The sequence below is a fragment of the Klebsiella sp. HMSC25G12 genome (assembly GCF_001807705.1).
Lineage (GTDB): Bacteria > Pseudomonadota > Gammaproteobacteria > Enterobacterales > Enterobacteriaceae > Klebsiella > Klebsiella variicola.
On record NZ_KV789926.1, the window covers coordinates 21,063 to 132,377 of the forward strand.

Annotated in this window: 111 protein-coding genes, 1 other RNA gene and 2 pseudogenes (1 of these 114 cut by a window edge); 50 read left to right on the top strand and 64 right to left on the bottom strand. The window is 58.4% G+C overall.

The window, feature by feature from the left end; all coding sequences use genetic code 11:
* Positions 1–305 precede the first annotated feature (305 nt).
* From HMPREF3096_RS25675 to HMPREF3096_RS25700, 6 genes are all read left to right on the top strand, one after another.
* On the top strand, positions 306–620 hold the full coding sequence (locus tag HMPREF3096_RS25675; protein WP_008806150.1) for a BON domain-containing protein: 315 nt from the start codon (positions 306–308) through the stop codon (positions 618–620).
* A gap of 124 nt (positions 621–744) precedes the next feature.
* Positions 745–1,311 carry a fructose-1-phosphate/6-phosphogluconate phosphatase gene (gene yqaB / locus HMPREF3096_RS25680; RefSeq protein ID WP_004174701.1) on the top strand — a complete coding sequence of 189 codons (567 nt, stop codon included), beginning with the start codon at positions 745–747 and terminating at the stop codon, positions 1,309–1,311.
* Positions 1,308–1,736, top strand: coding sequence for a YqaA family protein (locus tag HMPREF3096_RS25685; RefSeq protein WP_008806149.1), 429 nt, complete (start codon positions 1,308–1,310; stop codon positions 1,734–1,736). Before yqaB ends, HMPREF3096_RS25685 begins: the two co-directional genes overlap by 4 nt.
* A 66-nt stretch (positions 1,737–1,802) precedes the next feature.
* A complete protein-coding gene (gene gshA / locus HMPREF3096_RS25690; protein WP_008806148.1) occupies positions 1,803–3,359 on the top strand; it encodes a glutamate--cysteine ligase in 1,557 nt (518 codons plus the stop codon).
* Between the two features lie 163 nt (positions 3,360–3,522).
* Complete coding sequence (gene luxS / locus HMPREF3096_RS25695) at positions 3,523–4,038, top strand: S-ribosylhomocysteine lyase (protein WP_002914351.1); 516 nt, start codon at positions 3,523–3,525, stop codon at positions 4,036–4,038.
* 52 nt (positions 4,039–4,090) lie between these two features.
* Positions 4,091–4,858 (top strand): AraC family transcriptional regulator, encoded by a 768-nt coding sequence (locus HMPREF3096_RS25700; protein ID WP_016161680.1) that lies wholly within the window; start codon positions 4,091–4,093, stop codon positions 4,856–4,858.
* Here HMPREF3096_RS25700 and leuA read toward each other — a convergent pair.
* The 14 genes from leuA to HMPREF3096_RS25770 form a co-directional block, all read right to left on the bottom strand.
* Complete coding sequence (gene leuA / locus HMPREF3096_RS25705) at positions 4,837–6,513, bottom strand: 2-isopropylmalate synthase (protein WP_016161679.1); 1,677 nt, start codon at positions 6,511–6,513, stop codon at positions 4,837–4,839. The two genes, HMPREF3096_RS25700 and leuA, sit on opposite strands and share 22 nt — an antisense overlap.
* A gap of 136 nt (positions 6,514–6,649) precedes the next feature.
* Positions 6,650–8,188 carry a multidrug efflux MFS transporter permease subunit EmrB gene (emrB, locus tag HMPREF3096_RS25710; RefSeq protein WP_008806145.1) on the bottom strand — a complete coding sequence of 513 codons (1,539 nt, stop codon included), beginning with the start codon at positions 8,186–8,188 and terminating at the stop codon, positions 6,650–6,652.
* Between the two features lie 15 nt (positions 8,189–8,203).
* The gene (emrA, locus tag HMPREF3096_RS25715) at positions 8,204–9,376 is read right to left on the bottom strand and encodes a multidrug efflux MFS transporter periplasmic adaptor subunit EmrA (RefSeq protein WP_008806144.1); all 1,173 of its coding nucleotides are present in this window, start codon (positions 9,374–9,376) and stop codon (positions 8,204–8,206) included.
* A 125-nt stretch (positions 9,377–9,501) separates the two neighbouring features.
* Positions 9,502–10,032 (bottom strand): transcriptional repressor MprA, encoded by a 531-nt coding sequence (gene mprA, locus HMPREF3096_RS25720; protein ID WP_002914337.1) that lies wholly within the window; start codon positions 10,030–10,032, stop codon positions 9,502–9,504.
* Between the two features lie 90 nt (positions 10,033–10,122).
* Positions 10,123–10,458, bottom strand: a complete 336-nt coding sequence (gene ygaH / locus HMPREF3096_RS25725; protein WP_008806143.1) for an L-valine transporter subunit YgaH — start codon at positions 10,456–10,458, stop codon at positions 10,123–10,125.
* Complete coding sequence (locus tag HMPREF3096_RS25730) at positions 10,448–11,194, bottom strand: AzlC family ABC transporter permease (RefSeq protein ID WP_022065776.1); 747 nt, start codon at positions 11,192–11,194, stop codon at positions 10,448–10,450. The genes ygaH and HMPREF3096_RS25730 overlap by 11 nt, the downstream gene beginning before the upstream one ends.
* 183 nt (positions 11,195–11,377) lie before the next feature.
* Positions 11,378–12,376, bottom strand: coding sequence for a glycine betaine/L-proline ABC transporter substrate-binding protein ProX (gene proX / locus HMPREF3096_RS25735; protein WP_008806141.1), 999 nt, complete (start codon positions 12,374–12,376; stop codon positions 11,378–11,380).
* 78 nt (positions 12,377–12,454) lie between these two features.
* Entirely contained in the window at positions 12,455–13,522 is a 1,068-nt protein-coding gene (gene proW / locus HMPREF3096_RS25740) for a glycine betaine/L-proline ABC transporter permease ProW (protein WP_008806140.1), read from the bottom strand.
* Complete coding sequence (gene proV / locus HMPREF3096_RS25745) at positions 13,515–14,717, bottom strand: glycine betaine/L-proline ABC transporter ATP-binding protein ProV (RefSeq protein ID WP_008806139.1); 1,203 nt, start codon at positions 14,715–14,717, stop codon at positions 13,515–13,517. The genes proW and proV overlap by 8 nt, the downstream gene beginning before the upstream one ends.
* A 357-nt stretch (positions 14,718–15,074) precedes the next feature.
* Positions 15,075–16,037, bottom strand: coding sequence for a class 1b ribonucleoside-diphosphate reductase subunit beta (nrdF, locus tag HMPREF3096_RS25750; RefSeq protein WP_008806138.1), 963 nt, complete (start codon positions 16,035–16,037; stop codon positions 15,075–15,077).
* A gap of 10 nt (positions 16,038–16,047) precedes the next feature.
* On the bottom strand, positions 16,048–18,189 hold the full coding sequence (gene nrdE, locus HMPREF3096_RS25755) for a class 1b ribonucleoside-diphosphate reductase subunit alpha (RefSeq protein WP_008806137.1): 2,142 nt from the start codon (positions 18,187–18,189) through the stop codon (positions 16,048–16,050).
* Positions 18,162–18,572: a class Ib ribonucleoside-diphosphate reductase assembly flavoprotein NrdI gene (gene nrdI, locus HMPREF3096_RS25760; protein ID WP_008806136.1), complete on the bottom strand. Its 411-nt coding sequence runs from the start codon at positions 18,570–18,572 to the stop codon at positions 18,162–18,164. Before nrdI ends, nrdE begins: the two co-directional genes overlap by 28 nt.
* Positions 18,569–18,814, bottom strand: coding sequence for a glutaredoxin-like protein NrdH (gene nrdH, locus HMPREF3096_RS25765; RefSeq protein WP_012540796.1), 246 nt, complete (start codon positions 18,812–18,814; stop codon positions 18,569–18,571). Before nrdH ends, nrdI begins: the two co-directional genes overlap by 4 nt.
* Before the next feature lie 183 nt (positions 18,815–18,997).
* On the bottom strand, positions 18,998–19,429 hold the full coding sequence (locus tag HMPREF3096_RS25770; RefSeq protein WP_012540797.1) for a carboxymuconolactone decarboxylase family protein: 432 nt from the start codon (positions 19,427–19,429) through the stop codon (positions 18,998–19,000).
* 88 nt (positions 19,430–19,517) lie between these two features.
* Here HMPREF3096_RS25770 and HMPREF3096_RS25775 point away from each other — a divergent pair, with 88 nt between their 5' ends.
* Positions 19,518–20,879, top strand: a complete 1,362-nt coding sequence (locus HMPREF3096_RS25775; RefSeq protein ID WP_032731129.1) for a MocR-like pyridoxine biosynthesis transcription factor PdxR — start codon at positions 19,518–19,520, stop codon at positions 20,877–20,879.
* Positions 20,880–20,997: 118 nt separating this feature from the next.
* Here the strand turns inward: HMPREF3096_RS25775 and HMPREF3096_RS25780 are convergent, their stop codons facing one another.
* The gene (locus HMPREF3096_RS25780; protein ID WP_002914293.1) at positions 20,998–21,345 is read right to left on the bottom strand and encodes an ElaB/YgaM/YqjD family protein; all 348 of its coding nucleotides are present in this window, start codon (positions 21,343–21,345) and stop codon (positions 20,998–21,000) included.
* Positions 21,346–21,494: 149 nt separating this feature from the next.
* Here HMPREF3096_RS25780 and HMPREF3096_RS25785 point away from each other — a divergent pair, with 149 nt between their 5' ends.
* A complete protein-coding gene (locus HMPREF3096_RS25785; protein ID WP_008806132.1) occupies positions 21,495–21,857 on the top strand; it encodes a DUF2002 family protein in 363 nt (120 codons plus the stop codon).
* A gap of 75 nt (positions 21,858–21,932) precedes the next feature.
* On the opposite strand, the gene alaE is transcribed toward HMPREF3096_RS25785, so the two are convergent.
* A complete protein-coding gene (alaE, locus tag HMPREF3096_RS25790) occupies positions 21,933–22,382 on the bottom strand; it encodes an L-alanine exporter AlaE (protein ID WP_008806131.1) in 450 nt (149 codons plus the stop codon).
* A gap of 728 nt (positions 22,383–23,110) precedes the next feature.
* On the opposite strand from alaE, the gene stpA reads away from it, so the two are divergent.
* On the top strand, positions 23,111–23,512 hold the full coding sequence (stpA, locus tag HMPREF3096_RS25795) for a DNA-binding protein StpA (protein WP_008806130.1): 402 nt from the start codon (positions 23,111–23,113) through the stop codon (positions 23,510–23,512).
* A gap of 78 nt (positions 23,513–23,590) precedes the next feature.
* Here the strand turns inward: stpA and HMPREF3096_RS25800 are convergent, their stop codons facing one another.
* Positions 23,591–23,770 (bottom strand): YodC family protein, encoded by a 180-nt coding sequence (locus HMPREF3096_RS25800; RefSeq protein WP_012540801.1) that lies wholly within the window; start codon positions 23,768–23,770, stop codon positions 23,591–23,593.
* 205 nt (positions 23,771–23,975) lie between these two features.
* Here HMPREF3096_RS25800 and lpxO point away from each other — a divergent pair, with 205 nt between their 5' ends.
* Entirely contained in the window at positions 23,976–24,878 is a 903-nt protein-coding gene (gene lpxO / locus HMPREF3096_RS25805) for a lipid A hydroxylase LpxO (protein ID WP_012540802.1), read from the top strand.
* Here the strand turns inward: lpxO and HMPREF3096_RS25810 are convergent.
* The 3 genes and pseudogenes from HMPREF3096_RS25810 to HMPREF3096_RS25820 form a co-directional block, all read right to left on the bottom strand.
* Positions 24,859–25,405: pseudogene (locus tag HMPREF3096_RS25810) on the bottom strand (rhodanese family protein). The gene lpxO and the pseudogene HMPREF3096_RS25810 sit on opposite strands and share 20 nt — an antisense overlap.
* A gap of 7 nt (positions 25,406–25,412) precedes the next feature.
* Positions 25,413–25,712 carry an ArsR/SmtB family transcription factor gene (locus tag HMPREF3096_RS25815; protein ID WP_012540804.1) on the bottom strand — a complete coding sequence of 100 codons (300 nt, stop codon included), beginning with the start codon at positions 25,710–25,712 and terminating at the stop codon, positions 25,413–25,415.
* A 76-nt stretch (positions 25,713–25,788) separates the two neighbouring features.
* On the bottom strand, positions 25,789–26,394 hold the full coding sequence (locus HMPREF3096_RS25820) for an FMN-dependent NADH-azoreductase (protein ID WP_008806127.1): 606 nt from the start codon (positions 26,392–26,394) through the stop codon (positions 25,789–25,791).
* 103 nt (positions 26,395–26,497) lie between these two features.
* On the opposite strand from HMPREF3096_RS25820, the gene HMPREF3096_RS25825 reads away from it, so the two are divergent.
* Positions 26,498–27,394, top strand: a complete 897-nt coding sequence (locus HMPREF3096_RS25825) for a LysR family transcriptional regulator (protein ID WP_032731128.1) — start codon at positions 26,498–26,500, stop codon at positions 27,392–27,394.
* 32 nt (positions 27,395–27,426) lie between these two features.
* Here HMPREF3096_RS25825 and HMPREF3096_RS25830 read toward each other — a convergent pair whose 3' ends face one another.
* Positions 27,427–29,214 carry a sigma-54-dependent Fis family transcriptional regulator gene (locus HMPREF3096_RS25830; protein ID WP_032731127.1) on the bottom strand — a complete coding sequence of 596 codons (1,788 nt, stop codon included), beginning with the start codon at positions 29,212–29,214 and terminating at the stop codon, positions 27,427–27,429.
* A 263-nt stretch (positions 29,215–29,477) separates the two neighbouring features.
* Between HMPREF3096_RS25830 and HMPREF3096_RS25835 the strand changes: the two genes are divergently transcribed.
* The 5 genes from HMPREF3096_RS25835 to HMPREF3096_RS25855 all read left to right on the top strand — a co-directional run bounded on the left by HMPREF3096_RS25835 (position 29,478) and on the right by HMPREF3096_RS25855 (position 36,843).
* Complete coding sequence (locus HMPREF3096_RS25835) at positions 29,478–30,998, top strand: acetaldehyde dehydrogenase ExaC (RefSeq protein WP_008806123.1); 1,521 nt, start codon at positions 29,478–29,480, stop codon at positions 30,996–30,998.
* 700 nt (positions 30,999–31,698) lie between these two features.
* On the top strand, positions 31,699–32,292 hold the full coding sequence (locus HMPREF3096_RS25840) for a fimbrial protein (RefSeq protein ID WP_008806122.1): 594 nt from the start codon (positions 31,699–31,701) through the stop codon (positions 32,290–32,292).
* A 194-nt stretch (positions 32,293–32,486) separates the two neighbouring features.
* Positions 32,487–33,149, top strand: a complete 663-nt coding sequence (locus tag HMPREF3096_RS25845) for a fimbrial biogenesis chaperone (RefSeq protein ID WP_008806121.1) — start codon at positions 32,487–32,489, stop codon at positions 33,147–33,149.
* 78 nt (positions 33,150–33,227) lie between these two features.
* A complete protein-coding gene (locus HMPREF3096_RS25850; RefSeq protein WP_032731125.1) occupies positions 33,228–35,741 on the top strand; it encodes a fimbria/pilus outer membrane usher protein in 2,514 nt (837 codons plus the stop codon).
* A gap of 7 nt (positions 35,742–35,748) precedes the next feature.
* Positions 35,749–36,843 carry a fimbrial protein gene (locus tag HMPREF3096_RS25855; protein ID WP_008806119.1) on the top strand — a complete coding sequence of 365 codons (1,095 nt, stop codon included), beginning with the start codon at positions 35,749–35,751 and terminating at the stop codon, positions 36,841–36,843.
* Here the strand turns inward: HMPREF3096_RS25855 and HMPREF3096_RS25860 are convergent.
* Positions 36,840–37,529, bottom strand: a complete 690-nt coding sequence (locus tag HMPREF3096_RS25860; protein ID WP_016161666.1) for a fimbrial biogenesis chaperone — start codon at positions 37,527–37,529, stop codon at positions 36,840–36,842. The genes HMPREF3096_RS25855 and HMPREF3096_RS25860 overlap by 4 nt on opposite strands.
* A gap of 36 nt (positions 37,530–37,565) precedes the next feature.
* Complete coding sequence (locus tag HMPREF3096_RS25865) at positions 37,566–38,117, bottom strand: fimbrial protein (protein WP_012540815.1); 552 nt, start codon at positions 38,115–38,117, stop codon at positions 37,566–37,568.
* Positions 38,118–38,582: 465 nt separating this feature from the next.
* Between HMPREF3096_RS25865 and HMPREF3096_RS25870 the strand changes: the two genes are divergently transcribed.
* Positions 38,583–39,419 carry a transporter substrate-binding domain-containing protein gene (locus tag HMPREF3096_RS25870; protein ID WP_050597284.1) on the top strand — a complete coding sequence of 279 codons (837 nt, stop codon included), beginning with the start codon at positions 38,583–38,585 and terminating at the stop codon, positions 39,417–39,419.
* 54 nt (positions 39,420–39,473) lie between these two features.
* Here HMPREF3096_RS25870 and HMPREF3096_RS25875 read toward each other — a convergent pair whose 3' ends face one another.
* From HMPREF3096_RS25875 to speB, 9 genes are all read right to left on the bottom strand, one after another.
* Complete coding sequence (locus tag HMPREF3096_RS25875) at positions 39,474–40,094, bottom strand: hypothetical protein (RefSeq protein WP_012540816.1); 621 nt, start codon at positions 40,092–40,094, stop codon at positions 39,474–39,476.
* Positions 40,095–40,251: 157 nt separating this feature from the next.
* The gene (locus tag HMPREF3096_RS25880) at positions 40,252–41,046 is read right to left on the bottom strand and encodes an SDR family NAD(P)-dependent oxidoreductase (RefSeq protein WP_032731122.1); all 795 of its coding nucleotides are present in this window, start codon (positions 41,044–41,046) and stop codon (positions 40,252–40,254) included.
* A gap of 60 nt (positions 41,047–41,106) precedes the next feature.
* Entirely contained in the window at positions 41,107–42,039 is a 933-nt protein-coding gene (locus HMPREF3096_RS25885) for a 2-hydroxyacid dehydrogenase (protein WP_008806113.1), read from the bottom strand.
* A gap of 5 nt (positions 42,040–42,044) precedes the next feature.
* Positions 42,045–42,773, bottom strand: a complete 729-nt coding sequence (locus HMPREF3096_RS25890) for a class II aldolase/adducin family protein (protein WP_004899997.1) — start codon at positions 42,771–42,773, stop codon at positions 42,045–42,047.
* The gene (locus HMPREF3096_RS25895; RefSeq protein ID WP_008806112.1) at positions 42,774–44,294 is read right to left on the bottom strand and encodes an amino acid ABC transporter permease/ATP-binding protein; all 1,521 of its coding nucleotides are present in this window, start codon (positions 44,292–44,294) and stop codon (positions 42,774–42,776) included.
* A 30-nt stretch (positions 44,295–44,324) separates the two neighbouring features.
* Positions 44,325–45,128 (bottom strand): ABC transporter substrate-binding protein, encoded by an 804-nt coding sequence (locus HMPREF3096_RS25900; protein ID WP_032731121.1) that lies wholly within the window; start codon positions 45,126–45,128, stop codon positions 44,325–44,327.
* A gap of 9 nt (positions 45,129–45,137) precedes the next feature.
* Positions 45,138–46,214 (bottom strand): isopenicillin N synthase family dioxygenase, encoded by a 1,077-nt coding sequence (locus tag HMPREF3096_RS25905; RefSeq protein WP_032731120.1) that lies wholly within the window; start codon positions 46,212–46,214, stop codon positions 45,138–45,140.
* Entirely contained in the window at positions 46,211–47,074 is an 864-nt protein-coding gene (locus tag HMPREF3096_RS25910) for a sugar phosphate isomerase/epimerase family protein (RefSeq protein ID WP_032731119.1), read from the bottom strand. The genes HMPREF3096_RS25905 and HMPREF3096_RS25910 overlap by 4 nt, the downstream gene beginning before the upstream one ends.
* A gap of 10 nt (positions 47,075–47,084) precedes the next feature.
* Positions 47,085–48,035, bottom strand: a complete 951-nt coding sequence (gene speB / locus HMPREF3096_RS25915) for an agmatinase (protein ID WP_004145693.1) — start codon at positions 48,033–48,035, stop codon at positions 47,085–47,087.
* A gap of 115 nt (positions 48,036–48,150) precedes the next feature.
* Here speB and HMPREF3096_RS25920 point away from each other — a divergent pair, with 115 nt between their 5' ends.
* On the top strand, positions 48,151–49,062 hold the full coding sequence (locus HMPREF3096_RS25920) for a LysR family transcriptional regulator (RefSeq protein ID WP_002914199.1): 912 nt from the start codon (positions 48,151–48,153) through the stop codon (positions 49,060–49,062).
* Positions 49,063–49,257: 195 nt separating this feature from the next.
* Here the strand turns inward: HMPREF3096_RS25920 and HMPREF3096_RS25925 are convergent, their stop codons facing one another.
* On the bottom strand, positions 49,258–49,881 hold the full coding sequence (locus HMPREF3096_RS25925) for a hypothetical protein (RefSeq protein ID WP_012967392.1): 624 nt from the start codon (positions 49,879–49,881) through the stop codon (positions 49,258–49,260).
* Between the two features lie 177 nt (positions 49,882–50,058).
* Positions 50,059–51,180, bottom strand: a complete 1,122-nt coding sequence (locus HMPREF3096_RS25930) for an FAD-dependent oxidoreductase (protein ID WP_070544665.1) — start codon at positions 51,178–51,180, stop codon at positions 50,059–50,061.
* Positions 51,181–51,365: 185 nt separating this feature from the next.
* Here HMPREF3096_RS25930 and HMPREF3096_RS25935 point away from each other — a divergent pair, with 185 nt between their 5' ends.
* The 8 genes from HMPREF3096_RS25935 to HMPREF3096_RS25970 all read left to right on the top strand — a co-directional run bounded on the left by HMPREF3096_RS25935 (position 51,366) and on the right by HMPREF3096_RS25970 (position 59,539).
* Complete coding sequence (locus HMPREF3096_RS25935) at positions 51,366–52,265, top strand: LysR family transcriptional regulator (protein WP_032731117.1); 900 nt, start codon at positions 51,366–51,368, stop codon at positions 52,263–52,265.
* A gap of 120 nt (positions 52,266–52,385) precedes the next feature.
* Positions 52,386–53,543: an alpha/beta hydrolase family protein gene (locus tag HMPREF3096_RS25940; RefSeq protein ID WP_012967395.1), complete on the top strand. Its 1,158-nt coding sequence runs from the start codon at positions 52,386–52,388 to the stop codon at positions 53,541–53,543.
* Positions 53,544–53,565: 22 nt separating this feature from the next.
* Positions 53,566–54,486 (top strand): VOC family protein, encoded by a 921-nt coding sequence (locus HMPREF3096_RS25945; protein ID WP_012967396.1) that lies wholly within the window; start codon positions 53,566–53,568, stop codon positions 54,484–54,486.
* The gene (locus tag HMPREF3096_RS25950) at positions 54,486–54,845 is read left to right on the top strand and encodes a Rieske (2Fe-2S) protein (RefSeq protein WP_012967397.1); all 360 of its coding nucleotides are present in this window, start codon (positions 54,486–54,488) and stop codon (positions 54,843–54,845) included. Before HMPREF3096_RS25945 ends, HMPREF3096_RS25950 begins: the two co-directional genes overlap by 1 nt.
* Positions 54,823–55,806, top strand: coding sequence for a fumarylacetoacetate hydrolase family protein (locus HMPREF3096_RS25955; RefSeq protein ID WP_032731116.1), 984 nt, complete (start codon positions 54,823–54,825; stop codon positions 55,804–55,806). Before HMPREF3096_RS25950 ends, HMPREF3096_RS25955 begins: the two co-directional genes overlap by 23 nt.
* A 3-nt stretch (positions 55,807–55,809) precedes the next feature.
* Positions 55,810–56,601 (top strand): cyclase family protein, encoded by a 792-nt coding sequence (locus HMPREF3096_RS25960; RefSeq protein WP_012967399.1) that lies wholly within the window; start codon positions 55,810–55,812, stop codon positions 56,599–56,601.
* A 228-nt stretch (positions 56,602–56,829) separates the two neighbouring features.
* A complete protein-coding gene (locus HMPREF3096_RS25965; RefSeq protein ID WP_227515283.1) occupies positions 56,830–58,032 on the top strand; it encodes an MFS transporter in 1,203 nt (400 codons plus the stop codon).
* Between the two features lie 196 nt (positions 58,033–58,228).
* Complete coding sequence (locus tag HMPREF3096_RS25970; RefSeq protein WP_023323147.1) at positions 58,229–59,539, top strand: carbohydrate porin; 1,311 nt, start codon at positions 58,229–58,231, stop codon at positions 59,537–59,539.
* Positions 59,540–59,674: 135 nt separating this feature from the next.
* Here HMPREF3096_RS25970 and HMPREF3096_RS25975 read toward each other — a convergent pair whose 3' ends face one another.
* Genes HMPREF3096_RS25975 through HMPREF3096_RS25985 form a run of 3 tightly spaced genes read right to left on the bottom strand, consistent with a single transcriptional unit; the run spans position 59,675 to position 63,832 of the window.
* A complete protein-coding gene (locus HMPREF3096_RS25975) occupies positions 59,675–62,119 on the bottom strand; it encodes a glycoside hydrolase family 3 protein (protein ID WP_023323146.1) in 2,445 nt (814 codons plus the stop codon).
* Positions 62,094–62,717 carry an NADPH-dependent FMN reductase gene (locus HMPREF3096_RS25980; RefSeq protein ID WP_012967403.1) on the bottom strand — a complete coding sequence of 208 codons (624 nt, stop codon included), beginning with the start codon at positions 62,715–62,717 and terminating at the stop codon, positions 62,094–62,096. Before HMPREF3096_RS25980 ends, HMPREF3096_RS25975 begins: the two co-directional genes overlap by 26 nt.
* A 20-nt stretch (positions 62,718–62,737) precedes the next feature.
* Positions 62,738–63,832: an LLM class flavin-dependent oxidoreductase gene (locus HMPREF3096_RS25985; protein ID WP_014907086.1), complete on the bottom strand. Its 1,095-nt coding sequence runs from the start codon at positions 63,830–63,832 to the stop codon at positions 62,738–62,740.
* 202 nt (positions 63,833–64,034) lie between these two features.
* Between HMPREF3096_RS25985 and HMPREF3096_RS25990 the strand changes: the two genes are divergently transcribed.
* Entirely contained in the window at positions 64,035–64,679 is a 645-nt protein-coding gene (locus HMPREF3096_RS25990; RefSeq protein ID WP_012967405.1) for a TetR/AcrR family transcriptional regulator, read from the top strand.
* 11 nt (positions 64,680–64,690) lie between these two features.
* On the opposite strand, the gene HMPREF3096_RS25995 is transcribed toward HMPREF3096_RS25990, so the two are convergent.
* The 3 genes from HMPREF3096_RS25995 to HMPREF3096_RS26005 form a co-directional block, all read right to left on the bottom strand.
* Entirely contained in the window at positions 64,691–65,938 is a 1,248-nt protein-coding gene (locus HMPREF3096_RS25995; RefSeq protein ID WP_012967406.1) for an MFS transporter, read from the bottom strand.
* Positions 65,939–66,194: 256 nt separating this feature from the next.
* Positions 66,195–67,694 carry a GMC oxidoreductase gene (locus HMPREF3096_RS26000; RefSeq protein ID WP_023323144.1) on the bottom strand — a complete coding sequence of 500 codons (1,500 nt, stop codon included), beginning with the start codon at positions 67,692–67,694 and terminating at the stop codon, positions 66,195–66,197.
* A 128-nt stretch (positions 67,695–67,822) separates the two neighbouring features.
* Complete coding sequence (locus HMPREF3096_RS26005; RefSeq protein WP_023298093.1) at positions 67,823–69,280, bottom strand: MFS transporter; 1,458 nt, start codon at positions 69,278–69,280, stop codon at positions 67,823–67,825.
* Between the two features lie 220 nt (positions 69,281–69,500).
* On the opposite strand from HMPREF3096_RS26005, the gene HMPREF3096_RS26010 reads away from it, so the two are divergent.
* From HMPREF3096_RS26010 to HMPREF3096_RS26025, 4 genes are all read left to right on the top strand, one after another.
* A complete protein-coding gene (locus HMPREF3096_RS26010; protein ID WP_012967409.1) occupies positions 69,501–70,274 on the top strand; it encodes a TIM barrel protein in 774 nt (257 codons plus the stop codon).
* A 20-nt stretch (positions 70,275–70,294) separates the two neighbouring features.
* On the top strand, positions 70,295–71,308 hold the full coding sequence (locus HMPREF3096_RS26015) for a sugar phosphate isomerase/epimerase family protein (RefSeq protein ID WP_032731114.1): 1,014 nt from the start codon (positions 70,295–70,297) through the stop codon (positions 71,306–71,308).
* A gap of 11 nt (positions 71,309–71,319) precedes the next feature.
* Positions 71,320–71,712, top strand: coding sequence for a C-glycoside deglycosidase beta subunit domain-containing protein (locus HMPREF3096_RS26020; RefSeq protein ID WP_012967411.1), 393 nt, complete (start codon positions 71,320–71,322; stop codon positions 71,710–71,712).
* Between the two features lie 272 nt (positions 71,713–71,984).
* Positions 71,985–72,464, top strand: coding sequence for an RrF2 family transcriptional regulator (locus tag HMPREF3096_RS26025; RefSeq protein WP_008806108.1), 480 nt, complete (start codon positions 71,985–71,987; stop codon positions 72,462–72,464).
* 67 nt (positions 72,465–72,531) lie between these two features.
* On the opposite strand, the gene HMPREF3096_RS26030 is transcribed toward HMPREF3096_RS26025, so the two are convergent.
* Complete coding sequence (locus HMPREF3096_RS26030; protein ID WP_012967412.1) at positions 72,532–75,684, bottom strand: multidrug efflux RND transporter permease subunit OqxB9; 3,153 nt, start codon at positions 75,682–75,684, stop codon at positions 72,532–72,534.
* Between the two features lie 23 nt (positions 75,685–75,707).
* Positions 75,708–76,883 carry a multidrug efflux RND transporter periplasmic adaptor subunit OqxA gene (gene oqxA, locus HMPREF3096_RS26035; protein WP_032731113.1) on the bottom strand — a complete coding sequence of 392 codons (1,176 nt, stop codon included), beginning with the start codon at positions 76,881–76,883 and terminating at the stop codon, positions 75,708–75,710.
* A gap of 333 nt (positions 76,884–77,216) precedes the next feature.
* On the opposite strand from oqxA, the gene HMPREF3096_RS26040 reads away from it, so the two are divergent.
* Positions 77,217–77,570 (top strand): helix-turn-helix domain-containing protein, encoded by a 354-nt coding sequence (locus HMPREF3096_RS26040; protein ID WP_048268071.1) that lies wholly within the window; start codon positions 77,217–77,219, stop codon positions 77,568–77,570.
* 19 nt (positions 77,571–77,589) lie between these two features.
* Here the strand turns inward: HMPREF3096_RS26040 and HMPREF3096_RS26045 are convergent, their stop codons facing one another.
* On the bottom strand, positions 77,590–78,162 hold the full coding sequence (locus HMPREF3096_RS26045) for a flavin reductase family protein (RefSeq protein WP_008806104.1): 573 nt from the start codon (positions 78,160–78,162) through the stop codon (positions 77,590–77,592).
* 211 nt (positions 78,163–78,373) lie between these two features.
* Between HMPREF3096_RS26045 and HMPREF3096_RS26050 the strand changes: the two genes are divergently transcribed.
* Together HMPREF3096_RS26050 and HMPREF3096_RS26055 are read left to right on the top strand one after the other, a co-directional pair.
* On the top strand, positions 78,374–79,258 hold the full coding sequence (locus HMPREF3096_RS26050) for a LysR family transcriptional regulator (RefSeq protein WP_032731110.1): 885 nt from the start codon (positions 78,374–78,376) through the stop codon (positions 79,256–79,258).
* A 134-nt stretch (positions 79,259–79,392) separates the two neighbouring features.
* Positions 79,393–80,193 carry a hypothetical protein gene (locus HMPREF3096_RS26055; RefSeq protein WP_032731108.1) on the top strand — a complete coding sequence of 267 codons (801 nt, stop codon included), beginning with the start codon at positions 79,393–79,395 and terminating at the stop codon, positions 80,191–80,193.
* A gap of 960 nt (positions 80,194–81,153) precedes the next feature.
* Here HMPREF3096_RS26055 and HMPREF3096_RS31640 read toward each other — a convergent pair.
* From HMPREF3096_RS31640 to HMPREF3096_RS26085, 7 genes and pseudogenes are all read right to left on the bottom strand, one after another.
* Complete coding sequence (locus tag HMPREF3096_RS31640; protein ID WP_225520107.1) at positions 81,154–81,741, bottom strand: hypothetical protein; 588 nt, start codon at positions 81,739–81,741, stop codon at positions 81,154–81,156.
* A 397-nt stretch (positions 81,742–82,138) separates the two neighbouring features.
* On the bottom strand, positions 82,139–84,472 hold the full coding sequence (locus HMPREF3096_RS26065) for a primase-helicase zinc-binding domain-containing protein (RefSeq protein ID WP_032417515.1): 2,334 nt from the start codon (positions 84,470–84,472) through the stop codon (positions 82,139–82,141).
* An 11-nt stretch (positions 84,473–84,483) separates the two neighbouring features.
* The gene (locus tag HMPREF3096_RS26070; RefSeq protein ID WP_004185276.1) at positions 84,484–84,804 is read right to left on the bottom strand and encodes a DUF5375 domain-containing protein; all 321 of its coding nucleotides are present in this window, start codon (positions 84,802–84,804) and stop codon (positions 84,484–84,486) included.
* Positions 84,801–85,028 carry a hypothetical protein gene (locus HMPREF3096_RS26075; protein WP_032417514.1) on the bottom strand — a complete coding sequence of 76 codons (228 nt, stop codon included), beginning with the start codon at positions 85,026–85,028 and terminating at the stop codon, positions 84,801–84,803. Before HMPREF3096_RS26075 ends, HMPREF3096_RS26070 begins: the two co-directional genes overlap by 4 nt.
* Positions 85,025–85,219, bottom strand: a complete 195-nt coding sequence (locus HMPREF3096_RS31730; RefSeq protein WP_032417704.1) for a host cell division inhibitor Icd-like protein — start codon at positions 85,217–85,219, stop codon at positions 85,025–85,027. The genes HMPREF3096_RS26075 and HMPREF3096_RS31730 overlap by 4 nt, the downstream gene beginning before the upstream one ends.
* A gap of 24 nt (positions 85,220–85,243) precedes the next feature.
* Positions 85,244–85,582 (bottom strand): annotated as a pseudogene (locus HMPREF3096_RS31735) (ash family protein); the annotation flags it as partial.
* Positions 85,579–85,845, bottom strand: coding sequence for a helix-turn-helix transcriptional regulator (locus HMPREF3096_RS26085; protein WP_004132554.1), 267 nt, complete (start codon positions 85,843–85,845; stop codon positions 85,579–85,581). The gene HMPREF3096_RS26085 and the pseudogene HMPREF3096_RS31735, both read right to left, overlap by 4 nt.
* Before the next feature lie 541 nt (positions 85,846–86,386).
* On the opposite strand from HMPREF3096_RS26085, the gene HMPREF3096_RS26090 reads away from it, so the two are divergent.
* The 3 genes from HMPREF3096_RS26090 to HMPREF3096_RS26100 are packed head-to-tail and all read left to right on the top strand — an operon-like array spanning position 86,387 to position 87,950.
* Positions 86,387–87,124, top strand: a complete 738-nt coding sequence (locus tag HMPREF3096_RS26090) for a glycoprotein 3 (protein ID WP_065242373.1) — start codon at positions 86,387–86,389, stop codon at positions 87,122–87,124.
* Positions 87,121–87,366, top strand: coding sequence for an ogr/Delta-like zinc finger family protein (locus HMPREF3096_RS26095; protein WP_004136116.1), 246 nt, complete (start codon positions 87,121–87,123; stop codon positions 87,364–87,366). Before HMPREF3096_RS26090 ends, HMPREF3096_RS26095 begins: the two co-directional genes overlap by 4 nt.
* A gap of 17 nt (positions 87,367–87,383) precedes the next feature.
* The gene (locus HMPREF3096_RS26100) at positions 87,384–87,950 is read left to right on the top strand and encodes a phage polarity suppression protein (RefSeq protein WP_032417510.1); all 567 of its coding nucleotides are present in this window, start codon (positions 87,384–87,386) and stop codon (positions 87,948–87,950) included.
* A 633-nt stretch (positions 87,951–88,583) separates the two neighbouring features.
* Here HMPREF3096_RS26100 and HMPREF3096_RS30010 read toward each other — a convergent pair.
* The 5 genes from HMPREF3096_RS30010 to smpB form a co-directional block, all read right to left on the bottom strand.
* Complete coding sequence (locus tag HMPREF3096_RS30010; RefSeq protein WP_072032620.1) at positions 88,584–89,156, bottom strand: hypothetical protein; 573 nt, start codon at positions 89,154–89,156, stop codon at positions 88,584–88,586.
* 7 nt (positions 89,157–89,163) lie between these two features.
* Complete coding sequence (locus HMPREF3096_RS26105) at positions 89,164–90,186, bottom strand: hypothetical protein (RefSeq protein WP_032417508.1); 1,023 nt, start codon at positions 90,184–90,186, stop codon at positions 89,164–89,166.
* Positions 90,173–91,405: an integrase domain-containing protein gene (locus tag HMPREF3096_RS26110; protein WP_032417507.1), complete on the bottom strand. Its 1,233-nt coding sequence runs from the start codon at positions 91,403–91,405 to the stop codon at positions 90,173–90,175. Before HMPREF3096_RS26110 ends, HMPREF3096_RS26105 begins: the two co-directional genes overlap by 14 nt.
* 184 nt (positions 91,406–91,589) lie before the next feature.
* Positions 91,590–91,952: a transfer-messenger RNA gene (gene ssrA, locus HMPREF3096_RS26115) on the bottom strand.
* Between the two features lie 143 nt (positions 91,953–92,095).
* Positions 92,096–92,578 (bottom strand): SsrA-binding protein SmpB, encoded by a 483-nt coding sequence (gene smpB / locus HMPREF3096_RS26120; protein WP_002914164.1) that lies wholly within the window; start codon positions 92,576–92,578, stop codon positions 92,096–92,098.
* A 149-nt stretch (positions 92,579–92,727) separates the two neighbouring features.
* On the opposite strand from smpB, the gene HMPREF3096_RS26125 reads away from it, so the two are divergent.
* Positions 92,728–93,165: a type II toxin-antitoxin system RatA family toxin gene (locus tag HMPREF3096_RS26125; protein WP_008806099.1), complete on the top strand. Its 438-nt coding sequence runs from the start codon at positions 92,728–92,730 to the stop codon at positions 93,163–93,165.
* A complete protein-coding gene (locus HMPREF3096_RS26130; protein ID WP_004145682.1) occupies positions 93,155–93,445 on the top strand; it encodes an RnfH family protein in 291 nt (96 codons plus the stop codon). Before HMPREF3096_RS26125 ends, HMPREF3096_RS26130 begins: the two co-directional genes overlap by 11 nt.
* A gap of 69 nt (positions 93,446–93,514) precedes the next feature.
* Here the strand turns inward: HMPREF3096_RS26130 and bamE are convergent, their stop codons facing one another.
* From bamE to nadK, 3 genes are all read right to left on the bottom strand, one after another.
* On the bottom strand, positions 93,515–93,856 hold the full coding sequence (gene bamE / locus HMPREF3096_RS26135; protein WP_008806098.1) for an outer membrane protein assembly factor BamE: 342 nt from the start codon (positions 93,854–93,856) through the stop codon (positions 93,515–93,517).
* Between the two features lie 147 nt (positions 93,857–94,003).
* Positions 94,004–95,665, bottom strand: a complete 1,662-nt coding sequence (gene recN / locus HMPREF3096_RS26140) for a DNA repair protein RecN (RefSeq protein WP_032731107.1) — start codon at positions 95,663–95,665, stop codon at positions 94,004–94,006.
* Between the two features lie 86 nt (positions 95,666–95,751).
* On the bottom strand, positions 95,752–96,630 hold the full coding sequence (gene nadK, locus HMPREF3096_RS26145) for an NAD(+) kinase (protein WP_002914158.1): 879 nt from the start codon (positions 96,628–96,630) through the stop codon (positions 95,752–95,754).
* A 124-nt stretch (positions 96,631–96,754) separates the two neighbouring features.
* On the opposite strand from nadK, the gene grpE reads away from it, so the two are divergent.
* Complete coding sequence (gene grpE / locus HMPREF3096_RS26150) at positions 96,755–97,345, top strand: nucleotide exchange factor GrpE (RefSeq protein ID WP_008806096.1); 591 nt, start codon at positions 96,755–96,757, stop codon at positions 97,343–97,345.
* A gap of 120 nt (positions 97,346–97,465) precedes the next feature.
* Here grpE and HMPREF3096_RS26155 read toward each other — a convergent pair whose 3' ends face one another.
* Together HMPREF3096_RS26155 and HMPREF3096_RS26160 are read right to left on the bottom strand one after the other, a co-directional pair.
* Positions 97,466–98,752, bottom strand: a complete 1,287-nt coding sequence (locus HMPREF3096_RS26155) for an HlyC/CorC family transporter (protein WP_012540838.1) — start codon at positions 98,750–98,752, stop codon at positions 97,466–97,468.
* A gap of 19 nt (positions 98,753–98,771) precedes the next feature.
* Complete coding sequence (locus HMPREF3096_RS26160) at positions 98,772–99,563, bottom strand: cytochrome C assembly family protein (protein ID WP_002914153.1); 792 nt, start codon at positions 99,561–99,563, stop codon at positions 98,772–98,774.
* A 163-nt stretch (positions 99,564–99,726) separates the two neighbouring features.
* Between HMPREF3096_RS26160 and ffh the strand changes: the two genes are divergently transcribed.
* The 7 genes from ffh (at position 99,727) to HMPREF3096_RS26195 (ending at position 105,332) form a co-directional block, all read left to right on the top strand.
* Positions 99,727–101,091: a signal recognition particle protein gene (gene ffh, locus HMPREF3096_RS26165; protein ID WP_002914152.1), complete on the top strand. Its 1,365-nt coding sequence runs from the start codon at positions 99,727–99,729 to the stop codon at positions 101,089–101,091.
* A 238-nt stretch (positions 101,092–101,329) separates the two neighbouring features.
* Positions 101,330–101,578, top strand: a complete 249-nt coding sequence (gene rpsP / locus HMPREF3096_RS26170) for a 30S ribosomal protein S16 (protein ID WP_012540839.1) — start codon at positions 101,330–101,332, stop codon at positions 101,576–101,578.
* Positions 101,579–101,596: 18 nt separating this feature from the next.
* Positions 101,597–102,145 carry a ribosome maturation factor RimM gene (gene rimM, locus HMPREF3096_RS26175; protein ID WP_008806093.1) on the top strand — a complete coding sequence of 183 codons (549 nt, stop codon included), beginning with the start codon at positions 101,597–101,599 and terminating at the stop codon, positions 102,143–102,145.
* 31 nt (positions 102,146–102,176) lie between these two features.
* Positions 102,177–102,944 (top strand): tRNA (guanosine(37)-N1)-methyltransferase TrmD, encoded by a 768-nt coding sequence (gene trmD, locus HMPREF3096_RS26180; protein WP_008806092.1) that lies wholly within the window; start codon positions 102,177–102,179, stop codon positions 102,942–102,944.
* A 39-nt stretch (positions 102,945–102,983) separates the two neighbouring features.
* Positions 102,984–103,331 carry a 50S ribosomal protein L19 gene (rplS, locus tag HMPREF3096_RS26185; RefSeq protein WP_002914145.1) on the top strand — a complete coding sequence of 116 codons (348 nt, stop codon included), beginning with the start codon at positions 102,984–102,986 and terminating at the stop codon, positions 103,329–103,331.
* Between the two features lie 118 nt (positions 103,332–103,449).
* The gene (locus tag HMPREF3096_RS26190) at positions 103,450–103,908 is read left to right on the top strand and encodes a DUF2946 domain-containing protein (protein WP_032731105.1); all 459 of its coding nucleotides are present in this window, start codon (positions 103,450–103,452) and stop codon (positions 103,906–103,908) included.
* A 56-nt stretch (positions 103,909–103,964) separates the two neighbouring features.
* The gene (locus HMPREF3096_RS26195; RefSeq protein WP_070544666.1) at positions 103,965–105,332 is read left to right on the top strand and encodes a PepSY-associated TM helix domain-containing protein; all 1,368 of its coding nucleotides are present in this window, start codon (positions 103,965–103,967) and stop codon (positions 105,330–105,332) included.
* Between the two features lie 8 nt (positions 105,333–105,340).
* Here HMPREF3096_RS26195 and HMPREF3096_RS26200 read toward each other — a convergent pair whose 3' ends face one another.
* The 3 genes from HMPREF3096_RS26200 to HMPREF3096_RS26210 are packed head-to-tail and all read right to left on the bottom strand — an operon-like array spanning position 105,341 to position 107,562.
* Entirely contained in the window at positions 105,341–105,823 is a 483-nt protein-coding gene (locus HMPREF3096_RS26200; RefSeq protein WP_032731103.1) for an OmpA family protein, read from the bottom strand.
* Between the two features lie 13 nt (positions 105,824–105,836).
* On the bottom strand, positions 105,837–107,060 hold the full coding sequence (gene dgcN, locus HMPREF3096_RS26205; protein ID WP_008806088.1) for a diguanylate cyclase DgcN/YfiN: 1,224 nt from the start codon (positions 107,058–107,060) through the stop codon (positions 105,837–105,839).
* Positions 107,053–107,562 (bottom strand): regulatory sequestration protein YfiR, encoded by a 510-nt coding sequence (locus tag HMPREF3096_RS26210; RefSeq protein ID WP_012540842.1) that lies wholly within the window; start codon positions 107,560–107,562, stop codon positions 107,053–107,055. The genes dgcN and HMPREF3096_RS26210 overlap by 8 nt, the downstream gene beginning before the upstream one ends.
* A 342-nt stretch (positions 107,563–107,904) precedes the next feature.
* Here HMPREF3096_RS26210 and aroF point away from each other — a divergent pair, with 342 nt between their 5' ends.
* The 3 genes from aroF to HMPREF3096_RS26225 all read left to right on the top strand — a co-directional run bounded on the left by aroF (position 107,905) and on the right by HMPREF3096_RS26225 (position 111,041).
* Positions 107,905–108,975, top strand: coding sequence for a 3-deoxy-7-phosphoheptulonate synthase AroF (gene aroF, locus HMPREF3096_RS26215; RefSeq protein WP_022064802.1), 1,071 nt, complete (start codon positions 107,905–107,907; stop codon positions 108,973–108,975).
* A gap of 9 nt (positions 108,976–108,984) precedes the next feature.
* Positions 108,985–110,106 carry a bifunctional chorismate mutase/prephenate dehydrogenase gene (gene tyrA, locus HMPREF3096_RS26220; protein ID WP_008806085.1) on the top strand — a complete coding sequence of 374 codons (1,122 nt, stop codon included), beginning with the start codon at positions 108,985–108,987 and terminating at the stop codon, positions 110,104–110,106.
* A 62-nt stretch (positions 110,107–110,168) separates the two neighbouring features.
* Complete coding sequence (locus tag HMPREF3096_RS26225) at positions 110,169–111,041, top strand: SMP-30/gluconolactonase/LRE family protein (RefSeq protein ID WP_012540844.1); 873 nt, start codon at positions 110,169–110,171, stop codon at positions 111,039–111,041.
* Here HMPREF3096_RS26225 and pheA read toward each other — a convergent pair.
* Positions 111,038–111,315 carry the final stretch of a bifunctional chorismate mutase/prephenate dehydratase gene (pheA, locus tag HMPREF3096_RS26230; protein ID WP_012540845.1) on the bottom strand. 883 nt of this gene lie beyond the right edge of the window, so only the last 278 of its 1,161 coding nucleotides appear in the window; the start codon falls outside the window, past its right edge — the gene reads right to left on this strand; its stop codon occupies positions 111,038–111,040. The genes HMPREF3096_RS26225 and pheA overlap by 4 nt on opposite strands.

A 111,315-nucleotide genomic window follows, 5' to 3' on the forward strand; every position in this document is an offset into this window, starting at 1 on the left:
ATCCTCCCGGATGCACCATATTCTCCTTAGTAGCAGCGACGATGTTGTTGCATGGTCTGCGAAATTATCGTCAGCACCAGGAAGGATAACGTTGCGTAAGCAACGGCCCGAAGGGCGAGGCTTAGCCGAGTCATCCTCCCGGATGCACCATCTTCACTCTTTACTCTCTCCTCACCATCCCTATAACCTCGTTTTCCATCACCGGTTTCATACTGACTTTTTTATTGGCAAGCCGCGCTTTCCACTATAATTTATCCTTGTATATCAGCGTTATCAGGCTGAGTTAAATGCAAGGAGAGAAATCCATGAAATGGTTCAAAGCAATACCTGCTTTTTGCGCGACGCTGCTGGTGGCGACGGCCCTTACTGGCTGTGCCGGTTCGTCCACCAAAGAAAGCACCGGCGGTTACATTGACGATACCGTGGTGACCACTAAGGTGAAAACGGCGCTCTTTAACGATAAAGATATCAAGTCCTCAGAAATCAGCGTCCAGACCTTTAAAGGCCGCGTGCAGTTGAGCGGGTTTGTCTCCTCTGCGGAAAGCGCTAAACGTGCGGTGGAAGTCACCCGTCGGGTGCAGGGCGTGCGTATGGTCGAGAACGATCTGCGTATTAAATAAGACCCACTACCCGGTTTATGCCTGAAGGCGCCTGAGGGCGCCTTTGTCGTTTGAGCCGCTGGCCGCGACAACGACGGGCTTTTGCGATAGAGTAACTATTCATTAACCGGTTGGTGAGAAGACAATGTACGAAGGTTACGCAGGACTGATCTTTGATATGGATGGCACCATTCTCGATACCGAGCCGACCCATCGGCAGGCATGGAACGAGGTGTTGGGCCGCTACGGTATGCGTTTCGACGAACAGGCGATGGTCGCGCTCAATGGCTCACCAACCTGGCGGATTGCCCAGGCGATTATTGAACTCAACCAGGCGGATCTCGATCCACATCGCCTGGCGCAGGAAAAAACCCAGGCGGTTAAGGCGATGCTGCTGGACAGCGTACGCCCGTTGCCGCTAATTGAGGTGGTCAAGGCGTGGCATGGTCGTCGCCCGATGTCGGTGGGTACCGGCAGCGAAAGCGCCGTCGCCGAGGCGCTGCTGGCGCACCTGGGCCTGCGTCATTACTTCTCTGCGGTGGTGGCGGCCGATCATGTGGTCAACCATAAACCCGCGCCCGATACCTTCCTGCTGTGCGCCGAGCGCATGGGCGTCGCGCCGGAAAAATGCGTGGTCTTCGAAGATGCCGACTTTGGTCTGCAGGCGGCGAAGCGTGCAGGCATGGACGCTGTTGACGTGCGTTTGCTGTGAGTGACGCGCTGTCACTCACCTCGCTGTTTGCCAGTAGCTTTTTAAGCGCCACGCTGCTTCCCGGTAATTCGGAGGTTGTGCTGGTGGCTATGCTACTTGCAGGGGTCAGTCATCCATGGTGGTTAGTATTAATAGCAACAATCGGCAATAGCCTTGGAGGGGTAACTAACGTTATTCTGGGGCGCTTGTTTCCGCTGCGCAAAACCTCGCGCTGGCAGGAGCGGGCGGCTGGCTGGCTTAAGCGCTACGGCGCGGTCACGCTCTTACTGAGCTGGGCGCCGGTTGTCGGCGATTTACTGTGTTTGCTGGCGGGATGGATGCGCATTTCCTGGGGACCGGTACTCTTTTTCTTATGCCTTGGTAAGGCGCTGCGCTATATCGTTATTGCAGCAGCGACGCTTCAAGGTATGACGTGGTGGCACTAATTGGACTGATAGTTCATCCATTACAATTATGCTTATTCAAACGATTTCGACAGGCGGGAGGTCAAATTGATCCCGGACGTATCACAGGCGCTGGCCTGGCTGGAAAAACATCCGCAGGCTCTGCAGGGTATTCAACGTGGTCTGGAGCGGGAAACGCTGCGCGTGAACGCAGACGGCACCCTTGCAACGACCGGTCACCCTCTGGCGTTAGGCTCAGCGCTGACGCATAAATGGATTACCACCGATTTTGCCGAAGCTTTACTCGAGTTCATTACGCCGGTGGATGGCGATATTGAGCATATGCTGACCTTTATGCGCGATGTCCATCGCTATACCGCGCGTCAGCTGGGCGACGAGCGAATGTGGCCGCTGAGTATGCCATGCTATATCGCTCCCGGTCAGGATATTGAGCTGGCGCAGTACGGCACCTCAAACGTGGGGCGTCTGAAAACGCTGTATCGCGAGGGGCTGAAGAACCGCTATGGCGCGCTGATGCAGACTATCTCCGGCGTGCACTATAATTTCTCGCTGCCGATGGCGTTCTGGCAGGCGAAGTGTGGCGTGGAAGACGTCGAAAGCGGTAAAGAAGCTATCTCGGCGGGCTATTTCCGCTCGATTCGTAACTACTATCGTTTTGGCTGGGTGATCCCTTATCTGTTCGGCGCTTCGCCGGCGATTTGCTCCTCGTTCCTGCAAGGGAAACCGACGACGCTGCCTTTTGAGGAAGCGGGTAACGGTATGTACTACCTGCCGTACGCCACCTCGCTGCGCCTCAGCGACCTCGGTTATACCAATAAGTCGCAAAGCAATCTCGGAATTACGTTTAACGATCTGCATGAGTATGTGGCAGGATTGAAGCGGGCGATTAAAACGCCGTCGGAAGAGTACGCTAAAATCGGGCTGCAGAAAGACGGCAAGTATCTGCAGATCAACAGCAATATCCTGCAGATTGAAAACGAACTCTATGCGCCGATCCGTCCGAAACGCGTGACCCGTCGGGGCGAAACCCCGTCCGATGCGCTGCTCCGCGGTGGCATTGAGTACATTGAAGTGCGTTCGCTGGATATCAACCCGTTCTCGCCGATCGGCGTTGACGCCCAGCAGGTGCGTTTCCTCGATCTGTTTATGGTCTGGTGCGCGCTGGCCGACGCGCCGGAGATGAGCAGCGATGAGCTGCTGTGCACTCGCACCAACTGGAATCGGGTGATTCTGGAAGGGCGTAAGCCGGGCTTAACGCTGGGGATTGGCTGCGAAAGCGCGCAGTTCCCGCTGGCTCAGGTGGGCAAAGATCTGTTCCGCGATTTACGCCGCGTGGCGCAGACCCTTGACAGTATCCACGGTGGCCAGGCATATCAGCAGGTCTGCGACGAGCTGCTGGCCTGCTTTGACGATCCGGAATTAACCTTCTCAGCCCGCATTCTGCGTTCTATGATTGAAGAAGGGATTGGCGGCACTGGCCGTGCATTGGCGGATCGCTATCGGACGCAGCTGCGGGAAGAGCCGCTGGAGATCCTGAGCGAAGCCGATTTCATCGCCGAGCGCGAGGCATCGGTGGCGCGGCAGAAGAAAGTGGAAGCGGAAGACAGTGAGCCGTTCGAAGCGCTGCTGGCACGACACGCGTAGCCGCTGACGATACAAAAGAAAAAGGCCACATCAATGTGGCCAAACTTTCATCTCTGATTCAGGGATGATGATGATAATAAATGCGCGTCTTTCATATACTGAGACTCGCGGCTGAACAAAGAGTTCATTTTATTTTAAAAAAAATCACTCCCGGAGGTGACGAATGCCGTTGTTAGATAGTTTCACAGTCGACCATACCCGAATGGAAGCCCCAGCGGTGCGTGTCGCGAAGAAAATGAACACGCCGCATGGCGATGAAATCACCGTTTTCGATCTGCGCTTCTGCGTGCCGAACCAGGAAGTGATGCCGGAACGCGGTATCCACACCCTGGAGCACCTGTTCGCGGGCTTTATGCGCGATCACCTGAACGGGAATGGCGTGGAAATTATCGACATTTCGCCAATGGGCTGCCGCACCGGGTTCTACATGAGCCTGATTGGTACGCCGGACGAGCAGCGCGTCGCTGACGCCTGGAAAGCGGCGATGGCCGATGTGCTGAAGGTGAAAGACCAGAACCAAATCCCGGAGCTCAACGTCTACCAGTGCGGAACCTATACCATGCACTCGCTGGAAGAGGCCCAGGACATCGCTCGTCATATCATTGAGCGCGATGTACGCATCAACAGCAACGACGAACTGGCACTGCCGAAAGAAAAACTGCAGGAACTGCACATCTAGTGCTTCCGCCACGGCCCGACGCCTGTCGCCGGGCCGCTCTCCTGACGCCGCCATGACGACCACCACGACTTTCTCCTTTCAGCACCGCCCGCTGGTGCCTTTTGCCCATGATTATGCCCACGGTGACCAGGAAGACTGGCATCAGCATGACTGCGCCCAGCTGCTGCATATTTTAAGCGGCGTGGTGCGGGTCGCGACACCGGCAGGTTACTGGGTGGTGCCTCCCGGGCGCGGCGTCTGGCTGCCGGCGGGAACGCCGCACGCGCTGCGTATGACCGGCAACGTGGCGGCGCGCACCCTGTTTATCGATCCGCTGGCGCGCGCCGATCTCCCGGCGGGTTGCCAGATCGTACAGATCACGCCGCTGCTGCGGGAACTGATCGTCTCATCCCTGGGACTGGCCGAGTGCTATGCCCCCGCCAGCCGTGACGAACGGATTTATGAGCTGATCCTCGATGAGATCCGCGGGATGGCGATCCTGCCGTTTGGCCTGCCGGAACCGCAAAGTGACACACTGCGTCGGCTGTGCCAGCAGGTACGCGAGGCGCCGGGCGAAGCCTGGAGCAGCGGCCAGGCGGCAAAGGTGTGCAACATGAGTGAGCGAACCCTTAACCGCCATTTTCAGCAGCAGACTAGCCTGACGTGGAGCGAGTGGGTGCGCCGGGCGAAGCTAATGGAAGCGCTGATTCGCCTGGCGCAGGGTCACTCCGTGCTGCGGGTGGCGCTGGAGCTGGGCTACGGCAGCCACAGCGCCTTCAGCGCCATGTTTCGTCGGGTGATGGGCGTTGCTCCCAGCGACTATTTTCGCCCTTCGACCTGATCGGCGACGCTGATCGCATTGCACAATGCCTGCAGCGAAGCGCGCGCCACGTCATTATCAATACCCACTCCCCAGTAGCTTTCACCTTGTGGAAAAACGCAGCGGATATAGGCGACCGACCGACTGTCGCTGCGCGCGCCAAGGGTATGCTCATGGTAGTCCTTGATCATAAATGGTTGTCTGAGCAGCGCGCTGAGGCCGCTGGCGGCGGCCGACAGCAGGCCGTTGCCCTGGCCCTGCAGGCGTCGGGTTTCGCCGTGGTGTCGCAGCGTCGCCTGCAGCGAAAGCTGGCCATCCTGTTGGCTGGCGCTCTGATAATCAAGCAGCGTCAGCGCAGGCTGCGCCAGCAGGCCGTAGCGCGTGCGGAACAGCTGCCACAGCGCGTGGTGGGTCATCTCTTTGCCGTCGCTATCGGTCGCCTGCTGTACATGCTGACTGAAGTCCTGCTGCAGCCCGCGGGGCAGCTTGAGACCATGGTTTTGTTCGATAAGCCAGGCGCTGCCGCTTTTTCCCGACTGGCTGTTGACGCGGATCACCGCCTCATAGCTACAGCCAATATCCTGTGGATCAATGGGCAGGTAGGGCATCTGCCACGGATCGCCTGGCTGACGGGCATCAAACCCTTTTTTGATGGCATCCTGATGGGAGCCGGAGAAGGCGGTATAAGCCAGACTTCCCGCCCACGGGTGGCGTGGGTGAACGGGGATCTGGTTGCAGTTTTCCACCACCTCCACCACCCGGTTCATCTGCTCGAAGCGAAGCTCAGGGTCGATGCCCTGGCTGTAGAGATTCATGGCCAGCGTCACCAGGCAGACGTTGCCGGTGCGTTCGCCATTGCCAAACAGGCAGCCTTCCACCCGATCGGCGCCGGCCATCACCGCCAGCTCGGCGCTGGCGACACCGGTCCCGCGGTCGTTGTGCGGGTGCACGCTGATGCAGACCTCGCCGCGGCGGGAGAAGTGGCGGCAAAAATACTCGATCTGATCGGCATAGACGTTGGGGGTGTTCACTTCCACCGTCGCCGGCAGATTGACGATCATCGGCCGTTCGGCGCAGGGCTGCCAGACGTCCGCCACCGCCTCGCAAATCTCAAGGGCAAACTCGGGTTCGGTAAAGCAGAAGGTCTCTGGTGAGTATTCGTATTGCCAGCGGGTCTCCGGCTGTTGTTCGCACTGCTGGCGGATAAGTCGGGTGGCGCGGGTCGCCAGGGCGATCACTTCGGCTTTATCCATCCCGAAGACCAGCTCGCGAAACAGCGGCGCGGTGGCATTGTAGAGGTGGACGGTGGCCTGGCGGGCGCCGCGCAGTGCCTCAAAGGTGCGCAGGATCAGCGGATCCCGCGCCTGGGTCAGCACCTGGATGGTGACATCTTCCGGGATGCGCTGCTCGTCGATCAGCTGGCGGACGAAGTTGAAATCGGTTTGCGAAGCGGAAGGGAAGGCGACCTCAATCTCTTTAAAACCGCACTCCAGCAGCAGATCCCAGAACTGCAGTTTGCGGGCGCTGTCCATGGGCTCCGCCAGCGCCTGGTTGCCGTCGCGCAGGTCGGTCGACAGCCAGCGCGGGGCGTGGCTGATTTGCCGGTCGGGCCAGCGGCGGTCGGGCAGGGCAATCGGCGGGTAGGGACGGTACTTTTCAGCAGGATGGCTCAGCATAGTGTTCTCCTTAATGGTCAGCCTTTATCCTGCCCGAGCACCGGGTGGCGAGCTTTCGCAAACGAGACAGAAACTAGCGAGAATTGGACAATCTGACGCCATAAAAAAGGGACCCGCAGGTCCCTTAGTCTGATGCTTAGTGTGCGCCCCCGCCGCCGCCGCCGGCACTGAATGGCGGCCTGGCGAACCACACCAGGCTGAGCAGAAGAATAAAGATCCCCGCCGAAACCCAGAAGATTTCGTTGGCGGAGATAATCAACCCCTGGTTGGTTATCTGCTGCGCTATCCAGCCGGAAGCCTGCTGCTGGGTCATTCCCATGCCCTGCAGCTGATCGTACATCTGCTGGGCGTTGGGGTTGAACGGCGTCACCGACTCGGTGAGCTGCGCATGGTGCAGCGCCTCACGGTTGGTCCACATGGTGGTGGTGATCGAGGTCCCGATGGAGCCGGCCAGAGTTCGGGTAAAGTTTGACAAGCTCGACGCCGCCGCCAGCCGCTCCGGCGGCAGGCCGGAGAGGGTGATGGTGGTCAATGGCATGAAGAAACAAGCCACCGCGAAGCCCTGGATAAACTGCGGCCACGCCGATGCACCAAAGTCCATACCCGGTTCAAAGGTCCACGCACGCCAGTAGAAGCAGACGGCATACATAATAAAGCTGAAGGTGACCAGCCGACGCATATCGAGCTTATGGGCAAAGCGGCCAATAATCGGCGACAGAATGACCGGGATCACCCCCACCGGCGCCGACGCCAAACCGGCCCAGGTAGCGGTGTAGCCGTAGACCTCCTGCAACAGCTGCGGCAGCAGTACGATAGCGCCGAAGTAGAGCATATAGGCCAGGCTGATACACAAACAGCCGATGGTGAAGTTGCGCGACTTAAACAGCGACAGGTCGACTATCGGGTTATCGTCAGTCAGCTCCCAGACAATCAGGAAGCTTATCGCCACCACCGCCACGATGGTCAGGATGATAATCTCGTTGGAAGCGAACCAGTCGAGCTCTTTACCGCGGTCGAGCATCACCTGCAGGCTACCGATACCGATAATCAGCAACGCCAGCCCGACGCCGTCGATACGTCGCTGTTCGGTACGGGTTTCGCGCCCGCGCAGGGTTTGCAGCGTCATGATCACCACTGCGATACCAATCGGCACGTTGATGAAGAAGATCCAGCCCCAGTGGTAGTTATCGCTGATATAGCCGCCGAGAATCGGGCCACAGATCGGCGCGACGATCACGGTCATTGACCACAGGGCCAGCGCAATAGAACGCTTCGCCGGTGGGTAGTTGCTGAGCAACAGGCTCTGCGACAGCGGGATCAGCGGACCGGCGACGATCCCCTGAATGACGCGGAAGAAAATCAGCATCGTCAGGCTGTTCGACACCCCACAGGCCCAGGAGGCGATAGCGAATGCCACCGTCGACCAGACGAAGAGCTTCACCTCGCCGACGCGCTTCGCCAGCCAGCCGGTAATGGGGATGGAGATGGCGTTGGCCACCCCGAACGAGGTGATGACCCACGTCCCCTGGCTCAGCGACGAGCCAAGGTTACCGGCAATGGTTGGGATCGCCACGTTGGCGATCGTGGAGTCCAGCACCTGCATGAACGTCGCCAGCGACAACGCAATGGTCATAATGACCAGTTGCGCGCCTTCGAGCGGTTTTTGCTGTTGCATTACGCTCACCCCGAATTATCCGGCGTTGGCCTGAATGATCTCGTCGATCAGTTTATTAACCGGCTCAAGCGCGATTTCGCGGGCATTGCTCTCGTAAACCGGGGAGCTTCGCACCTGGCTGGCCAGCATTTCGCCATCGCGATCGGTGGTGTTGACTTCCACCAGCGTGGAGAGGCCGATGCGCAGCGGGTGTTCCGCCAGCTGTTTTTCGTCCAGCTCGATACGGACCGGCAGGCGCTGTACCACTTTGATCCAGTTACCGGTGGCGTTCTGCGCCGGCAGCAGGGAGAAGGCGCTGCCGGTGCCCATATCCAGGCCGACCACTTTGCCAGTGTATTTCACGTCATCGCCATAGATGTCGCTGATCACGGTGGCCGGCTGGCCGATGCGCATGTGCGCCAGCTGGGTCTCTTTAAAGTTGGCGTCGATCCACAGGTTGGTCGCCGGGACCACCGCCATCAGCGGCGTGGTGGTGCCGATCTGCGCCCCAGGCTGTACGGAGCGACGGGAAACGTAGCCGCTAATCGGGCTGACGATTTGCGTACGCTGCAGGGCCAGCCAGGCGTTACGTACTTCGGTGGCCGCCTGCAGCACCGCCGGCTGCTGTTCCAGTTTGGTGCCCAGCACGATCGCCTGGTTGGCGTTGTATTGCTGGATTGCCACGTCGAGTTCGGCCTGCGCGCTGGCGACGGTGTCGCGGGCGTGCTGCAGCTCTTCGCGGCCGATCAGGTTCGCGGCGCCCAGCGGGATGCGGCGATTCAGGTCAGCCTGCGCCTGGGCGAGGGCGGTCTTTTTGACGTCAATATTCGCCTGCAACTGCTTGCTGTTGATCATCTGCTGACGGGTTTGACGCACGCTGGCGGCCAGCTGCGTTTTGGCTTTCTCAAACGCCTGCTGGGCATCGGTCTGATCGAGCGTCACCAGCGGATCGCCTTTCTGCACGTAGTCCGTGTTGTCAGCCCAGACTTTGGTCACGCTGCCTGAGACCTGGGCCATAATTTGTACCTGGTTCCCTGCCACGTAGGCATCGTCGGTCTCTTCGTAATGACGCAGTACCAGAAACCAGTAAATCCCATATGCCACGGCAATAATAATAAAGAGCAATGTCAGCAACAGGAGTGCGCCTTTGCGCTTTCCTTTTTTGCTGCCTGGTTGCTGCGGGGTTTGGCTCTCCGCATTTGCGCTCATGTTATTCTCCACGATCTTATTATTTCACATCGGCTGAGCCGACCTGTTTATCAGAAAGGCCAGCAGAGATCTGCTGGCCTGGCTGTTTTCCTTGCAACGTAAAAATGGGCTGAGCGACGCCGCCCTTAGCGTAGAGAGTCCGCCAGCACGCCTTCTTCTTCCATCTGGTCAAGGCGGCTCAGGAGTTTGCGGGTGATATGTTCGAGCTGATCTTTTTCGCTGGTGCTGAGTGAAGACCACAGCTGATGCAGGCAGTTATGCTGCGGTGGCAGGACTTCACGCAAAAACTGATGGCCCTTTTCGGTCAGTTGCAGATGCAGACAGCGGCGATCGTTATCGCTCTCGCGACGTTCAATCCAGCCGCGTTTTTCCAGTTCATCAGCGATACGGGTGGCGTTGGTACGCGACGAGCCCAGCGCGCAACTCAGCTCGGACGGCTGGATGCTGTGGTTTTCCTGTGACTCCAGCGTAATCAGCGCCATAAATAATGTCTCGTTAATTCCCTGCGCTTTGAGCATTTTATTGCGATTTTCCAGCAGCTTACCTTGCATATGCATGCAAAGACGAGTTAACAGGATCTCCTGGAACGGGAAATCTTCATGGCGGCTGGCGCGGAATTTGAGCATTTGCTCAATGGGAGTAAACGAACTATCCATTTGGGTATGACCTCATTAATTACAGCCGATATAATAACTATTGTGACAAATAAATCAAATGAATTATTGACTAAAATTGATACGTAAAGCTTAGAGTCCGCTGGTGATTTTCCATGCCAGACCATAGGCCAACGCCGACAGCAGCGTCGGGACAATAATGCTGCGGGTTTTCCAGAAGGCGGCCCCCAGCACCAGGAAGCCGATCAGCGTCGGCGCCAGGCGATGGGCATCGGCGAGGATCTCCGGCACGCTGGAGACCACCAGCAGCGCGCAAATCGAGGCGATGCCGATGGTATCCAGCAGCACGCTGACCGGGCCACGGCGGGCAGGCCGGGCATGGCCGGCGCGCAGGCGCAGGGGAAGATAGCGAAACAGATAATTCACGCTGCCGACTATCACCCCGAGCAGAAGGACTTCACTGTTCATCCGGCATCCCCTTAAGCATGGCCTGGACCAGCGCCGTCAGACACCCGCAGACAATCCCGGCGAGGATGGCCGCCGGAATGGAAAATAACAAAATGCCACCCAGCGCGCCCGCCAGGGCTGCCGTGACGCAGAGTGACTGCTGGCGCTGGAATGAGGCCAGCAGGAAGCTCATAAACAGCGCCGGCAGCATAAAGCCGAGCGCGGCCTCCACCGCGGGATAATCCACCAGCAGGCCGTTACCGGACCAGGCGCCGGCCAGCGTGCCGCACACCCACGATGCCCAGGAAGTAAAAGCGAGACCGAGCATCCAGTTTTCGCTCCAGCGGCGGTTATCGCGAACCAGCCTGGCGGTGGCCGCGGCGAAAACCTCATCGGTCAGGCCGAAGGCCCAGAGGGCGGTTTTCTTTTTATCCAGCGCTGAGCGAATGCGGCTGCGCAATGAGGGACCATACAGCACGTGGCGGACATCCATCGCCATCACCGTCAGGGCGGCGACCCACAGCGAACTGCCGGCGGCCAGCATGGCGGTGATCACAAACTGGCTGGCGCCGGCGTAAATAATGCAGGAGAAAAACACGCTTTCCAGCGGGGTGAATCCCAGCCGGGTGGCGTTCAGTCCGAAGGCGAAAGCCACCGGCAGGTAGCTGATAACGATGGGGAGACTGTCTTTGATGCCTTCGCCGACGGTGGCGACACGTTCAGGTAAGGCACAGGTTAAGGGCGCGGGGTTTTCCATATGAATAACTTATCGCTGGATCCATGTGAAGGTGACAAATTGACCGATGGGTCCACCTTAACAGAGCGCGACGCGCCTTAACACTATGGAAATTCCTGGAATCCGCTTTTCCATACTCTGTGCTGCGAGCAACGAGGGAAAGGGAGCCCGGATAAGACGGAGCGCCTTATCCGGGAGGCAGGGTTACTGCTGCGCGGCGAGCGCCGCTTTCACCCAGCTGTCGAACAGCGGCTGGTGGGCTTTGATCCAGCCATCGACATGACCGTTAATGTCGGCTTCGGAAGCATGGCCTTCGTGCATCATCGCATTCTCGGCGTTGATGTCGGCGATCGGCAGCTTCATGACGCTAAACAGGGTGGCGGCGGCCGGATTTTTCTCGGCCCAGGCTTTGTTGGCGACGATGTGCATTGTGTTCACCGGGAAGCCATAGTTGGCGCCGTTGGCCAGTTTGGTGTCGATGTTTTTCTGCTCGCCCGGCAGGGAGGAGAACGGCACCTGCAGCCAGACGACGTCTTTGCCAGGTTTCAGCACGTCGCTGACCCAGTACGGCGTCCAGGTGTAGTAGAGCACCGGTTTACCCTCTTTATAGCGGGCGATGGTGTCAGCCATCATCGCCGCGTAGTTGCCCTGGTTATGGGTGACGGTTTTGCTCAGGCCATAGGCGTCAATCTGGTGGTTAATCACCGCTTCGCAGCCCCAGCCTGGCGTACAGCCGGTGAGATCCGCTTTACCGTCGTTATTGGTATCAAACAGTTTGGCGATCTGCGGATCTTTAAGCTGATCGATGGAGGTGATGTGGTACTGCTCGGCGGTTTTTTTATCGATCAGATAGCCCTGGGCGGCACCTGAGACATACACCCCTTTACGATAGAATTTGTTATCACCGCCTGCCGCGGCGTACATGTCATCGTGCAGCGGCTGCCAGTTGGTGGCGATAAAGGTGGTATCCCCGGCGGCAATCGAGGTATAGGCAACGTTATAGTCCACTTCGCTCGGTTTCTCGACGGTGTAGCCTAGCTTCTCCAGCGCGCGACTGACCAGCAGGGTCTGGAAGGTCTCTTCCGAAATAGTGCTCTGGGCAGGCTTCACGGTAATCCCTTTGCCCGGCAGGTCGGCGGCGAAGGTGCTGGTGGCGATCAGGGTGGCAAAGGCGGCGGTGGCCATCATCGTACGATGTCGCATGGTGGTTCCTCTTATTGTTTAACGGGAAGAGCGACCCCCCGGCCTCGGCTGGTGCCGGGGAGCGGCGCTGTTATCGACTTATCGACAGAAAGGGCGAGTGATAAGCCCCAGTGGGCCGGTGGTGTACCAGCGGCGGTTGCCGCGACTGCGGGCGTCGCGACCGACGGCCTGGGTGAGGCGGTCAAGAATAATCGCGAGGATCACGATCCCCACTCCGCCGACGGTGGCGAGACCCATATCCAGGCGGCCGATGCCGCGCAGCACCATCTGGCCAAGACCGCCGACGGCGATCATCGAGGCGATCACCACCATCGACAGGGCCAGCATCAGCGTCTGGTTTACCCCGGCCATGATGGTGGGCATCGCCAGCGGCAGCTGAACCTTAAACAACAGCTGGCGCGGGCTGGCGCCAAACGAGCGCGACGCTTCGATCAGATCCGCGGGCACCTGGTTTATCCCGAGAATTGTCAGGCGGACGATCGGCGGCAAGGCGAAGATAATCGTCACTACCACGCCAGGCACGTTGCCGATGCCGAACAGCATCACGATCGGCACCAGGTAGACGAAGGCCGGCGTGGTCTGCATGGCATCGAGCAGCGGGCGGATAATTTTTGCCGCCCGCGGGCTGCGCGCCAGCCAAATACCCAGCGGCAGGCCGATAACCATGCAGAACAGCAGGGCGGTGAGGACCAGCGCCAGGGTGACCATCGCCTGCGACCAGGCGCCGATGGCGCCGATGGCAATCAGCGAAACCAGGGTGGCGACCCCCATGCCGAGGCTGGAGATCTGCCAGGCGATCAGCGCGAAGACGATAATCGCCACCGGCGCTGGCATCCCCAACAGCAGCTGCTGGAAGGCGCTGAGGATGTAGTCGATCGGCACGCGGATCCCCTGGAATAGCGGACGGAAGTGCAGCACGATCCAGTCGATAGCGTGGGTGACCCAGCTGTCGAGCGGGATCAGCGTTTTATGGAACGGGTCCATGATGTTGAACGATTCCGGCTGCGGCGCGGGCGCGCTGTGCAGCCAGTCGGCGCCGCCGCCGTTGGCCGGCGCGGCAGTAGAGGCGCCACCCCAGGCATCGGCGGCCTGCGCAGCGCTGTCGGTTGCCGGGGCGCTGTCCCACGGATTAGTTTGATCAGCCATGATTCACCCCCTCGCGATCTAAAGCCTGGAGCAGCATTCGTTTGGAAATGATGCCAATGTATTGTTGTTCTTCATCCACCACCGGGACGGCGCACGGGGCGTGGCCGACGTGGGAGAGCAGATCGCTGAGCGGCGTTTGCGCCTCCACCGCCAGCGGGGCGTCAATCAGCGCCGCCTCGATCCCCTGGCCGACGCTGAGCGCGGTTTTCAGAGAATCGATCGAGACAATCCCGACAAAGCGATTTCCGCGTTCGATGACATAGCCATATTCTCGGTCTTCATCCTGTAATAATTTCAGCGCGGAGCGGGGGCCAAAACCTGGGGTTTTACGAATCAATCCAACCGGGCTGCGGCGGGCAATATCTTTGGCGCTGAAGACCTGGCTAATATCCACGCCGCGGAAGAAGGTGCGCACATAATCATTGGCCGGATTATTCAGTATTTCATCCGGCGTACCGACCTGGACCACTTCGCCATTTTGCATAATGGCAATGCGATCGCCAATTCGCATGGCTTCATCAAGGTCATGGGAAATAAAGACGATAGTGCGTTGATGCTTAGCCTGTAATTTGATGAGCTCATCCTGCATTTCGGTGCGAATGAGCGGGTCGAGCGCGGAGAAGGCTTCATCCATTAACAGAATATCGGGATTAATCGCCAGCGCGCGAGCTAAACCGACGCGCTGACGCATCCCGCCGGAGAGTTCATCCGGCCAGGCATGGGCATAATTCTCCAGCCCCACCTGACGCAGCGCCTCCCGCGCTTTTTGCTCTCGTTCGGCGGTCGGGACGCCGGCCAGCGCCATACCAAACGCCGTGTTGTCGAGCACGCTCATGTGTGGCATCAGCGCAAAGGACTGAAAAACCATCGCAATTTTCTTGCGACGCACCTCGCGCAGCTCGGCATCCGACATTTTGGCGATGTCGACCCCGTCAATCAGCACCTGGCCGCGGGTGGGTTCAATCAGGCGATTGAGAAGGCGAACCATGGTGGATTTCCCCGAGCCGGAGAGCCCCATGATGACGAATATCTCGCCTTCTTCAATGGCCAGACTGGCGTCTTTGACGCCAAGCGACAGCCCCGTTTTTTCCAGTATTTGCGCTTTGTTGAGTCCTTTCTCAATATATTTGAAAGCCCGGTTTGGGTGCTCGCCAAATATCTTATAAAGATTTTTAATTTCTAATTTAATTGCCATGCAATAGAGAAGTTCCTGTTATTTGTTTATTGCGATACGATACCCGATGGTGATTATGATCTTTTTACACCCTAACATACTCAGATTCTGTGACAACCCTCAATGGCAAACTCTCGGCAAAATGGCGTGAGGGACAGAGCGGCGCAGCCCCCGTGATATAAGGGCTGAGCGTCAATTTGTTGTGGGTAATATTTTTTGATTATCTCTGGATAATTCGACTGAAATGGACCAGTTTTCTGTTAAATATGACGGAGTGATGACGGTTATGCGATGGAGAGAATATTTGGCAGATGAACCCACTTTTCTGCGAAATAGATCACCAGGAACCAGCCCGCCATATTCCTGGTGAAAGTATGGTTAAAAGTCCCAATCGTCGTCGGCGGTTTCTTCCGTTTTGCCTATCACGTACGAGGAGCCGGAGCCGGAGAAAAAGTCGTGGTTTTCATCGGCGTTAGGCGACAGCGCGGCGAGGATCGCCGGGTTAACCGCTGCCATCTCCGCCGGAAACAGCGCTTCATAACCGAGGTTCATCAGCGCTTTGTTGGCGTTGTAGCACAGGAAAGCGCTGACGTCGTCAAACCAGCCGCTCTCGCCGTACAGTTCCCGACTGTAGGCCAGCTCGTTGTCGTAAAGATCCATCAGCAGATCGAGGGCGAAATTTTTCAGTTCTTCGCGCTTTCCGGGGCTGACGATCTCCAGTCCTTTCTGATACTTGTAGCCAATGTAATAGCCATGTACCGCTTCATCGCGAATGATCAGACGGATCAGATCCGCGGTATTGGTCAGTTTTCCCCGGCTGGAGAAGTGCATTGGCAGCCAGAAGCCGGAGTAGAAGAGAAAGGATTCGAGGAACACGCTGGCGATTTTTTTCTTCAGCGGCTCGTCGGCCTGATAGTAGCCCAGCATCAGTTGCGCCTTGCGCTGCAGGGGTTCGCAGCTTTCACTCCAGGCGAAGGCGGCATCCACCTCTTTGCTGTGGCACAGCGTGGAAAAAATGGAGCTGTAAGAGCGGGCATGAACCGCTTCCATAAAGCTGATGTTCGACAGCACCGCCTCCTCATGCGGGGTCAGCGCGTCCGCCATCAGCGCCGGCGCGCCGACCGTGTTCTGAATGGTGTCGAGCAGCGTCAGCCCGGTGAAGACGCGAATGGTCAACTGCTGCTCCGCCGCGCTGAGGGTTTGCCAGGCGGGAATGTCGTTTGACAGCGGCACTTTCTCCGGTAGCCAGAAGTTGCTGGTGAGACGATTCCAGACCTCAAGATCTTTGTCGTCATCAATGCGGTTCCAGTTGATAGCGCTGATGCGCGTTAAATGGGTCATCCTGTTCTCCTTACAGTGCGCAGGACACGCAGCCTTCAATTTCAGTGCCTTCCAGCGCCAGCTGGCGCAGACGGATGTAGTAGAGGGTCTTAATGCCTTTCTTCCAGGCGTAGATTTGCGCCTTGTTGATATCGCGGGTGGTGGCGGTATCCGGGAAGAACAGCGTCAACGACAGCCCCTGATCGACGTGGCGCGTCGCCTCGGCGTAGGTGTCAATGATCTTCTGGGGCCCTATCTCGTACGCATCCTGATAAAGGGCCAGATTGTCGTTATTCATAAACGGCGCGGGGTAGTACACCCGCCCGGTCTTCCCCTCTTTGCGGATCTCAATCTTCGAGACGATCGGATGAATGCTGGAGGTGGCATGGTTGATGTACGAGATCGACCCGGTGGGCGGCACCGCCTGCAGATAACGGTTATAGATGCCATAGCGCATGACATCGTCGCGCAGCTGGCGCCAGCTTTCCCGGTCGGGCAGGGGGATACCGGCGCGGGCGAACAGTGCGCGCACCCGTTCGGTTTTCGGCTGCCACTCCTCCTGCAGATATTTGTCGAAGTACGCCCCGCTGGCGTAGCGTGACTGTTCGAAGCCAGCGAAGCGCTGGCCGCGCTCGCGGGCCAGCAGCATCGAGGTGTGCAGGGCATGCCAGGTCACGGTGTAAAAATAGATATTGGTGAAGTCCAGCCCCTCCGGACTGCCGTAGGCAATCCCTTCTCGCGCCAGGTAGCCGTGCAGATTCATCTGCCCCAGGCCGATGGCGTGGGAGGCCGCATTGCCGGCCGCCACCGAGGGAACCGACTGTATGTCGCTCATATCGGATACCGCGGTCAGGGCGCGCACCGCGGTGGCGATAGTGCGGGCAAAATCCGGCGAGTCCATGGTATGGGCGATGTTCAGCGAGCCGAGGTTGCAGGAGATATCCTCGCCGATATGGGCGTAACTGAGGTTCTCATCATAGGTGGATGGCGTACTGACCTGCAGAATTTCCGAACACAGATTGCTCATGGTGATCCGTCCGGCCACCGGATTGGCGCGATTGACGGTATCTTCAAACATGATGTACGGATAGCCGGATTCAAACTGGATCTCCGCCAGGCGCTGGAAAAGGTCGCGGGCGCGGATCCAGCGCTTGCGGACCCGTTCGTCGGCCACCAGCTGCGGATAGAGATCGCCGATGGCGCAGTCGGCGAAGGGTTTACCGTACAGCCGCTCGACGTCATACGGCGAGAACAGGGCCATCTGCGCGTCTTCTTTTGCCAGCTGGAAGGTGATATCGGGGATCACCACTCCCAGCGACAAGGTTTTGATGCGGATTTTCTCATCGGCATTCTCACGCCGGGTATCGAGGAAGCGCAAAATATCGGGATGGTGCGCATGCAGCCAGACCGCTCCCGCCCCCTGGCGGGCGCCAAGCTGGTTGGCATAGGAGAAGGCGTCCTCCAGCATCTTCATCACCGGCACCACCCCGGAGGACTGATTTTCGATGCGCTTGATCGGCGCCCCGGCCTCGCGCAGGTTGGAGAGTAAAAAGGCCACGCCGCCGCCGCGCTTCGACAGCTGCAGCGCCGAGTTAACCGCCCGGCCGATGGATTCCATATTATCTTCAATGCGCAGCAGGAAGCAGGAGATCAGCTCCCCGCGCTGCTGCTTGCCGGCGTTGAGGAAGGTGGGGGTCGCGGGCTGGAAGCGGCCGCTGAGCATCTCTTCCATTAGCTGCCGCGCCTGCTGGTCATCCCCCTGGGCCAGCGTCAGCGCCACCATTACGCAGCGATCGGCAAAATCCTCGAGGTAGTGCTTGCCGTCAAAGGTCTTCAGCGCGTAGCTGGTATAGAACTTCCAGGCGCCGAGGAAGGTCTGAAAGCGAAACGCGGCGCGCCGGGCATGGGCGAACAATGCCAGCACAAACGCGCGGTCATAGCCGGCCAGCACCTGCGGATCGTAATAGCCCTCACGAACGAGCCAGGTGAGTTTATCCTCCTGGCTGACAAAACTGAGGGTGTTGGGCTGTATCTGGGCGGTCATAAAGACCTCCACCGCCTGGCGATCTTTCTCAAACGGTATGCGACCCTCGCTGTCGTACAAATTCAGCATCGCGTTGAGGGCGTGAAAATCCGCCGCGGCGGTTATACGTTCTGCGGTTGTCGTTGCCAAAATTCGCTGACTCCTTTACGCACGTTGTCGATATCGTCGGGGGTTCCCATCAGCTCGAAGCGGTAGAGATAGGGCACGGCGCATTTTTGCGCGATGACCTCCCCGGCACGCCCCCAGGCGTCGCCAAAGTTGCGATTGCCAGCGGCAATCACCCCGCGGATCAGCTGGCGGTTATGCACGTCGTTTAAAAAGCGGATCGCCTGACGCGGTACCGCGCCGGCCGTACCGCCGCCGCCATAGCTGGGAACGATGAGAATATAGGGTTCGTCTACCTGGAGATGTTCGCGCTCGTTCAGCGGAATGCGCACCGCCGGCAGCCCCAGGCGCTGCACAAAGCGATGGGTATTCTCCGAACGGCTGGAGAAGTAGACGATGAGGCTCATGCGCTGGCCGCCGTGACGGAGGGGCGCAGGCGATTGATCATATCCGGGCGGAAGCCGCTCCAGCGTAGCTCACCGGCGATCACCACCGGCAGCTGGCGAAATCCCTGCTCGCGCAGGGTGTCAGCTGCATCCGGCTGCTGGTCGACGTTCACCATTTCAAAGGCCAGTCCTCGGCTCTCCATGGCTCGCCGTGTGGCATGGCACTGCACGCAGTCATTTCGAGTGTAAATAATAATGCGCATGATTCGTATTTCCATTTAAGATAACAGCACGGCGCTAAACGCAGCGTCGAACGTTGTGGGTCATTCGATAAGGAAATACTAGATGTAGTTGTTTGAAAGTTCAACCACTCAATATATAGCGTTTTTAGCAAGGAAATCCCCCGCCGGGACAATTCGGCGGAGGAGGGGGAAGGCTGTGCGGAACTACAGACGCATGGCGACGGCGAGTCGGTTGAAAGCGTTCATCAGGCTGATGGCTAAGGTCAGATCGCTTATCTGACGCGGGGTAAAATGTTCGCGCAGCGGCAGGTAAACGTCATCTTCCGCATGGCTGGCGGCAATGTCGGTGACCGACTCGGCCCACGCCAGCGCTGCGCGTTCGCCAGGTGTGAAGTGGGCGCTTACCCGCCAGCCCGCCAGAGCATCCAGTTTGCTTTGCGCCATACCGCCCTTGCGCAGCGCCTGGCTGTGCTTCTCAAGGCAGAAGGCGCAGCCGTTGATCTGCGAGACGCGTAAATAAACCAGCTCAACCAGGGCGCTGCCCAGCTCGCTTTTCTCCAGCGCGATGCTGGCCTGTACCAGCCCTTTATAGACTTCCGGGCTCAGTTCACTGAATGGCTGACGTAATTGGCTCATGGTGTTCTCCTCTCTAAGACGGCAGCCAAAATAGCACTATAATGGACTGCAAAAGATAGCCATATTGTGATGAAAAAAGCAGACCATAATGGAAGCGATCCACCTCCCTCTTTATCAGCGTATTGCCCGCCAGCTGAAATCGGCAATTGAACGGGGCGAACTGACCCCGGGCAGCCGTCTGCCCGCCAGCCGGGTGTTTGCCCAGGAGCAGGGCGTCTCGCGGGCGACTATCGAAAACGCCTGGGGTGAACTGGTCGCCCAGGGGTGGCTTGAGCGGCGTGGGCAGGCGGGGACCTTTGTCAGCGAGCGGCTCAGTCCGCGCCAGCTGGCGCCGGTAACGCCAGCGCAATCAGCCGCCTCGACGGACCCGTTGCCCTTTCAGATGGGGCTGCCGGCGCTGGATCTCTTTCCGCGTGGGCTGTGGGCGCGAGTGATGGGTCGTCGGCTGCGGACGCAGTCGCGGTTCGACCTTGCTCCCGGCGATCCCGGCGGCGACCCGCTTCTGCGCCAGGCGATCGTGGACTATCTGCGCCTGTCGCGCAGTATTGACTGCCAGCCGGAGCAGGTGCTGATCACCGGCAACTATGCTACCTCCATGGATCTTATCCTGCGTACGCTGGCGCAGCCGGGGCAGCATATGTGGATGGAGGATCCGGGGTATCCCTTTATCCGCCCGGTCGTTGAGGCCAGGCAGCTGGTTGTGGATGCGATCCCGGTGGACGACGAAGGAATGGATGTTGGCTGGGGCTTGCGGCATCACCCTCAAGCGCGGTTTGCCCTGCTCACCCCGGCACACCAGAGCCCGCTGGGGGTCGCGCTGTCGCTGCCCCGGCGTCGCCAGCTGCTGGCGTGGGCGACAGCGCGCGACGCGTGGATTATTGAGGACGATTACGATAGTGAGTTTCGCTATCACGGCAAACCGCTGCCGCCAGTGAAAAGCCTCGATGCGCCGCAGCGGGTTATCTACGCCGGCACTTTCAGTAAGTCGATGTTTCCGGCGCTGCGCACCGCCTGGCTTGTGGTGCCGACCCCGCTGGCGGCGCGTTTTCATCAGACGGCGGAGCGCCAGCCCTGCACTGTTCCTACCCTGTGGCAGCAGACGCTGGCGGATTTTATCCAGCAGGGACATTTCTGGCGTCATCTGAAAAAAATGCGCGCCAGCTATAGCCAGCGTCGACAGTGGCTCGAGTCGGCCCTGCAGGCGCAGGGCTTTCAGGTCACGCCCCAGCAGGGGGGCATTCAGCTGGTCATGCCGGTCAGCGGCAACGATCGCCTGCTGGCCCGGCAGGCGGTTGAGGCCGGGCTGGCGGTGCAGGCGCTGAGCGACTGGCGTCTTCGCCATGCAGGCGAGGGGGGATTACTGATGAGTTTTACCAATATTCGCTCAGCGGCGATGGCCGATGCGCTGGCCCGGCGGCTCAGAGAGGCGATCGCGAACGATGGCGCATAAAAAACCCCTGCGGCCAGAGGCGCGCAGGGGCTGACGCGTATTTGTTATCTTCATTAGATTCCGTGAAGCTCGCGGGCTTCCGCTCGCCAGGCGCGCGCGGAAGCTGACGCTGTCTCTATTATCGACGTAAATTGAGCAATACGCCAATAAATACCCCGACGGCGGCTGCGGCGCCGACGCTGTGCCAGGGTTTATTGCGCACGTAGGTATCGGCGCAGCCCAGCGCATCACAGGCTGCCTGACGGGCATCCAGCGCCGCCTGCTGCACCCGGTTGTGACCATTGAGGCGGGCACGGGTCTCTTTCAGCAGCGACTGAGCTTTAACGCGCGCCGCTTCGGCTTCCTCTTTCGCGTCACTGCCCCACGATTTCAGCACCTCTTCCAGCGTATCCGCTAATTGACTGACATCGTTATGGATATCCTCAGCATTCTCGTCAAAATTGTTGCGGTTCACATGGTTAGCCATCGTTATCTCCCTTAATTCCATCGAGTGAGTAAGTGTAGGACAAGATTTTGAATTATGCTTACTGCTGTGGTTTCTGGAATATTCCGAAAGCACTGCGCTTAACGAATAAGGTAAGGTCAATGTGCGGTAAAAGATAACGAGGAATCAGTATGTATTTAAGACCCGATGAGGTGGCGCGTGTTCTTGAAAAAGCCGGCTTCACCATGGATGTTGTGACGCAAAAAGCGTACGGCTATCGCCGAGGCGATAATTATGTTTATGTGAACCGCGAAGCGCGCATGGGGCGGACAGCGTTAATTATTCATCCAGCGCTAAAAGAGCGTAGCAATATGTTGGCCGAACCGGCCTCAGATATCAAAACCTGCGACCATTATGAACAATTTCCGCTGTATTTAGCCGGAGATGCGCAGCAGCATTATGGTATTCCGCACGGATTTAGCTCACGGATGGCGCTTGAGCGTTTTCTGAATGGACTATTTGGCGAAGCCCAGCCGGCGATGTCGACAAATTAATACGACGGTTAAGACCGGGGCGGAGCAGGCTGGCGAGAGAGCGACTGGCAGGGCCAGTCGCTGGAATAGCGTCGGTCAGGCTTTCGCCTGCTGGTAGGGGGCCACGCGGAACAGGCGGCGGCAATAGTCGAGGAAGTAGCCGTAAGCAGCGCCCATCATCATCGATACCGCCAGGTTTGAGCTCACTGCAGCGACAATCTGGTGCCAGTCTGCACCTACGCTCCACAATATCGCGACATACACTGGCGACTGGAAAGTGACGTAGGCCAGCACGTCGGCCATATTTTTCATCCAGCCTGCCGGGCTAATGCGCCGGGCCTGACGCATCGCAAAGTCGCGATAAAAACCATAGGGCACGGCAATAATAATGTTGACCGGGATCGCCACCAGGCGCGACGATAACGACTGCTCAAACGTCATACCAGAGAGAAAAATTTCGATCATCATGTTGACGACGGTGCAGTAAACCACCATCGCAAAGGTGTCTGCAACCGCATGCCGCAAGCGGGAGTGCGCAGAGAACATCGGAGTGCTCCTCGAAAATGAAGTCAATAACGCCGAAAAATGCGCGTTGGTATAGCGTTTTTGGGCTGCCTGTTTTGATGTGCGTAGAGTATATCTCTGCATTAAAAGTGGCAACTAGCTATAAATTTTTATTTATTGCCTTTTTGTCGATAAAATACTCTGCGACAGTTGGTTTTCTGCCCGTTACGCTACTTTTATTGCTGGTTTTGTGAAATGTGTTTAATTTCAGTTGGTTACTTGACGTTTTTGCATGATATCTGACCAGGGAGGCGGCGTCTGACCGCCCGCTGTGGCGCAAAATCGCGTGAGCCTGTGATGAAGGTCTCGTTTAGATGTTTTTATGCCATAATGCCGGTTTTTGTGGTGAAAAATTCTAAAATGACGTGTGGCGTTTTATTCTGATTGGCTGGGTAACTATTCATTAGGCCGTGTGGAGAGGGCCTGCGCATCCGCCGACGATAAGAGGATAAACCGCTGACCATAAAGGTAATATCGCCTGCTGAATATATTTTCATATCTTACCATCCGCCGCTTTTATTTATTCATGGTCTTGTTGGCCTGCGCTGGCGAAAAAGAACCGGGGATTTGCCGATATAGGGCAGGCGGAAAAGGTTTACTCTTTGCAGAATATATTTATCTGGACAACCGAAGGCTGGAAATAAATAAGTGTTTCCATTACACTTGCCGCGTTGTATCTTTTAATTGGTTATCTGGGATTTCTTAATTTTATGTCTTTAATGTTACACAAACTGAATAATATCCGTTCACTGCGTACCCTGTCCCGTGAATTCTCCATTGACGTGCTTGAAGAGATGCTGGAAAAGCTCAGGATCGTCACTGAAGAAAAACGTACGCAACAGCAGCTGGCGGCGCAGCAGCAGGCGGAATATCAGGAAAAAGTGAATACCTGGCTTGAGCTGATGCGCGCCGACGGTATTTCTCCTGACGACCTCGTGGCCGATATTCAGCCGTCGATGGCGGTAGGGAAAAAGCGGCAACCGCGCCCGGCGAAATATCGTTATACCGATCATACTGGCGCAGAAAAAACCTGGACCGGTCAGGGAAGAATGCCGAAGCCGATTGCTCAGGCGGTTGCTCAGGGCAAATCGCTGGACAGTTTCCTCATTTAAAGCCGATCCGGCCGGTATCAGGACAGTGGGGGAGACCCGCCGTTCCGTCCGGCCTTATCACTCCCCGGGAGAGGGGCTTTAGCAGACGCCAAAGTCGCCCTCTTCCTGGTATGGCGTCACCTCTTCTGAGTTCAGCGTATAGCGCTCGCCCTGCTCTTGCGCGGCCTGAACCACCACCAGCTGTTCTCCCTGTACTTCAACCACTTTCAGTTTTGGTCCACCCGCACGCGGTTGTACCAGATCGCCGACAGAAAACATCATTCACTCCTCACGGTTAACATCCTGGATGAACCTCAACCATAGCTCAACGACTGGCCAGTGAACACTGGCTGTGCTGTTTTTTGTTAAAACAATTTGGGGGTATATGTATTAATGTTGTTAATGTTTTGCTGGCGCCATACCGCTGCTGAGAAGGGGGGACGGCGAGGGTAGGGTTACCATCAATCAGGTCAGGAAAGACACCATGAAGTATATCGTTCTATTGATCATTGTTATTGCTGTTCTGTATGTCCATTATCGCGGGCGGGTGCGCTATCGTTTCTGGCGACAGCTCTCCGATCATTCAACATTTACTGCTCCGCTGAATGGATTTATGTATTTATTTTCCCGCGTGCCGAATACGCCATATCTGCGCCCGGAGATGTTTCCCGAGCTGGCGATATTGCAGCAGAACTGGCAGGTAATTCGCGATGAAGGTCTCCACCTTCAGCAGCTGGAGCAGATTAAAGCGGCCGATAAATATAACGATGCCGGATTTAACTCATTTTTTAAAACCGGCTGGAAACGTTTTTATCTGAAATGGTATGAGGAGGCCCATCCCTCCGCCAGCCAGCTCTGCCCACACACCACCGCGCTACTGCGCGATATCCCGTCGGTGAAAGCGGCCATGTTCGCCACCCTGCCAGACGGCAGCCGTCTGCCGCGCCACCGCGATCCCTACGCCGGTTCGCTGCGCTTTCATCTCGGCCTGGCGACGCCGAACGATGACCGCTGCTTTATCGAGGTGGATGGCCAGCGCTACAGCTGGCGCGATGGGGAAGGGGTGCTGTTTGATGAGACCTATATTCACTATGCGGAAAATACCAGCGGTGAGAATCGGCTGATTCTGTTCTGTGATATTGAACGGCCCATGCGCTACCGCTGGGCGCAGCAGGTGAACCACTGGCTGGGACGTCATCTGATGAGCGCCGCCTCGGCGCCCAATGATACCGGCGATCGCATTGGCGGGATTAACCGGGCGTTTCGCTATATCTACCAGATCCGCATTGTCGGCAAGCGGCTGAAAAAATGGAATAAGACGGTCTATTACATCGTTAAATGGCTGCTGTTCGGCGGCATTGCCTGGCTTATCTGGAGTGCGTTTTAACCCTCATGACGCCGGTTCCAGGGCATGATCGCCAGCAGACGCGCCATGCCGCAAAAGCCGGTCACCCCGGCGAAGGTGAGCCCGGCGCCGACCGCGCCGCTGAGCAGGAAGAAGCCGCTGCTCACGGTATAGCCCAGCAGTACACCGAGTAAAATCAGGACGCCAGCGGCAATTTGTACCTGGCGCATCAGCGGCAGCGGCTGGGATTTATCCTCCTCAACCGGGAACCCCGCGGCCCTCCAGCCCTGAATCCCCCCGGCCAGCAGGCTTGCCTGCGCCGGTGCGGCGGCGGCGGCCAGGCGAATCGCGTTATTCTGCGTCCGGGAACCCGCCTGGCAGTGAAAGATGACTGTCTCTCCGGCCCGGGCATTGAGGGTCGCACCGTTGGTCAGGCTGGCCAGCGGCACCAGTTCGGCATCGGGAATATGTTCGCGCGCGTATTCATCCGCATCACGGATATCAATCAGTCTGGCGCCCTGGGCAATCAGCGCCCGGGCTTCGGCCGGGGTTAAGGTAGCGATGGTCATAGGATCCTCACGGGCAATAGAGCGTTTTCAGCGTGTTGATCACCTGCTGTACCGCAGGGTGGGTGATGAAATAGTGGATACGCTGGGCATCGCGCTCGCTGTCGATCAGCCCCTCGTCACGCATCCGCGCAAGGTGCTGCGAGGTGGCGGAAGGGCTCAGGCCGGTAGCGCGCGATAGTTCACCGGCGCTGGCCCGCGGCGCATCGCACAGTATGCACAGGATCAGCAATCGGTGAGGATTGCTCATGGCTTTCATCAGCGCGGCGGCTTCTCCGGCGCGGGCCTGCAGGTCTTCAGGTGTGGTCATATATTTTAGCTTTTTTCTAAATTTAGATAACTCTAAAATAAAAACATCCCCTGCGCCAGCACTTTTTATCTGTGACTCAGGCCGGAACGGCGAGCTGGGCAATCTGCGCCCGGGCGCTGGCGATCCCTGCGTCGCGACCATGCGGACGATTGTCCAGCCCTTCGGCATAGATAAATTCCACCTCATGGATCCCCATCAGCCCCAGTACCGCGCGCAGATAGGGGGTGATGGCGTCGGTGGTCTCTCCCTGGTGAATACCGCCGCGGCTGCTGACGACCACCGCCCGAACGCCCTCGACCAGCCCCTGCGGCCAGCTGTCGGTGTAGCGAAAGGTTTCCCGCGCCCGCGCCACGAGGTCGAACCATTTCTTCAGGTCGGTCGGGACGTTGAGGTTATACATCGGCGCCCCGATCACCAGCAGGTCGCTGGCTTTTAACTCGGCGATAAGCTGGTCGGAGCGCGCAACCGCCGCGCGGATGGCTGGCTGCGGATCCACTGCCCCGCGCAGGGCGGCGAACAGGGGGCGATCCAGCGTTGGCAGCGCCATGGCGCTGAGATCGTGTTCCGTGAGCCGATCGCGGTGTCCTGCTGCCCGGCGCGCCGCGAGAAATTCGTTAATCAGCTGATTGGTCAGGGATGTTTCGCCATTAATGCTGGATTTTAATACCAGAACGTTAGCCATGATGAGTGCCTCAAGTGAAGGGGAGAGGCAGAGACTAACACTGTCTTTTTTCTCTCTGGAGTGACATTATTTTCCTCTATTGTATCCCGTAAGGAACCAATCTGTGCGTGACGATCTGAACGCGATCCCGGTGTTTGTTACCGTGGTCGAGAGCGGTAACTTTGCCAGCGCGGCGGCGATCCTCCACGTGACGCGTTCGGCGGTGGGTAAAACCATTGCCCGGCTGGAAGCGCGCCTCGGCGTGGCGTTATTCCAGCGCACTACCCGTCGGCAACTGCTGACGGAAGAGGGGGAGCAATTTTACCACCAGTGCCGGGAAGCGCTGGCGCGCATCCGCGAGGCCGAAGAGGCGCTCCAGCGCGGGAAGGGCGAGGTGCAGGGGCGGCTGCGGATCTCGCTACCAGTGCTCTTTGGCCAGCGCTGCGTGGCGCCGGTGCTATTCCGCCTGAGCCAGCGCTATCCGTTACTGAAGCTCGAGCTCCACTACAGCGACCGGCAGGTCAATCTGCTGGAGGAGGGGTTTGATCTTGCGGTGCGTATCGGAAACCTGGCCGATACCGGGTCGCTACGGGCGCGGGCGCTGGGGGAGCATGGCATGGTGCTGTGCGCGGCGGTGGAGTACCTGCGCCGCCAGCCGGCGCCGCAGACCATCGCCGGGCTGAGCGAGCACCGCACCCTCGGCTATCTGCACAACGGCCAACTGCAAAAATGGCAACTGTACGACCCGCAGCAGGGCGAAGTGCGCTTCAGTCCGCAGACGGGGCTGGTACAGGATGATTTTGCCGCCATCGCGGCGGCGGTGCAGCAGGGGATGGGCATCGCCTGGTTGCCGGACTGGCTGGTGGCGCAGACGCTCGCCGACGGGACGCTGCAGCAGGTGCTGGCGCCCAGCGCTCAGGTGCGTTTCGCTATCCACGCGGTGTGGCCGGAGGGGCCGTGGCTGCCGCAAAAAACGCGGGTGGCGATTGATGCCCTGCGGGCAGGGTTGTGTCTGGCGTAAAGTCCGCGGCCGGCGCGCTTTACGCCATAGCCTCAGCGACGAGGCCGTCCGGTACGGGCGGCGCGGCGGTATAGCGTGCTGCGGGCGATACCCAGTATCTGTGCCGCCCGGCTGACGTTGCCGTTAACGCTGGCCAGGGTATCGACAATCAACTGCTCGTCATGGGCCTGCAATCCTCCGCGCGGCAGCGGCGCAGGCGCGGTGCGATACGCCTCCGGCAGCGCGTCGGGCGTCAGCGTGTCGCCCTCATCGGCCAGAGCCAGCATCACCTTCAGGACGCTCTGCAGCTGGCGCACGTTTCCCGGCCACGGCAGCTGGCTGAGGTGGCTCAGCAGCGCGCCTGACAGCGTCACCCGGCGTGAAACACCGCCCAGGTCGCGCCACAGCGTGGCGATAAAGGTTTCCAGCGCCGGCCACTCGCGCAGCGGGGGCAGCGCCAGGGCATACTCCCGCAGGCGCCACAGCAGATCTTCACGGAATTCGCCGGCGCTGACCCGTTGCGTCAGATTGCGGTGGGTGGCGCAGATCAAGGCGAAATTCACCGGCACGCTGCGGCTGGCGCCCAGCGGGGCCACCTCTTTTTCCTGCAACACCCGCAGGAGCCGCGTCTGCAGCGCCAGCGGCATATCGCCGATCTCATCGAGAAACAGTACCCCGCCCTCAGCCTCGCGGATTTTACCGATATAGCCGTTTTTGCTGGCGCCGGTAAATGCCCCCGGCTGGTAGCCGAAGAGCTCGGATTCGATCAGCGATTCCGGGATGGCCGCGCAGTTGATGGCGACAAATTTGCCACTGCGCCAGCGGCTGTGCTGATGCAGCGTGCGGCTGACATACTCTTTGCCGCTGCCGGTTTCCCCCTCAATACAGAGCGCGATGCCGGCGTTGAGCAGCCGCAGCAGCTTTTCGCCTTCGCGCGGGCTGGTGAAGGGGAGATGCATGACCGGCGGGGCGCTCACCGCCACCCGGCGGCGGGTGGGCTCCCGCAGGCGATAGTGATAGCGGCCCTGCGGGGTGGTCAGCGGCAGCGGGACGCTGACCGCCGTTTGCGCCAGCGTCGGAAAAAGCGACGCAAAGGTGAGCTGGCCAAACTGCGCCGCGCTCAGGCCGAACTCGCGCATCGCCAGTCGGTTGCCGGCGGTGAGGACGTTGTCAGAAAAGACCAGCAGCAGCTCCTCGACGCTGTCGAGCTTGTCCACCTGCCGGTGCAGGCTCATCAGCCACTGCTCCGGATGCAGGCTCTGTTTCACCCACAGATACTCAATCTGCTTTGCCGCCGCCTTCACCCAGCCGAAGGTATGCTGGTGGGGAAAATCCGCCGGGCCGGAGATATCCAGCACCCCGGCAATACTTCCGTCCGGCCGCTGGAGCGGCATCGCCGCACAGTACAGATTCTGATTGCGGGTAAGAAAATGCTGGCGGCCATCGATTTCGCAGCCGTCATCAATGACCAGCGCGGTGCCAATGGCGTTGGTCCCGCGCCCGCTTTCGCTCCACAGATTGCCGGGGGCCAGCGCCACGCGCTGAGCCTTCTGCATCGCCTGGGTATCGCCGACGGTGTGCAGCACCAGGCCACTGGGGTCGGAGAGGACCACCACCGACTGCAGGTCCGCCACCTGGCGCGACAGGGCATCCACCACCGGCAGCGCCAGCTGCTGCAGGCTGCGGTGGCTGGCGAGCCGGTCTGCCAGCTCCCCGGCGCGCAGACGGGGAAAATCCTCGGTAGCGGGATCCAGACCATAGCGCTGGCAGCGAGACCACGAGTCGCTGAGCAGGGGGTTAGCGTTAACCTCTGGTGCGAGAAGATAGGGATTACCTGGCACAGGGCACCTCAGGGTCGATGTTGCTGTGTTGCAATATTGTAGCCATTTGGTTTATTTGGTGTTGCGATTTGCAACACAGAAGTGGACATCTGTGCGACAGCGCCTGCCAGCCTGGTAAATAAATAATCCTAACTCATTAATAAATAATATAAATTGTTGGCAATAAAAAACTGGCATAACCCCTGCAAAGTGAGAAGCGTTCGGCGGCAAGTTTAAAAAATCAATATGCCGCTGCGTCTCAACCCTACAGAAGGAGATTTGCGATGCGTTATGCACATCCTGGCCAGCCCGGCGCCCTGGTTTCATTTAAATCCGCTTACGGCAACTTCATTGACGGTAAATTTGTCGAGCCGCTGAGCGGTGAATTCTTTATGAATACCTCCCCGGTCGACGGCAGCAACATTGCGCAGTTTCCCCGCTCGGACGCCAAAGACATTGAGTTCGCCCTCGATGCCGCTCACCGTGCGGCGCCGGCGTGGGGTAAAACGTCAGTGCAGCAGCGCTCCAGGCTGCTGCTACAGGTCGCCGATCGTATTGAACAGCACCTGGAGTATCTGGCCGTCGCGGAGAGCTGGGACAACGGGAAACCGATCCGCGAAACCCTGAATGCCGACCTGCCGCTGGCGGTGGACCATTTCCGCTACTTCGCCGGCTGCCTGCGCGCCCAGGAGGGAAGCACCGCCGAGATTGACGAAACGACGGTGGCCTATCATTTCCATGAACCGCTGGGGGTGGTCGGGCAGATTATCCCGTGGAACTTTCCGCTGCTGATGGCCGCGTGGAAGCTGGCCCCGGCCCTGGCGGCGGGTAACTGCGTGGTGCTCAAGCCGGCTGAACAGACGCCGCTGAGCATTACCCTGCTACTGGAGCTGATCGGCGATCTGTTCCCGGCCGGGGTGCTTAACGTGGTACAGGGATTCGGCAAAGAGGCGGGCGAGGCGCTGGCCACCAGCAAGCGTATCGCCAAGCTGGCGTTCACTGGCTCCACGCCGGTCGGGCGGCATATTCTCGCCTGCGCGGCGGAAAATATTATCCCCTGCACTGTCGAGCTGGGGGGCAAATCGCCCAACATCTACTTCGCCGACGTAATGGAGGGAGAAGAGGAGTTTATTGAGAAGGCGGTGGAGGGACTGGTGCTTGGCTTCTTCAACCAGGGGGAGGTATGTACCTGCCCGTCGCGGGCGCTGATCCATGAATCCATCTATGAGCCCTTTATGGCGCGGGTCATGGAGAAGGTGGCGCAGATCCGCCGTGGTGATCCGTTAGATACCGACACCATGATCGGCGCGCAGGCTTCCCGCCAGCAGTTCGATAAGATCCTCTCCTACATTCAGATTGCGCGGGAAGAGGGCGGGCAAATTCTGACCGGCGGCGAGCGGGCGGCTATCGCGCCGGCGCTGGATAACGGTTTTTATATTCAGCCCACGCTGATTAAAGGCCGCAACGATATGCGCAGCTTCCAGGAGGAGATCTTTGGGCCCGTGATCGGGGTGACCACCTTTAAGGACGAAGCGGAAGCGCTGACCATCGCCAATGAGACCCAGTTTGGCCTTGGCGCCGGGGTCTGGACGCGGGATACCAACCTCGCCTATCGCATGGGCCGCGGGATTAAAGCCGGCCGCGTATGGACCAACTGCTATCATGTCTACCCGGCGCATGCGGCGTTCGGTGGCTATAAACAGTCTGGCGTTGGCCGGGAAACGCACAAGATGGCGCTGGATGCCTATCAGCAAACCAAAAATCTGCTGGTGAGCTACGGCACCGCGCCGCTGGGCCTGTTCTAAATACAACCCCGCGCTTCTGTTCCAACCTCTGTCCGCAATCCGTCCGGGTTGCGGATTTTTTTAACTGCAAAATAACCCTGCTATTTAGCCGGTTTTATTGAGCGGCATGACCAACACATTCACACGGCTGATGTAATATCTTTCACTTGAAAATAAAAAGGGTTCCACAACAAGAAATTATGCGCAGTGAAGCGGACACTTGTGCTTCATTTATGTAGAAATGATGAATATTAATACCAGGAAAATTCCTAATTTTCCTGTGCTGCCGATCGGAAGCACAATAAAACAAGACAACTTTTTGAGTAATTAACTTTAAATTTGTTAATGGTTTTAATCTGTTGTTGTTTGAAAGTGTTTTATTACCGTTTGTATAGATATGTAAATTAACATTGAAAAGGCATTTCAAAAATAAATTTTATGCCTCTGATAATCATTAACTTATTCGTAACATTGTGCCGGGTTGCCTTTTGGTAGGTGCGGTAATATATTTATTTCGCACACCAAAATAACTTTTTTAGCTTCTGTTTTTTATTAATGGTCACCTTTTGACAGAATAAAGCAGAGCGAGAGGGCGTGTGCCTACTATCCTGCGGAAGGAACGCAATGAACATTTACAAGGAGGAACTGATGAGCAGCTTCGCGATAGCCAAGCGCTATTGCCGATGACTGTGTGATATATTCGTTAACGATGAGATAAATAATGAAAACCCAACTTCGTATTATGGCAATTCTCATGGGCGCGCTGGTTTCGGGCGCGGCAATTTCAGGCAATACGCAACCGGCAAGATCGACAATGACCGTTAACCCAGGCGCCAGCGCAGGCACTCAGGGTACCGGTGGGCAGGTAATTTTTAACGGCTCTATTACCGACAGCTCCTGCAACGTCGACAGCGGTTCAACCGGCCAGACCGTGGATCTGGGCAAATGGGCCAGCAGCTATTTTACCGGCACCGGCTCCGAAACCACCAAAACTCCCTTCCATATCAAAGTCAAAGATTGCCCGGCCAGCGTGGCCAAGGTTGCGGTGCTGTTTGACGGCGCGCGCGATCAGTCTGATACCACTCTGCTGGCCACCAATGGCGGCGCCACCGGCGTGGCGATCAAGCTGTATGAAGACGACCAGAACACGGCGGTCAGCCTCGGCAAAGTGTCCAAAGATCACCCGGTCGTCGCGGGCGCCACTGCCGGCACCGGCTCTGCTGACCTCGAGTTTTACGCCGACTATGTCTCTACCGGGGCCGTGGCGGCGGGCGATGCCAACGGTACGGCTAATTTCAATATGATTTATAACTAAGCATATTGCGCGTTATTCAGAGCCAGTCCATTGCGTCAGGATCCATAGCAGTTTGTTGAAACATTAATGGCGAAGCAGTCGCGATATATATTCGTGACGGTATTGTTGTTCCTGCTAATTATCTCAATGGTTACTGGCTCTGTTATTCACAGCTTTATTTTATTGTCTGTTCAACCTTTACCTGATGGTTATTAATGATGAAGAAAATAATTGCCGTTGCGGCTTTTCTGCTGTGCTCCACGGCAGCGCAGGCCGGTATTGTCATGGGTGGAACCCGTGTGATTTATCAGGAAGGGAAGCGTGAAGCCGCTATTTCAGTCACCAATGCCGATACTCACACACCCTATCTGGTGCAGTCGTGGGTGGAAAATTACGCGGAAAATGACAAGAGCAAGGTGCCCTTTATTGTGACCCCACCGCTGTTCCGTCTCGATCCGGAGCAGAATAACGTTCTGCGTATTAACTTTATTGGCGCCTCGCTGCCCGGCGATCGTGAGTCGGTGTTTTGGCTGAACGTCAAAAGTATTTCTCCGACGCCGCAGGGCGAGGTGAATAAGCTGCAGGTCAATATTAAGTCGAAATTTAAAATTTTCTATCGCCCCAACGGTCTGGCAGGCGACCCGGCAAAAGCCTGGCAGCAACTGAAGTTTACCCAGTCCGGCGGTCATCTGACGGTGGCAAACCCCACTCCCTATTTTGTCTCTTTTTACTCCGTCGCGGTGGGCGGGCAGAGCATCGATGAGCCAGGCATGGTGGCTCCGTTCGGCCAGAAAACGTGGCCGGTGAGCGGGCACGGCGCCGTCAAATGGCGGGCGATTAACGACTACGGTGGCGTCAGCGATTTCGCCCAGCAGTAATTCCCTTTTGTGATGACATGACCGGACGGCGCCAGCATGAAAAGAACAACAACAGCGAAGGTGCGGGAGTATGCCGCAATGCCAGTGACCGCAGGACGGGCGCTGGCGCTGGCGGCAGTGCCGACGATGATGTTTTGTCTCAGCCCGCTGAACCGGGCGCTGGCCGACGACTATTTTGACCCGGCGGCGCTGGAGTTTGCCGACCCGCAGCAGCAAACCTCCGACCTGCACTACTTCGCCAAACCCGGCGGGCAGCAGCCGGGCACTTACTCTGTCACCGTGGTGGTTAACGATCAGGAGCTGGGTCAGGCTGATATTACGTTTGTTGACGATGGCGGGAAGCTGCAGCCGGTGCTGACGCCCGGTCAGCTGGCGGATTATGGGGTCAACGTCAGCGCCTTTCCCGCCTTTCAAACGCTGCATGAAGGAGAAACCTTCACCCGGATCGAGAAGTTTATTCCCGACGCCAGCAGTCGGTTCACCTTTGCTAACCAGCGCCTGACGCTGAGTATTCCCCAGGCGGCGATGAACGTGCAAAGCCGCGGCTATGTCGATCCCTCGCGCTGGGACGATGGCGTGCCGGCCGCGTTTGTCGATTACTATTTTTCCGGCGCGCAAATAAAGAACGCCGATGACGGGGAGAGCAGCCGCTCAAACTACCTCAATTTACGCAGCGGCGTGAACCTGGGCGCCTGGCGGCTGCGCAACGTCTCCTCAATGCAGTACGACCAGCAGCGCCGGCACTGGGATACCCAGAGCACCTGGCTGCAGCGCGACGTCCGCTCGCTGAAGAGCTTGCTGCGGATCGGCGATACCTACACCACCGGCGATGTGTTTGACAGCATCCCCTTTCGCGGCGTCCAGCTGATGTCTGACGATGAGATGCTTCCGGACAGCCAGCGCGGCTTTGCCCCCACCATCCGCGGCGTGGCGCACAGCAATGCCAAAGTGACCGTCTCTCAGCACGGGTATGTGATCTACGAAACCTTCGTGTCGCCGGGGGCATTTGCCATCAGCGATCTTTACCCCACCTCGCAGAGCGGCGATCTGGAGGTGAAGGTGACCGAGAGCAATGGTTCGGTGCGCACCTTTACTCAGCCCTATTCCGCAGTTCCTTTTATGCTGCGCGAAGGGCGCGGCAAATTCAGCCTTAGCGCCGGGCGCTACCATTCGGGGGCGGATACCGTCCGCTCGCCGGAATTCCTGCAGGGAACCCTGTTCTACGGTCTGTCGGCGGGGTTTACTCTCTACGGCGGTACGCAACTGGCCCAGGACTATCAGTCCTGGGCGCTGGGCCTGGGTCGCGGCTTCGGCGAGTTCGGATCGCTGGGAGGCGACGTGACCCAGGCCGTCACCCGCACGCCGTCGGGCAAGCGCTACGCGGGCCATTCGCTGCGTGCCCAGTATCAGAAAGATTTTGTCAGCTCGGGGACCTCATTCAGCCTCGCCAGCTACCGCTACTCCTCCAGCGGCTATTACGATTTTGCCGAAGCCAGCGCGCTGGAAAGCGCGCAGGGGCAGGTGGACAACCGGCGTCGCCGGGAAGAGCTGTCGGTGACACAAAGCCTTGGCGGCCTCGGCAGTCTGGCGATCTCCGCCTGGTCGCAGGATTACTGGCACCGGCAGAGCCGGGATGAGACGGTACACCTCGGGTTCTACAGCGCCTGGAAGGGGATCTCCTGGGGCGTGGGCTATTACTACACCCGCGCCAGCAATCAGGAAAAAAATGACCGTTCCTGGTCATTTAATATCAACATCCCGCTGGGCGGCCCGCTGTCCGACAGCGCGGTAAGCTATAACACCACCTCGGACAGCAATGGCTATACCTCGCAGCAGGTCTCGCTGTATGGCGCGGTGCCGACGCGGCCAAATCTGTTCTATTCGGTCCAGCAGGGCTATGGCAACCAGGGGCGAGGCAGCAACAGCAGCGTCGCGCTGGATTACCACGGCGGCTTCGGCAACGTCCAGCTCGGCTATCGTCATGACGCCGCCAGCAACCAGCTGACCTGGGGAGGCGCCGGCTCGGTGGTCGCGCATCCGCACGGCGTCACCTTCGGCCAGACGGTGGGCGAGAGCTTCGCCATCGTCCGCGCGCCGGGGGCCGCTGGGGTGGCGGTACAAAACGGCAACAATGTGCACACCGACTGGCGCGGCTATGCCGTGGTGCCATCCCTGACCGCCTATCGAAAAAATGTCATTACCCTCGACACAGAGTCGATGGCCGACGATACCGACGTCGATCAGGAGGGGCAGACCGTGATCCCCGGCGGCGGCGCGGTGGTGATGGCCAACTACCGGACCCACATTGGCAACCGGGTGCTGTTTACCCTGCGCAATGCCCAGGGGCCGTTGCCGTTTGGCGCCAGCGCGCGGCTGGTCACGGCGGAGGAGAGCGGCAATGCGCCGGGCGGCATGGTGGCTGACGGTGGGCAGGTGTACCTCAGCGGCGTGCCGCAGGAGGGGACCCTGGCGGTGAGCTGGGTCGTTAACAACCAGTCGCAGAGCTGCACGCTGCATTTTCAACTTCCGGATAACCCACAGCAGAGTCTGAATACGGTGAAAACCGTCTCCGGACTGTGCCAGACACGCTGAGGCGGCTATGAAATCTGTTTTTCGTCTACTTCCTGTTCTCTTTCTGCTGGCGCTGAGTGGTTACCTCCCCGGCGTGCGGGCTGAAACCTGCCGCGCGAATATCGGCCAGACCACGGTCAATATTCCCAATATCAAATATTTACCCACGCTGCCGGTCAATACCCAGATGACCAGCGCGATGGCGGATAACGGCAGCGGGATCCCCTTTTCCTGCGACCTGCAGCTGCCGACGGCGAGCGCCAAACGCATCGTCTATAAGCAACTGAAAACCGGCGGCTCGCCGGTGGTGATTAACGGACAGCACGTCTACCCCAGCGCCATCGACGGCATCGGTTACTCGCTCAGCTTTCAGTGCGCGGGCGGCCCGATGCGCGCTATCGACGGCAGCCACTCCGCAGGCGGCGAGTCGGTGGTGGTGTGCGACAGCGCAATGCTTCCGGCGCTGATGACGCAGCAGCAAACCACGGTCAGGATCGCGGTGACCTTCTATAAAACCGGGACGGTGCAGCTGGCGGACGGGACGCACACCAACTCGCCGTCGCTGCCGCAGGTGGGGGAGATGACCATTGAGCAGCAGGCCAGCGGGAGCGCCAGCTATGTCGCCAGCGCGCCGGTCAGTATCGATATGGCGGCCCTGAACGTGGACATCGGCAGCAGCGGCAGCTGTCAGGTAGCGACGTCGACGATCCAGGTCACTCTGGGCACGGTAAACCGGGCGGAGTTTCACGGTAAAGGGAGCACCGGCGGCCAGGCGAAGCGCTTTTCGATCCCGGTGTTCTGCCCGTCGCCGACCGACGTGCGCATCGGCTTTTTCGGCGTCAGCGTGGAGAGCGATACCCTGGCCCTGAGCAAGGCCAGCAACAGCGCCAGCGGCGTCGGCGTGAAGCTGACCTACGGTAATAACCCCGGCGCGGCGGTCTCTGATGGCACCAGCGTTAAGATCAATGAGGCCAGCAACTTGCCGATCCTGAAAAGGGTGACCGGCACAAACGCCGGTACCGCCGAGGCGATCAATTTTAACGCCCAGTATGTGCAAACTGACGCCACGGTGGGGGCGGGCACGGCCAACAGCATGGTGACCTTCGCCCTGGAGTATAACTAGCCTGACGCTGGCGCATGGGCATTCTGCAGGGGGATGGGCACCACCGCGCCGTAGTCGTCGATATAGTTCAGCTGGTACAGGCGAGTGCTGTCGGTGGTCATCACGGTATGGCTGCTGTATGGCCGGAGCATCACGTTTCTCATCGGCGAGAGGTGGCCTTTATTATCGATCAGCGTCCCGTTGACCAGGGTGATATGCAGTGGGCCTGAGTTGGTAAAGCGCAGGTGATTCCCGCTCTGCTGCCACTGCAGCTTTTGCACCTCTCTGGCGAGGGTGGTGGTGATGGCGGGCGGACGATAAAAGAGCTTCAGGCGGGTACGGACGACAAATTGCAGCGTATGCGTGCCGACGGCTGCGGGAGGCGTCTCCTGGATATTGACCCAGTACACGCTTTCCCGATCGCCGGGCAGCCCGCCGCCGAGATAGATAAAGCGCAGCTGGGCGGATTGTTGCGGCGATAAATAGACCTGCGGCGGCGTCGCCACTATCGGCAGGCCGACGCGCGAGGTATTGAGTCCGGCGTCCAGCCAGATCTGCACTTTATAAGGCGTGCTGCTGCGATTGTGAATGTTCAGGCTGGCGACCTTTTCTTTCCCGGAATAGACCACCCGCGTGGCATTAATGGTGATCCCGGCGCAGGCCTGAAAGGTCACTGCGCAGAGCAGAATCGCCAGCTGTGTTTTCATGAGGACTCCCTTGACGTCTCATCCCTGACCGGGAAGCTATTCCTGCATAATGGTAAATCGGGCCGTCGCATTGCCGTCGCCGGGATCGGCGTGGGTTTTGTCCCAGGTGTAATAGAAGGCGTTCAGCCTGAAGGTTCCGGAGCCGCCGTCCACCGGGATCTCTATGCGGGGATCGTGTTGCGGATCAAGGCGTTCATCGAGGCTGAGCGGGGTGCCCGTGCGGTCAGTGAGCAGAATACCTACCTTGCTGGCCGGCTTACCGCTGCCGTCGAGCGCCAGCACGCGGTTTTCAGGTGTGTCGGCAGGCGAGGGGCCGTCAACCACAATGTAGTAAGTGCCTTTCTCACAATCTTTAACGCGAATGTCGATGCCGACCGCCGGCCCGGTCCCAGACTGACTGTTTTTCAGTCTCGACAGCGGAATAGCGCCCATACTGACGTCGATGACCCCGCTGTCGCTCACCCCTTCGAGCTTGCAGGAGGCGTTCACGACCTTGCCGATGAAATTCAGCTTGCCCTCTGCCGCGAGTGCAGGGACAGCGGCCAGCCCGGCAAAGACCGTCGCCAGACACAGCGTGATTATTTTCATTTTCTTTCCTTCTCTATTGCCCGTAAAGCTGGCGCCAGGGCCGTTATTTTGATGAGTCTTATTTACGCCAGGTATGTTTTTTATTAATTCATCTGACTGACAAATTTATTAATACCAGGAAATAAACTGGCTTGTTATTTAGGGGCTGCTTTTGTCGGGATAGTAGCGTGGGGGAATTGCGACGTAAATAAGACGGTTATTAACGCGAGTTGAATGCCAAATATCGCTCGATAAAATAAATTGCTATTTTAATTCAATTCATTAGAAATAGCTTATTGCTCTTTTTTGCCAGGTGTTCGAACCCACTTCATGGTGGAAAATACGATCGTTCACGTAAGGCTACGCCCGGCAGATGAGGGATCATTCACCGGAGGGGGCTGTTTTTTATCGCCAGATTTGCGATCGGCAACCGTGCTGCCGGGTTGTATGTCACGATGATTAAAAATAGGATGAATGCCCTGGCGTATGCTGCGGATGGTGTGGACTGATAAGCGGCCGATCACCCCGGCGCGAAAAATCGATAACGATAAGGATGGCGAGATGAAACTGACGGTGGGGCTGGCGCTGACGCTGGCGATAATGACCTGCGGCGCCCAGGCGCGCGATATGCAAACCATCGAGCACAGCGGTGAGCTGAAAGTGGGCGTGCCGGGCGATTACGCCCCGCTGGCGTTTCGCAATGCCGCCGGCGAGCTGCAGGGCTATGACGTGGACATGGCCCGCGATCTCGGGCGCACGCTGGGGCTGAAGGTGAGCTTCGTCTACACCAGCTGGCCAGCGCTCGCCGCCGATCTGCGGGCGGACAAGTTTGATATTGCGATGGGCGGCGTGACGCAGACTCCGGCGCGGGCGAAGGGCTTCGCCCTCAGCCACCCGGTAGTGGCGAACGGTAAAATCGCCTTAGCCAACTGCCAGGCCGCCCCGCGGCTCGGCTCGCTGGCGAAGATTGACCGCCCGGAGGTGAAGGTGGTCGTCAACCCTGGCGGCACAAACCAGAGCTTTGTCGATGAGCATATCAAGCAGGCGCAGATCATTCGCGTACAGAACAACGTCGACAATCTGGAGGCGCTGCGGCAGAAAACAGCCGATATGATGGTGACAGACCTGATCGAAGGCGACTATTACCAAAGCAAAGAGCCCGGCGTGTTCTGCGTTGCTAACGAAACACCGTTCGCCGGCACCGCCAGCGACAAGGTGTATATGATGAATAAGGATAACCCGGCGCTGCTGGAGAAAGTGAACCAGTGGCTGGATAGCCAGGACAAAGAGGTTCTCAAACGGAAGTGGAAAATTCGCGGTTAACGCGGCGGCGCGCCACCGCCGGCAGACGCGTCCGGCGGTGGTTATCGTCCACGGTTAGCGCTGCGGCGACAGGGGCTGTCGCGCGAGGCCGCGGAAGTAGCAGGCGTAGCCGAGGGTGGCGGTCAGGCACAGCATATAGCCAAACGACTCGCTGCCTTCCTCGACCGTGTTTTTCACCACCCGGGCGTAGTTCTCATCCAGCACGGCGTACCACAGGCCGTGCATGCCGAACAGCCGCGAGAAGACCAGAATCGCCAGCAGGCCGCTGATCATCATCCCGTAATAGGGCGTGCGGGTATACTCCGCCAGTTGCGACAGGGTCTGACGCAGATGGCGCAGCGGCGCCAGCAGCGACCCTACGGTGGCCAGCAGGGCAAACCACACCCAGCTGCCGTGGGAGAGCAAATCAAACAGGCCATCCAGTTCACGGATCAGCATGGCGAGGAAGAAGCCGCCGATGAGGATATTGCTATAGCGCAGGTGGGTATATTTTCGCGCCAGCAGGAAGTGAACCAGTACGATGACGGCCAGCACGCTCTCCTGCACCACTTCGGTGAGCGACACCTCCGGGATGTCGTTGCCAAACACCCGAATATCCACCCATAGACAGAGTACCGCGAGGGCGGCTGCGACCGCCGCGCCGAGAAAGAATAGCAAGCTTCGTAACAGAGACATTAACACCACAACTTATACTTAAAAGAAATATCATAAGTTTTGGGAATGCATGTTCATGCTCACTTTGTGCGACTTTGCCGCGTTTTTTTAACATTTTGCGCGGTTTAGCGCCGGCGAAGGCGACAGGGGAGGGTGACTCCCCTGAATGAGGTGGGCGTCAGAGAATATCATCCACCACGCCGCCGTCGACGCGCAGTGCGGCACCGGAGGTGGCCGATGCCTGCGGCGAGCAGACGTAGACCACCATATTGGCGACCTCTTCCACCGAGGCCGCCCGCTGGATCACCGAGCTCGGACGATGGGTCATGACAAACGCTTTCGCCAGTTCCTCCAGCGACTTGCCGGTTTTCGCCACGTCGTCTTTCAGCATCTCGGCAAAGCCGTCGGAAATCGTCGGCCCTGGCAGTACGCTGTTAACGGTCACTCCGCTGCCGGCGACATATTTCGCCAGGCCGCGGGCCAGCGACAGCTGCGCGGTCTTGGTCACGCCATAATGGATCATGTCCGCCGGGATATTGCGCGCCGATTCTGAGGAGATAAACACCACCCGCCCCCAGCCTTTACTGACCATCGCCGGGAGCAGCCCCCGTGACAGGCGTACGCCGGACATGACGTTGGTCTGCCAGTAGTTGTCCCATGTCGCGTCGTCGGTGGCGTAGAAATCCTGCGGGCCATAGATCCCGGCGTTATTGACCAGAATATCGACCCCGGTCACCGCCCGCAGCAGCTGGGCTGCGCCGTCGGCGTCGCTGAGGTCGGCGATGGCGGGTCGCGCCTTCGCGCCCGACACCTCATTTTGCAGACGAGCGATGGCGGCGTTCACGCTCTGCTCGCTGCGCCCGTTAATGATGATCTCTGCGCCGCTCTCCGCCAGGCCTTTGGCGATGGCGAAGCCAATACCCGCCGTGGAGGCGGTGACCAGCGCGACTTTCCCCGCTAAATCAATCTTCATGTTCCTGCCTTCTGGTTGTGGATCTCCCATTAAGCGTAGCAGCGGCAGTATGGCTGGGGATCAGTAACCGGCGTGCTTATTGACCAGGTTCTTCAGCGGCAGCCCGCGGCGCTGGCGCTGAATGTTCTCCAGCAACTGGCGGGCGATCACCTCGGCAGGGGCCGCAGAGGCCATATGCGGGGTGATGACCACCTGCGGATGGCGCCACAGCGGATCGTCCGCCGGCAATGGCTCCTGCGGGAAGACGTCGAGCACCGCCCCGGCGAGCTGGCCGCTCTCCAGCGCCGCCAGCACATCGTCATTGACCATATGCTCCCCGCGGCCGCAGTTGATCAACACCGCCCCGGCGGGTAGCCGGTTGAACAGCGGCGCGGCGAGGATACCTCGGGTCTGCGCGGTGAGCGGCAGGAGGTTAATCAGCCCGTCAAGCGACCCAAGAAAGTGGTCGAGCGCCTCCTCGCCGCGATAGCAGGTGACACCAGCCAGCTGCTTTTCACTGCGCGACCAGCCGGAGACCCGATAGCCGAGGCGGGCCAGCTGGTCAGCGATATAGCCGCCAATTTCGCCCAGACCCATAATGCCGATATGGAAGTCGGCGGCGGCGCGCTGGGGATAGAGCTTCCAGGTTTGGGTTCGCTGGTGGGCCAGCGCCCGGTCGAAATGGCGCTGAAACCACAGGACGCTCCACAGAGCATATTCGAACATGCCGTGGCGAAAATCTTCATCGATCACCCGGCACAGCGGGATCTCGCTGGCGAACAGCGCGGGCGGCAGATGATCGACCCCGGCGGACGCGGCCTGGATCAGCTTCAGCCCCGGCGAGCGGCTCAGCAGCTGCGGGTCCGGGAACCAGCAACTGGCGTACTGGGCGTCGCGTGCCGCCTGGTGATGGGGCAGAAGCGCCGTGACGTCGGGAAACTGCTGCAGGGCGGCGCAAATATCGCGGGCGAAATCCGCGTCGTTACAATCCACAACGATAGTGATATCAGACATAGGCGTTAGTCTTTGTAAGAGGTATCGAGACGGTCAAGACGGCGCAGCCACGCCTGCCAGACCTGTTGACGTTCATGCTCCACGCCCATCAGCTGCTCGCAGGCGTGCTGGCTGAGGTGCGGAGCGATGGTGTGGATCGGGCTGAGGGCCGCCAGCTGGGCGGTGGCCATTTGGATCTCGCAGGCGCGGTTCAGGTAGTACATGATGTAAAACGCATCGGCCACGGTGCGGCCCACCGACAGCAGGCCGTGGCTCTGCAGGATCATGGCGATATTATTCCCCAGCGAGCGCTGGATGCGCGCCCGTTCGTCGAGGTCAAAGGCCACCCCTTCATAGGGATGGTAGCCGACGCGCTGGTAAAACTCGGTGCTGATCTGGTTAAGCTGCAGCAGGCCGTCCTCGCAGGCGGCCACCGCCATTCCCGGCAGCGTATGGGTGTGGATCACGCAGTGGGCGTCTTCCCGGGCCATATGCACCGCGCTGTGGATGGTAAAGCCCGCCGAGTTAGCTGGCGCGTCGCCCTCTACGACCTTGCCCTGCATATCCACCACGATCAGGTTGCTGGCGGTGACTTCGTCAAACATCATGCCGAAGGGGTTAATTAAAAAACGCGGCTCGCCATCGCCGGGCAGGCGCACGGAGAAGTGGGTGTAGAGGGTATCCTCCCAGCCGAACAGCGCCGCCAGCCGGTAGGCGGCGGCCAACTGCTGGCGCAGGTGTTGCTCAGTTGCCATTTAGCGTACTCCCATAAATTCACGGATTCGTTGCAGAGAAGGGGCCTCCAGCGGGCTGCGGATCACCTGCGGGGCGATATCGGCCTGCACCACGCCGTTCTCCATCAGCACCACGCGGTCGGAAATCGACAGGGCGAAGTCCATCTCGTGAGTGACAATCAGCATGGTCATGCCTTCGCGGGCCAGCGACTGAATGACCTTCAACACTTCGCCTACCAGCTCCGGATCCAGCGCCGAGGTTGGCTCGTCAAACAGCATAATGTCCGGCTTCAGCGCCAGCGCCCGGGCGATCGCCACGCGCTGCTGCTGGCCGCCTGAGAGCTGCCAGGGGTATTTGTGGGCATGGGCCAGCAGGCCGACGCGGTCGAGCAGCGCCAGGGCCTGCTCGCGGGCGACCGGCTGGTCAAGCAGCTGGTGATAGCGCGGGGCCAGCATCACGTTGTCGAGCACCGTGCGGTGGGGGAACAGGTTGAAGCTCTGGAAGACCATGCCGATGCGCCGCACCCCGGCGCGCATCTGGCGTTTGTCGACGATGGCTCCGCCCTTCAGATAGTCCTCGCCGTAGAGAATGATCTCCCCGCCATCAAGGCTTTCGAGGGCGTTGATGGTGCGGATCAGGGTGGTTTTGCCGGAGCCGGACGGGCCGATGATGCTGATCACCTCCCCGTTCTCCACCTGCAGATCGATGCCTTTCAGCACCTCATGCTGACCCCAGGATTTACGGATGCCCCGCAGATCGAGCGCTGGCGGCGCGCCGTTGACGGCCGGCGTTTTGATCTCCTCCGTCAGCGCCGGCAGGCTCTGGCGCAGCGCCTGGCATTCCGCCTCGCTGAGGGTTTGCGGACGCTTGCGCTGAATATCGAGACGATTTTCCAGCGCCCGGAACAGCCAGGTGAAGACGGTAACCACCATCACGTAGTACACCGCCACCGCCAGCAGAGTCTCCATCACGAGGAAATTTTGCGCATACAAGCGCTGGCCGGTGAGCAGCAGCTCGGGTAAGGAGACCACCGACAGAATCGAGCTCAGCTTAATGATGGTGATGTATTCATTGATCAGCGTCGGCAGCGAGATGCGAAACGCCTGAGGAATAACAATCAGCCGCTGGATGCCGATAAAGCTGAAGCTCAGCGCATGGCCCGCCTCGCTCTGCCCCTTGGCCACCGACAGCAGGCCGCCGCGGTGGATCTCCGCCATATAGGCCGCTTCGGTGACGGTCATCGACACCAGCCCGGCGATAAACGGCACCCCGAGTAGCGGCTGGGTCACCGGAAACAGCTGCGGCAGGTTGTAGACAAACACCAGCAGCACCATCAGCGGCACGCTGCGAAAAAACCAGATATAGAGTTCGACGGGGATCTTGACCCAGCGCGGCGCGGAGAGCTTCGCGCAGGCTAACAGAAAACCGACCACCAGGCCGATCCCCCAGGACAAGGTGCTGACCACGATCACGGTCACGCACGCCTGCCAGAATGCTCCAATGCTAAACAGTGAAAAAAAGTATCCCCAATCGAACGCCATACCGACTCCTGTTGCGCAGTGCTTATTGTCTTAATCGATGCTTTCTAAGTTGTATTTTTTGATCAGCGCGGCATATTGGCCGTTGGCTTTCAGCGTGGCCAGGGTGGCCTTAATCGCCTCCGCCAGCTCGGTGTTGCCTTTGGCGACGTAGATCCCCAGCGGCAGCGGGTAGACCAGGCGCGTAGAGCTTATCCCCAGGCGGCCGCGGCTCTTGTCGACGATGAGCTGCGCCGCCGGGGCAATCTCAAGCTGGGCGCCGATGTTCTTCGACAGCAGCGCCTGCGAGGCTTCCGGCGCCGTAGGGAACTCCTGAATGGTGATGGCCGGTTTGCCGTTTTTCAGGCACCACTCATCGGAGTGTTTTTTCAGGCTGGTCACCCAGGTGGTGCCTGCCTGCAGGCCGACCTTCACACCGCACAGCTCATCTTCGGTTTTCGGCTGCACCGCGCCGCCCTTCAGGGCGATGATCGACGCGCCGGAGAGGGCGTAAGGGATGGCGTCGGCCTGTTTCTGGCGTTCCGGCGTCACGTACATCCCGGAGATCACCGCATCATATTTCTTGCCGATGCCGAGGATCAGGCTGGTGAACTTGGTGTCGATCAGCTGCGGTTTGGCCTGCAGATGTTGGGCGATCAGCGCGGCGAAATCCGGGTCGAGACCGACGATGTTGTTATTGCTGTCATAGGACTCAAACGGCGGGTAGGTGACCTCCATCCCCACCTTAAAGACGCCCTCGGTCAGCAGTTCCGCCGCCTGGGTGACAGGGGAAAAACAGGCGCTGACGGCGAGGGTAAGCGCGACACGGCGCGAGATTTTTTTCAGGGTGCTAGTCATCATGGTTCCTCACGGGTGGTTAGGGTTTTTTTGCTGTGCCTGTTTTTTCAAATGGCCAAAGGTATTGGTGCCGCGCGCGCGCTCCGGTAGCTGAAGTTCACCGCGATTGACCTTCTCGCGCAGGTAGCGATAGGTTTGCAGCGCCTGGCTCCACATATGCTCCCCGATGCTGAGCTCCTGATATTCACCGGCTTCGCCGGCGGCGAGGAAGGTCGGCAGCGGGCGGATCAGCGTGTGGTAATCGCAGGCGAAAAACAGCGGGAAGGAGTACCGCTCCTGCGGCACTTTGCGCACCCGGTGGGCTGTAGCAACAAATGTGCCAGCGCTGAGCACTTCCAGCATGTCGCCGATATTGATCACGAACGCCTCTTCTCCGGCGGCGTTCTTGACGGGAGGTGCATCGATCCACACGCTTTCTTCATTGAGGACTTCAAGGCCGGGCTGGTCGGCGAGCAGCAGGGTGAAGCACTCATAGTCGGTGTGTGCACCAATTCCGGGAACATCTTCGACGCTGGCGTCGAACGGGTAATGGATCAGCCGCAGCTTGGCCGGCGGGCAGGTCACCATCGGTTTGAAATACCCTTCCGGCAGGCCGAGCGCGAGGGCGAAAGCGTCGAACAGACGGTGGCCGAGGGCGAAGACTGCGTCGTAGTAGGCCAGCACCCGCGCGCGGAAATCCGGCAGATCGGGCCACTCATTGGCGCCGATCAGCGGCGTGCCGGCGAGCACCAGCGGATGGTCATCCGCTGCCTGGAAGCCGATATCGAAAGCCTCTTTATGGTCCGGCTTGCCGGAGCCGTAGATCTCTTCTCCTTCCGGAACGTAGCCCTTATGGCTTTTGGAGTGGCCGATGTAATAGTTCATCTTCTCCTCCATCGGCAGGGCGAAGATCTGCTTCGCCGCCTCGCGGACGCCGGCGATCAGCGCCGGGTCGATGCCGTGGCCAGTGATGTAGAAAAAGCCCACCTCGCGCGCCGCGCGGCCGATGGCGTCGGCCACCGCCTGGCGCCTGGCGAGATCGTCGCCGGCCAGATCGCGGATATCGATGGTCGGGAGTTCAGTAAAAGCGTGCTTCACGGCGGTCATGGCTGCGGTTCCTGTTCAGTGAGCGTTAAAAACTGCTGAAAGTGGGCCTGCTGGCGCGCGGCCATCCAGGCGTTGAGCGACCAGAGGTCGGCCACCGGGACGTTGGTGAACGGCAGATGGTGCAGATAGCCGTCGGCGCCAAACTCCGGGGTCAGCGTGGTCTGCGGGTAGCCGCGCTGGCGCTGTGAATGCCAGACCTGCTGCCAGAAACGCTCGGCAAAAGCCAGCGCCGACTGATACTCCGGCGCCGCCGGGTGCGGCACCTGCGGCCCCTGGTCGTAGCCCACCCGAGCCTGCACGTGATGCACGCGGTCGATAAAGGCGCTGAAGTCATCGCTGGGGTCATCCAGCAGGCGCTCGCTGACCACCACCCAGTGGCTGATGTCGGCGGTAAAGCGCAACTGGGGGAGCTGCTGAATAATCTCCAGCGTGAGCCACGGGCTGTACAGCGAGGTGGCGCGATGGGTTTCAAAACTGCAGGTCAAACCAAACCCGGCGGCCAGCTCGTGCGCCTTGCCGAGAAAATCGACCTGCTGCGCCAGCGGCCAGCGATCGTTGCCCGCCAGCAGATTGACAAAGCGCGGGTTGAGGCTGCTGGCCTCGGCGAAGCGGGTCTGCAGGCGCGCCAGATGCTGCTCCGGCGTTTCATGCTGGGCGGGGAGCACTCCGCCGCCGCTGAAAAGAATGGCGATATACTCCAGCCCCGACGCCTGCAGGCGGTCGGCGAGCTCCCGCCGTTCGGCCACCGTTAACGGCACGCGGGCTTCGATACCGCAGCAGCCGACGCGCTGCAGTTCATCCAGCGTTTGCGACCAGGGGGTGGTGACTCCCCAGAGGGTGCGAAAGCATTTCAGCTCCATGGCGGCTTCCTCAGGCGTACTTCACGCCGGGCAGGACGCAGAGCATCTCGTACAGCAGGTTGGCCGCCAGCTGGGAGGTATTACCGCTCACGTCGTAGGGGGGCGAGACCTCGACCAGATCGGCGCCAATCAGGTTCAGGCCGCGGCAGCCGCGGACGATCTCCAGCGCCTGAATGGAGGTCAGGCCGCCGACTTCCGGCGTCCCGGTTCCCGGGGCCCAGATGGGATCGAGGCTGTCGATATCAAAGCTGAGATACACCGGCCCGTCGCCCATCTGCTGGCGGACTTCGGCCATCAGTGGCGCCAGCGAGGTATGCCAGCACTGCTCCGCCTGCACCAGGCGAAAGCCCTGGTCAACGCCCCACTGGAAGTCGCCGGCGGCATAGCCCTGGGCGCGCTGGCCAATCTGCACCACCCGTTTGAGGTCGAGCAGTCCCTCCTCAACGGCGCGGCGGAAGGTGGTGCCGTGGGCGATTTTCTCTCCGAACATCTCATCATTGGTATCGGTATGGGCGTCGACGTGGATGAGCCCCACCGGACCATGTTTTTTGGTCAGCGCCCGCAGGATCGGCAGGGTAATGGTGTGGTCCCCGCCGAGGGTCAGCGGGATCAGCGGATAACTATTCAAACCGGTGTAGTAATCTTCGATAATTTGCACCGATTTGAGCAGGCTGTAGGTATTGATCGGTACATCGCCGATGTCGGCCACCGACAGCGAGTCGAACGGCGCGGCGCCGGTTGCCATATTGTACGGACGGATCATCACCGATTCGGCGCGAATATAGCGCGGTCCGTAGCGCGTACCTGAGCGCTGCGAGGTGCCGATATCCAGCGGAATGCCGACAAATGCCGCATCAAGTCCCTGTAAATCTTCGATAAACGGCAGGCGCATCATTGTGGCGCGGCCGGCGAAGCGTGGCATCTCATTGCCACCCTGCGGTTGGTGAAAGAGGTTATCCATGTCTGCTCCTGAATCTGACGGATGAAACGTAACAGGAGAGATAGTGCGCAACCCGCGCTGGACTTTACATCGTCTGACGTAAATACTCAGTTCATTTATTGGTGAACTAAATACGATGCATCACGACGCCAGCCTTAATATTCGACAGCTGCAGGTTTTCGAGGCGGTGGCCCGCCTGGAGAGCTATAGCCGGGCCCAGCAGGAGCTGGGCATTTCGGTCTCCGCCATCAGCAATGCGATGTCGCAGCTGGAGGGACAGCTTGGCTTCACCCTCTGCCAGCGCGGGCGCGGCGGTTTTTCCCTGACTGAGAAAGGTCAGCAGTTTTTACAGCAGGCGATCCGCGTGCTGAGTGAACTCAATGAGCTGGAGCGGCAGTCGGCGCTGCTCAAAGGGGAGCACAGCGGCACCTTGTGCATCTCGACGCTCGACTCCATCGAGACCGAAACGGCGCTCTCGCTGCCGGTGGTTCTGCGCAGCTTCAGCGACAAATTTCCCCATGTGCATATCAAACTGATTATTCGCACCCCGGCGGAGCAACTGAACGGCGTGCTGAACAACCATATCGACCTGGCCATCGGTAGCTACAACTCGCAGGTGCATAACATCATCAGCGAGCCGCTGTACCGCGAACAGCACTGGCTCTACTGCAGCGATCTGCACCCGATGTTCTTCAGCCGCCAGCTGGATAAAGAGCAGATCAGCCAGTGCCCGCTGGTGACCCGCAGCTACTGGAACACCAGCGATTTGCGCCGCCGGGGCTTCAGCAAAGGCAGCGCCACCGTCGAGACCGTCGACGCCCAGCTGTTGCTGATCCTCTCGGGGAAATATATTGGCTATCTGCCGGAGCATTACGCCTGGCCGTGGATCAAAGAGAACCGCCTGCGGGTGCTGCTGCCCAACGAGTTTGGCTTTCAGTCGCCGTTCTCGGCTATCTGTAAGCGCGGGCGCAGCAATGAGCCCTACCTGAAAGCGTTCCGCGACCTGTTGAAGAAAAACACGGTGGCGCGGCCGAAGTGGAATTACTGAGTGGGGTAGGGGCTTCCCTCCGCCGCGGTGGTGGCTCTGGCGCTCAGCGCGCAGCCTGGCGGTGGTATTTCTCCTGTTTAAAAAACGAACAGCAGCCGGTAGCCCGCCCGGGCTGCGGCTGCCAGGCAACTGCCTCCAGGTTATCCACAGGGTTAGGCGCCGCTGGTGTGGACAGGTCGCCGGGCAGCGCAGTCGTTAGCGATTCGCTTTAATGGTTTTTTCCGCAATCGCGATGGTGGAGAGTTTGTGCAGGCAGATCAGCGCCAGACAAATCCCGCAGGCAAACAGATAACTAGCCATACTCAATTTTTGCAGACGCGATAAATGATTAATTCTGTCAATCACCGCTGGGCTGGCGAGGCCTTCATACAGGAAAGGCAGCGCCGTTAAGAAGCCGCCAATAAAATAGAGCACCAGACTGATGACTTCGACAGCCTTACGGTATAACCAGAAGCGATAACCCCATTTTTTCCATTTGAATATGCGTTTCTCATCATTGACCGAAATCAGATGCTGGCATTTACTGTAGTTATCAATATCGCTGACTGGATTTTTGCATTTCAACAATATCTTTCTTTGCGCCATGGTCAGGTTTTTATCTTTGGTCAGCGCGGCGATACCATATTCGTATGCGATCCGTTGCAGATCGGGGTCGTCACTATTTTTGTGCAGTGCGGCGGCGAATTCACTGATATTTTTGCGCGAGGTGAATATTTTATCTTTGGGAAATACCCAACCTGAACGCACGGCGACAATCTGAATAATCAACGTGATAATCGCTATCGCATATTTGAAAAACTCTGCCGAGAGAATATTCATATCCGTATATTCCTTTCCATGATGAAGGGGAAAACTGAAATATACCTTAGCCATGTGAGCGGAGAGGTGTCAAATATCACGCTGCGCGGGAAGAATATCTTCGGTGATAAGAGATTAGCGTCTGGGGAAAGGGGGAAAAATCCGCCAGCGTGGCCGGCGGAGGGGGCCGGGCAGGGCTTATATCGGCCTCGCCGTCAGGGCCATCATATCGCTGATCGCCTGCTGGCGGTTAAAATGGCGATCGCGGTGGATCTCACTCTCGCCCACCTGCAGCGAGGCGGCCCAGATCTGCTGACAGCGCGGCCGGCGGCGGGCGTCAAAGTGCGCCAGCGCGGCTGCTACGCTGTCGGTCTGCTGCAGCGCTTCGCGCAGCACGATGGCATCCTCAATCGCCATGCCCGCCCCCTGACCGAGATGCGGAGTGGTAGCGTGAACCGCGTCGCCCACCAGCACGACGCGTCCCTGATACCAGGGATCGTCGACGAACAGCTCCTCCAGCGGCTTATAGACGACCTCGTCGTTGTTAACGATATGCTCGCGCAGGCTGCCCGGTAACCCCGCGCCGGGCGGCAGACGGCGGCGCATCTCCGCCGCCAGCTGGTCGCGGGTGTAGCGGGGGTTATCCGCTTCATGGGAGGTGATAAACAGATACATCAGATCTTCCCCCAGCGGCACCAGCCCACAATTGCAGCCCTCGCCCATAAAGCACATCAGATGATCCACCTCCGGCGGCCGCGGAAAGTTGTAGCGCCACACGCCCTGGCCGGTAAAGCGAGGTTGATAGCGCTCGCCGTAGAGCATGCCGCGCACCCGGGAGTAGATCCCGTCGGCGCCGACCAGCAGATCGTAGCGCCCCTCGCCGCCGCGGCTGAAGCTCACCTTCACGGCATCATCATGCTGACGGAAGGCGTCAATGCTCTCGCCAGTGGTCAGCCTGGCCCCCAGCTCCTGCGCGGTGGAGCAGAGTACGTGGTGCAGGGCCAGGCGGGAGATACCGACGTTGGCCGGGAACTGTTCGCCCGCCAGCCGCTCGCCGGGAAAGCTGGCTAACTGCTGGCCGCTCAGGGTATGCACCGAGACGCTGTCAAACGGCCAGGCGGCGTCCAGATAGCGTTCCAGCACGCCAAGCCGCTGCATTTCGCGCACAACATTGTTCTGCTGAATGATACCGACGCCGTAGACCCGCCACTGCGGCTGGATCTCCACCACATCGACGGCGACACCGGCCTGGCGGAGAGCGATGGCGGTGCATAATCCGCCGATGCCGCCGCCAACGATTAATGCGTTATGGATATTCATCGTAGGTGTTTTCTCAAGGGGACAGAGAGCAGGACGTTAACCAACGGAGCGGCACGCTGACTAATCGCGATAAAGAATGATCGCTATCGCAAAAAACAATATCGCCGTGGAAATTGAAAACAAAAAGTTGCAGAAAAGTTAAATTAAGCCACAGGATAAGCACGCCATTTCTCGCCGGGGGACCCATGCGTTATCAACATCTTGACCTGAACTTACTGGTGGCACTGGATGTGTTACTGGATGAACAGAACATTACGCGCGCGGCGGGCCGGTTGCATATGACCCAGTCTGCCACCAGCGGGGTACTCAACCGGCTGCGCACCTACTTTGAGGACGACCTGCTCACCCAGGTGGGCAGAAAGATGCGGCCCACGCCGCTGGCGGAAGAGCTGCGGGAGCCGGTTCGCGACGTGCTGATGAAAATTCAGACCTCTATTGCCCGACGGCCGGTGGATGAGCCGGCAACCAGCAAGCGCCATTTTCGCATTATGGCCTCGGATTACGTGATCAACGTGATGTTGAAGGATGCGCTGCAGGCGGTACATCAGGAAGCGCCGAGTATGACCTTTGAGTTTTTCTCGCCTGACGCCCAGTCCACCGGCATGCTCAACCGCGGCGAGCTGGATATCATCGTGGCGCCGGAACGTTTTATGGCCGCCGACCATCCTGCCGAAGCGCTGTTTGACGAAGAGTTTGTCTGCCTGGCCTGGGCGGACAATCCCCACACCGGCGAGATGCTGACCCTCGACGCCTGGCAACAGCTGGGGCATGTGTCGGTGGTCTTTGGCCGTGAGCGGCAGCCGGGGCTGGAGGGCAATCTGTTTGCCGAGTCGGGGCTAAGTCGTCGTATCGAGGTGGTGACTCACAGCTACCATTGCGTTCCGCAGCTGCTGCTCGGCACTTCGCGGATCGCCACGCTGCACCGGCGGTTGGCGGAGCAGTACGCGGCGATGCTGCCGCTGCGTCTTTTCCCGGTCCCGGTGACCCTGCCGATGATGCGCGAATTTATCGGCTGGCACCGCTCGCTGGATAACGATCCTATCTTCGGCTGGCTGAAGGCAAAAATCGTCGCCAGCGCACGCTAACCCACGGGTATTGCTCCCGTCGATACCTGACATCCTGAGACATGATTGGTCGCCCGCAGGTGCTTTATGTGACAGTGCCTGCGCTAAAGCGACTGCGACTGAATGTTGAAGGATGACCCTATGTTTCGCTATTTCCCTAAAAACTATGTCTGGAACCTGTCGGTGGATCTCTCCATCGAGATGGGCGCCCGCATCGGTGAGATCGAAGAGATGTGCGCGCCGCTGCTGGCTGCGTCCGAGCATCCCGACGCCGAAGGCACCCGCGCGTTCCGGGAAACCTGGTCCCGAATGGCCGATAAATTATGCGCGCTGGCGGGCGAAGATGAAGCGCGGGGACGGCGGCTGTCGGCGGGAGAGAAGTATCTCCGGGCGGCCAACTATTACCTGACCTGCGAACGCCTGCAGGCGCATGGCGCACCGGACCGCGATGCGCTGTACCGCCGCTTTCTCGATGTCTTTGCCGCCGGGCTGCACCATACCCATGCCAACTGTCAGCGGGTAACCATCCCCTACGAGGGCAAAACCCTGTCGGCACTCTACGTCCGCGCCGAAGGGGTGACCGGCCGCGCGCCGCTGCTGGTGCAGGTCAACGGTCTCGACTCCACCAAAGAGATGAAATATCTGGTGGGATTACCGCAGTGGCTGGCGCAGCGCGGGGTCTCCTCGCTGGTGGTCGACCAGCCGGGAACCGGCGAAGCGCTGCGTCTTCACGACATGAAGGCCCGCTATGACAGCGAGCACTGGGCCAGCCGGATCGTTGACTGGCTGGAGCAGCACCCGGAGGTGGATGCCGGGCGCATCGGCATGGAAGGCGTCTCGCTGGGCGGCTATTACTGCCCGCGGGCGGTGGCGTTTGAGCCGCGCTTCGCCTGCGGCGTGGTGTGGGGGGCGAATCACGACTGGCGTGAGGTGCAGCAGCGCCGCCGCGAACGCGAAGGGGATTTTCCGGTACCGCACTACTGGCAGCACGTGCGCTGGGTCTGGGGCGGCGAGGATATCGACGCTTTTATGCGCCTTGCGGAGAACGTCCATCTCGACGGCGTACTCGACCGCATACGGGTGCCTTTCCTCGTCACCCATGGTGAAAAGGACTCGCAGATCCCGGTGAAATGGGCGCAGCGCACCTACGACCAGCTGGTGAACAGCCCACGCCGCGAGCTGAAAATTTTCACAGACCGCGAGGGCGGTGTGCAGCACTCCAGCTTCGACAACTCGATTAACGCCGGGCACTACATCGCTGACTGGGTGGCGGAAACCCTCGGCGGCCGGGTGGCCTGAACACGCATAAGGAACAACCGCGATGAATATTCTTGGTCCGGATTATCTGGTATTTGGCGTCGATGACCTGGCGGGTTGCCGGCAATTTCTTCTCGACTACGGTTTACGCGAGCAGGAGAACGGTTTTTTTAGCGCGCTGGATGGTACCGGCGTGCTGCTGCGGGAGCGTGACGATCCGTCGCTGCCCGCGGCGCTGCCCAGCGGCAGTCAGTTGCGGGAAACCGTCTATGGCGTGGCGGATAGCGCCACGCTGGAGGCGATTGCCGAGACGCTGCGCCGCGATCGTGAGGTGAAGCTTGGCGCCGACGGCGTACTGCGCTGCGTCGATGATGCCGGCTTTGCCCTTGGTTTTCGCGTCAGCCAGCGCCAGCCGCTGCAGCGGGAAGGGGAGAAAATCAATGCCCCGGGGGATCACGCCGGGCGGCCGGTCAACCAGACCGGGGCCAGCGCTGACATGGCGGCAGAGCCGCGTTCGCTTTCCCATGTGGTCTATTTTGTGCCGGACGCCGCGCGCGCTGAAGCCTTCTATCAACGGCTGGGCTTTGTCTGTACCGATCGCTTCACCCACGTCGGCCCCTTCCTGCGGCCCGCCGGCACCCAGGATCACCATACCCTGTTTCTGATCCAGGCTCCGCCGTTTATGACCGGTATTGAACACTTTACCTTCCATCTCGGCGGCCCAACCGAGCTGATGATGGCCGGTAGCCGCTTTCAGCAGAAGGGGTATCAGACCTTCTGGGGGCCGGGGCGCCATCAGCTGGGATCGAACTGGTTCTGGTACTTCAACAGCCCGCTCGGGTGTCATATCGAATATGACGCCGATATGGATCAGCACGACGACCACTGGCAGCCGCGCGAAGCGCTGCCGGGGGCCGATAACTCGCAATATTTCCTGCTGGGGTATCGTGAGAAGTGGGCCCCCGGTCCGGATAACGCCCGCTGATGGTTCGTCTGTGCCGTGCCGACAGCCTGGCCGAGGGCCAGGCGCGGGGATTTGACCCTACGGGCAGCGGGCAGGCGACGGTGATTGCCTGCCGCTATCAGGGGACACTCTATCTGTGGCGCAACCGCTGTCCGCATCTGGATACCCCGATGAACTGGCGGCAGGACGCTTTTCTCAACGCCCGGGGCGACCGGCTGGTCTGCTTCGCCCACGGGGCGATTTTTATGCCGGACAGCGGCCTTTGCGTGCAGGGCGCCTGCGCCGGCCAACGTCTGAGTCCGCTGGCTGGCGACGTTGACGCCGACGGCTGGCTCTGTCTGCAGGAGGAGGCAGATCATGAAACTGGCAACACGAGATAACGGTGAACGCGACGGCTGCCTGGTGGTGGTCTCGCGTGATTTGACGCTGATGGCCGATGCGGCGGATATCGCTCCGACGCTCCAGCAGGCGCTGGAGCTGGCCCCGCGCGTCTGGCCTGCGCTGCAGGCGCGCTATCAGGCGCTCAATGCGCGCCGCTACCCGGCGGCACAACCCTATGATCCCTGGCGTCTGCTGGCGCCGCTGCCCCGCGCCTGGCAGTGGCTGGACGGATCGGCCTTCCTCAGCCATGGCGAGCGCATGCAGCGGGCCTTTCATCTGCCGCCGATTGCCGGCGCCGACCAGACGCCGCTGATGTATCAGGGCAGCGGGGACGACTTTCTTCCCCCTCACGCCGGGATAAGCTGCCGCCGGGTCGAGGATGGCCTCGACTTTGAGGGCGAATTCGCGGTGGTGGTCGACGAGGTGCCGCAGGGCTGCTCGCCGCAGCAGGCACTGAGCTATATCCGCCTGATCGTCTTGCTCAACGATATCAGTCTGCGGGCGCTGGCGCCGCGCGAGATGCAGACCGGGTTTGGTTTTATTCACGCCAAACCCGCCTCGGCTTTTGCGCCGGTGGCCCTTACCCCGGATGAACTGGGGGAGGCCTGGCAGCATGGGCGGGTGGCGCTGACGCTGCAGGTGATGCGCAATGGCGAGCCGTTTGGCTGCCAGTCAGGCAGTAACATGCATTTCCATTTTGGCGAACTGATTGCCCATGCGGCGCAGACCCGCCGCCTGCGCGCCGGGACGGTGGTGGGCTCCGGCACGGTGTCCGGGCCGGACGCCAGCCGCGGCGCCAGCTGTATCGCCGAGGTGCGGGCCATGGAGATGCTGGCCCATGGTGAACCGCGTACGCCGTTTTTGTCCCCAGGGGAGCGGGTGACGATGGCAGCCCACGCCCCCGATGGCCGGCCGCTGTTTGGCGTGCTGGATCAACACGTTGTGATGTTAATGGAGTAAACCATGATCAATCTTTTACAAGGGCGTCGGCTGGTCGATCTTTCCGTCACCCTGGACAACAATCCCTGGACCGATCCGCCGCCGCTGCTGCCGAACATTGAATATCAGGATCATCAGCAGGGGTGGCCGGAAATGGCGGCGATGTTCCCGGGACTGGAAAAATCGCAGATGCCGGGAGAGGAGGCCTGGGCCTCCGAGCGCCTGACCGTGACGCCGCACAATGGCACCCATATGGACGCCCCCTGGCACTACAGCTCGACCACCAACGGCGGCGAACCGGCGTTTGGCATCGATGAGCTGCCGCTGGAGTGGTGCATGCGCCCCGGCGTCCGGCTGGATTTCCGCCACGTCGCCGACGGGGCGATCCTGCAGCCGGAGGATCTGCAGCGCGAGCTGGCGCGGATAGGCTATTGCCTGTCGCCGCTGGATATCGTGTTAATCAATACCGCAGCCGGCGCCCGCTACGGCCAGCCGGACTATCTCCAGCGCGGCTGCGGTATTGGTCGGGCGGCGACGCTGTGGCTGCTGGAGCAGGGCGTGCGGGTTGTTGGCACCGACGCCTGGAGCTGGGATGCACCCTTCCACTTTACCCGCGAACGCTTTCAGGCCAGCGGCGACGCCGGGCTGATCTGGGAGGGGCATAAAGCCGGCAGGGAGATCGCCTATGGGCAAATGGAGAAGCTGAGCAACCTGGAGCAGCTTCCCGACTACGGCTTCTGGGTGAGCTGCTTTCCCTACAAGATCCGCCGCGGTTCGGCCGGGTTTATCCGCGCGGTGGCGATTGTCGACGCCTGAAACTACGGAAGGTTATGTTAATTTAATGTGAATGTATTGTGTTAATTGTGATAGCAATCGCAGTCCACGCCACCTGCATCCGGTAGGGTAGAACGGTATGTGTGCTGAGTTCGCTAATGCGTTGTCAGCCAGTATGCCGGGGCGCAAAACGCCTTTCTTTATCGATAAAAAATAGAACTGTAATTCATATTCTAAATAAAGGGCAGTGACGGAGAGCGGAAAATGGTGATGCACAAGGTTTCAGCAACCCCGCGCGAGGCGGGGGTCGTACAGGCGATGTTATTGATGTTGGCGGCCCTGCTGCCGATCATGGGGACGTTGACCATGCTGCCGGTGATGCCGATCCTGTTCGGCCATTTTGCCGCGCAGCCGCACGCTCAGCTGTTGGTGCCGATGATCATCACCTTACCGGCGGTGAGCATGGCGCTGCTGGCGCCGCTGGCCGGAATGGTGGGCGATCGCCTGAGTCGTCGCCGTCTGCTGATCGCCGCCACCGGCGTGTACGCGGTGTTTGGCCTGCTACCGGTGATGCTCGACGATCTGCATACCATTCTGCTGGCGCGGCTGGTGATGGGCATCGCCGACGCTTTTATCCTCACCACCGCCAATGCGCTGATTGGCGACTACTTTGCCGGCGAGGCGCGCAGTAAATGGCTGGCGGTGCAGAGCGGCATGGGGTCGGTACTGTCGACGCTGATTGTGCTGGGCGCTGGCCTGCTGGGAACCCTGGGTTGGTATGGGCCGATCTATTTGTATGCCCTGGCGATCCCGGTCTTTATCGGCCTGTGTCTGTTCACCGCTGAACCGGCACTCCGCCATCGCGCGGACAATATCGCTGACGAGAAGGGCGTCGCTTTTCCGCAGCGCAAAATGGCGGCGATCGGCCTGATTACCCTTGGCAGCGCAATCCTCTACTTTCTCGAGCCGCTGCAGATAAGCCTGGTGTTCAGTCAGCTCGGGCTGACCTCCAGTAGCCAGATCGGCATCGCTACCGCCATGGCTGGGGTGGGGGTGCCGCTGGGGGCCTGGCTGTATGGCCGCAGCGCGAAGCAGCGTATCGACAGGCAGTTTTTGCTGTTTTACGCCATTTTTGGTTTCGGCCTGTTGTTTATCGCTGTGGCCCGCAATCCGCTGGCCGGCGTGGCGGCCGGGTTCGTCGCGCAAATCGGTAACGGAATGCTGATCCCCCTGATGCTGGCCTGGATGATGAAGACCCTGCCGGCGCCGCACCGCGCGACGGGGATCGGCATCTGGCATACCTTCTTTTTCCTCGGCATGTTCATCAGTCCAGTACTGATGAACATGCTGAATGGCGTTACCGGCAGCCTGCAGCACAGCCTGCTGTGGTTTGCGCTGTTGACGCTGGCTATCGCCGGTATGACGGGCATCGCCAGCGCCCGGATGGGGGGCCGCCGCGCGCTGGCCCGCTAATTTTACCTGACGACGATATCACCATACGCCCGCTGGCCTCCCGGCGGGAACGGGAGGTTATTATTTAAAAAAGCCTACACCTTATTTAGCGTTAACTTTCAGCCTAATTAATCCCTGTTAATAAACGTATTGTGACGAATTTATTTTTCACGATATGGCGCATCTTACCTGCAAAAAATAAAAATGAGGGTTTATTATGAGTCTCTGCTGTACCGACGTAAGTAAGAAAATAATTTTTCCCCTTTCGGCGCTGACGCTGGCGATATTCTCCAGTACCGCGCTGGCGGATACCTGGACCTGTGAGCAACTGGATAAACTGAATACCCGCTCCGCGCAGGTCGTCAGCCCTCCGTCGACCTGCGAATCGCTTATCGGCGATATTGGCGGCTTTCGCAGCGCGCTGGCCGACCGCGGCTGGGGCGTTCAGTTAAGCTGGAACCCGATGGTGATGTACGATCTGAAAGGCCAGTCCGCCGACCCGCAACAATATGCCGGGCAAAGTTTTACCTGGTCGCAAAATATGTCTTTGAACGTCACCTACGATTTAAGCCGAATTGGGTTTACTAAAGACGCGCAATTTACTTTCTCTCCCCAGTGGGCGACCTCGAATTATCATGACAGTTATCCGGAGCTGCATAATATTGCGGTGCTGGCGGTGAACCAACCCTTATTAAACGGCCAGCTGGAGCTGCAATATGGTTTTTATCCGTTAATTCGCCAGTTTTACGGCATGGTGCTGGGGGGCAACTCTTCTTCAGCCGCGCTGGGGCCGACCAGCGTGATCCCGGTGCAGGTGGGGATCAGTCTCAACGCGCCGACGCCGACCTTCACCGCCATCGTCCGCGATAGCGAAAAGAAGTTTTATAACAACTTTGCCGTCAGCCGCAGTATGTCACCTGCCGGGCACCTCGACGACGTGGAGCAGAACCCCTCGGGCCTGAAATGGCACGTTGATGGCGCCAACCCGATCCTGGTGGATGAGTTTGGCTTTAAGCAGCCGGCGGGCGAGTCGCAGCGCTCGCTGTGGTTCCGCGCCGGGGCAATCTACAACACCTCGCATTACCAGTATTTTGACCAGCCCGGCGACAGCAGCAGTAACTACGCGTTCTATGTCGCCAACACTGTGCAGCTGACCCAGCCGAAAAAAGGGCTTCCGCTGGGGCTGTATCTTGATGTGAAAGCGGACTATGCTCCGGACGATCGCAACGCTTACACCAGCGACTTCCAGGTCACCTTCTTTGATATCGGCCTGTTTCCCGGCCGCGAGCAGGATATGACCTCGCTGGGCTATACCCGCTCCTTTATCAGTAAAAAGTTCCGCGATTATGTCGGCGAGGCCGGGATGGAGGCGCCGCAGAGCATCAACGCCATCTCCCTGTCGCACGCTCTGCGCCTGACCAAAGGCATTTACTGGATCAACGGTATCACCTGGCAGGATAACCCGACGCTGGTACCGAAGCATGAGTCGGCGGTTCTCTGGCAGTCCTCGATGTACTGGAACTTCTGACCACAGACCACCTGAGGATTTTAACCCCGCCCGCCGGTACGCTGCCGCCGGGCGGTTTTTTTCGCGAACCGGTTGGCGGATGGACAAAAAAAGAGGGTCGGCACGTTGCCGACCCTCTTTGCCATCGATCCGGGTTTAGCCCCGGTGGCTGATTTTCCCGTCGGGGGTCAGCACGAAATCGAAGGTTGCCCGAATATCGTCGCTGGCGAAACCCACCGCCAGCTGCCAGGGGCCGCTGGCCAGTTGCCATTCCTGGGCAGGCACCTGCCAGCGCTGCAGCGCGTGACGCGGCAGGTCAAGGGTCAGGGTGGCTTCGTCGTGCGCCGGGACGCTGACTGCCGCAAACTCCGCCAGCGCCGACCATGCCGTCTGCGGCCCCCGCAGGTAGAGCTGGACCACCGCTTTCCCGTCGCGGGCGGCGCGGTTTTGCAGCTGGCAGCGCAGCTGCAGCCCGTCCACCTCGTCGCCTGTCAGCGCGGCGGCGTTGAGGGTGATATCGGCATACCCCAGACCGTGGCCAAAGGCCCAGGCGGCGGGACGTTCGCGGGCGCTAAACCAGCGATAGCCCACCTGCTGGCGCTCGTGATACCAGAGGTCGCCCGCGGCGTCCGGCGTCAGGCTGCGTACCGGATAGTCATCCAGGCGCTGGGCGAAGGTGACCGGCAGGCGACCGCCAGGTTCACGATCTCCGGCCAGCACCGAGGCCAGCGCCGGGCCAAACTCCTGGCCCGGATACCAGACGACCATCACCGCCGCCGCGTCGGCGAGACACCCGGTATCCACCGGATGGGCAACGTTCAGCACCACCACCGTCCGCGGGTTCGCCGCGCAGACGGCGCGGATCAGGGCGACCTGATGCCCCGGCAGCGCGGTAGCGTCCCGGTCGATGCTCTCCAGACCGGCATCGGCCGTTTCGCCAATCACCAGCACCACGCTGTCGGCCGCCCGGGCATGGTCGACCGCCTGCTGCAGCAGATCGATGGTTTGCGGGGGCTGGCAGCCAAACCAGATGCCGTGGGCGATACTGCTACCGAGCGCCATCTCGGCCCGGAAGGTCAGGGATTCCCCGGCCTGTAGCGGAAATTCAAGGTGAGTATGGGGGGCCTGCATCAGCTTGCCCATGATATCCCCGTCCAGCGCCTCGCCATTGAAGGTCGCCACGCGTTCGCCGTTCAGCTGCAGGGCGACCTCCCCGGTGCCGCCGATCCAGAAGCCGTAGCGGCCGCTGACCGGCGCGGTGAACTGGCAGCTTACTGTCACGGTGGCGCGTTCGGTCAGGCGCAGCATGTCGCCGACGCCCGGCATATCGCGAAACCAGATCAGCGAGGAGGCATCGCGCACCTCCCGGTGAACCACCTCCCCGGCGGCGGTGGCGTAGGCAACGTCCAGTCCGCGTTCGCCGGCGGCGGTGCGCAGCGGCAGATGATGCAGAGGCGGGATGCGGTAATCGCTCTCCACCCCCTGGGCATAGCTTATCTCAACCCCGGCGGCGGAGAAGCGCTGACGAATGGCCTCCAGAGGGGAGATCAGTCCCGGCATCAGCGCCACTCTGGCAAAGGTCCCGCCCTGGAAGCAGGGCGTCGTGGCGTTGGGACCCATCACCGCCAGCCGCTGTCCCGCCTGCGCGTCGAGAGGCAGCAGCCGCTGGCGATTGTGCAGCAGGACAAACCCCGCCGCCGCGGCTTCCTCCAGCGTGTGGCACCGCTGCGCCTGGGCGGCCGCAGAGCCATCCCACGGCAGAGGATGGCTGACCCGTTCGGCCAGCCGCGCCAGCCGGGCGGCGGCATCGTCGAGACGCCGGGCATCGCTGTCGGTATCCATCAGCGCAGGCAGCAGGTGGTCGCCCATATGGCGGGCCGGGCCCGGCATCTCCAGATCCAGTCCGGCGCGGAAGCTGGCCGGGCCATTTTGGGTGCCGAACCAGTCGGACATCACCAGCCCGTCCCAGTCGAGATCGCGCTTCAGCCACTGGCTGATGGCCTGATGCTGCTCGGCGCAATAGATCCCGTTCACCCGGTTATAGGCGGTCAGCATGCCCCAGACGCCGCGGCTGGCCGCCACTTCGAACGGCCAGAAATAGACTTCGCGCAGGGTGGCTTCATCGACGACCACGTTCATGGTCCGCCGATCGGTTTCTGAATCGTTACAGACCATATGTTTGACGATGCAGCCCACTCCCTGGCGCTGAACGCCGTCGATCCACGCCGCGCCCAGCTCGGCGATATGCCGCGGGTCTTCGCCAAAAAGCTCAAACGCGCGGCCGGCAAGGGGGCTGCGCAACAGGTTCAGGTTAGGCGCCAGCAGCGCCTGCGTCCCGGTGCGCAGCGCCTCCTGACCGATGACGCCGCCCACCCGGCTGACCAGCTGGCGGTCCCAGCTGGCGCCAAGCGCCAGCCCGCAGGGGCTGAGCAGGGCAATATCCCGCTCGTCAACCCGGCCGCCGGTGATCCCCATCGGGCCATCGGACAAGGTGACCGATCCCAGCGTGGAGTGCGGGATAGGGTGGGTAGACCACATCCCCATCCCGGCGGTGAGCCGTACTTTTTCGGCAACGCTAAGCGACAGACTGAGCGCAGGCATCGGCATGTCTCCGTAAGAGGGCGTCAGGGGTGAAGGCCAGCGACTGTTCGGCTACGGTGGCCAGCGCGCGCTGGACCGCGTCGTCGGTGCAGCGGCCCTCGCTGTCGAACAGCGACACGCCGGCGGTGTTGAGGGTTACCCCCAGCGGGGTCGGCCAGCCGCGCAGGGCATGAACGATACCGCGCATGGCGCCGAGGGTGGTGTTGCACCCCTGCCAGCCGGCGGCGGTAACGATGCAGCCCACCGCCCGGCCATCGAGATAGACCCGGCTGTCGCCGCGCAAATCTTCCAGCAGGTCGATGGCGTTTTTCACCAGGCCAGACACGCCGCCGTGGTAGCCCGGCGAGGCCAGCAGAATGCCGTCGGCCTGGCGCACGGCTTCCACAAACGCTACCTCCTGCGGCGTGCGGGTGGTCACTTCCGGGTTAAACGGCGGCAGGGCCGCCAGTTCAGCGCCGCCGAACAGCTGGGTTTGCGCGCCGAGCGTGCGGGCATGGGCCAGCGCGGCGGCGAGGGCGCGCTCGGTGCTGGAGCCCGGGCGGGTAGTGCCGCCGATACCGATCAGCAGCGGCGGGCGCGAGAAAACAGGCTTATTCATAGCAGGATCTCCCGGTCGGATTAGCGAAAGCGCGGCAGGATCTGGTCCGCGAACAACGAGATCGACTGCTGGCTCAGGCGCAGGCGCTCCTCGGTCAGCGGGCCGTTGGTGAAGCCGAGCAGCACGTTGCCGATGCCCAGCTGCTGGTGGCGTTCCAGCTCCTCGGCGACGGTCTCCGGGCTGCCGTACAGGCACCAGGTTTTGATCCACTCTTCGCTGAAACAGTCCGGATGGCGGTGCAGCGTAACGCCGCTAAACTCTTCCGCCCGCTTGTTGTACTCATATTCCCGGTCGATGGCCTGCTGGTACCAGCCCATGATCTGCAGCATCTCCTCGCGGGCCTGCTCGTCGGTGGGGGCGATATGGACGCACTGCCAGGTATGGGTGGTCCACGAGAGGCAGTGGTTCACCACCTCGTCGCTATGGCCGGCGTTGAGCAGGGCATCGCGGTAGCGGGTGAAATAGTGGGTCAGCTGGCCAAACGGATCGTTGCTGGCCGGGATCGGCGGAGTAAACGCGGGTATAAAGGCCGGCCAGCCGTTGTCGGCGGCGCGCTGCATGCTGGTTTCACGCAGGGCCACCGGCATGATGCGGTTAAACGGTTTTTGCCAGGGGGCAGGAACGATGCGCTGGACCACCGCGCCCTTATAGTGGCCGGTCTCGAAGATGATCGGATCGTCTTCAATGTTTTTCTCCCACAGCCGCTGGACCAGATCGAGGTTCTCCTGCAGCAGGCTGGAGGCGTCCTTGTAGTTCACGCCAAAGCCGATCATCTCTTCCGGCGTGGTGCCGCTGCCGATGCCCACCAGCAGGCGGCCTTCGGTGAGTTGATCCAGCAGGTTAACGCGCTCGGCGAAGCGCACCGGGTGGTGCAGCGGGACGGTGGTGACTGACATGCCAAAGTGGATCTTTTTCAGCTGTCCCGCCAGGTATGCGGCGAAGACAAACGGATCGCTGGACATCGGCGCATAGCCGGTAAAGTGATGGTCTGGCATAAAGACCGCATCGAAACCGCGATCTTCGGCCTGGCGCGCGTGATCGATCAGTGACTGCATCACGAAACGATCCTGCTCGGGGGCAGTGGAACGGCCGACGAGGAAAACAGAGAAACGCATAGCAACTCCTGGGTTGTGTGGTGGTTGTTATTATTAAATGGAACTAGAATTATGATTCTAATTGTTTATCAAAGAATGAAAATGACCGCCATCACACTTTTGCCACATGGCCCACAGGTGAGTCGGGCGGGTAATTTGCAGCGCGGTTGCTAACTGCAATACACTGCGGGGGTTTTCTATGGATAAAGAGGTGAGAACTGCGATGACCGATCTTCCCGCGATGCGCCAGCCGAAACAGGACCGGAGCCGGGTGGCGCTGGAGCGGCTGATGGCCGCCAGCCGTGAAATCCTGCATGAAGGCACCTTTGAGCTGCTGACCATTGCTGAAATCAGTAAACGCTCGGGCGTTTCTGTCGGCTCGATTTATGCCCGCTTTGGCGGCAAAGAAGATCTGTTTATCGCCGTCATGATGGAGGTGATGCAGGAGCTGGACGCCGAATGGCAGCAACTGATCCAGCAGCTGCACGCACGCAATCTGCCGCTGCGCCAGCGGCTTCCGGCGCTGATGGATGTCCAGGCGGAGTATCTGCGCCGCCATGCCGGGATCCTGCGGCCGTTTATGGCGCGGGCGGATGATGAGCGCGTGGCGGGGATTGGTAAAGCCGCTTATCAGAAAAACGAACAGACCTTTATCGACCAGCTGCTCGATGCCGCGGCGGAGATCCGCCACCCCGAGCCGGAACAGGCCGCCCGCTTCTGCTTTACGGTTTCGTATGCCGCGCTGGCCCGCTTCCTCGGCCTGGGGTCGGCGGCAGAAGCTGCCGGTGAGGGCGACTGGGAACAGCTCAAACGCCATCTGGGCATGATGTGTCTGAGCTATCTGGTCACCCCCGTCGAGGCCGGCTAAGCCGCGGGATCTTACTTCGCTAACTGCCAGGCGCTGGCCTGCTTATGCTGACGCAGGCGCTGGCTATGACGGGAGAAGGTATAAAGAAATATCGCGGCGGCCAGAACCAGCGCCGCGATGCCGAGCGTCAGGAAGGCGCTCAGCACATCGTTCCCGGCCCGAAGGCGGATCGCGCCGACAATAATCGGGCTGACGAACATGCCCGCGAAGAAGGCCCCGGACCAGGCGCCCATCGCCCGGCCGCAGTAGGCGGGCGGAATCAGCGACCCTACCCAGTAAATCATCGCGTTAATCGCCATTCCGGCCCCCAGCTGCTGGATGGCGGAGCCGATCCCCATGGCGATCACCGTCCGCGATTCGCCCACCACCAGCATCCCGATCCCCATCAGGCAGAGCATGATGGCGAGCACGCGCTCCGGCGTATAGCGGCGGGAGACCAGACCGAACAGCAGCGAACCGACAGGTACGGCGAGGCTGACCAGCGACATAATCAGGCCGATACGCTGCGGAGTGGCATTTTGCAGAGTATGAAAGGCGTTGGCGCCATTGATGGTGTACACGTAATAAATGATGGCGCAGACAAACGTCAGCACGCTGAGGGTGATCACTCGCGGCCACGGAAACTGATTATGCTGCGCCGCCTGGGCAGCGTGCTGCGGACGGGCCGCCTGAGCCGGTTCGAACATCCAGAAGTACATCGCCAGGAACAACAGGATGGCGACAAAGTAGATCATAAAGGCGCCGTTCCAGCGCAGGGCGGTCAGATAGCCGGAGCTGGCCAGCACCAGCACCGCCAGCGCCGGGCCAATTACCCCCTGCACCGTCAGCCAGAAGCGGCGCTGTTTGTCGTCAAAGTAATCGATCAGCATGGTGTTAGCGATGGTCAGCACTACCGCCTCCGCCAGTCCGACGCCGAGGCGGCTGCAAAAGATGCCGGTCAGGGAGGTGATGTAGAGCGGCATTGTGCCGCAGATGCCATACAGCAGCGTGGCGCTGAGCAGCAGTTTACGGCGGCCAAATTTATCCGCCAGCCAGCCGGTGCAGGGCCCGGCGATGGCGATCACCAGACCGGGCGCGGTGAGCATCAGCGGTACCAGGGTTTCGACATAAGGCACGCCGGCGAAGTGCTGGATCAGCGTCGGGACCGCCGGCGCCAGGGAAACGATCGCCAGGATGGGTAGAAAGGCGGTCAGGGCGATGATGATGCCCTGGATCGCGCCGGCTTGCGGCGCGTGGGGCGGATTCAGGCTATGGCTCACGACGTTCTCCTTTTATCGCGCGGGTCGCCTGTCGTCGGCGGTGGCGCGGTTTTTTAGTATGCAGGTCAGGGATACAGGTGGCGGCGGGAATCGCCGCGGATTTAAGAGTAGGAGCAGGAACGGCGCGGGGAAAAATTGTGATTACGTATGTGATCCATCACAAACAAAAATACCATTGAGTTGTTGTGGTTTTGCGGCAATAAAAAAGGCGACCGATGTCGCCTTTCGCGGGGAACCACCCGGTAAGCCAGAGGCGCTACAGCAGCCGCGCCACGATATCATCCGCGGCGAGGATCGCCAGGGCGACGCTGGTCAGCGTCGGGTTGCAGGCGGTTGAGGTGGGGATCACGCCGTTGCCGCCGACGTACAGATTGTGAAAATCCCAGACCCGCGAGTGGCGATCGGCCACGCTGCTGCCGTCGTTTGCTTCTCCCAGGCGACAGGTTCCCTGGTAGTGCAGCGAGGTGCCTGCCGGCAGGATAATGGCTTCTCCACCGGGCGCCACGCGGCCCAGCGCGACGCCGACGCGTTTGGTCACCGCCACCGCCTGCTGTAACCGGCGGCGATCGCCGTCGGTTAACTGGTAGTTCAGCTGCATTTTCGGCAGCCCTACGGCATCGGTGTCATCGCTGAAGACGATCCGATCCTCCTCGCGTAGCTCCTTAGCGAGAAACAGCCCCAGACCGACCACCGGCTTCGTCGGGCTCCCCGGCGGCTGGGTAAAGGCGATCGGTGAGGTATCCATCTGCATCAGCTGACCGTGGAACGGGAAATCGGGCTCATGAAACGGCAGCCAGGTGACGCCGGAGACATTGTCCCGTCCGTCGCGCACCGGGTTGGCCTGCGCGGCGACGGCAGGCGGGGCGTCCACTTCAATCAGGGCGATCACCTGTGGCTGATCGTTGAGCCAGCGGCCCAGCGCCCGCGGGCGGATGCCTGAGGCGTACAGCAGTTGTGGGGTGCGCAGCGCATCGGCGGCGACCACCACCGCTTTGGCCGTCACCACGTACTGTTCACCGCTGCGCAGATCGCGCATCTCCGCTCCGCGGGCGACGCCGTTCTCGCTGAGGATCCGGGTGCACAGGGTGGCGGTGCGGATCTCCACCCCGCGCTGGCGGCGGGTCTCTTCCTCCGCCAGCTCGCCGAGCACCGCGTCGACGCCGGACCAGCGCGGTTTGCCCTCCGGCGTCGCGGCGCAGGCCAGCGGCATAGGCTGCGCCAGCCGCGCCGGGGGACGGTCGCTGGCGAAGTGCTGGTTAAGGGCATCGACGATTTGCCGGCCGATGGCGGTGGCCGGAAATCCTTCGCGGGTCACCTGCAGATAATGCTCTGCCGATTCCCAGGCGTCAGCCATCTCTCGGGGATCGAGAAAAGGAATGACTTCGCTGCCGCCCGGCCGCGGACAGGCGCAGGTCCAGTGGACGCCCATGCCGCCGAGGTTAGTGGAGAGCGCTGCAGCCGGCATGCCGCTGTGGGGCGACGCCGGGTCGAGGAGGTGGGTGCCCGGCCGCGCCTGCAGAGCGTCTGCCGGCAGGCTCTCCGGCAGGGCGGCCAGCGGAAACGCCCGGGCGCTGGCGTACGCCGCTTCCCGCTGCTCAGGCGCCAGGTTACGGATATTGACGCCGGTCGCGGGGGTCAGCGCTTCGCCAGCCTCCACCACCAGGATCCGCGCGGCGCTGCGATCGGCAATTCGGCGGGCAAAGGCGGCGCCCACCGGGCCGCTGCCAATAATCAGTACATCGATGTTTTCATCCATATCAGTTCTTACCTTTTATTGTTCTCCGGGCGTATGCCCGTTGCAGGTGTACAGAAAATAGGTACTACAGCCTGGTGCGTCCTGATAAATGGTTCCTCATGATAGCAGCCATTGCCGGACGCGATAGGTCATGGCTTACCCGCCGGGGGAAGCACTGAGGCGGGCAGCAGGCGGCTGAGGGCGGCAATCGCCAGCAGGATCAGGGCGCCAAGGGTCAGCAGGGTGATAAAGGCCCCGCGCCAGGCCTCCGGTGCGGAGGCGCTTTGCGCCAGATAGAATCCGCCGAGGGTCGCCATGCCGAGGGCGGCGCCAAACTGCTGGCCGGTGCGAAATAATCCCGACGCCGCGCCGGCGTGGGCCACCGGTATCGCCGCCATAGCAAAGGCCGGCAGCGGGGCGGAGATAAGCCCCATCCCACAGCCGCACAGGCCGAACCCAAGACCCAGCGCGGTCAGCGGCAGCGTCCCCGGCGCTGCGGCGATCCCGTAGCCCATCAGCAGTAGGCCGCTCATCTGTACCGCCACCCCAACCAGCGTCACGTTGCGCCCAAGACGAAGTGACAGCCGGCGTCCAGCGACGGCGATGGAAAACATCGCCCCAAGCGCGAAGGGGATATGCATCAGGGCAGTGTGGAACGGGCTGAAGCCCAGTCCGCTCTGCAGCACCAGCGCGGTGGCCAGCAGCAGCGAGGCGGTGGTCAGCTGATAGAGCAGGGTGATGATAATCCCGGCGCGAAAAAAGCGGTCGCGCAGTACGGCTGGCGGCAACAACAGCGTGCCGCCCCGGCGTTCGCGTCCCAGCAGATGGCGCCAGAGGAGTGACACCGTGATGACCGACAGCAGCGGCGGCAGCACCATCCAGGCCGGCCAGCGCAGGGCGGGGCCTTCGATCAGGGTGAGCAGCAGCGCGCCGCCGCCCACCACCGCCAGCAGGGTTCCCAGCGGATCGATGCCTTTCGCCTCCGGGCTGCGCACCGCCGGGAGCACCCGCCACGCCAGAGCGACGGCGATGGCGATCACCGGCACGTTGATCAAAAAGATCGGCCGCCAGCTGAGGCCGAAAAGATTGCTTTCGATGATGATCCCGCCAAGTACCGGGCCGAGGATCCCGGCGGCGCCGCCGAGCAGGCCGAAAATACTCATCACCCGAAAACGCTCGTGCGGGCGATACAGAACCTGCATCAGGGAGAGGATTTGCGGGCCCATCATCGCCCCGCTGGCCCCCTGCACAATACGCATCGCGACCAGCATTTCCGGGCTGGTGGCCAGCCCGCAACCGGCCGACGCGGCGCCAAACGCCAGCAGGCCGCTAATGAACATCCGCCGGTAGCCATACAGATCGCCGAGACGGCCGCCGGTAAGCAGCAGAATGGAGAAAAAGAACAGGTAGCCGGTGACCACCCATTCGATTTGCCGCGGGCTGGCGAGCAGGTCGCGCTGTACCACCGGGATGGCGACATTGATGATTGAAACGTCGATGATCTCCAGCACCAGCGCTATCGAAACCACCAGCGTGGCCAGCGTGCGCTGCCGTTCGCTGGTGTAGGGAGGCGCCTGAACTGTGGCCGCCGAAGCGTTATTGAGCATGATGTACCTTCAGATTTAGTTAAATACTTGTTAAATAATATTGACAATTTATAGCAATCAGAGATTAGAATTAGAGCACTCATTCTGGTTATGCCGCGTCAGATCCTGCCGTTGACCGATAAGCCAGAGGGGAAGGCGTCACACTGCCGCTCAGAAACAGAATAAGAATTCTTATTCTAATTTTGTTTGTTTTGATCTGGCAAGTAGAGAAGGGGGTCGGATGTATTTGTCCGCATGTATTGAATGGCTGTTTCGTGAAGAGTATCCCGATTTCAGCGATCGGGTCCGGGCGGCGAAAGCGCAGGGATTCAGCCACGTTGAGTTTCACCTCTGGCGCGATAAACCGCTGGCAGCGCTGGCGCAGGCGCTGGAGGAGACGGGCGTGACGCTGTCTAGCTTCGTGGTGGAGCCCCGGCGCAGCCTGGTGGATCCGGCGGAGCATGAGCAGTTTCTGGCTGCAGTGAGCGACAGCCTGGCGGTGTCACGTCAGCTGGGGTCGCCACCGCTGGTGGTAGCCTCCGGCTTCAGTCGTGAAGGGGTCGATATTGCCGAGCAGCGGGCGCAGGCGGTCCACATCCTGCGTCAGGCAGCGACGCTGGCGGAAGCCGCCGGGGTCACCCTGCTGCTGGAGCCGCTCAACACCCGCATCGATCATCCGGGGATGTTCTTAAACGATACCCGGCTGGCGCTGGATATTATCGAGGCGGTCGACAGCCCACGGCTGCAGCTGCTGTTTGATGTCTATCACTCGATGGTAATGGAAGAGGAGATGGAGGAGGTGCTCGGCGGCAGAATGCATCGGGTGGGGCACGTGCAGATAGCCCAGGCGCCGGATCGCAACGAACCGGATCCGCGCAGCGGCGAGTGGCCAGCGCTGATCGCCAGGCTGCAACGGCTGGGCTACAACGGGGCCATTGGTCTGGAGTATAAACCGTCGCTGCCCGCAGCGGCCTCGGTGGCTCGCGCCCGCGAAGCGACCGGCTTATCCTGTTAAACAACTTACCTGGTACTTTTATGACTCAGAAAATAAAACGCGGCGTCAGCCTGTATAGTTTTCAGAATGAGACCTACCTCGGCAAAATGTCACTCGATCAGGCGATCGGTCACTGCGCGGCGTTCGGCGCCCGCGGCATTGAAGTCGTCGGCGAACAGACCTTCGCCGGCTGGCCCGAATGCGGTATGCCGGAGGCGGCGATCGCCGACTGGCATCGCCTGATGCAGCGCCATGATACGGTGCCGGTATGCCATGACTTTATGCTCGACTATAAGCGATATAAAGACCGGCCGATGCCGTTTGACGAGCAGGTGCGCAGCGTACAAAACGACATCGACTTTGCCGCCCGGCTGGGCATGCGCTATATCCGCTCCCTGGTTTCCGTGGCGCCGGAGGTGCTGGTGGCGGCGGCACCTTATGCGGAAGACAAAGGGATCACGATTCTGCTGGAAGTGCACGCCCCGCTGCATTTCGATCATCCGTGGATTATTCGCCATGCCGAAGCCTATGAAAAAGCCCATACCCGGGCGCTGGGTTTCCTGCCGGATATGGGGATGTTTTTAGCCCGCTTCCCGCGGGTGTGGAAAGAACGCTTTATTCGTAACGGTTGTCCCCAGGCGGCGGCGGACTTTATTGAGAAAGCCTATGAAGACCGGACGCTCAGCGAATACGTGATCCTGGATGTGATGCAAAAATGGGGGCCGGGCCCGCAGCTGGCGATGGCGGAAACCCTGCGCCACAACGCGGCGTTCGAGCCGAAGCGGATGCTCGATTTTATGCCGCGGATCCACAACATCCATGCCAAATTCTATGAGATGACCGACGAGATAACCGAGTGGTCGATTCCCTACGATGAGATCTTCCGCGTGCTGCAGAAGGGTGGCTATGAGGGATATGTGTGCTCCGAGTACGAAGGTAACCGCTGGGTGGAAGACGCGCAGGAGGTGGACAGCCTGGAGCAGGTCCGCCGCCAGCAGCTGATGTTCTGCCGCCTGTTAGATGAAACCCCACCCCCGGCGCTGCTGGGCCAGTAAGGAGCATTATCATGTTTGATCAGCATATTATCTGCCGTGAAGGGTTCGACAACGTCACCCGCGACGGGGAAATTATCGGCGTGCGCTTTTTGGCTCGTCTGCCTTACTACCGTGGCCTGGGGCTGTCGATGGTGGAAGATATCGCCGTGACCCTCAACGGCGAAGCTATCCCACGGCAGGCGATCCGCCTGGCGCTGCGCGGCCGGGAGTGGACGCTCGACGAGCTGGAGAGCGTCTACGATGACCGGTGGAACTTCGGCGAAAAGGCCACCATCACCGTACTCAAACCAGGCGGCCTGCCGGCCGGATGGCATCGCCTGAAGGTGGCCGAGAGGCTGCGGATCTCTTACCTGCCGTTTGTGCCGGTGACCACCTTTGAAACCGAGCTGGAATTAACGGCCTAACACCCCGCAGGATCCGCTGCCGTTATGGCAGCGGATTTCTATAACACGGGGCAGCCACTGGGGAGCGGTGAGGCGATTGCCGTTCAGGAAAACCGGTACGGAAGGGCGCGTTTTCTCAGCCTGCCTTTGCCGACGAAATCAGAAAATTTACTTCGCAGGCTAACCGCAGATTGCTTCAAAAAAATTCCCGTATTTGTTATATTGTTGTTCATTGATTATTCACCTCTGCGGTGCCAAAAAGAACAAGATTCACCGCAACCCAGGACAATACCATGTTAGATTACCGCTTCCCGACAGCTTTGCAGATGGTTCTCAGCGTAGCAATGGCGGAGCAGATGGGTGAACGTTCGACGAGTGCGATTCTGGCCTACGGCCTGGAAGCGAACCCGAGCTTTATCCGTAAACTAATGGTTCCGCTTACTCGTGACGGCATCATCGTCTCCACGCTTGGCCGCAACGGCTCTATTCATCTTGGCCGCCCGGCGGACAAGATCACCCTGCGTGATATCTATCTTTCGGTTATTGAAGATAAAAAGCTGTGGGCGTCGCGTCCTGAAGTTCCGGCTCGCTGCGTGGTCAGCGCCAACGCCTGTTGGTACTTCAAATCGATTGCCGATGAAGCAGAGCAGGCTTCGCTAAACGTCCTTGCTCGTCACACCGTGGCCAGCGCGCTGGAGGCGGTCAAAAATGGCGATAGCAGCGGCTGCGACCCGGTGCCGGAAATGATCGCCCGCTTTAAAAAAGCGCATTAATCATTTTCTGGTGACGAAAAAAAACCGCCTTCAAATGTGAAGGCGGTTTTTTGTTATCTGCTGCAGGCTAGGCGGGCAGATCCTCCTGGACCGGCTTCCTGCGGGTCACCAGTTTCCGCAGCGTCACGTAAAACACCGGCGTCAGGAACAGACCAAACAGCGTCACGCCCAGCATCCCGGAGAACACCGTGATCCCGGTGACACCGCGGACTTCCGCTCCTGCACCGTGGCCGAGGATCAGCGGAATGGTCCCGGCGATAAAGGCGATGGAGGTCATCACGATCGGGCGCAGACGCAGGCGGCATGCCTCCAGCGCCGCTTCCATGATGCCTTTCCCCTGGATCTCCAGCTCGCGGGCAAACTCGACGATCAGAATGGCGTTTTTACAGGCCAGGCCCATCAGGACCACCAGACCCACCTGCACGAAGACGTTGTTATCGCCCCCGGTCAGCCAGACGCCAAACAGCGCGGAGAGCATCGTCATCGGTACGATAAGGATCACCGCCAGCGGCAGGGTCCAGCTTTCATACAGTGCGGCCAGCACGAGGAACGCCAGCAGCACCGCCACCGGGAAGACGATCAGCGCCGTGTTGCCCTGGGTGGCCTGCTGGAAACTCAGATCCGTCCACTCAATATTCATCCCATTCGGCAGGATCTGCTTCGACAGCTCCTCCAGATGCGTCATCGCCTGTGAAGAAGAGAGGACCCGCGGATCGGCATCGCCAATCAGGTCCGCCGCTGGATAACCGTTGTAGCGGATCACCGGATCCGGCCCGTAGGTGGTACTGATATTCACCATACTGCCGATCGGCACCATTTCGCCCTGATTATTGCGGGTGCGCAGATTAGCAATATCTTCCACGCTCTCGCGGAATGGCCCATCGGCCTGGGCCATCACGCGCCAGGTACGCCCGAACTGGTTAAAGTCATTGACATAAGACGAGCCGAGATAGGTCTGCAGCGTGCCGAACAGATCGGTTAGCGACACCCCCTGCGCTTTCGCCTTATCGCGATCGACCTGCACGTCCAGCTGCGGCACGTTAGCCTGGTAAGTCGAGATCGGGAAGTGCATCCCTGGCGTCTGCATAATCGCCCCGGACATCGCATTCACCGCGCTTTGCAGCGCGCCATAGCCCAGCCCACCGCGATCCTGGATGTACAGGGAGTAGCCGGAACCCTGACCCAGTCCTAAAATCGGCGGCGGCAGGATGGAGAAGCCAAAGCCCTGCTGGATTTGCGCGATTTTGGCGTTGATCTCCGCGTTAATTTCCGCCGCCGTGTGTTTGCGCTGGTCGAACGGTTTCAGGCCAAAAAAGACCGTCCCGGTATTCGGCGTGTTGGTGAACTGCAGCGCGTTAAGCCCCGGGAAAGCGACCGCATAATCGACCCCTTCGGTATTCATCCCGATCTCGCTCATTTTGCGGATCACCGCGTCGGTGCGCGCCAGCGACGAACCTTCCGGCATCTTCACGCCGCCAATGAGATACAGCTTATCCTGGGTGGGAATAAACCCGCCGGGGACGACTTTAAACATCACCCCAGCGGCGCAGAGCAGCAGCAAATACACCACAAACACCGCGCCACGGCGTCCGAGGGTTTTGCTCACCAGTCCCTGATAGCCGTTCGAGCTGCGCAGGAAAAAGCGGTTAAATGGACGGAAAATCCAGCCAAACAGACGATCGATCAGCCGGGTAGGGAGGTCTTTCTTCGCGCCGTGCGGCTTTAACAGCAGGGCCGCCAGCGCCGGGGAGAGCGTCAGCGAGTTGATGGCCGAGATCACCGTCGAGATGGCGATGGTCACCGCGAACTGTTTGTAGAACTGGCCGGTGACCCCAGAGAGAAACGCCATCGGCACGAACACCGCACACAGCACCAGCGCAATGGCGATAATCGGCCCGGAGACCTCACGCATCGCCTGATGCGCCGCGGCAAGCGGCGCAAGCCCCTCTTCGATATTACGCTCAACGTTCTCCACCACCACGATGGCGTCGTCCACCACGATACCGATAGCCAGTACCAGCCCGAACAGGCTCAGGGTATTCAGCGAGAAGCCCAGCAGATAGAGAATGCTGAAGGTCCCTACCACCGATACCGGCACCGCGATCAGTGGGATAATCGACGCGCGCCAGGTCTGCAGGAACAGGATCACCACCAGCACCACCAGCACCACTGCTTCCAGCAGCGTCTGCACCACCGCGCGGATGGAGTCGCGCACGAAAACCGTCGGGTCGTACGGCGCCGCCCATTTCATATCTTCCGGGAAGCGGGTGGCCAGCTCGGCCATTTTGGCGCGTACCGCGTTCGACAGATCGATGGCGTTAGCCCCCGGCGACTGGAAGATACCGATCCCGACCGCATCCTTATTGTTGAGCTGGGAACGCAGCGCATAGCTGCCGGAACCCATCTCGATGCGCGCCACGTCGCGCAGGCGGACCAGCGAGCCGTCCTGCGCCGTTTTCAGAATGATATTGCCAAACTCTTCTTCGGTATGCAGACGGCCCTGGGCGTTAATGGAGATCAGGAAATCGCTCTCCTGCGGCAGCGGCTCGGCACCAAGCTGTCCGGCAGACACCTGGACGTTTTGCTCCTGCATCGCCGTCACCACATCCGAGGCTGTCAGACCGCGGGCCGCGACCTTATTGGGATCCAGCCAGACGCGCATCGCATATTCACCGGAGCCAAAAATCTGGATCTGGCCGACGCCGGGCAGGCGCGCCAGCTCATCCTTCACTTTCAGCGTGGCGTAGTTGCGCATATACAGCGAGTCGTACTTACCGTTTGGCGAAAACAGATGCACCACCAGGGTCAGCGTCGGAGACTGTTTCTGGGTGGTGATGCCCAGACGGCGTACATCCTCCGGCAGACGCGCTTCCGCCTGCGCGACCCGGTTCTGCACCTGAACCTGCGCCTGATCCGGGTCGGTACCCGGGCGGAAGGTGACGGTGGTGACCAGCACACCGTCGGAGCCAGCGACCGATTTCATGTACATCATGTTTTCAACGCCGTTGATCGCTTCCTCCAGCGGCGTCGCCACGGTCTCGGCAATCACTTTCGGGTTGGCGCCGGGATACTCCGCGCGCACCTGGACGCTCGGCGGGACGACGTCCGGATATTCGCTCACCGGCAGCAGCGGGATAGCGATTAACCCGGTGATAAAAATTAAAATCGACAGCACCGCGGCGAAAATCGGCCTGTCGATAAAAAAGCGGGAAAAGTCCATGTGTTGGATTCTCTGATTAGGGATCAGTTGAGGGCGGCGCTGGTGGTCATGGCAACGGTTTTGGCATTCACCGGCATACCCGGCATAAATACTTTTTGTAACCCGTCGACGATGACGCTATCCCCAGGGTTCAGCCCCTTCTGAACGATGCGTAAACCGTCTGCCAGACGCCCCGGGGTAATATCACGTCGCTGCGCTTTACCATATTTATCAACGATATAAACGTATTTACGGTCCTGATCGGTCAGTACCGCTTTGTCGTCGATCAGCGTGGCTTTGAACTCCGCGCTGCCCGGCAGACGCACGCGGGCAAACAGCCCCGGTGTGAACAGACGCTGAGAGTTATCCAGCAGCGCGCGCATGCGGATGGTGCCGGTACTCGGCGTTAACTGATTATCGAGAAAATCCACTTTGCCCTGATGGGGGTAGCCCTCCTCGCCAACCAGGCCAATCTCCACCGGGAGCGCCTGATTATCGCTGGACGCGCCTTGCCCGCGGCGGGCGAGGTTTTGATAGTGGAGGTAGGTTGACTCGTCGACGTCAAAGTAGACGTACACCGTCTTCTGCGAGACCAGAGTGGTGAGCACGCTGGCGGTGTCGCCCGCGGTGACCAGGTTACCGCTGGTGATCAGCGCCCGGCTGGCGCGGCCGTCAATAGGGGCGGTCACTTTGGTGAAGTCGAGGTTAAGCTGCGCGGCATCCACCGCCGCCTGCGCGGCGCGAATATCAGCCTGCGCCTGAACCGCGGCTGACCGGCGCTGCTCCCACTCTTCACGGGAGACAAGATTGGTATGGACTAATTTATCGGTGCGGTTCGCCTCGCTTTGCGCCAGGCTGGCCTGCGTTTTGGCTCTCGCCAGCGTCGCCTGCGCCTGCTCCAGCGCGGCGCGATAGGTTCTGTCATCTATGGTGAACAGCACCTGGCCCTTTTTCACCTCCTGACCGTCGGTGTAATTCACTTTATCAATATATCCCGAGACGCGAGGGCGAAGCTGAACGCTCTCCACCGCTTCAATGCGACCGTTAAAACTATCCCACTGACTGATCGACTTCACCAGCACCTTAGCGGCGCTGACCGTCGGGGCGGGAGGCGCGGCATTTTGCGCGACGCTGTCGTCGCAGCCGACGAGCAGAAAGGAGAGCATCATCGCGCCGAGCGCGGTCAGGTGAATGTTTCCCCAGGTTTTTTGCAGGCTCATTATTTTTATTCCGGTAATTGTAGCCGCCGGGCAAGACGCAGCGTGAGAGGCCGCGCCACTTCCTTTGTCCGGGCTGGCTTAAGGCTATTTGTGTCGATCATCGCCACAAAACTGTAACAATTTCGAATACACTATCGCGGCGATTGTAGGAAGGCGCTTAACTAAGTGCAAGAATAATTGTTGCACTTTATGTGCGGTCCTGGCTGGAGACAAAAACCGCGATCCCGGCGTGGATTTAAATGTAACAATAAAACTTGCATTTTGTGTAAAAACAGGCCACCTTTAAATGCAACTGACAAAGATGCTTTTAACCGGCTGCGCGGAGGTAACATGATGAACACTGGCGCCATCATTCAGGATCTGATCGACTGGATCGACAACCATCTTGATAGCCGTCTGGATATTGACACCGTTGCCCGACGATCCGGCTATTCGAAGTGGCACCTGCAGCGGATCTTCAAAGAACATACCGGGCAGCCCCTCGGAGAATATATTCGGGCGCAAAAGCTGCAAAAGTCGGTCGAACGCTTAGCCCACAGCAACGAGCCGATCCTCAACGTGGCGATCGCCCTCGGCTTTGACTCCCAGCAATCCTTCAACCGCAGCTTCAAGCGCCAGTATGGCCAGGCGCCCGGCGTCTGGCGCCGGAGTATCAGCCGCTCTGCAGGGCAGGCATCTCGTCAGTGATCTTCATGACCGGGGAGGATCAGTCCTGACCCGGTCCATGATCAAATTTGCTGCCTTTGCCGATGGCATAGAACTGCCCGCCTGCGACATAGTGAACGGTCCGCAGCTCGTCCGGCGCATCATCAAAAATCCAGTGTCCGTTACGGAATACCCGATCATCGCTCCAGGCGGCGACGATATCGCCCAGAAACAGATTGTGCTGTTGCTGAATGTCCGGGTAGGGCATCACTTTGCACACCAGCCAGCCCGCGCAGCCTGCCACGAGGGGGATGTCGAACCCCGGCTGATAAATGAAGGGGATGGAGTCATTTTTATCCGGCGCGTCGGCATAGCTGCGCCCGCCAGCGTAGAGGACGGTTGCCATCTGGCTGACTACGGGGATCTGCACCACGAAATAGCCGCTCTTTTCCACCAGCTGACGTGTGAAGGCCTGGGGGCCGATATAGGCCACCACTTTTCGCTCGCCTGCCAGCCCAACCCAGGCGGCTGACATGACATTTTCGACGCCATCATATTTTGCGGAAATCATGGTGGTGGACCCGACCTGCAATAAACGATAGGCCTTACTTAATTCGACAGGCTGAACGGACATGGTTTTTCCTTTATGCGTGTTATTTAACGTTATGATTCTCTGGATATTTATTGAGGGCATGGCCATTTTGGGCCCCTCACGCGATACCCATAGCGCAACGATACGCCAGGCTATTAAGCGCAAAAAGGTGCGTAAATTGTTTTCATTATTCATAATTAACGAATAATCATGCCGTCTGTCGGTAAGTTGCTTGCTTCAGGAGAGAAAGAAGGTGGATCGTATCCAGGCTATGCAGATGTTTATGCGCGTCGCGGAGGCAGGGAGCTTCGTGCGCGCCGCGGAAACCCTTTCCCTGCCTGCCTCCACTGTCACCAGTACCATTAAAAACCTTGAGCAATACCTGAAGGTGCGGCTGCTGAACCGGACCACAAGGCGCGTGAGTCTCACTCCGGAAGGGCTGCAGTATATGGCGCAGTGCCGGGAAATTCTCGCCCTCATCGAACATAGCGAATCCAGCCTGAGCGAGTCTGTCGCGCGGCCTCAGGGGCGCCTGCGGGTTGATATGCCCGCGGGCATCGCGCATTTCATCGTCATGCCGCATCTGCCGGACTTTTACCGGCGCTATCCCGATATCTACCTGATGATCGGCGTCAGCGATCGCCAGGTCGATCTGATTCAGGAAGGTGTCGACTGCGTGATACGCATGGGAGAGCTGAACAACTCCAGCCTGGTGGCCCGCCCTCTGGGCCGCTTTCGCTGGGTAACCTGCGCGTCGCCGGACTATCTCAGGGAATATGGCGTGCCGTCGTCACCGGAGGCGCTCTCTAAGCACCGGGCGGTGCATTATTTTTCCGGCCAGGCGAGACGGGCCGATGAGTTCCGCTTTGTTCGCCACGGCGAGACCTTTTCTGTACCCGTCAGCGGCAACGCCGCGGTGAATGAAACGGGGCTCTATATAAAAATGTGCCTGGCGGGCTTCGGGCTGGCGCAGCTGGCGGAGAATATCGTTGCTGACCATCTGCAGGAGGGGAGGCTGGTGGAAGTGCTGACGGACTGGCAGCCGCCCCCGGTACCCGTCACATTGCTCTATCCGCACCAGCGCTTTCTATCTCCCGCTGTGCGGGCGTTTGCTGAGTGGATGAGCGAGGTGGTCTGAGGGAGGTATTGCTTACGATATAGCACGTCGGGAGCCCCGCCAGGGAGGGGAGGGTTCCTGCAGAAATATCTGGTCTGCTGATGAATCGCTCGATATTCTGTAATGCTTTGTCTTTTTTGTGAACAGGAAAAAGTATGCTGAATACGCTACCCGATTTACACAGAAGTTTTGCAGAGCAACTGAAGCTTAAATTACAGTCTGATTCGCGGATCCACTCCCTTCTCGCTGGCGGCTCGTTTATCCATGGCGGGTTTGATCAATACTCCGATCTGGATTTTGTGGTGGTGGTCGACCCTCTCTATTATGACGAAATCATGGCTCAGCGTATGGCGTTCGCCGGAACGCTCGGCCATCTGCTGCATGCTTTCACCGGGGAACACGTCGGTGAGCCTCGCCTGCTGATCTGCCTGTTTGGCCCGCAACTTCTGCATGTCGATATGAAATTTATCACCCTGGACATGCTCACTCAGCGCGTTGAGGAGCCTGCCGTGCTATTTACCCGTGATAACGATGCTCTCGAGCGACAGCTGGCAAAATTTAGCGCGCACTGGCCGAACATGACGCCGGAGTGGTTTGAGTCCCGAGCCTGGATCTGGCTGCATTATGCCGTGGTTAAACTGGGCAGGGGCGAACTCTTCGAAGCGCTGGGGATGCTGTCTTTCTTCCGGGAACAAGTGCTGGGGCCGATGCTGTTCCGTCGCGCCAATCTACCGCAACGCGGCGTTCGCCGAATAGAAGCCCTCGGCATTGATCCCGATGGCCTGCTGACTTCCACCCTGGCAACGCACGATCGTCACTCCGTCGGGATTGCCATTCGAAGGGCTGCTGACGCTTATGTCACTCTGCGGGCTGATGCGCTGCCTGACAATATTGCAGACGATGCAGCGCGTCGGGCGGTCCTTGCCATGCTGGACGCGTATTCTGACAAGGGGTAAATCTATCTCTCCGGCCGCGGACGCGGCCGGAGTGTGAAAGGGTTGTGCGAGATGTTGTGGGTGGTCTTATCCTGAGAGGGGGGGCGGGTAATTGGTAGCGCGAAAACAACAGAGCTTTTCGTTGGGCCTACCAATGGGCCTAAAAGGTTCGGATTTAATGAGTTCTCTTCGGACGTCGTGGGACAAATTGAGGGCACAAAAAAGCCCGCAGGGCTTACGCCGTGCGGGCTCTTAGGACTTCATCGGATGACTCTGGTAATCACCGATGGAGAATTTTGGTGGAGCTGGCGGAGTCTGATTTAATATGTTAATTGTTTGTTTTTATTTAAATTTTATTGATTCAACTTTCATTGGTATACCTAAGCGTATACCAATGAAAGTTTTTATGAGCGCTTCATGAAGTTAAGTAGACCTGTTTTAGCATGGCTCACATTAAGAAAAAATCTTTTTACAGAAAACTGTTCACACTGTTCACTATATGTAATTTAATATAAATTTCAATAGGATAGGTGGTGAATAGTCAGTGAATAGTGAACACTTTACTGTTCACCTCTACGGGCTATAGGTACAAGCGTTATAGTCTGCTGTGAGCAAAAAGCTGATGTACTGTTTTGACCCTGAGCAGATATTCGCTAACGAAACGTGAAGCCGACCTTCGAATGCGAGTCGGCTTGAACGCTGGGTTAGATTTTTTGCCGTATGCATAAAGCGGGTTCTCCAAGTTGTACTCAGTCTCTCGCTCTGACTAAAGTGCATATGTTCGTAATGCGCCATTACTGCGTCTTGTGATGGTATGCAGACAATATTCGCAAGTAATATCCGCAGGTTCTTTTTTCTTAGGTATTTGCTCACCAAATACGGAGATTTAAAATGGCCGCTGACGACCCGCCTTCCTACCATACTCAATTTCCATTGAGCTCTCCTTAATGACTAATGCCGCATTCAGTTGCTTGTCTGTTGCTATGATTTGTCAGGCCCAATAAAAACTGCTTTTGAATATTCATCAGCAATGCTTTTAAATTCTTTTAGTAGCCAGAGTGACCCGTCAAAAGTCAGTATTGGGTAATGAGCAGTACATTCAAAAAAATCTTCTTCCAAAAGTTCTATACACTTCTCTTTATAAACATCATTATCTATTAGTCCATTGCTGTGCACCACCGCATTGCGCAGATCCTTCACTAAATCAACTACCTTTCTTCTATTTCGCCAGTCTTTGATAGTTATATTTTGCTTATTAAATACTGTGTTAATCAAAGCACTTAATTCTCCTGGCTTTTTAGACTTCTCATTTTTCACGTAGTGCTCGAATTCTTCATGAAAAAAACCCTCAAGCAATGAGTATGACATGACGATTGCTGTATCACTAATTGCAATTCTTGCAATCATGTCATTAGTAGCACTGAAAGATCCACATGGATGGTTTGTGACTTCTTTAAAGTTCTTGATCATGTTCGAGATAATCATCTCAATACCTTGAAAAGGTCTTGTTCCAGTCATGAATGTCCAATAGGCATAATCCAAATGCTGGTCTGGCTTAATTTGTTCCATAAATAAGACTCGAATTATATTTTAGTTTCGGAGTTTTTTACTTAACTATAGAAGACATACAATAGTTATGTCTAGTTCGCACTAATAGTGTATGAGCTTGTAGCTAGGAAGGCAAATTAGTTATTGCTATGTTTAGACACGTCTCAAATTTTTGATTTCATTCTTCGGTGAGTACAGAAGAAAAATGATCGAATTACCGCTTTGGAGCTGAGCAGTCTGATAACATTTGAGGGTGAAAAGTTTTTTCTGGGAAAACTGTTCACACTGTTCACTTGGTGTTTTTATTGTTTAATTTCATTATGTTATCTGGTGAACACTCAGTGAACAGTGAACACTTTACTGTTCACTCTGGCCGGTGAGCAGGCAAAAAAAGACCGGCAATGCCGGTCCGGGTAGGTTATGTTGCGGTGGGTTCATCGCACTTCGGCAGCCAGTCGGCGTTGCTTTCCTCCCTGAGGGCGAGATTGGTCTGCATCCCCTGATTTGTGCGGCGCTTCTCGTAATTCAGTCCGTACTCTTTCAGCATGGTTGAGAGTCCCTTGCCGAACATGGTCAGACTGAGCGCGTTCCTGTAGCCGTGGGCCTCCATGTAGACCAGATAGGCGTGATACAGATACAGGCGCGGCTGGCGCGGGATAATGTTCGCGTTCCCCATATACATCCCGTCCGGCTCCGGCAGCGCCTCCAGATAGCCGCAAAAATCAAACGTCGGGTCAGCGTCTCGTTTGATGCTCAGCGCCTCGTCGGAGTTCTGCTGCGACTGTAGCAGGGCGCGGGCGCTCATCGGGTCGCTGAACTGCTGCATTAACTGGCGGACAATCACGGCCAGCTCGCGGGCGATTTTATCCCTGAGCTGCGGGTCGCGCTCCTCCGGGGCTATCTGCTCCGGGAAGTGGATGATTACCCGGCGACGTGACACGCCGCCGCTGCGGTCGGTGAAGCGCATCGGGTTATTATTCACGGCCAGAATGACCGCCGGAATGTGCGTCGAGTAGGGATTCTGGTATTTCGGGTCAACGGAGACCGCATCGCCGCCGGTAATGGCCTTAAGTCCGGCACCGTCACCGCTCCATTTCTCCTGGTCTGGCAGACGAATAAGTGAGAAGCCTATCAGGGAGGCGCGCTTGCGCGGGTCTTCCAGCGTGTCGATATCGGCTGACGTAGCGTTATCCTCTCCGGCCAGCATCGTGGCGATTTCGGCGAGAATACTTTTCCCGCTGCCGCCGGGGCCGGTGACTTCGAGAAAGAGCTGCCAGTCGTAGCGGTTCGCCAGCACCATAAACAGCGCGGCCAGAATCACGTTACGTTTTGTCGGGTTGCCACTGGCCGCCCGGTCGAGCCAGCGCCAGAAGTTCGGCGCATGGGTCTCCAGCGTTTCGCCCTCCACCGGCGGGGTAAAATCCACGTCGCACAGGGTGCGCAGCCAGTGCGATTTGCTGTGCGGGCTGAACAGGCCGCTTTGGGTATCGAGTACCCCGTTGCGAAAACCAATCAGACGGCGTGCCGGTGCCTCCTGCTGCGGAATAATCAGTTTCAGGGTATCCACCACCGAGGCAATTCTCCCCGACGAGAACGGGGCGCGCAGGCGCTGAAACAGTCCGGCCACATCGCGGGCAAAATCAGACGGCGTTATCACCTTCCAGATGCCGTTTTCATAGCGGGACAGGAGCTGGCCGTTCGCATCGACGGCCAGCGCTTCGCCGTAATGCTCATGCACCCGCATTGCCTTATCGCTGGCGCTCATGGCGGTAAATTCCGCCTCGCTCATGGTGTCGAAGGGGCTTTGTGCCGCTGGCCGGATGGTGGCATAAATGGCTTTCCGTGTGGCGTCCTCCCCCTTCAGCATCATCGCATCATTCCAGTCACCGAACACCGGCGGCAGGGCGACAACGCCCTCACAGGCTGCTGCGGCTGCAGCGGCTTTAGTCTGGCCGGTGCCGTTCAGGTCACGGTCGGCGGCGAGGATAATCTGACAGGCCGGGTGTTTCTGATGGGCCAGGCTCGCCAGAGAAAGAAGGTTCACGGACGACAGCGCCACCATAACGGTTTCGCCGGTCAGGTGATGCACGGTAAGGGCCGTCGCATAGCCCTCCGCTATCCACAGGCGTTTCCCGGCCTGTTTTTTCCCTTCGATAGTGTGGCTCGCTCCTTTTACCGCGCCGCCTTTCAGGGTGCGCTTGTGCCCCTCAGCATTAATAAGCTGGAGGTTAACCAGCGTGCCGGACTCGTCATACAGCGGCACCACCACATCACCGGCGCGGTAGGCCACGCCGCCGGTTTTGTGCGACGTGGTCAGCGTCAGACACTCACGACCGGCAAAGCCCTTGCGGGTCAGGTAGGCGTTGCCGGTGGCCGGGCGGGTTTTCTCCATGAGTTTTACGGCCAGCGCGGCCGCCGCTTTGCGGTCGGCCTCCGTTCCGGCGTCTGCGACCGCCATCACCTCCGGGGCCACCGGCGGCAGATTGCCGGTGACGGCGTTCACCTTCCCGGCAGCCTCGGATGCCGATATGCCGAACACCTTCTCAACCAGTTTCAGGCCGTCACCGGCGCCGCACTGGTTACAGAACCATGTGCCGCGCCCCTCTTTATCGTCAAAGCGGAACCGGTCAGCCCCGCCGCACACCGGGCAGGCCTGATGGCGGTTTTTTATCACTTTCATTCCCAGCGCCGGGAGAATGCGCGGCCAGTGGCCGCACGCCTGTTTTACGGTGTCCGTTACGTTCATTTTCATGGTTTTCTCCCTCAGTGCAGTACAGGCGATGTGATATGGCGGGCGCAGAGCTCATCCATCACGGCGAGCCCGAGGAAGGACAGCGACGGGGCGGCTTTCAGCGGCCCGGCCTGCATCAAATCTTCCAGCAGCGCACAGGCAATCAGACGGCCTTTTTCCTCGCCGTGCTGGCGCAGGTAGAAGCCCTCCAGCTCGGCGGCGATGGCACTTTCCAGCGCGTCGAGGGTGAGGTGGGGATAGCGGTGCTGACGTTCGCACAGGGTCAGCCAGGCACAGGCGACAGCGCGGCGATACAGGGCGGCACGCAATACGGGCGGCAGAGGCGTTTTCATACGTTACCCTCCCCGGTCAGCCAGCGCTGGTTGCAGCGCTCGACCACGCCGTCGAGCTGGGCGGTCATCAGGTAAATCACGGAGGTAAGCTGCGACTGTTGCGCCGGGTCGCGGCGAATGGTAGTGCAGTCCTGCTCCTGCATCATCGCGCTGACAAAGTGGCCGACGTTGCGCAGGTGCTCAAGGCATTCGAGTTCTTTAATGCTGAGGGTGGTATGTTTCATGCGTGCACCTCCGCCACCGGCAGACGCCCGGCAAACGAGAGGACGTAATCGCGAACGAGGGAAAGGCGTGCGGCGTGTTCATCCCCGGCGACGGCGCGGAGCATACAGATGCGGAGCTGACGGTCTGCGCGACGAACGGCGGCAAATACAAAGACAAACTGCGGGTGTGACGGGGTGAGGGTCGTAGCCATAGCGGCAACCTCCTGTGAATAGCGGTTATTGCCACCACCGGAGTTCCTACGCTCATGGGTGGTGACCCGGACGGGGGTAGGAATACCGGCTCCACAGAATACCGGCCAGCCCGAAAGCTGCCCCGCCCGGACCACCATTATCTTGCCGGAGCTGCGGTGTGCGCATAAACACCACAGCCCGAAAAATGGGTGTGCCTGAGCTACGACGTAAAAAAAGACGCATGGCGCGTCTGTTGTCGCCTGTGAATTACACGGGTTCCTACGCCCGGCTGCCGATTTTGCGACAGCGAGAAAACTATACCTGGAAACGACGAAGGGAAGCAAGCCAGAAAAAGGGGCTTTTTGCGGAACGGGCATCATCATGCGTCATAGCCCCGGTTGCGTTCGGCGATACGGTCGGCCATCCACCCGGTGATTTCCGACTGCGCCCACGCCACGTTTTTCCCGCCGAGGGAGATTTGTTTCGGGAAAGCCTCGCGGCTGATGAGGTCGTAAATCGTGGAGCGGGACAGCCCGCACAGGTGCATCACTTCGGGCAGGCGGATAAAACGCTCCTGAACGGCGTCAGAGACCGGCATCAGCGGCGCGGCAGGGGCAGAAGACGGGGAAGAAAAAGCGGTGTGCATCGGGCTACCTCATAAAGTCCATACAGTGCCGGTCGTGTCCGTCCGGCCTCGGGTAGCTCTCTATTTTGTGAATATTTTCTCTGAGGGCAACAAGTCATTTTGTAGTGGCCCACCACACAACAGAACGATTTTTAGACAGTGGCAAACGTTGGCCATCTTTTGGTAAACGTTGGCAAACTGGTGGCCCATTCCTGATTACTTTTACTTATATATTATTGGTTTTTAATCGCAAAAAAGACTAAATGAGCAGGGCTTCGTCAAAACAGAAAGGTGAACAGTAGTGAACAGTCGGTGAACACTTATACCCTCAACTGTTCACCACTTAACTTACTGTATTACTTATCTTTTTATTTAAAGTGAACAGTAGTGAACAGTTATATGTAAAAAAACAAACGGTGAGTATGCTTTTCCTGAGACCTTTCTCTGGCAAGCCGGGTTTTAACGTCCTGTTTGTGCCAGTACTGCCACAACCGCAACAGGTCGTGTTGTTGTGTGTGCCCCGGCAGAATCACCTCATGTTGAAACCACGAGGAAACCTGCCATGACCGACACCCCCTTTATCCCTGATTACCTGAAACCGGCGCTGGAGCGACTGGCCGCCGCCAGAGCGGCCCATCTTGAACAGGCCCGCCGGATGGAGGACACCCTGACGGCCATCACCCGCGCAGAGGAGCAGAAAGCGGCGCTGGAGCAGGACAACGGCAGCGATACCCGCACCTGGCGCGCTGCTTTCCGTGCCGGGGGTGCCATGCTGACCGATGAGCTGAAAAGCGGCCATATCGAACGCGTGGCCCGCCGGGAGCTGGCGCAGGAATGTGACAACCTGACCGAAGTGCTGGCCTTTGAACGCGACCAGTTGAAAGTCGCCTGCAACAGCACCGCGCGGGCATTCCGCCAGGCGCATCATGCCGTACTGTCTGAATATGCGAAGGAAGAGCTCGACCGGGCGCTGAACGACACCCTCGGGCCACTGGTCCGGGCGATGGTGCTGAAAGCGGATGTGATGGCAAACCCGCTCGCCAACACCATCGGCCATCAGGGCTACACCGAGCCGGAGAAAGAGGTCATGCATCAGGTGGTGACCTTCCTGACCAGGAAAGTGAGCGACTTCTCCGTCACGCCAGCGGATGAGCCGGTGCTCTCCCTGACCGGCTTCCCGGCCGTCGCGCTTCCGCACATGGACCACGACGCCGCCAGCACACCTGGCCAGCTAAAAGTCTGGCAGGAGAAAATCCGTCAACGCGAGGCTGACCTGAAAGCGCGGGGGCTGCTGCCATGATGCACTGTCCGTTCTGCAAAAAGTCGGCGCATGCCCGCACCTCCCGCTATCTGTCGGAGAACGTCAAACAGCGCTATCACCAGTGCACCAATATTGAGTGCTCGGCGACGTTCCGCACCACTGAAGCCATCGACGAGGTTATCCGGCCCCCGGCGGAGAAAACGCCGCCTGTCGCGGAGCCGGTCACACCCCCGGCACCCCGTAAAGTTCAGGGCTGCTACAGCTCGCCATACCGTCATTAATCAGGGGAGAACTGACCATGACCACCCTTACTCTACAGCAGGCTTTTGAGGCCTGTCAGAAGAACGAAACCGCCTGGCTGAACTGTAAAGCCGAACTGGCGGCCGCAGAGCAGGAATACCGGGAACAAGTGTTGGCCGGGGATGACCGTATACCGGGCAGAATGCAGAAATTACGCGACATTATCGATGTCAAAAAATGGGAGATAAATCAGGCCGCCGGGCGCTATATCCGCTCCCATGAAGCGGTACAGCGCATCAGTATCCGCAACCGGCTGAATGACTTTATGCAGGCACACGGGACAGAGCTGGCCGCCACGCTTGCCCCGGAGCTGATGGGACTCAGCCAGCAACCCGCACTCCTGACCGGCCATGCGCTCGACCGTTCGGCGCATTACCTGAGGGAAGCCCTGTCCGTGTGGCTGAGTACCGGTGAAGAAATTAATTATGCGGCAGAAGACAGCGATATTTTAACGGCCATCGGATTCAGGCCTGACGCGGCTTCGCGGGTGGATAATCAGGAAAAATACACCCCCGCACAGAGCCTGATTTATGCACGCCGGCGCGCGGAACTGGCCGGCAGGTAGCCCCGCAAAAAATCCCCGAAAATACCGCTATTTTTCCCGAATTAAGCCATGCATCCACAGGGTGCATGGTTTTGCATGCACTTTCCCGTCCCGTCACTCCCTTCGCAGCCCTGCCCCGGCACGGCCTGAGCCTGCCCATGCACCTGCATGAAAACCGACCCACGAAGCGGGCAGGCGAGGCGGGGAAAGCACTGCGCGCCAGCGGTAAAGTATTTATTTAATGATATTTAATTTCGCGGCCTGAGCGCGTCCCTGCGCTGCGCGGGTTCACGGTAGTGTCAGTGGATGGTGCGGTGCTGTTCGAGAGCGTGGTGAGCCTCTGAGGCGGTCAGGTGAAGTGCAAGAAAAGACCACCAGAAGGATGAGGGAAATGAGGCACTTTTGGTGTTAAGGGCGTAATTTTAGAAGCCTCTCAGTTCCTGTCATGAATTCAACTGATGTATTCTGTCCTGTAATAGCTTGAAGCAGACAGGCGGAACGGGGAGATCATTGCGCGCCAAGTATTAAGTTAATTTATTCTTCGTGCCACGAGGTTGTATATCGAATTGGGGAAGGTAGGGATAAGTAATAATTCATGAAATTATGTGGGCGCAAATGATGGAACGCCCACACCATTCTTCAAAGAATTTAAAATCAGTTGTTGAGGTGAATTCTATCTCCGAGGTAGTAAAGGCCAAAAAAAGTGGTCACTAACAACTGCCAAAGAATTAATAGGAAAATAAATGAATAAATAGCTAAGCAATAAGTGTTTGTTGTTGCTGATATAAGAGGGGATGCAAAGGTATGCAACATAATAAGAACTATGCTTTCTGCTGTGAGAAAAGAAAATAACATGCAAAGAAATAATCTGCGTGTCATGTCTTCTTTTGTTCGGTATGGTTTTCCATTCTCTTTTACCCCTTTTACATAAATGTATGGAGTGCCATTATCGCTAATTAAAGGGTCATCTATTTGCTTCCTGTTAAATGTTGCGATGGCGGCTAATGCTGCGATGTAAAACCCCGGAAGTATAGAAATGAATGATATGGTATTTTTAAAAAAACCATCATTACTTAAAGAAAGGGATGGCGTGGTTAGGCCGTAAAAGTAACCCATTGATAATAAAGATAAAAACAATGGAATTAACCAGTCATAGATAAACTTTCCATTGACGCCTTTTATGCTTAGATATCCAAAAGGTCTAAATAATTGGTGTATTATGTACATTGTAACCTCATAAAATACTATGGAGTTTAATTGTAATTTCTGAGTCTATCTTATCATATGAGTTGCTTAGGCGCGAACTGAAGCCATCAATTACACTTCTTTTGATAAAGGTTTTTTCAAGTGACTCTAGTTTTATATTATTGGTGTGCATTGTTACAGTTCGCGTTTTACTATTGTCATCATAATATTTAACTCTGATATCTTTGTAATTACCATTTGTCTTTTTATTGAAATGTCCACCAATATCTTTTAGCCAGGCTATTACATTTTTAGATTGCTCTACTGGCTTGATTTTCATGGTACTTTCAATTGGAATTACAACTCCATTCATATCAGGAACATTGATTGTTCCAGTGTCATACCTTATCAGTGTTACCTCCGACAAGCCGCCACTGTTCATCTTATTGAATAACTCTATGTCTAATGTCCCACGTAATTCGGCTACAGGTTTGTATAAGACTTTTTTAGTTTTACCTGTAGATGTGTCAGTGGCATTGGTTTTGGCATTAATCGAGAATTTTTCTGTGTTAGCTCGTGAAATCTGGAATAATATCTTGTTAAAAAACAATTCTATTAAATTTGTTGATATTTTTGGTGCGCGGCTTATTACTGCCTTGTAGGTTCTTTTTTGGCCGGAAAGAGAAATCAATATGTGAGAGGAGAACTCATAGCCTTCTCCATCCTTATGATCTGGTTCTATTTTTCTTCTTGTTTGTCGTTTTGGATTCCTCAGCACCGTAGTTGAGCCATTCCTATCTGTTGCATTGAATAAGAGGCACAGATGTGTTGGGTTACTACTCCCCTGAGGATAATACTCAGCATCTTGTAGGGTAAGAACAAGGGTATTGGATAAATATGCGTATGAGAAATCTTTTTGAGCAATGATTAAAGGTGCAAGCTCAAGCAGTTCAGGTATTGGACAATTACAAGTGTCTTTATCAACATCATCTAGCTTTTGAGTTCTAAGTGCTGTATCTAAAACAAATTCGTGATGAGTAACATCACGAAAATACGCATCAAGAGATGACATCTATTTTCCTTAATAATTTATTGTTTATCTTTTCGTTCTGGCAGTATAGTCCCCACCAATCCATCAATACAACACGTTGGGGTAAGTATACCGAACGATTATATGCCTTTCTAACTTCATTTTTATCACTGTGAGCTAACGCTGCTTCTATGACGTCAGAGTTTAATCCTGCTTCATTCATAGTAGTACTTGCTATTGAACGCAAACCATGAGCAACAAGTTTACCGCCAAACCCAATCCTTTTAAGAGCTGCGTTAGCCGTCTGACTATTCATAGGCTGCTTTGGATCATTTCTGCTAGGAAAAACATGTTCCCGATGAAGGCTTATAGGCTTCATTACCTCCAAAACCTCTAATGCTTGAGGAGATAGAGGGACTATATGCTCCCGCTTCGCCTTCATCCGCTGGGCTGGAATAGTCCAGAGCTTTGCATCGAGATCGATCTCTGCCCATCGAGCACCTGAGGCCTCAGAAGGGCGCACAAGTGTCAGGAGTTGCCATTCAATGAGGCAGCGAGTCGAAACAGACAGATTTGACATAACTAAAGAACGCATCAGCTTCGGTAATTCTTCTGGCCGCAGTGTCGGCATGTTTTGTTTTTTGGGCTTCTCAAAGGCCATCCCAACACCTGATGCTGGATTGGCATCAATCAAACCAGTGTTTACGGCATAAATCATTATCTCGTTAATGCGCTGCACCAGTCGACGTACAGTCTCAAGCGCCCCACGAGCTTTGATTGGTTCCAGCGCTTCAACTAATGTTCGGGCTTTGATTTGCTGAACGGGGATCTCACCAATGGCAGGGAATACATCTTTCTCCAGTGAACGCCAAATGTCTTTTGCGTAATCAGGGGTAACGCTTTTGCTTTTGAGCTTGAACCAGTTTGTCGCAACAGTCGAAAAAATACTGTCTAGAGCTATCTGTTGCTGTTCTTCAACAACTTCGGCCTGAACTTGGGGGTCGATACCATTAGCTAACAAGGCAAGGTAATTCGCTCTCAACCCTCGGGCATCAGCAAGCGAAAGGGCGGGGAAGGCACCGAGCCCCATCATTGTTCGCTGTTTAGTTGCCGGACGTTGATAACGGAAACGCCAGAGTTTTTTGCCACTGGTTTTCACTATCAGGAAAAGCCCGTCGCCATCATGCAGCGTTAGATCCTTCTCTAGCGCCTTAGCGCGCAGAACTTCGGTGTTGGTCAGGGGGCGTGTTGTCCGTGCCACTGTGGCCGCTCCTTCATGAATTGGTATACGCTTTTAGGTATACATCCTACCGTATACCTAAACGTATACCAATAATCACTGGATTTAGCCGGATGTTCTCGGACAACAACAGATACAAAAAAGCCCGCAGGGCTTGTGCCATGCGGGCTTTCTGTACTTCACCGGACGTATCCGGATCATTATTTGGTGGAGCTGGCGGGAGTTGAACCCGCGTCCGAAATTCCTACATCCTCGGCACTACATGCTTAGTCAGTCTTTACATTCGCTTGCCAGCTGCGGACAGACACGCCACTAACAAACTAGCCTGATTAGATTTAACGCTTCAACCCCAGGCAGGGCATCCACGCGATCTCTTTTGGGTTTGACCTCTCTTTGATCCCCGTCTTAAGAGCGGAAGCTAGGGAGAGAGGGCTCAGAGCAGGTTATTAAGCTGCTAAAGCGTAGTTTTCGTCGTTTGCGACTATTTTTTGCGGCTTTTTACGAGGCCAACCGCCCCTCGGCATGCACCTTGGGTTTCGCAAATCCCGTCGAATCCAGAATCAGCCCCAATGTGTAGGTCAAGTATAACAGATTTATGAATGTCGTTACCAGCCCCATTACGCAGGATTCTTTCAACGGGGTGGATGAAAAAGCAGCATCAACAAGGATATAGCGTAAGGGCCAGCGAGAGCTGGCCCTCAGGGGAGGGGGTTAGCGTCCGGCGTGCTTCATAATCCGCGCCTTATCCAGCGCCCATTCACGATCCTTCAGGTCGGTACGCTTGTCGTGCTGTTTCTTACCTTTGGCGACGCCGATTTTCACTTTGCACCAGGCGTTCTTCCAGTACAGCGACAGGGCGACAACGGTATAACCTTCGCGGTTAATGCGGCCGTACAGCGTGTCGAGTTCGCGCTGGTTAAGCAGCAGCTTACGAGTGCGCGTCGGGTCGCACACATAGTGGGTGGAAGCCACGGCCATGGGCGTAAAGTTGGCGCCGAACAGGAAGGCTTCGCCATCCTTCAGGATGACATAGCTATCGCCGATGTTGGCTTTGCCTGCACGCAGGGATTTGACTTCCCAGCCCTGCAGGGCGAGACCAGCCTCGTATTCATCTTCGATAAAGTATTCGTGACGGGCGCGTTTATTCAGCGCAATGGTGGCTGATCCAGGTTTGTGGGCTTTTTTCTTAGTCATAATGTCCTGAAGTCATCGTCTTATACACAGTTACCTCGATCGCATCCTGCGAGGTGTACTGCGCATCTTAGCACGAGTTGCGGCACAGCGTTTTTTTTAGCAGCAGATAAATGATATTATTTGCACTGTGTTTAAATGTGGAACCTGCTATGCCTCAGATTAGCCGTACTGCGCTGGTGCCTTTCAGCGCGGAACAGATGTATCAACTGGTAAACGATGTGAAGTCCTATCCTGATTTTCTGCCAGGCTGCACCGGTAGCCGCGTGCTGGAATTCGGGCCGACGCAAATGACGGCGGCGGTTGATGTGTCCAAAGCCGGCATCAGTAAGACCTTCACGACCCGGAATACACTGACCAGCAACCAGAGCATTTTGATGAGCCTGGTGGATGGCCCGTTCAAGAAGCTGATTGGCGGCTGGAAGTTTATTCCGCTGAGCCCCGAGGCGTGCAAAATCGAGTTCCATCTCGATTTTGAGTTTACCAATAAGCTGATTGAGATGGCCTTTGGCCGGGTCTTCAAAGAGCTGGCCGCCAACATGGTGCAGGCGTTCACTTCGCGCGCCAAAGAGGTCTACAGTGCCAGCTAATATTCGTGTTGAAGTCGCCTACGCGCTGCCTGAAAAGCAGTATTTGCAGCGAGTCACCCTGGATGAGGGAGCGACGGTCGAGCAGGCGATTATCGCCAGCGGGCTATTGGCCTTGCGTGATGATATCGATCTGGCGAAGAACAAGCTGGGGATCTACAGTCGTCCGGTTAAGCTGCATGACGAAGTTCACGACGGCGACCGGGTCGAAATCTATCGACCGCTGATCGCAGACCCGAAAGAGCTGCGTCGCCAGCGGGCAGAGAAAAGCGCTGCGAAGTAACCCGCAGCAGCAGACCGGCTATCAGCCATAAAAAAAGCGCTCATTGAGCGCTTTTTGCTTTTTCGGGCCTTACTGACTGGTCAGCGCGGGCTTGTTATCAATGTTAGTTAACACGCCGCCGCTGTTGAACGTCAGGGTCAGGGTCTGCTGAGTCACTTTCTCGTGGCCTGGCTCCTGACGGAATACATAGAACCAGGTGTTGGTGCCGAACGGATCCGACATCATTGGCGTTCCGAGAGCATAAGCAACCTGCTGTTGCGTCATACCGACACGAATTTTTGCTACATCGTTAGGTGCCAGATAGTTACCCTGGTTGATGTCAGGACGGTAAACCACTCGTTCCAGAGTGGAACAGCCTGCGGTCAACATAAGAAGAACCGCTGCGGCAGCAGTCAGCGTTTTACAGCGCATAGTGATTTGATTCCTTTTTGGGCCCGAGCAGTACGTGGCTCATCTGTAATATGCCGATAATAATAGACCTTCGCGCCGATGGAAACCTCCGGCTGCAGGTCAGCAGGCAATTTGCTGTTCACTATGACCCTGTGAAAATCAAAAAGTTTACGCCGCAAGCAACTCTTTCGCGTTCGCCAGGGTGTTGCGCGTGACCTCGCTGCCGCCCAGCAGACGAGCCAGCTCCTGCAGACGAGCGCGCTTATCCAGCGGCTGCATATGGGTTTCGGTCATCTCGCCATCGGTCTCTTTGCAGACAAAGAAATGATGGTGGCCGCAGCCCGCAACCTGCGGCAGGTGGGTCACGCACATCACCTGCGTGGACTCGCCCAGCTGGCGCAGCAGCTTGCCGACCACGGCGGCGGTCGGGCCGCTGATGCCGACGTCCACTTCGTCGAAGATCAGCGCCGGGGTTTCCATTTTACGCGCGGTGATCACCTGAATCGCCAGCGCAATACGCGACAGTTCGCCGCCGGAGGCCACTTTCGCGATTGGCTGCAGCGGCTGACCCGGGTTAGTGGTGACACGGAACTCAATATGATCGGCGCCGTCGGCGGTGAGATGGCGTTCATCGAAAGCGACCTCAATCGCGAAGACCCCGTGCGGCATCGAAAGTGAGTGCATACTCTCGGTGATAAGCTGGGTCAGCTCGTCGGCGCTGGCCTGGCGCAGGGCGTGCAGCTGACGCGCGGTCTCCAGCGCCAGCTGATGATGTTCGACTACCTGCTGGCTGAGGGATTCCAGCGAGTCGGCGCTATCGTCCAGCAGGCGCTGCTCTTCCAGCATCGCCTGATAAACCGCCGGCAGCTCTTCCGGCATTACCTGGTGTTTACGCGCCAGCGCGATTTGCCGGGAAATCCGCTGCTCAAGTTCGAACAGACGGTTCGGATCGAGATCCAGACGGTCGTGATAGTGGCGCAGCTCGTCGCTGGCCTCGCTGAGCTGAATGGCCGCCTCTTCCAGCATATCCAGCACGCCGGAAAGCTTGCTGTCCATACCCACCAGCTCGCTGACCAGCTGCTTCGCGGTATAAAGCAGGCTCTGCAGATTGGCCTCTTCACCGTCCGCCAGTACCGTCAGGGCGTGCTGGCAGGTGCTGAGCAGCTGGCCGCTGTTGGCCAGGCGCTTGTACTCTTCGTCAATCTGCTCGAATTCTCCCGGCAGCGGGTTAAATTCGTTCAGCTCTTTAAGCTGGTACTGCAGCAGATCGGCGCGGGCGGCGCGCTCCTGGCTCTGCTGCTGGTGCAGGGCCAGCTCGCGGCAACTCTGGTGCCACTGGCGGTAATGCTCGGCCATGCGCTGAGTGAGCGCATACTCACCGGTATAGCCGTCGAGCAGCGTTTTCTGGTGTTCGGGTTTGGTCAACAGCTGGTGCGCATGCTGGCCGTGGATCTGGATCAGCAGCTGGCCCAGCTCGCGCAGCTGCGAGAGCGGGACGGCGGTGCCGTTGATAAAGCCGCGCGAACGGCCGTCGGCGCTGATCACCCGGCGAAGTAAACACTCACGCCCGCTCTCCAGCTGGTTCTCTTCCAGCCAGCGCTGGGCGGCCGGGGTATCTTTCAGCGCGAAGCGCGCGCACAGGTCGGCGCGGGTGGCGCCGCGACGCACCATGTCGGCTTCCGCTCTGCCGCCGAGGCACAGCCCCAGCGCATCGATGGCAATGGATTTCCCGGCGCCGGTTTCCCCGGTGATGGCGGTCATACCGCTGTGGAAATCAATTTCCAGTTCACGAACGATAGCAAAATTACTGATGGTGAGTTGCGCCAACATAGCTGCCTTCCTGTATGAAAAACCAATACTGTGTTTTCGTACAGTATAGACTGGTTTTTTATCCAGTAAAGAGGCAGCGATGTAAATCAGAACAATTTTTTCGACCAGCCGAGCTTGGTGCTTAATGTATTGAAATAGCTGTAATCTTTAGGGTGAATCAGATTGAGGTGATAATCACAGCGGCGAATGAGAACGTCTTCGCCATCCTGAATCGGCAGGGCAATCTGGCTGTCGCAGCTGATCTCCAGATCGCTGCAGCGATGAGAGAAGCGCAGGCGGATGGTGCTGTCGCCGTTGATCACCAGCGGTCGCGCTGAAAGGGTGTGCGGGAACATCGGCACCAGGGTGATAGCGTCCAGCGACGGCGTGAGGATCGGGCCGCCGGCCGACAATGAATAAGCGGTGGAGCCGGTCGGGGTGGAGATTATCAGGCCATCAGAGCGCTGAGAGAACGCAAAGACTTCGTCGATATAGACTTCGAACTCAATCATATGCGCCACTTTGCCGGGGTGCAGCACTACTTCGTTGATGGCGGTGCTGATGCGTTTCTGGCAATCCTGCTGGCACACCTGGGCCTCCAGCAGAAAGCGTTTCTCGGCGATGTAGTGGCCTTCCAGCACGTCGGCGAGCTGCTGCAGGGCGTTGTCCGGGTCAAGGTCGGTGAGAAAGCCGAGGTTGCCGCGGTTAATGCCGATGACGTTAATGTCGTAACGGGCCAGGGTCCGCGCCGCGCCGAGCATATTGCCGTCGCCGCCCACCACCACCGCGAGGTCGGCCTGTTGGCCAATCTCCGCCAGCGTGCCGGTTTTCACGTTGCTGAGCTGAAGTTCATGGGCGATCTGCTGTTCAACCAGCACTTCATACCCTTTGCTGCACAGCCAGCGCCAGAGCATTTCATGTGTGGTCAGGGCGGTGGGGTGACGAGGATGTCCCACAATGCCGATACACTTGAAATGGTTCTTCATGATCTGGATGTCCTTGCGTTAAATGAAATAGTGACAATCTGTCCGCTTCCCTTGAAACCCGGAAACTGATCCCCATAATAAGCGAAGTTAGCGAGATGAATGCGAAAAAAACGCGGAGAAATTCATGAGTAGTAAAGAACAGAAAACGCCTGAGGGGCAAGCCCCGGAAGAAATTATCACGGAGCAGCACGACGACGTTGAGGCAGTAGAGCCTGAAGTTTCGGCTGAGCAGGTGGATCCGCGCGATGAAAAAATTGCGAATCTGGAAGCCCAGCTGGCTGAAGCGCAGAAACGTGAACGTGAAGTGATGCTGCGTGCCAAAGCCGACGAAGATAACCTGCGTCGCCGTACCGAGCAGGATATCGAGAAAGCGCACAAATTCGCGCTGGAAAAATTCGTCAATGAACTGCTGCCGGTGATCGACAGCCTGGACCGCGCGCTGGAAGTGGCCGACAAGGCTAATCCGGACCTGGCGCCGATGGTGGAAGGGATCGAACTGACCCTGAAATCCATGCTGGACGTGGTGCGTAAGTTCGGCGTGGAAGTGATCGCCGACACCAACGTTCCGCTGGATCCGAACGTCCACCAGGCCATTGCGATGGTCGAATCTGAAGACGTGGCGGCGGGCAACGTGCTGGCCGTGATGCAGAAAGGTTATACCCTGAACGGCCGTACTATTCGCGCCGCGATGGTGACGGTAGCGAAAGCGAAATAACGTCTGCTGCATTGCTCAACGGCTGCCCGCGGGCGGCCGTTTTTTTATGCCACCGCTCCCGGCGCGAGATAAAAAAACGGCGGGCCGCAGCCCACCGTGATGTTAATTCCTTCGCTCGCGCTACTCCGCGACGCTCTCGCGTAATGATTTCACCGGCATCACTTTCACCTGTTTGATCATGTTGTCCTGCACGTCGAGGATATCTATATCGTACTGCTCAATGCGCACGCGGGTGCCCGGGACCGGGATCTCTTCCAGCGCTTCGAGGATGATACCGTTGACGGTGCGCGCTTCATCTTCCGGCAGGTGCCAGTTAAACGCTTTGTTGATTTCGCGAACGTTGGCGCTGCCGTCGATAATCACCGTGCCGTCGTTAAGCGGGGTCACTTCCTCCGCCAGGGTGGGTGACATGGAGGTGGTGAAGTCGCCGACAATCTCTTCAAGAATATCTTCGACGGTGACCAGCCCCTGAATATCGCCGTATTCATCGACCACCAGACCCACTTTCTTTTTATTGCGCTGAAATTTCACCAGCTGGGTGCTGAGCGGCGTCCCTTCCGGAACAAAGTAGATCTCATCTGCCGCCCGCAGCATGATCTCTTTTGTGAATTCTTTCTTCTCCGTCATCAGACGGTAGGCTTCGCGAACGCGCAGCATGCTGATGGCATCGTCCAGTGAATCGCGGTAGAGCACGATGCGGCCATGTGGCGAGTGGGTCAGCTGGCGGACGATAGATTTCCAGTCATCATTGATGTCGATGCCGACAATCTCATTGCGCGGCACCATGATGTCGTTAACGCTGACTTTTTCCAGATCCAGGACCGACAGCAGCATATCCTGGTTGCGCCGGGAGATTTGTGAACGGGATTCATTCACAATCGTGCGCAGTTCATCTTTGCTCAAAGCGCTGCTGATGACGGTATCGGTGCGAATGCCCATCATGCGCATCAGCATGCGGGTGATGGTATTCAGCAGCCACACCAGCGGCATCATCAGCACCTGCAGGGGCGCCAGCAGGAAGCTGCTGGGGTAGGCGACCTTTTCCGGATAGAGCGCGGCGATGGTCTTCGGCAGCACCTCGGCAAATACCAGTACCACAAAGGTGAGCACGCCAGTGGCGATCGCGACGCCGGCGTCGCCGTACAGGCGCATGCCGACGATGGTGCCCAGCGCCGAGGCGAGAATGTTGACGAGGTTATTGCCGATGAGCACGAGGCTAATCAGGCGGTCCGGCTTGCGCAGCAGCTTCTCCACGCGCTTGGCGGGGCGGTTGCCTTGTTTCGCCATATGACGCAGCCGATAGCGGTTCAGCGTCATCATGCCGGTTTCGGAGCCGGAGAAATAGGCAGAGATAATCACCATGACGATCAGCGTTATGATCAGCGTGGTGGTGGAGATATGTTCCACGTAGGATTCCTTAAAAGACTTAGCTCACGAACTGCTGCAGCACGCGGCTACCAAAATAGGCCAGCGTCAGCAGACCGGCGCCAGCGACGCTGAACCAGACCACGCGACGTCCGCGCCACCCTTCATGATAGTGGCCCCACAGCAGAACGATATAGACGAACCACGCAATAATCGACAGCACCGCTTTATCAATGTTTTCGCTGCTGAACAGATTGTGCATATAGAACAGGCCGCTGCACAGCGTCAGGGTCAGTAGCACCACGCCGACCTGAGTGATGTGGAACATTTTGCGCTCGATGCTCATCAGCGGCGGCATTTCGCTGCTGAAGGCCAGCTTTTTATTCTTTAACTGGTAGTCGATCCACGCCAGCTGCAGCGCATACAGCGCGGCGATGATCAGCGTGGCGTACGAAAAGAGCGACAGGCCGATATGCACCAGCATCCCCGGGGTGGTTTCCAGGTGGGTGATATATTCGTTAGGCACGAAAGTGGCGAAGGCCAGATTGATCAGCGCGAAGGCATAGACGATAGGCAACAGCAGCCAGCCGCGATTGCGCGAGGCCACGATAGTCATCACCGTACAGATCATCAGGCTGACCAGCGACCCGACGTTCAGTAAGCTGAGGTTTTGCCCGCTCTCGCCGCCGGGGAATATCCGTGCTTCCAGCGCAAAAGCATGGCAGATCAACGCGATAGTCGCAGATAAAATCGCCATTCGCCGCCAGCTGCTGTTTTTTTGCAGCAAGCCGGGGATAATCAGCGCGAGGCTGACGGAGTAGGCGACAAGGGCGAGTAGAGCAAAAACAGGCATAGGTGTCGGCTGTTGGCTAAATAAGAAAGAGAAGCAGTATAACGTCAGCAGGCCTCTGCTCCAACCGTTGCAGCACATTCAGATTGATGTCGTGTTATACTCCGCCACATTCGTTTTGTGTGTCGCTGCGGCGACCGACCGTTTCCACCTCAGGCGAGAGACAATGTTTGATAATTTAACCGATCGTTTGTCGCGTACGCTGCGCAACATTAGCGGCCGCGGACGCCTTACAGAAGACAATATTAAAGACACCCTGCGCGAAGTGCGCATGGCGCTGCTGGAAGCGGACGTTGCGCTTCCGGTGGTTCGTGATTTCATCAGCCGTGTGAAAGAGAGCGCGGTCGGCCATGAAGTCAATAAAAGCCTGACCCCGGGTCAGGAGTTCGTCAAAATCGTCCGCAACGAGCTGGTGGCGGCGATGGGCGAAGAGAACCAGACGCTCGACCTGGCCGCGCAGCCGCCGGCCGTGGTGCTGATGGCGGGCCTGCAGGGTGCCGGTAAAACCACCAGCGTCGGTAAGCTGGGGAAATTCCTGCGCGAGAAGCACAAGAAGAAAGTGCTGGTCGTTTCCGCGGACGTTTACCGTCCGGCGGCGATTAAACAGCTGGAAACCCTGGCCGAGCAGGTCGGCGTCGATTTCTTCCCGTCTGACGTCGGTCAGAAGCCGGTTGATATCGTCAATGCGGCGCTGAAAGAAGCGAAACTCAAATTCTACGACGTGCTGCTGGTGGATACCGCCGGTCGTCTGCACGTTGACGAAGCGATGATGGACGAAATCAAGCACGTCCACGCCGCCATTAACCCGGTTGAAACCCTGTTCGTCGTCGATGCGATGACCGGTCAGGATGCGGCGAATACCGCGAAGGCCTTTAACGAAGCGCTGCCGCTGACCGGCGTGGTGCTGACCAAAGTGGACGGCGACGCCCGCGGCGGCGCGGCGCTGTCGATTCGCCATATTACCGGCAAGCCGATTAAATTCCTCGGCGTCGGCGAGAAAACCGAAGCGCTGGAACCGTTCCATCCGGACCGCGTCGCTTCCCGTATCCTCGGCATGGGCGACGTGCTGTCGCTGATCGAAGATATCGAGAGCAAAGTTGACCGCGCGCAGGCCGAGAAGCTGGCCTCCAAACTGAAGAAAGGCGACGGTTTCGATCTCACCGACTTCCTTGAGCAGCTGCGTCAGATGAAAAACATGGGCGGTATGGCCAGCCTGATGGGCAAGCTGCCGGGTATGGGCCAGATCCCGGACAACGTGAAAGCGCAGATGGACGACAAAGTGCTGGTGCGTATGGAAGCCATCATCAACTCGATGACCCTGAAAGAGCGCGCCAAACCGGAAATCATCAAAGGTTCACGTAAGCGCCGTATCGCCGCCGGCTGCGGGATGCAGGTGCAGGATGTGAACCGTCTGCTCAAGCAGTTCGACGACATGCAGCGCATGATGAAGAAGATGAAGTCGAAAGGCGGCATGATGAAGATGATGCGCGGGATGAAAGGGATGATGCCGCCAGGCTTCCCGGGCCGCTAATACGCGTCATAATTCAAGCCGCAGATGCGTTGGCTGCGTTCGTTCACCCCGGTCACGTACTTGTGTACGCTCCCGGGGATTTACTCACTTGCCGCCTTCCTGCAACTCGAATTATTTAGCGTATATAGTTTTGAATTGATTTTTGCACAGAAATCAGTAAAATTTTCGGGCTTTTAATATGACACCGGGCTCCGTTCCTCGATGGGGCCCGGTTGTTTTATTCACACAAGAGGATGTTATGGTAACTATTCGTTTAGCACGTCACGGCGCTAAAAAGCGTCCGTTCTACCAGGTTGTTGTCACCGACAGCCGTAATGCACGCAACGGTCGCTTCATCGAGCGCGTTGGTTTCTTCAACCCGATCGCTAGCGGCGCGGAAGAAGAAACTCGCCTGGATCTGGATCGTATCGCTCACTGGGTTGGCCTGGGCGCTACTGTTTCCGATCGCGTTGCCGCGCTGATCAAAGCCGCTAACAAAGCAGCTTAATCTGTCACGGTGGTCATGATGAGCAAGCAACACACCGCACAAGCACCTGTTGATCCGATCGTATTGGGGAAAATGGGTTCTTCCTACGGTATCCGTGGTTGGCTCAGAGTGTTTTCCTCCACCGAAGACGCCGAAAGCATTTTTGACTATCAGCCCTGGTTAATCCAGAAGGCGGGTCAGTGGCAGGTTGTTGAGCTGGAAGGCTGGCGCCACCACAATCAGGACATCATCATCAAGCTGAAAGGCGTTGACGATCGTGATGCCGCGAATCTACTGACTAATTGCGAAATTATCGTGGATTCATCGCAGTTGCCGGAGCTGGAAGAGGGTGACTACTACTGGAAAGACCTGATGGGCTGCCAGGTAGTGACAACGGAAGGCTATAGCCTCGGTAAAGTCATTGATATGATGGAAACCGGGTCTAATGACGTACTCGTCATCAAGGCAAACCTGAAAGATGCATTTGGCATCAAGGAGCGGTTGGTTCCGTTCCTCGATGGGCAGGTTATCAAGAAAGTCGATCTCACTACGCGTACTATCGAAGTAGATTGGGATCCTGGTTTTTAAATTCTCCGGATAAACGGTAAAAGACGGCGCTATGTGGATTGGCATAATTAGCCTGTTTCCTGAAATGTTCCGCGCAATTACCGATTACGGGGTAACTGGCCGGGCAGTAAAAAATGGCCTGCTGAGCATCGAAAGCTGGAGTCCTCGCGACTTCGCTCATGACCGGCACCGTACCGTGGACGATCGTCCTTACGGCGGCGGACCGGGGATGCTAATGATGGTGCAACCTTTACGGGATGCTATTCATGCAGCAAAAGCCGCGGCAGGTGAAGGCGCGAAGGTGATTTATCTGTCACCTCAGGGACGCAAGCTTGATCAAGCGGGCGTCAGCGAACTGGCAACGAATCAGAAACTGATTCTGGTGTGCGGTCGCTACGAAGGGATAGACGAGCGTGTAATCCAAACCGAAATTGACGAAGAATGGTCAATCGGCGATTACGTTCTCAGCGGTGGTGAGTTACCGGCAATGACGCTGATTGACTCCGTTTCCCGGTTCATTCCGGGAGTACTGGGCCATGAAGCTTCGGCAACGGAAGATTCCTTTGCTGATGGGTTGCTGGATTGCCCGCACTATACCCGTCCTGAAGTGTTAGAAGAGATGGAAGTACCGCCAGTATTACTGTCGGGAAACCATGCTGAGATACGTCGCTGGCGTCTGAAGCAGTCGCTGGGCCGCACCTGGCTTAGAAGACCTGAACTTCTGGAAAACCTGGCTCTGACTGAAGAGCAAGCAAAGTTGCTGGCGCAGTTCAAAAGCGAACACGCGCAACAGCAGCATAAACATGATGGGCAGGCGTGAGCCCCCAATATCAGTTTACCCAGGATAAGAGATTAAATTATGAGCAACATTATTAAGCAACTTGAACAAGAACAGATGAAGCAGGACGTACCTTCCTTCCGTCCGGGTGATACCGTGGAAGTGAAAGTATGGGTTGTTGAAGGTTCCAAAAAACGTCTGCAGGCATTCGAGGGCGTGGTTATCGCTATTCGTAACCGCGGTCTGCACTCTGCATTCACTGTTCGCAAAATTTCCAACGGCGAAGGCGTTGAGCGTGTCTTCCAGACTCACTCTCCGGTAGTTGACAGCATTGCTGTTAAACGTCGTGGTGCTGTACGTAAAGCTAAACTGTACTACCTGCGTGAGCGTACTGGTAAGTCTGCTCGTATCAAAGAGCGTCTTAACTAAGATTCGCTTTCGCGACATCCTGACAGAAGGGCTGGCCAGATGGCTGGCCCTTTTTTTATCTTTGTTGTAACCATCGTGATGTAAATCATTTACAATACGCCCTCTATTCGGAGGGGCGGTGGTCAGCAACAGTTTCCTGCAAACGACACCTAAACGGCGAGCCGCCTGGCTGGCACTGTTGGCGATCCTGTTGATCGTCGTGGCCCCCTTGATCTCCATCTCCCTGCAAAAAGACCCCATGAGCGCGATGCCCGGCATGCATCACGCCATGATGATGGACAGCTCGTCCGCGAGCATGGCGCAAATGCCCGACCACGAGATGGCGATAATGCATAGCACAGACGGCGCCATGCATACCGGACACGAACTGCCGCTGGACCATGCCGAAGCGTGTGGCTATTGCGTGCTGTTAGCCCATGTCCCGGGGCTGCTTTTCGCGCTGGCGCTGTTCGTCGCCATGCTCCTGCGGCGTATTCGCCTGCCGGCTTCTCGCCCGGTATTAAAACACTGGCACTACTTCCCCTGGCTCTACCCTGAAACCCGCGCCCCGCCGCGGCTGTCTGCTTTTTCCCTTTAATAAAAATCAATCTGCGCACGGCGCAATAACCTCTTTTGCTTTAAAAAAGGAAGAGTATGACAACCTGCACCTCGCGCGCGGCATGGTTAAACCTGCTGCGTCGCCTCCATTTCTACATCGGACTGTTTATCGGACCGTTTATCTTTGTCGCTGCCCTGACCGGCACGCTGTACGTGGCGACGCCGCAGCTGGAAAACTGGCTCTATCACGACGCGCTGCATGGCCTTGCCGACGGGACCCCGCAGCCGCTCAGCGCCCAGATTGCAGTGGCGGAAGAAGCGACCCAGGGTAATCTTCGGCTACTGGCGGTGCGGCCGGCCCCCGCGATGGGGGAGACCACCCGGATTATGTTTGTTGACCCGAGCCTGGGCGAGTCAGAATCCCGGGCCATTTTCGTCGATCCGATCTCGCTACGGGTGAAGGGCGATATGACGGTCTACGGTACCAGCGGCATCCTGCCGCTGCGCCAGTGGATTGATTATGCGCATCGTTCGCTGCTGCTGGGCGACAGCGGGAGGTTATACAGCGAACTGGCTGCCTCATGGATGTGGGTTGCCGCGCTGGGTGGCATTGCCCTGTGGGCGATGACACGTCCAAAACGGCGGATCAATAACGTCCTGCTGAATCATCGTCGGTTGCACGTGACGCTGGGCTGGGGCTTACTGCTGGGCATGCTGCTCTTCTCCGCCACCGGCCTGACCTGGTCGCAATGGGCTGGCGGTAATGTGGATAAAATGCGGGCGGCTTTCGGCTGGTGGACGCCGCAGGTGAATACCCTGCTGCACGGTGAGGCGCCGATGGCGCACGATCCTCATGCCGGGCATCATATGGACGGGATGGCCATGCAGCATCAGTCAGTGCTGCAGCCAGCGCAGTTTGACCTGGTGCTGGCGGTGGCCCGTCAGGCGGGGCTGAACGCCAGCCGGCTGGAGATCCGTCCGCCGGTTTCGAAGGAACGTGCCTGGACGGTAAATGAGATCGACCGCCGCTGGCCGACGCAGGTGGACGCGGTGGCGATCGATGGCGCCACGATGCAGGTGGTGGATCGCACCCGGTTCGCCGACTTCCCGCTGATGGCGAAGCTCACCCGCTGGGGCGTCGATTTCCACATGGGGGTCCTCTTTGGTCTGGTGAATCAGTTGCTGCTGGTAGGGTTCGGCTGCGCGCTGTGCGTCACCATCGGCGTGGGCTACCGGCTGTGGTGGATCCGCCGTCCGCCTCAGGCGGTCTGGGATCCGGCGCATTCGCTGCTGCAGGCATGGCTGTCGCTCGCCTGGCCTGCCCGTGGGCTGGTACTGGGGATAGCGTTAGCCCTGGGTCTGGCCATGCCATTGATGGGGGCAAGTCTGGTGCTGTTCATTGCCGTTGACTACCTGCGCTGGCGCGCGGCAACGGCAATGAGGATGGCGAAGTCCAGCGATTAAGCGAAGGCTTACGGCGTGCTGATGACCACCGTGACCCGGCGGTTTTCAGCGCGCCCGGCCGCCGTGTCGTTGCTGGAGATCGGGTATTTCTTGCCAAGGCCGCGGGTGACTAAATGACTGCGCGGGACATGGGCGCCTTCCGCCCAGGCATCGGCTACGCTATTGGCGCGCTTAAGCGACAGGGCTTCGTTATAGCTATCCTCACCGTAATTATCGGTGTGGCCTTCAAGGCGGCTATGGGTGATCCCGGTCGCCGCCAGCCGCGAGGCCATCGTGGTGATCTGCTGGCGGCTGTCGGGACGTAGTCGGTAGTCATTCTTGTCAAACAGGATGCTATCGGATAAGCCCAGGGACCAATCGCCATTGCTTTCAGTGAAGCCGTAAGATTTCATCGCCGCCACCTGCTCGGGGGTAAATTTTCCCTGAGGAGCCTGGCAACCTGTCAAAAGCGCCGCCGCCATCAGGGCGGGGACGAAATATTTTCTGAGCATAATGAGTCCTTTATTATTTCAGCGTCTGCTGGATACGTTGGTTTTTCATGCGATACATATTCTGATCGGCAAGTTCTTGCAGTGATTCCGCGGTGGCGTGCTCCCACGCCAGGGCATAACCGACGCTCAGCGAGAGCGTGGCGCTATGGCCATTGTGCAGGTTGAATGGCGGAAGAAATTGTTCCGACAGCGCCTGGCACAGAGCCTGCACTTCGGCTTCCGAGCGCACCTCACGCAGCAGAACGGCAAACTCATCGCCGCCGAGACGCCACGCCAGATGGCGTTTTCCGGCGAAGGCCATCAGGCGGCTGGCGACCTCCGTCAGCACTTTATCGCCTGCCGCGTGCCCCCAGTTGTCATTGATCAGCTTGAAGTTATCGCCATCAAGAAACAGTAATGCCGAGGTCTGGTGATCCACCTCGTTCTTCATCAGTTCGGCGAGCGCGTTGCGAAAGGCGGCGCGGTTAGCCAGGCCGGTCAGCGGGTCATGAAGCGAGCTACGCAACAGCTGGGCATTCTTGGCCTGCAGCTGGCGCTGCCAGTCCTCCATCTCCCCCAGCAGGCTGTTAAAGTCCTGGGCGAAAAGATGGAATTCCTCAATACGCTCCTCGGGCACCCGACGTGAGAAATGACGGTTTTCACGAATATCGTGCACAACCTCGGTAATGCTCTGCAGGGCGGTGACGATCCCCCGGTGCAGGGAGTGGGTCAGCAGCAGGGCGATGAATGAGGCGAGCAGAATGCTGCCGGTCAGTACCAGAATCGAGATACCGAGAAAGTGGCTGATCAGTTCATCAAGCGCGGTCAGTCGCAGCTCGCCGATTTGTTTGCCCTGGTGCCAGATGGGCTGCACCGTGGGCTCCGGAAACAGCCATTGACTGATAAGGCCGCTCACTTGTTCTTTGTTGGCCAGCGGTTCATGGCGCCATGCGGCGAAGTGCTGCTTCTGGCCGTTGAGCACAATCGCCTGGGAAATCTGCCCTTGCTTCCCCAGTGAAGCAAGGGTCTCCTCCGCCGCCGCGCTATCGCCAAACACCAGGGCGGCTTCGAGGCTGCGACCCATGGTCGCGGCAGTGAGCTCTAGATTTTTCTGCGCGTACTGCTTGAGCGTGAAGATTGAGGCTGTGCTTAGCAGCAGCCAGACCAGCGTCATGGAGATCACCACGCTTATCACGCTAATTCGACGAAGCGCGCGTTTAAATGTCGGGCGCGCGGTCTGTGAAAAGTCCTTATTCATGTGGTTTTTTCCGGGCAAGCATCAGGACGTCCGGGTTAACCCGGACCCCGCTGTGCGTCAGAACGTCCAGATTAACGGAGAAGCGGACCCTGTCGTCGTTGATGATCAGGCAAAACGCGCTACCAATGGAGCAATCCGTATTTTGTTCTGCGATGAGTAAAAGCGGCTTCGGGCCATAGCGGCGAGTTAATTCCGACTGTTGGGTCGGCGATTCGCTGCCAAAATAAAAACCATCGCAGGTTGTTTTTAACGCTTCTTCACTATTACGTACTATCACCGGTTGATAGGGCAAGGCATCCGGATCTTCATGAGCCAGGCTATGGGTGAAGCGTGATGAGGCAAAAATGCACAGCTTCGGCGCCCCTGTTAATGCCGGCCAACGGGTGTAGGTCACGATCCCGGAAACAATAGCGCGAACATGTTCTGAAGGTCCGGCAGCAAAAACAGGAGATACCGCGATGAGAAAAAATACAGTCAATAAAAGACGGTGTAATACTGTCATTAACGCTTCCGTCAAATTCGCCATAGCGCGGGAAAAGCCGCTGCCGATGCCCGGCGCAGAATACCACTGTTAACAAAACCCGTCATTACATGCGCCCTTTGCTTTGGGACAAATCTCACCAGGATTTTTCGTAATCGCGATCGCGATAGCGCGCAAGTTTGCTGTGAATTTTGGTTGCGTAAACATTTTAGTACATATTTTGTCGAGTTAAGTGGCAATTAATTTGCCGGTGTAAACTAAAATTTACGGAATATGGATTGAATTCTTTACTTAGTGTGGTATCGTTACGCCATGCCCGCTGAGGCACCCTTTATCGCAAACGAGCTACACAGGATCGCAATCATGCAAAAAGACGCGCTGAATAACGTACATATTACCGACGAACAGGTGTTAATGACCCCGGAGCAACTGAAGGCGGAATTCCCGCTAAGCGTTGAACAGGAAGCGCAGATTGCGCATGCCCGTGAGACTATCTCCGATATTATCGCCGGCCGCGATCCGCGCCTGCTGGTGGTTTGCGGCCCTTGCTCGATCCACGATCCGGAAGCCGCGATTGAATATGCTCGTCGATTTAAAGCTCTTGCCGCAGAGGTCAGCGATAGCCTCTACCTGGTGATGCGCGTCTACTTTGAAAAACCCCGTACCACTGTCGGCTGGAAGGGGCTGATTAACGATCCGCACATGGATGGTTCGTTTGATGTTGAAGGCGGCCTGAAGATTGCGCGTCGTCTGCTGGTCGAGCTCGTCAATATGGGACTGCCGCTGGCGACGGAAGCGCTGGATCCGAACAGCCCGCAATACCTTGGCGATCTGTTCAGCTGGTCTGCTATCGGCGCACGTACCACGGAATCACAAACGCACCGCGAAATGGCCTCTGGCCTGTCGATGCCGGTCGGCTTTAAAAACGGTACCGACGGTAGTCTGGCGACGGCCATCAACGCCATGCGCGCCGCGGCGATGCCGCATCGTTTCGTCGGCATCAACCAGGCCGGGCAGGTCTGCCTGCTGCAAACGCAGGGTAATCCGAACGGCCATGTGATCCTGCGCGGCGGTAAGGCGCCGAACTACGGTCCGGAAGATGTGGCGAAATGCGAAAAAGAGATGGCGCAGGCGGGACTGAAACCGTCGCTGATGGTAGATTGCAGTCATGGGAACTCCAATAAAGATTTCCGCCGCCAGCCAGCCGTGGCTGAATCCGTTGTCGCACAGATCAAAGATGGCAACCGCTCCATTATCGGCCTGATGATCGAGAGTAATATCCACGAAGGCAATCAGTCCTCTGAACAGCCGCGTGAGACGATGAAATACGGCGTTTCGGTGACGGATGCCTGCATCAGCTGGGAAACCACCGATGCGCTGCTGCGTGAACTGGATAAGGATCTCCGCGGCCATCTGGCGGCCCGTTTGGTGTAAGAGGAAAGTATGGTTGCTGAACTGACCGCGTTACGCGATCAAATTGATGAAGTGGATAAAGCGTTGCTTAGCCTGCTGGCTAAGCGTCTGGAACTGGTGGCCGAAGTCGGCGAGGTGAAGAGCCAGTATGGTCTGCCGATTTACGTCCCGGAGCGCGAGGCGGCGATGCTCGCCTCCCGGCGTGAAGAGGCGGCTGCGCTCGGCGTACCGCCGGATCTGATCGAGGATGTTCTGCGTCGCGTGATGCGGGAATCCTATTCCAGCGAAAACGACAAAGGCTTCAAAACCCTGCACCCGAATCTGCGGCCGGTGGTCATCGTCGGCGGCGGCGGGCAGATGGGGCGTCTGTTTGAGAAGATGTTAACGCTGTCCGGCTACCAGGTGCGTATTCTGGAAAAAGACGATTGGGCCCGGGCGGCGGATATCGTCGCCGATGCCGGCATGGTCATCGTCAGCGTACCGATTCACACCACCGTGGAGACGATCGGCAGGCTGCCGCCGCTGCCGGCGGATTGCATTCTGGTTGACCTTGCCTCGGTGAAAGCGGAGCCGCTGCAGGCGATGCTGGCAGCGCATCAGGGCCCGGTTCTTGGCCTGCACCCGATGTTCGGTCCGGACAGCGGCAGCCTGGCGAAGCAGGTGGTGGTCTATTGTGATGGCCGCCAGCCGGAGGCCTATCAGTGGTTCCTCGAACAAATTCAGGTTTGGGGCGCGCGGCTGCACCGCATCAGCGCCGTTGAGCACGATCAGAACATGGCGTTTATTCAGGCGCTGCGCCACTTTGCCACCTTCGCCTATGGTCTGCACCTGGCAGAAGAGAATGTGCGTCTTGAGCAACTGCTGGCGCTTTCGTCACCTATTTACCGGCTGGAGCTGGCGATGGTGGGGCGCCTGTTTGCCCAGGATCCGCAGCTGTACGCCGACATTATTATGTCATCGGAAAATAACCTGGCGCTGATTAAGCGCTATTACCAGCGTTTCGGCGAAGCGATTGGCTTGCTGGAGCAGGGCGATAAGCAGGCGTTTATCGACAGCTTCCGTAAAGTCGAACATTGGTTTGGCGATTACGCTCAGCGTTTCCAGAGCGAGAGCCGCACGCTGCTGCGTCAGGCGAACGATAATCGGCAGTAAAGCGAAAAAGATGTATACAATAAAGCCAGCGACCGCTGGCTTTTTTTATAGGGATGACAACGATGGCTGAACCACAACCGCTGTTTGACTACACCGGATACCTGCCGGAATGCCCGACCTGGAGCGAGGCTGAACAGGCCCTCTACTGGGCCGATATCATGGAGTGTGAAATCCACCGCTACGATACCCGCAGCGGCGAACACCAGGTGCTGCAGTTTCCGGAGGAGGTCGGCTGTTTCTCCCTGCGTGAGAAGGGCGGATTTATCGTTGCATTACGCAGTGGCATCTGGCTGACCGACGCCCACGGCCTGCTGCGGCGGAAAGTCTGTGATAATCCGAGCAATCCGGAGCTGGCGCGGTTTAACGATGGTGGGACCGATCGCGAGGGGCGTTTTTATGCCGGCACCTTCTGGGGGCCGGGGGATTACAACGGCGCGCTGCTGATGCGAGTCGATAATGACCTGAAGCCGAAAGTGATCCAGTGTGATATCCATGGCGCCAACGGTCTGGCGTTTAGCGCCGACCAGCGCTGGATGTATACCTCTGATACGCCGAACGCCGTGATCTACCGTACGCCGCTGGATGAACAGGGTGAGCCTGGACGACGCGAGGTGTTTCGCCGTTTCCAGCCGGGCGAAGGCATCCCTGACGGGGCGGCGATCGATGTGGAGGGCTGTTACTGGAGCGCGATGTTTGACGGCTGGCGGATTGCTCGTTTCTCGCCGCAGGGCGAGGAGCTGGAGACTTACCCGATGCCGGTTCGTTGTCCGACAATGGTCTGCTTCGGTGGGGCGGATATGAAAACGCTCTATATCACCACAACCCGGGAAAACATGGAGGACGATGAGCTGGCGAAGTACCCGCTGTCAGGCGCCATCTTCACCCTGCCGGTTGCGGTGGCAGGGATGAAGAAATTACCGTTCCGCGAACGTTAAACCGGATCCACTGGCACCACGTTTTCGCTGGGGTAGCAACCGAGGACCTTCATGGAGCGGGTGATTTCCGCCAGCTCCTTTAATGCCTTGCGCATGGGCAGCGAGTCCAGGTTGGCCTGAATATCGAGATAAAACATCTCTTCCCAGGGATTGCCGTGGATCGGGCGAGATTCCAGTTTGGTCATGATCAGATTGTGGTTGCGCAGCACCAGCAGGGCTTCCACCAGGGCGCCCGCCTGCTGACCGGTCGCCATTAACAGCGTGGTCTTGGCCG

Excerpts from the sequence above, each read along its gene's own strand:
- HMPREF3096_RS25675 (WP_008806150.1), top strand. The coding sequence starts at position 306 with ATGAAATGGTTCAAAGCAATACCTGCTTTTTGCGCGACGCTGCTGGTG.
- yqaB (WP_004174701.1), top strand. The coding sequence starts at position 745 with ATGTACGAAGGTTACGCAGGACTGATCTTTGATATGGATGGCACCATT.
- luxS (WP_002914351.1), top strand. The coding sequence starts at position 3,523 with ATGCCGTTGTTAGATAGTTTCACAGTCGACCATACCCGAATGGAAGCC.
- HMPREF3096_RS25700 (WP_016161680.1), top strand. The coding sequence starts at position 4,091 with ATGACGACCACCACGACTTTCTCCTTTCAGCACCGCCCGCTGGTGCCT.
- leuA (WP_016161679.1), bottom strand. The coding sequence starts at position 6,513 with ATGCTGAGCCATCCTGCTGAAAAGTACCGTCCCTACCCGCCGATTGCC.
- emrB (WP_008806145.1), bottom strand. The coding sequence starts at position 8,188 with ATGCAACAGCAAAAACCGCTCGAAGGCGCGCAACTGGTCATTATGACC.
- emrA (WP_008806144.1), bottom strand. The coding sequence starts at position 9,376 with ATGAGCGCAAATGCGGAGAGCCAAACCCCGCAGCAACCAGGCAGCAAA.
- mprA (WP_002914337.1), bottom strand. The coding sequence starts at position 10,032 with ATGGATAGTTCGTTTACTCCCATTGAGCAAATGCTCAAATTCCGCGCC.
- ygaH (WP_008806143.1), bottom strand. The coding sequence starts at position 10,458 with ATGAACAGTGAAGTCCTTCTGCTCGGGGTGATAGTCGGCAGCGTGAAT.
- HMPREF3096_RS25730 (WP_022065776.1), bottom strand. The coding sequence starts at position 11,194 with ATGGAAAACCCCGCGCCCTTAACCTGTGCCTTACCTGAACGTGTCGCC.
- proX (WP_008806141.1), bottom strand. The coding sequence starts at position 12,376 with ATGCGACATCGTACGATGATGGCCACCGCCGCCTTTGCCACCCTGATC.
- proW (WP_008806140.1), bottom strand. The coding sequence starts at position 13,522 with ATGGCTGATCAAACTAATCCGTGGGACAGCGCCCCGGCAACCGACAGC.
- proV (WP_008806139.1), bottom strand. The coding sequence starts at position 14,717 with ATGGCAATTAAATTAGAAATTAAAAATCTTTATAAGATATTTGGCGAG.
- nrdF (WP_008806138.1), bottom strand. The coding sequence starts at position 16,037 with ATGACCCATTTAACGCGCATCAGCGCTATCAACTGGAACCGCATTGAT.
- nrdI (WP_008806136.1), bottom strand. The coding sequence starts at position 18,572 with ATGAGCCTCATCGTCTACTTCTCCAGCCGTTCGGAGAATACCCATCGC.
- nrdH (WP_012540796.1), bottom strand. The coding sequence starts at position 18,814 with ATGCGCATTATTATTTACACTCGAAATGACTGCGTGCAGTGCCATGCC.
- HMPREF3096_RS25770 (WP_012540797.1), bottom strand. The coding sequence starts at position 19,429 with ATGAGCCAATTACGTCAGCCATTCAGTGAACTGAGCCCGGAAGTCTAT.
- HMPREF3096_RS25775 (WP_032731129.1), top strand. The coding sequence starts at position 19,518 with ATGGAAGCGATCCACCTCCCTCTTTATCAGCGTATTGCCCGCCAGCTG.
- HMPREF3096_RS25780 (WP_002914293.1), bottom strand. The coding sequence starts at position 21,345 with ATGGCTAACCATGTGAACCGCAACAATTTTGACGAGAATGCTGAGGAT.
- HMPREF3096_RS25785 (WP_008806132.1), top strand. The coding sequence starts at position 21,495 with ATGTATTTAAGACCCGATGAGGTGGCGCGTGTTCTTGAAAAAGCCGGC.
- alaE (WP_008806131.1), bottom strand. The coding sequence starts at position 22,382 with ATGTTCTCTGCGCACTCCCGCTTGCGGCATGCGGTTGCAGACACCTTT.
- stpA (WP_008806130.1), top strand. The coding sequence starts at position 23,111 with ATGTCTTTAATGTTACACAAACTGAATAATATCCGTTCACTGCGTACC.
- HMPREF3096_RS25800 (WP_012540801.1), bottom strand. The coding sequence starts at position 23,770 with ATGTTTTCTGTCGGCGATCTGGTACAACCGCGTGCGGGTGGACCAAAA.
- lpxO (WP_012540802.1), top strand. The coding sequence starts at position 23,976 with ATGAAGTATATCGTTCTATTGATCATTGTTATTGCTGTTCTGTATGTC.
- HMPREF3096_RS25815 (WP_012540804.1), bottom strand. The coding sequence starts at position 25,712 with ATGACCACACCTGAAGACCTGCAGGCCCGCGCCGGAGAAGCCGCCGCG.
- HMPREF3096_RS25820 (WP_008806127.1), bottom strand. The coding sequence starts at position 26,394 with ATGGCTAACGTTCTGGTATTAAAATCCAGCATTAATGGCGAAACATCC.
- HMPREF3096_RS25835 (WP_008806123.1), top strand. The coding sequence starts at position 29,478 with ATGCGTTATGCACATCCTGGCCAGCCCGGCGCCCTGGTTTCATTTAAA.
- HMPREF3096_RS25840 (WP_008806122.1), top strand. The coding sequence starts at position 31,699 with ATGAAAACCCAACTTCGTATTATGGCAATTCTCATGGGCGCGCTGGTT.
- HMPREF3096_RS25845 (WP_008806121.1), top strand. The coding sequence starts at position 32,487 with ATGATGAAGAAAATAATTGCCGTTGCGGCTTTTCTGCTGTGCTCCACG.
- HMPREF3096_RS25850 (WP_032731125.1), top strand. The coding sequence starts at position 33,228 with ATGCCAGTGACCGCAGGACGGGCGCTGGCGCTGGCGGCAGTGCCGACG.
- HMPREF3096_RS25855 (WP_008806119.1), top strand. The coding sequence starts at position 35,749 with ATGAAATCTGTTTTTCGTCTACTTCCTGTTCTCTTTCTGCTGGCGCTG.
- HMPREF3096_RS25860 (WP_016161666.1), bottom strand. The coding sequence starts at position 37,529 with ATGAAAACACAGCTGGCGATTCTGCTCTGCGCAGTGACCTTTCAGGCC.
- HMPREF3096_RS25865 (WP_012540815.1), bottom strand. The coding sequence starts at position 38,117 with ATGAAAATAATCACGCTGTGTCTGGCGACGGTCTTTGCCGGGCTGGCC.
- HMPREF3096_RS25870 (WP_050597284.1), top strand. The coding sequence starts at position 38,583 with ATGCTGCGGATGGTGTGGACTGATAAGCGGCCGATCACCCCGGCGCGA.
- HMPREF3096_RS25875 (WP_012540816.1), bottom strand. The coding sequence starts at position 40,094 with ATGTCTCTGTTACGAAGCTTGCTATTCTTTCTCGGCGCGGCGGTCGCA.
- HMPREF3096_RS25880 (WP_032731122.1), bottom strand. The coding sequence starts at position 41,046 with ATGAAGATTGATTTAGCGGGGAAAGTCGCGCTGGTCACCGCCTCCACG.
- HMPREF3096_RS25885 (WP_008806113.1), bottom strand. The coding sequence starts at position 42,039 with ATGTCTGATATCACTATCGTTGTGGATTGTAACGACGCGGATTTCGCC.
- HMPREF3096_RS25890 (WP_004899997.1), bottom strand. The coding sequence starts at position 42,773 with ATGGCAACTGAGCAACACCTGCGCCAGCAGTTGGCCGCCGCCTACCGG.
- HMPREF3096_RS25895 (WP_008806112.1), bottom strand. The coding sequence starts at position 44,294 with ATGGCGTTCGATTGGGGATACTTTTTTTCACTGTTTAGCATTGGAGCA.
- HMPREF3096_RS25900 (WP_032731121.1), bottom strand. The coding sequence starts at position 45,128 with ATGACTAGCACCCTGAAAAAAATCTCGCGCCGTGTCGCGCTTACCCTC.
- HMPREF3096_RS25905 (WP_032731120.1), bottom strand. The coding sequence starts at position 46,214 with ATGACCGCCGTGAAGCACGCTTTTACTGAACTCCCGACCATCGATATC.
- HMPREF3096_RS25910 (WP_032731119.1), bottom strand. The coding sequence starts at position 47,074 with ATGGAGCTGAAATGCTTTCGCACCCTCTGGGGAGTCACCACCCCCTGG.
- speB (WP_004145693.1), bottom strand. The coding sequence starts at position 48,035 with ATGGATAACCTCTTTCACCAACCGCAGGGTGGCAATGAGATGCCACGC.
- HMPREF3096_RS25920 (WP_002914199.1), top strand. The coding sequence starts at position 48,151 with ATGCATCACGACGCCAGCCTTAATATTCGACAGCTGCAGGTTTTCGAG.
- HMPREF3096_RS25925 (WP_012967392.1), bottom strand. The coding sequence starts at position 49,881 with ATGAATATTCTCTCGGCAGAGTTTTTCAAATATGCGATAGCGATTATC.
- HMPREF3096_RS25930 (WP_070544665.1), bottom strand. The coding sequence starts at position 51,180 with ATGAATATCCATAACGCATTAATCGTTGGCGGCGGCATCGGCGGATTA.
- HMPREF3096_RS25935 (WP_032731117.1), top strand. The coding sequence starts at position 51,366 with ATGCGTTATCAACATCTTGACCTGAACTTACTGGTGGCACTGGATGTG.
- HMPREF3096_RS25940 (WP_012967395.1), top strand. The coding sequence starts at position 52,386 with ATGTTTCGCTATTTCCCTAAAAACTATGTCTGGAACCTGTCGGTGGAT.
- HMPREF3096_RS25945 (WP_012967396.1), top strand. The coding sequence starts at position 53,566 with ATGAATATTCTTGGTCCGGATTATCTGGTATTTGGCGTCGATGACCTG.
- HMPREF3096_RS25950 (WP_012967397.1), top strand. The coding sequence starts at position 54,486 with ATGGTTCGTCTGTGCCGTGCCGACAGCCTGGCCGAGGGCCAGGCGCGG.
- HMPREF3096_RS25955 (WP_032731116.1), top strand. The coding sequence starts at position 54,823 with ATGAAACTGGCAACACGAGATAACGGTGAACGCGACGGCTGCCTGGTG.
- HMPREF3096_RS25960 (WP_012967399.1), top strand. The coding sequence starts at position 55,810 with ATGATCAATCTTTTACAAGGGCGTCGGCTGGTCGATCTTTCCGTCACC.
- HMPREF3096_RS25965 (WP_227515283.1), top strand. The coding sequence starts at position 56,830 with ATGCACAAGGTTTCAGCAACCCCGCGCGAGGCGGGGGTCGTACAGGCG.
- HMPREF3096_RS25970 (WP_023323147.1), top strand. The coding sequence starts at position 58,229 with ATGAGTCTCTGCTGTACCGACGTAAGTAAGAAAATAATTTTTCCCCTT.
- HMPREF3096_RS25975 (WP_023323146.1), bottom strand. The coding sequence starts at position 62,119 with ATGCCTGCGCTCAGTCTGTCGCTTAGCGTTGCCGAAAAAGTACGGCTC.
- HMPREF3096_RS25980 (WP_012967403.1), bottom strand. The coding sequence starts at position 62,717 with ATGAATAAGCCTGTTTTCTCGCGCCCGCCGCTGCTGATCGGTATCGGC.
- HMPREF3096_RS25985 (WP_014907086.1), bottom strand. The coding sequence starts at position 63,832 with ATGCGTTTCTCTGTTTTCCTCGTCGGCCGTTCCACTGCCCCCGAGCAG.
- HMPREF3096_RS25990 (WP_012967405.1), top strand. The coding sequence starts at position 64,035 with ATGACCGATCTTCCCGCGATGCGCCAGCCGAAACAGGACCGGAGCCGG.
- HMPREF3096_RS26000 (WP_023323144.1), bottom strand. The coding sequence starts at position 67,694 with ATGGATGAAAACATCGATGTACTGATTATTGGCAGCGGCCCGGTGGGC.
- HMPREF3096_RS26005 (WP_023298093.1), bottom strand. The coding sequence starts at position 69,280 with ATGCTCAATAACGCTTCGGCGGCCACAGTTCAGGCGCCTCCCTACACC.
- HMPREF3096_RS26010 (WP_012967409.1), top strand. The coding sequence starts at position 69,501 with ATGTATTTGTCCGCATGTATTGAATGGCTGTTTCGTGAAGAGTATCCC.
- HMPREF3096_RS26015 (WP_032731114.1), top strand. The coding sequence starts at position 70,295 with ATGACTCAGAAAATAAAACGCGGCGTCAGCCTGTATAGTTTTCAGAAT.
- HMPREF3096_RS26020 (WP_012967411.1), top strand. The coding sequence starts at position 71,320 with ATGTTTGATCAGCATATTATCTGCCGTGAAGGGTTCGACAACGTCACC.
- HMPREF3096_RS26025 (WP_008806108.1), top strand. The coding sequence starts at position 71,985 with ATGTTAGATTACCGCTTCCCGACAGCTTTGCAGATGGTTCTCAGCGTA.
- HMPREF3096_RS26030 (WP_012967412.1), bottom strand. The coding sequence starts at position 75,684 with ATGGACTTTTCCCGCTTTTTTATCGACAGGCCGATTTTCGCCGCGGTG.
- oqxA (WP_032731113.1), bottom strand. The coding sequence starts at position 76,883 with ATGAGCCTGCAAAAAACCTGGGGAAACATTCACCTGACCGCGCTCGGC.
- HMPREF3096_RS26040 (WP_048268071.1), top strand. The coding sequence starts at position 77,217 with ATGAACACTGGCGCCATCATTCAGGATCTGATCGACTGGATCGACAAC.
- HMPREF3096_RS26045 (WP_008806104.1), bottom strand. The coding sequence starts at position 78,162 with ATGTCCGTTCAGCCTGTCGAATTAAGTAAGGCCTATCGTTTATTGCAG.
- HMPREF3096_RS26055 (WP_032731108.1), top strand. The coding sequence starts at position 79,393 with ATGCTGAATACGCTACCCGATTTACACAGAAGTTTTGCAGAGCAACTG.
- HMPREF3096_RS31640 (WP_225520107.1), bottom strand. The coding sequence starts at position 81,741 with ATGGAACAAATTAAGCCAGACCAGCATTTGGATTATGCCTATTGGACA.
- HMPREF3096_RS26065 (WP_032417515.1), bottom strand. The coding sequence starts at position 84,472 with ATGAAAATGAACGTAACGGACACCGTAAAACAGGCGTGCGGCCACTGG.
- HMPREF3096_RS26070 (WP_004185276.1), bottom strand. The coding sequence starts at position 84,804 with ATGAAAACGCCTCTGCCGCCCGTATTGCGTGCCGCCCTGTATCGCCGC.
- HMPREF3096_RS26075 (WP_032417514.1), bottom strand. The coding sequence starts at position 85,028 with ATGAAACATACCACCCTCAGCATTAAAGAACTCGAATGCCTTGAGCAC.
- HMPREF3096_RS31730 (WP_032417704.1), bottom strand. The coding sequence starts at position 85,219 with ATGGCTACGACCCTCACCCCGTCACACCCGCAGTTTGTCTTTGTATTT.
- HMPREF3096_RS26085 (WP_004132554.1), bottom strand. The coding sequence starts at position 85,845 with ATGCACACCGCTTTTTCTTCCCCGTCTTCTGCCCCTGCCGCGCCGCTG.
- HMPREF3096_RS26090 (WP_065242373.1), top strand. The coding sequence starts at position 86,387 with ATGACCGACACCCCCTTTATCCCTGATTACCTGAAACCGGCGCTGGAG.
- HMPREF3096_RS26095 (WP_004136116.1), top strand. The coding sequence starts at position 87,121 with ATGATGCACTGTCCGTTCTGCAAAAAGTCGGCGCATGCCCGCACCTCC.
- HMPREF3096_RS26100 (WP_032417510.1), top strand. The coding sequence starts at position 87,384 with ATGACCACCCTTACTCTACAGCAGGCTTTTGAGGCCTGTCAGAAGAAC.
- HMPREF3096_RS30010 (WP_072032620.1), bottom strand. The coding sequence starts at position 89,156 with ATGTACATAATACACCAATTATTTAGACCTTTTGGATATCTAAGCATA.
- HMPREF3096_RS26105 (WP_032417508.1), bottom strand. The coding sequence starts at position 90,186 with ATGTCATCTCTTGATGCGTATTTTCGTGATGTTACTCATCACGAATTT.
- smpB (WP_002914164.1), bottom strand. The coding sequence starts at position 92,578 with ATGACTAAGAAAAAAGCCCACAAACCTGGATCAGCCACCATTGCGCTG.
- HMPREF3096_RS26125 (WP_008806099.1), top strand. The coding sequence starts at position 92,728 with ATGCCTCAGATTAGCCGTACTGCGCTGGTGCCTTTCAGCGCGGAACAG.
- bamE (WP_008806098.1), bottom strand. The coding sequence starts at position 93,856 with ATGCGCTGTAAAACGCTGACTGCTGCCGCAGCGGTTCTTCTTATGTTG.
- recN (WP_032731107.1), bottom strand. The coding sequence starts at position 95,665 with ATGTTGGCGCAACTCACCATCAGTAATTTTGCTATCGTTCGTGAACTG.
- nadK (WP_002914158.1), bottom strand. The coding sequence starts at position 96,630 with ATGAAGAACCATTTCAAGTGTATCGGCATTGTGGGACATCCTCGTCAC.
- grpE (WP_008806096.1), top strand. The coding sequence starts at position 96,755 with ATGAGTAGTAAAGAACAGAAAACGCCTGAGGGGCAAGCCCCGGAAGAA.
- HMPREF3096_RS26160 (WP_002914153.1), bottom strand. The coding sequence starts at position 99,563 with ATGCCTGTTTTTGCTCTACTCGCCCTTGTCGCCTACTCCGTCAGCCTC.
- ffh (WP_002914152.1), top strand. The coding sequence starts at position 99,727 with ATGTTTGATAATTTAACCGATCGTTTGTCGCGTACGCTGCGCAACATT.
- rpsP (WP_012540839.1), top strand. The coding sequence starts at position 101,330 with ATGGTAACTATTCGTTTAGCACGTCACGGCGCTAAAAAGCGTCCGTTC.
- rimM (WP_008806093.1), top strand. The coding sequence starts at position 101,597 with ATGAGCAAGCAACACACCGCACAAGCACCTGTTGATCCGATCGTATTG.
- trmD (WP_008806092.1), top strand. The coding sequence starts at position 102,177 with ATGTGGATTGGCATAATTAGCCTGTTTCCTGAAATGTTCCGCGCAATT.
- rplS (WP_002914145.1), top strand. The coding sequence starts at position 102,984 with ATGAGCAACATTATTAAGCAACTTGAACAAGAACAGATGAAGCAGGAC.
- HMPREF3096_RS26195 (WP_070544666.1), top strand. The coding sequence starts at position 103,965 with ATGACAACCTGCACCTCGCGCGCGGCATGGTTAAACCTGCTGCGTCGC.
- HMPREF3096_RS26200 (WP_032731103.1), bottom strand. The coding sequence starts at position 105,823 with ATGCTCAGAAAATATTTCGTCCCCGCCCTGATGGCGGCGGCGCTTTTG.
- dgcN (WP_008806088.1), bottom strand. The coding sequence starts at position 107,060 with ATGAATAAGGACTTTTCACAGACCGCGCGCCCGACATTTAAACGCGCG.
- HMPREF3096_RS26210 (WP_012540842.1), bottom strand. The coding sequence starts at position 107,562 with ATGACAGTATTACACCGTCTTTTATTGACTGTATTTTTTCTCATCGCG.
- aroF (WP_022064802.1), top strand. The coding sequence starts at position 107,905 with ATGCAAAAAGACGCGCTGAATAACGTACATATTACCGACGAACAGGTG.
- tyrA (WP_008806085.1), top strand. The coding sequence starts at position 108,985 with ATGGTTGCTGAACTGACCGCGTTACGCGATCAAATTGATGAAGTGGAT.
- HMPREF3096_RS26225 (WP_012540844.1), top strand. The coding sequence starts at position 110,169 with ATGGCTGAACCACAACCGCTGTTTGACTACACCGGATACCTGCCGGAA.